This is a genomic window from Cupriavidus sp. C2SS-8b, from assembly GCF_057073745.1.
This window is the reverse complement of sequence record NZ_CP172716.1, coordinates 3511591-3626933: the sequence shown is the minus strand read 5'-3', so window position 1 is coordinate 3626933 and position 115343 is coordinate 3511591. Positions and strand designations below refer to the sequence as shown.

Here is a 115343-nt window from a genome sequence, read left to right as displayed (position 1 = left end):
AGATCGAACGCACCGAGCTGCGGAACTGGCGGTCCACCTTGATGCCGCCCTTGTCGCCGAGCTTCACGTCCAGCGCTTCGAGGCCGAGGCCATCGACATTCGACATGCGGCCGACGGCCACCAGCGCCGCCTGCGCACGCACGGATTCCGTCTGCCCCGGCTTGTTGCGAACGCGATAGCAGATCTCCAGCGCACCGTTGGCCTGGCTGATCAGGTTGACGCTGGCATTCAGGTGCAGCCGCACGCCCTTGGCTTCGAGCGCACCGGCGAGCGCCTCGGCGATCTCCGCATCGAAATGCGGCAGCAGCCGGTCGCCGGCAACGATCAGGTCCACCTTGACCCCGTAGCGCGACAGGATCGACGCCTGCTCCACGCCGATGTAGCCGCCGCCGATCACGGCGATCGATCCCGGCACGGTCTGCCATGTGAACACATCATCGGAATTGCTGGCGAGTTCGCCGCCGGGAATGTCGAGCGTTTTCGGACGCGCGCCCGTGGCGATCAGGATCCGCTTGGCGCGGATGACCTCATCGCCCACGCGCACTTCATCGGGCGCGGTGACGGTGGCGTCGCCGCGGATAATGTCGACGCCCGCTTCGAGCAGGCGCTGCGCGTAGGCTACGTTCAGCCGCGCGACTTCGGCATTGACGCGCACGATGGCGTCGCGCCAGTCCTCGTGCCCGCCCGTATGCGACAGGCAGCCGGACAGGATCGCGGCCCAGCCGGCGCCGTACGACAGCATCTTCTTGGGCACGCAGCCGCGATTGACACAGGTGCCCCCGATCTCGTCGCGCTCGACCAGCACGACGCTGGCCCCATGCGACGCCGCGCGCCGCGCGCAGGCGACGCCGGCCGAGCCGCCGCCGATGACCACGAAGTCTGCCTTGCGGGTGCGCGTGGTGCGGCCGTTCTTGCCACGCGCGCGCGGCACGCGTTCCACCGCGGGTTCTGCACTGACTTGACGGGCCCGCCTTGGTCCGTTGTCGGACGTGGCGGTTGTTGTCTGGCGCTTGCTCATCCATGCCTCCTGTCGCGGCTCGCGGCCGCATCGACAAACGATCGGACCGGCGCCATGCAGCAGGCTAGGCGCCGGACTTCAGTTCCGTATTCAGGATCGACGGCCAATCGCGCAGGAAAGTTTCTCCATCGCGGCGGCCCAGGTCATAGGCGTGCGTCATGGCATCGGGCCGGGTGTAGTCCCAGCTCGAAATCGGCACGCGTTGCGAAGGCTGCAGGTACAGGCGGCGCTGGCCGCCGCTTTCCACCACGAAACGGCGCGGGCGCGGGTACAGCCGCGTCACCAGCACCAGCACATTGCCCGGCGTGGCGTCGAGCGCGTCCACCGGCACGTTATCCACAAGACCGCCATCGAGCACCGCACGGCCTTCACGCCGCAGCACCGGCGTAAACGGCGGCGTGGAGGCGGATTGCAGCAAAAGATCGGCAAGCTGTTCCGGCGAGCCGCAGTCCTGCGCGCGCACGAACTCCGGGCGGAAGCCCAGCTTGCGCCCGAGCCGCGGATGCAGCGTCTTGAGCACGTGCTTGTCGATGTTGTACGCCAGCAGGCCCGCCGCCACGGCCAGGCGCGGCCCGCTCCAGCGCGGGATATGCGCCACGCCGATGCGGATCTCCGGCGCCTGCTGCAGGTGCGCCAGGCGCCCATCGGCAAAGATCGACAACAGCGCCGTGCGATAGATGCCGTAGTGCGGGAACACGCGCTCGCTGCGCAGCAGGTTGCCCCAGTAGGCATTGCGCTTGTTGCTCGACAGCACCTGGCGGTAGTACGCCATGGTCTGCTGCGAGTCGTGCGCATAGATCATGCATGCCGTGGCCGCGCCGGCGGAAATGCCGGCGATCACGCGGGGGCGCAAATGAAGTTCAGGCGCGACGGTATCCCACCAGCCCGCCTGCCACCAGCAGCGGTTGCCGCCGCCGGCGAAGACGATCTGGTCGAACGGCTGGGTCGTGCCTGCGGTCATGCGGCGTTCCGAGAGTCGTTGGCCTGCGGCGTCACAGCAGGGCGTAGGTCGTGGTGGCCTGCACGGCCAGCTTGCCATCGGTGCCGGTCAGTTCGATTTCGCCGAACACCACGGTCTTGCCGAGGCGCAGCACATTGGCACGCACAAGCACGTCGCCGTCGATCACGGGACGCATGAAATTGGTGTTCAAGGTAACGGTGGTCATCGGCCGGAACGCGCCGAGCGCGCTGGCTACCGCAACGATCATCGCCGTGTCGGCGGCGGACATCAGCACCTGGCCGCACACCACGCCGCCCGCATGGCGGAACATCTCCTGGAACGGCAGCCGCAGCGTGATGCCGGCGGCATCGACGGCCTCGGCGCGCAGCCCGAGCTGGCGCACCCACGGCGCGAGCACGCGTTCCAGCGTGGCATCGATGTCGGCAAGGGTCATGCGGCCTTCGGCGGATTCGGACATGGCGATCCTGGTCTTGTTATCCCGCTGGGATTGTCGCCCGGTGGCCGCCCGGCAAGGGGTGGCCGCTATTCCGTCTCCTCCGGCGCGACGCGAAGTTTGAGCCAATGATACAGGGGGCCCGTGGCCAGCACCACGAAGGCCATCCGGATCACATGGAAGGCGGTCACCAGCGGCACGCCGAGTTCCAGCACCTTGGCGGTGATGCACATCTCGGCAATGCCGCCCGGCGTGGTGCCCAGGATCATCGTTGCCGGGTGCGCGCCAGACAGGATGGAGATCATCCAGCCGAGCACTGCCGACACCAGCAATGCCACCACCGTGTACAGCGCTACGCCCGACAGGAAACGCGGCGCGGTATGCAGGAAGTCGCGCGAGAAGCGCGCGCCGAGCGACACGCCGATCAGCAACTGCCCGGCGCGGCTCATCCACGTCGGGATGGCCGACAGTTCGATGCCTGAAGCGGTCAGCACCGCCGCGGCCAGCAGCGTGCCGATCACGAACGGGTTCGGCATCTTGAGCCGCCGCACCAGCAGCGCCACGCCGAGCGTGATGGCGATCAGCGCGAGCAGGCCAGGCGCGCTCACCGTGCGCGGCCCGGGAATGTACGGATCGAGTCCATGGATGCCCCCGTACTGGAAGATGGCCGGCACCGCTACCACCACCATCAGGACGCGCAGCGAATGCGCCGCGGCGACCTGGTCGATCCGCGCACCGTTGCGTTCGGCCAGGTTGGCCATCTCCGAGGCGCCGCCGATGGCCGTGGAGAAATACGCGGTCTTGAACGCGACGCCCGTGGTCCGGCGCAGCAGCAGCGCGCCGCCCGCCCCCAGTACCAGCGCAAACAGTGATGCAGCAACGATGTAGGGCAGGAACTCCAGCAGGCGGGCCACCACGTCCGGCGTGAAATACAGGCCCAGCGACGCACCGATCACCCACTGGCCGGCATTGCGTGCCTGCGTCGGCGAACGCAGGTCCGCGCCGGCCATGCGCGCACCGGCCACGGACAGCAGCGGCCCGATCATCCACGGCAGCGGCGTGCGCAGCACGGTGCAGAGCAGCGCGGCGGCCAGGCCGAGCAGCAGCGTCAGCGCGACCGGTAACCAGCGATGGGAGGAAAGACTCATGATGCAGCGGCCTGGCGGGGGAACCGGCGCCTTTTGTTGTGGTGTTCCGGAATGCATGAAGCCCGGCGCGCGTGCGCCGGGCTTCGTTCAGCTTATGACAGCGGGGGTCTTATCATGCCGCATTGTCCGCCTGTTCATGCGCCGACGGCCGGTTGGCATGCCAGCGCAGCAGGCGCGGAATCACCACCACGGCCACGGTCATGGCCAGGATGGTCGCCGAGATCGGCTGCTTCACGAACAGGCTCCAGTCGCCCTGGCCGATCGACAACGCATTGCGCAGCTGCTTCTCGGCAATCGGCCCGAGGATTAGGCCGACGATGACCGGCGCGGTCGGGAAGTCGAAGCGGCGCATCACCATGCCGAGCAGGCCGACCACGAACAGCAGCAGCAGGTCGAACCACGACTGGCGGATGCCATAGGCGCCGAGTCCGGCGAAGATCAGAATGCCGCCGTACAGCAGCGGCGTCGGCACGCGCAGCATGCGCACCCACAGGCCGATCGCCGGCAGGTTCAGCACCAGCAGCATCACGTTGCCGATGTACAGCGACGCCAGCAGGCCCCACACCAGGTCGCCCGAGGTCTGGAACAGCATCGGGCCCGGCTGCAGGTTGTAGTTCTGGAACGCCGCCAGCAGGATGGCCGTGGTGTTGGAGGTCGGGATGCCGAGCGTCAGCAGCGGGGCCAGCGTGGCGGTCACCGCGGCGTTGTTGGCCGCCTCGGGGCCAGCCACGCCTTCGATGGCACCGACCTTGCCGAACTCTTCCTTGTGGTTCGACAGCTTCTTCTCGGTGGCGTAGGACAGGAACGTCGGGATCTCCGCGCCGCCGGCCGGGATCAGCCCGAACGGGAAGCCGATGAGGGTGCCGCGGATCCAGGCCGGCACCGAACGCTTCCAGTCCGACTTGTTCATGTGGACCGAGCTGAGCCTGTTGAACGTGCCTTCCGGCTGCGGGAAGAACGCATTGAACAGCGCCTCGCCCACCGCGAACAAGCCCACGGCGACCACGACGATATCGACGCCGTCGTACAGCTCCTGGATGTTCATCGAATAGCGCGTCTGGCCCGACAGCGAATCCATGCCGATCAGGCCGATGCCCAGGCCCAGGAACAGGCTGGTCATGCCGCGCAGCAGCGACGAGCCCAGCACGGCAGAGACCGTGGTGAACGCGAGCAGCATGATCATGAAGTACTCGCCCGGACCGAACTCCAGCGCGACGTCCGCGGCCACCGGCGCGAACATCGACAGCAGCACGGTGGCGATGGTGCCGGCCACGAACGAGCCGATCGCAGCGGTCGCGAGCGCCGGGCCCGCGCGGCCGTTCTTGGCCATCAGGTTGCCTTCCATGGCCGTGACCATGGTGGAAGACTCGCCCGGCGTATTCATCAGGATCGAGGTGGTCGAGCCGCCGTACATCGCGCCGTAGTAAATGCCGGCGAACATGATCAGTGCAGCAGTGGGTTCGACCTTGGCCGTCAGCGGCAGCAGCATCGCCACCGTCAGCGCGGGGCCGATGCCGGGCAGCACGCCGATGGCGGTGCCAAGGAAGCAGCCGACCAGGGCCCACAGCAAATTGATCGGCGTGATCGCCACGGCGAAACCGTGCATCAGCTGGTTCAAAGTATCCATTCTTGACTCCTGGGGTCAGGCGGGCTCAGAAGCCGGCGATGGGAAGCAGCGGCAGGTTGATGCCGAGCAGGAATTCAAACAGCGCCCACATCGGCACCGTAATGCACAGGCCGATGATGGCGTCGCGCACGATGCGGCGGCTGCCGTAGCCGCGCGCCACGCAGATCATCAGCAGCGTGGACGACAGCACGAAGCCGAGCGTGCCGATCAGCGCCATATTCAGCACCAGGCCCGCCGCCACCCACAGGAAGCCCTTGAAGTTGTGCGGGGCGTCGGGCAGTTCGGCATCTTCTTCCGGCATGTTGCGGAAGCCGCCGCGCACGCCTTGCCAGGTTAGCAGCGCGCCGCATACGGCCAGGCCGATCGCCACCAGCGTGGGCGCGAAGCGCGGCGACAGGCCGGCATAGCCTTCTTCACCCGAAATGCCCGACAGGCCCAGGAAGAAGAACAGCGAGAGCGCCAGCACGGCAATGCCGATGGCGAGATGGGAGGGTTTCATGGAGACTCCTTGGCCTTCGTCGCCAACCGGAGGTGGCTGGCGTCCGCGACGCTGGCTTTCTGGTTCCTGCGCGGCCGCAGGGCCCGGCGACATGTAGTTTTGGTTTGGGTATCGCAGGTGGTAGACACCGGGCCCCGCGCCGTTTTCCGGGCCACCGTCTACACCAGTGGCTTCGGCAGGCACGACAGGTAACTCATCAGCACTGCTTGGGTCCGCAGGGCTGCGGACCCGTACTGCAAGACGCGCAAAGGCGCCTTTTTGCTGCTTACTTCGCTACGCCCAGTTCGCGCAGCGTGCTGCCCAGGCGGGCCGATTCGCTGTCGACGAACTTGCCGAACTCGTCGCCGGTCAGCAGGAACGGCGTCCAGTCATTCTTCTGCAGCGTTTCCTTCCAGGCCTTGCTCTCGGTTGCCTTCACCACGGCGTCGATCATGGCCTTGCGCTGCTCGGGCGTGGTGCCCGGGGCGCCGTAGACACCGCGCCAGTTGTAGATCTCGACGTTCACGCCCTGCTCCTTGAGCGTCGGGATATCAGCGGTGCGGTCCTTGGAGGTCACCGCCAGCGCGCGCATCTTGCCGCTCTTGATGAACGGCAGGAATTCCGACACGCCGGCGATGCCCACGGTCACGTGGCCGCCTAGGATCGAGGCCGAGGCCTCGCCGCCGCCCTGGAACGGCACGTAGTTGATCTTCTTCGGGTCGATGCCGACGTCCTTGGCGATCAGCCCGGCCAGGATGTGGTCGATCGAACCCTTCGAGCCGCCGCCCCAGCTCACGCTGCCCGGGTTGGCCTTGAGCTGCGTGGTCAGGTCCTTGATCGACTTGATCGGCGAGGCAGCCGGCACGGTAATGACCATGGTGTCGGCGTACAGGCGCGCGATCGGCGTGGCGTTCTTCAGCGTGACCGGCGGATGGTTGGTTTCGATGGCGCCGACCATCACCGCGCCGACGACCATCAGCGCGTTCGGGTTGCCCTTGTCGGAATTGACGAACTGGGTCAGGCCGATGGTGCCGCCGGCGCCGCCCTTGTTGTCGTAGGTAGCCGTCTTGGCAACGCCCGAGGCGATCATCGCCGCGCCCAGTCCGCGGCCGGTCTGGTCATAGCCGCCGCCAGGGTTGGCGCCGATCATGAACTTGACGGTGTCCATCGCAAAGGCGGGCGCCGCGGCAACGGTGGCCACAACGGCAGCCGAAGCCATGACGACGTGAGCGAAACGGTGAATCGAGCGACGCATAACGGTCTCCTTCTCCTGGTAGGTATGTGCCGTATCTTCGGCTCGCCTTCATGGCATTGCGTCAGGGAATGGGAAGACGTGGGGCGCATACCCTCCCGGGGAACCGGTAGGTCGCTGTCTCCTGTCCGTTGCACGCGCTGCATGCCGGCATTGTTGTTTGACTTCTGCGTGACCCGTTGACGGATCATGTGCCGGATTCTAGGCGCTGGAAACTGTCAAAAGGCTGTCAGATTGACAGCCTTGGCATCGGGGTTTACGTGGATGGCGGGCGATTCAGCGTCCGGCGGGCGCCTGCATGGCCTTGCCCACCACGGCGTCGCGGCAGGGATCTTCGCGTTCCACCGGCGCCACGGTTACCACGCGGTCGAAGCCGGCCGGGTTGCCCTGGCCTCTTTCGAGGTAGCCGATGCTGACGGCCTTGCCGTCACCCGCCCCGAGCCAGCGCGGCACGCCGATGTCTTTGCGCACATGCCCGTTCCCCGCGATCAGCACCGCCCCGCGCGCCGCATAGGGCCGCAGCGTGGCGGCCATGACGGCATCGCGCGCGGCCTGCGCGTTGAGCATGCCGGGCAGCATGGCCTTGGGAAAATTGCCGCAATGGCCTTCGTCGAGCACCGCGGTCTGCGCGGCCACCAGGTCGGGCGGCAGCGTACCGGTCAGGCCCAGTTGCGCGCGCTGCTGCGGCACGAACAGGCCATCCAGGCGGCCGCGCACGATCTTCGCCGCATCGGTGCGCGACAGGTTCGCGGCCAGCAGCGGCAGGTCGTACTGCAGCGCCAGCGCCACCACCGGCCGGTACAGCGGCCACTGCCATCCGCCGCCTCCCGCCTGCTTGATCAGGTAGTCCGCATCGGCCGGGCGTTCGCGGCGCGCGCGGTCGATATCGGCCTGGCGTTCGCGGTCGAACTGCTCCATGGCGATGGCGGGGCGCCAGCCCTGTTCGACGGCCCGCGTGAGTGCGGCGAGCCGCTGCTGCTGCCCGGCGGCGTTGTCATGGACTTCGCCGAGCAGAACATAAGACTTGCCGACGAATGCCGCGCTGACGGCATCGGGACCCGACGACGGCGGCGTGGCAGCGCAGCCGGCGGCAAGCAAAACAACCGCGGCAATGCGAGGCAGCGTCATGCAGTGGCCTCCTAACGCTGGTGCGCCACCTCGCCATGCACCGTCTCGGGCAGGCGATTGCCTTCCGCGTCGATCTGCAGAGGGCCGGTACCCGAGAACCGATCCAGCGCCAGGTAGATCACCGGCGTGATGAACAGCGTGATGACCTGCGAGAACAGCAGGCCGCCGACCACGGCAAGGCCCAGCGGCTGGCGCAGTTCAGCACCTGCGCCAAGGCCCAGCGCAAGCGGCAGCGCGCCCATGACGGCGGCAAAGGTAGTCATCATGATCGGCCGGAAACGCAGCAGGCACGCCTGGCGGATGGCCCGCGCCGGCGCCATGCCTTGTTCGCGCTGCGCCGCCAGCGCGAAGTCGATCATCATGATGGCGTTCTTCTTGACGATGCCGATCAGCATCAGCACGCCGATGGTCGCGATCAGCGACAGCTCCACGTTGAAGATGAACAGCGTCAGCAGCGCGCCGATGGCGGCCGACGGCAGCCCGGCCAGGATCGTCAGCGGGTGAATGTAGCTTTCGTACAGCACGCCCAGCAGCGTGTAGATGACCGCGATGGCCGCCACCAGCAGCACGATCTGCGTCGCCTGCGACGACTGGAACACCGCCGCGTCGCCACCCCAACTCGTGAAGATGGAGGTCGGCATGGCGATTTCCTGGCGGTAGCGGTCGATCTTCGCCGAGGCCTCGCCCAGCGGTGCACCCGGGGCCAGGTTGAACGACACCGTCACCGAAGGCAGTTGCCCCTGGTGGTTCACGGCAATCGGCCCGACCCGGCGCTCGGTCGTGGCGAACGCGGAGATCGGCACCATCTGGCCGGTCTTGCTGCGCACGTAGAGCTTGGTGAACGCGCTTTCGTCCTGGCGATCGACGTCGGCGGCCTGCAGGATGACGTAGTAGTTGTCGATCGGCGTATAGATCGTCGAGACCTGGCGCTCGCCGAATGCCGAGTACAGCGCGGTGCGCACGTCCTGCATCTGCACGCCGAGCGCATTGGCCTTGTCGCGGTCGATTGACAGCTGCGCTTCCAGGCCCGACTGCTGCGAGTCGCTGGTGACGTCGCGGAACAGCGTGTCGGCGCGCATCTTCGCCATCAGCTTGTCGCTGAACTCCTGCAGCTGGCCGGCCTTCACGCTTTGCAGCGTGTACTGGTAGCGGCTCTTGCTCTGGCGCCCGCCCAGGCGCAGGTTCTGCACCGGCGAGAAATACACCGCCAGGCCCGGAATGCCGGACACGTCCTTGCGCAGCGACTCCACCACCTTCGGCATCTTGGGCCGCTGGCCGAGCGGCTTCAGTTCGACGAACATGCGGCCGGTGTTGATCGCGGGCGAAGGACCGCCGCCGATCGACACCACGATGCTCTTCACGGCCGGGTTGGCGCGCATGCGCTCGGCGGCATCGCGCAGCCGCTCGGCCATCGCATCGAACGAGATATCCTGCGGGCCTTCGGCGTTGACCTGGATCTGGCCGATGTCTTCCTCGGGGAAGAAGCCCTTGGGAATCTTGACGAACAGCACGGCGGTCAGCACGAACGTCAGGCCTGCGGCCGCCAGCACCACGCGCCGGTGCGCCAGGCACCAGTCCAGGCCGTGCGCGTATTTGTGCAGCGTCCACTCGAACAGGTTCTCGAACCACTGCGTCGAGCGCATGCCCAGCGTCTGCTTCTGCACCACCGCCGGCGCGTGGCCGGCATGGTCGCCATAGGCGTGCTGCGATTCATCGACCGGCACGTTCTCGGCCGACAGGAAGCGCGCGCACAGCATCGGGATCAGCGTCAGCGACACCAGCGCCGACACCAGGATCGACAGCGACACCACCGCGGCGAATTCATGGAACAACAGCCCGATCACGCCCGGCATGAAGAAGATCGGGATGAACACCGCCACCAGCGAGATCGAGATCGACAGGATGGTGAAGCCCATCTCGCGCGAGCCCACCAGCGCGGCCTTGAGCGGCGGCACGCCTTCCTCGATATGGCGCACGATGTTCTCGAGCATCACGATGGCGTCGTCCACCACCAGGCCCACGGCCAGCGTGATGGCCAGCAGCGAGACGTTGTCCAGGCTGTAGCCGAAGGCCTTCATCAGCGCCACCGTGCCGATCAGCGAGATCGGCAGCGACACGGTCGGGATCAGCGTGGCGGCGGCGCGGCGCAGGAACAGGAAGATCACCATCACCACCAGCGCCACCGTCAGCGCCAGCGTGAACTGCACGTCGTGGATCGATTCGCGGATCGAGTTGGAACGGTCGTTGACCACCGCCACGTTGACCGAGCCCGGCATCTGGCTGACCAGACGGGGCAGGGCGCCCTTGATGGCGTCGACCACGGCCACGGTGTTGGCGTCGGGCTGGCGCAGCACGGCCAGCACGATCGAGCGCTCGTTGTTGAGCCAGCTGCCGGTCTTGAGGGTCTCGACGCTGTCTTCGACCTCGGCCACGTCGGACAGGCGCACCAGGGCGCCGTTGGGCTGACTGGCGACGATGATGTTGCGGAACGCATCGGCGTTGGCGAGCTGCCGGTTGGCCTGGATCGTCAGCGTCTGGCGCGCGCTGTCGAGCGTGCCGACCGGCGTGTTGGCGTTGGCGCGGTTCAGCGCCGTGGCCAGCTCGTCCATCGTCAGGCCGCGCGCGGCCAGCGCGTCCGGGTGGGCGCGCACGCGCACGGCAAAGCGCTTCTGGCCGAACACCTGCACCTGCGCCACGCCGGGCAGCGTGGCCAGCGTCGGCGAGATCAGGTTGTCGCCAAAGGCGTTGAGTTCGGCGAGGCTCATCGCCGGCGAGTTGATCGCCAGCAGCAGCACCGGCGCATCGGCCGGGTTGACCTTGCGGTACGACGGCGGCACCGTCATCTCGATCGGCAGCGAACGCTGCGCGCGGAACAGCGCCGCCTGCACGTCCACGGCCGCGGCATCGATATCGCGGTCGCTGCCGAACTCGATCGTGATGCTTGAATTGCCGAGCGTGTTCGACGAGCTGATCACCTTCACGCCCGGAATCGTCGCGAACTGCTTCTCGAGCTGCGTGGCCACCGAGGCGGCCATGGTTTCGGGGCTGGCGCCCGGCAAGGTGGCCGTGACCTGGATCACGGGCGAGTTGAAGCTCGGCAACGCGGCGATGGGGATCGTCGGGTACAGCACGATGCCGGTGACGATGACCGCGATGCACAGCAGCACCGTCATCACCGGACGGCGGATACAAAGCTCGGACAGCGTCATGGCTTAGTGTCCCTGGGCCGCGGCCGGCGCGCTCGCCGGCGTGGCAGCAGCGGCAGGCGTCGGCGCGACTTCGCGCACCAGGGCGCCCGGACGCAGGTTCTGCGTGCCCTCCACGACCACGCGCGTACCCGGCGGCACGCCTTCGATCACGGCCGACGTGGCGGTGGTGGTCACCAGCTTCACGGGCACGCGGGCGACCTTGCTGTCGGGCTGCACGGTGTAGACGAAGCGGCCTTCGGGCCCCGTCACCACGGCTTGCGGCGGCACCGACAGGGCGTCCTTGAGCGTCTGCACCACGGCGCTGACGTTGGCGTACGTGCCGGGCCACAGGCGCTGCTCGTCATTGTCGAACTGCGCCTTGACGCGGATGGTGCCGTACTGGGGATCGACCGTGTTGTCGATGAAGGTGATCTTGCCCGTCACCGGCGTCTTGCTGCCGTCGTTGGGCTGGCCGGTGACCTTCACGGGCCCCGCACGCAGCGCGTCGCGCAGCGAGGCGAGCTGCCGCTCGGGCAGGCTGAAGGTCACCGCGATCGGCTGGACCTGCGCGATGGTGACCATCGGCCCGGTGCTGTTGGGCAGCACCATCGAGCCCGGGAAGACATTGATCACGCCGGTGCGCCCGCCGATGCTGGCGCGGATCGCGCCGTAGCTGACCGCGACGCGGCTGGCCTCGATCGCGGCCTGGTCGGCGCGGATGGTGGCCTCGAAGCCGTCCACCTTGGCCTGGGCCGTGTCCACCGCGCTCTTGGAGATGAAGTTGCGTTCCAGCAGTTCCTTGCTGCGCGACAGGTTGCGGCGCGCGTCGGACAGGTCGGCCTGGTCGCGCAGCAACTGCGCCTGGGCCTTGGCCAGGTTGGCCTCGTCCATGCGCGTGTCGAGCGAGAACAGCAGGTCGCCCGGCTTGACGGTCTGGCCTTCCTTGATATGGACGGCGCGTACGGTGCTGGAAACCTGCGGGCGGACTTCGACTGTGGATAACGCCGTCACATTGCCGTTGGCCGTGAATTGCAGCGGCACGTCGCCCTGCTTCACCAGTGCGGTAGCCACCGCCACCGGCGCGGGCGCCTTGGCGACGGGCTTCGGCGCCAGCCACGTGTGCCATGCAAACCATCCCGCTGCGGCGAGCACCGCAACGGTGATTACCACCACCCACGGCGATACCCGGCCACGGCCGGTTCCGGCGGATGCACTCCAGTTGCCGTCGACAAACCCCTTGGGCTGGTCGATCCTGTCTGTCTTCATCTTGTGTGGACCCTCTTGGCTGCAGCGCGCCCTCCCCGGTGACGTCCCGCCTCTGTTCCCTTCCATGGCCACCCAGTACGGGCAGCCCGGGGGGCCGGGCGGATACGTGTCGCGCAAACCTCTACTAGTACAGCGGTTCGTCCCGCGGAGCCAGCACGGACTATTACAGCGCGTTACAGCGATAACAGCGAGCGGTAACGGCGTGATCCGGGCCTGGCTTGGCCGGCTACGAGGGGTGGCGTGGCGGACGCGGGGCGGATTGCTTGTATCGAGACACAAACATTATCAGAAAAGCCGCCAGCCATCGCGACGCGAGCGGTTGATGCTGTCGATCGACAGCTTTCGCGGCCCATGCTGCACATGAATGGCATCGCCGGCGCGCACCTCGCCGGACCGCAGCACGCCCAGGTAGACGCCGGAGTAGCCGCTCTCGACCATGTCGCGCACGGCGTGGCGGTAGCCCAGCACGGCGTTGAACTTGCATGCAGGCTGCCGGGGCGACGCCACGCGCAGCACTGCGCTGCCGATGTACAGCACGTCGCCCATCCACAGGTCGGCCTCGACCAGGCCTTCGATGGTCAGGTTCTCGCCCATGGAGCCGAACGCAAGTCCGCGGTATGCCTCGGGCTGGCCCGCGGCGCGGCGGCGCTTGTTCCACCACGCGTAGTGCTCTGACGGATAGGCATACACAGCCTTGTCCAGGCCGCCGTGCACGGCCAGGTCCGCTTGCTCGTCGCCGGCCACGCCCAGCGGGCGCAGCTGCACGCGCAGCGGGCGGGCCAGCGTGCTGACCGGGTGCTTGCGGATGCCGGACATCACCACCGCCTCGGTGCCGGCACGGGACACCACCAGCGGAATGGCCTTGCCGATATTGATCGCCAGCACGCGTGCACCGCTCAGGATTCCATTCGGTTCGCTCACGATGCCCCCGCCGCGCGAGTTGTGGATAACTCCGTGGATAACGCAGGGAACAGGTGGTGGACAGTGCGCTGGACAACACTGTGGAAAAGCTGTGGAGCGAGACCTGACCCGGGGACGGGCAGGGCCGCTCAGGCCTGTTGCGGGACCTGCCGCGGCGGCCACTGGCAGCCGAGCGCGCGGGCCCGCTGCGAGATCACCAGCGCCGCCAGCATCAGTATCGCGGCGCCCCAATGCAGCGAACCGGTGCCGGCCACTGTATACAGGGCCGCGCCCGCCATGGCGCCGATGGCCTGGCCGAGGTAGATCGACGACGAGTTGAGCGAGATCGAGACCGAGGCGCGGTCCGGCGCGATCATCACCAGCCGCGCCTGCTGCGCACTATTGGTGGCAAACCCGCCCACGCCCCACAGCATGAACAGCAGCACCAGCGGCACGGTGCCCAGCCCGGCCAGCGGCCACAGCACCATCGCCGTGATCGACGTCAGCAGCGCGAACTGGACGATGCGGCTGGGCGTGATCCGGTCCATGCGCGAGGCCGCCATGGCGTTCCCGAACACGCCGCAGGCGCCATAAGCCAGGAACATCAGGCTCAGCGCGGCGCCGGAGATGCCGTGCACGTCGCGCATCAGCGGGGCAATGTAGGTGAACATCGTGAACATGCCGGCCGACTGGATCATGGTGGCGGCCACCACCAGCATGATCGGCCGGTGGCGCAGCACGGCGCTCCAGGCCTCGCGGCCCACGGCCGGCACGTAGAGCCCGCGCGGCAAGGCGCGCCAGACCGCCGCCGACACCAGCAGCGCCAGCACGCCCACCACCGCCATGCTGACGCGCCAGCCGAGCGTGCTCGCGATCCAGGTGCCCAGCGGCACGCCGACCACGCTGGCGATGCTCCAGCCCAGGAACACGAAGCTGATCGCCCGGCCGCGGGTCTGCGCGTTGACCAGCAGCGGCAGGGTAGCGGCAGTCTGCGGCGTGTAGATGGCCGCGCCGATCGCGGTCAGAAAACGGATCGCCATCAGCGTGGCGAAGCTCGGCGCCAGGGCGGCCGCAAGGTGCAGCACGGCGTAGATCAGCAATGAGCCGGACAGCAACAGGCGGCGGTCGATGCGTGAACCGAGCGTGGCGAACACCGGCGCTCCCACGCAGGTGGCCAGGGCGAACACCGAGATCAGCTGGCCGGCACTGGCCACGCCCAGGCCAAAATCGGCGGCAATGTCGTTCAACATGCCGGTCACGATCATCGCGCCGGTGCCAATGATGAAATTGCCGACGCAGAGCGTCACAAGCCTGGGGTCCATGCCGGGGTGGCGCGCTGGCGCCTTGTCGTTGTTGTTCGGGACGCGCCGCGGGCCATTGCGGCCGGCGGTCAGGGAAGTCCCGAGTGTAGCGGTTTCGCGAAATTCGCGTCCGCGGGTGGCGGAAGCCTTGAAGCGCCGGACTTGCCGACGCCGCTGGAACAAGGCTCCCCTCTCCCGCGCAGTGGGAGAGGGGTGGGGGAGGGGGCGGGAGCGTCCACGAAGTGAAGCGCCTCACTATTGCCAGCGCCTGCCCTCTTCCCCGGCCCCTCTCCCGCAAGCGGGAGAGGGTAGCAAACCGAAGGTGGGCAAATACTCAGCGCGACAGTACCGGCGTCAGCGCCTTCGGATTGACGATGCTCTCATGCTGCCCCGCCAGCACATCCAGGATGTTCTGGAACGCAATGCGGAAGTACATCTCATAGCTATCCCGCTCGACATACCCCAGGTGCGGCGTGCAGATGCAGTTCTCCATGCGCAGCAGCGCGTGGCCCTGCAGGATCGGCTCGGACTCGAACACATCCACCGCCGCCATGCCCGGACGCCCCCGGTTCAGCGCGGCGACCAGCGCGTTCTCTTCCAGCAGTTCGGCGCGGCTGGTGTTGACGAACAGCGCCGTCGGCTTCATGCGCGTGAGGTCGGCCAGCTTGACCACGCCGCGCGTGTCGTCATTCAGGCGCAGGTGCAGCGACAGCACATCGCTGTCGGCGAAGAACTGTTCCTTGGACTCGGCCACCGCCAGGCCATCGGCGCGGGCGGCTTCCTGCGACGCCTCGCGTCCCCACACCAGCACGTTCATGCCGAAGGCGCGGCCATAGCCAGCCAGCAGCCGGCCGATCTTGCCGTAGCCCCAGATGCCCAGGGTCTGTCCGCGCAGCACCTGGCCCAGCCCGAAATTGGGCGGCATGGTGGTCGACTTCAGGCCAGACTGCTGCCACGCACCATGCTTGAGGCTGGCCACGTATTGCGGAATGCGCCGCTGCGCCGCCATGATCAGCGCCCAGGTCAGCTCGGCCGGCGCCACCGGGGAGCCCGCGCCTTCGAGCACCGCCACGCCGCGGTCCGTGCAGGCATCGACATCGATATGCGTGTTCGGCGCCGTGCCGACGCGGCCGGTCTGGCTGATGATCTTCAGCTTGGGCAGCTTCTCCAGCAACTGGCGCGTGATGCGCGTGCGTTCGCGGATCAGCACGACCGCCTCTACGTCCGAGAGGCGCGCGGCCAGCTGGCCCACGCCCTTGACGGTGTTGTTGAACACCTTGACGTCGTGCCCTTCCAGCAGGCTGAAGCAAGGCAGCTTGCGCACGGCGTCCTGGTAATCGTCGAGTACAGCAATCTTCATCGGCAACTCTTTTTGTCGGCTGGCCTGGTGAGCCGGGATTGGTGCGCGCGGCAACGGAGCGCGCGCGCGACCAGCGCTATTGTCGGGTATCCGGGGCCGGCACATTCCATGCGTGAATCCGGTTCCGGCAATGCTGCGGAGCAAAAAACAGCGTTGTGCGGCAGTGGTATCCTTGCCCGTTCCGGTGCCCCCGGAGAATGTTCGGTCGAGCTTCGCTCCCGACATCCGGTGCCGCCGGACAAAGCCCGCTGGCCCCATGCAGCTAGCCCTGCGCGGGCGAAGCGCAACTTTAGCGCAGGCGCAGGGACTGCTGCGACCCTTTGCGTTACCCGGGCCGCAGAGGAGTTGTAACGGGATGTGACGACCGGTGCGAGTCGCTGAATTGAGCCACAAAAGTGCGCCGCGACAGGCATCGGCCTGGCTGGTCTCAGGTCGGGCTTTGAAAAGATTTCCCCTTCCTTCCCTTTACACACTTTGGAGTTGCAGGATGAACCACCCCTCGATGCAAGGCACGACGGCGTTGAACGTGCCGGCCTGGGTCAAGAACCAGAAGCTGGTGGCCTGGGTAGCCGAGATCGCCGCGCTGACCAAGCCGGAGCGCATTCACTGGTGCGACGGTTCGCAGGAAGAGTACGACCGCCTCTGCGAGCAGATGGTCGCGGCCGGCACGCTTAAGCGCCTGAACCCGGCCAAGCGCAAGAATTCCTACCTGGCCCTGTCCGATCCGTCCGATGTGGCGCGCGTCGAAGACCGCACCTTCATCTGCGCGGACAAGAAGGAAGACGCCGGCCCCACCAACAACTGGATCGCCCCGGCCGAGATGCGCCAGACGCTCAACGCCCTGTTCGACGGCTGCATGCGCGGCCGCACGCTGTACGTGGTCCCGTTCTCGATGGGGCCGCTGGGCTCGCCGATCGCGCACATTGGCGTGGAACTGTCCGACTCCCCATACGTGGCCGTCAATATGCGCATCATGACGCGCATGGGCAAGGCCGTGTATGACGTGCTGGGCACCGACGGCGACTTCGTGCCGTGCGTGCACACCGTCGGCAAGCCGCTCGCCGCTGGCGAGAAGGACGTGCCGTGGCCGTGCAACCCGACCAAGTACATCGTCCATTTCCCGCAGACGCGCGAGATCTGGTCGTTCGGTTCAGGCTATGGCGGCAACGCGCTGCTCGGCAAGAAGTGCTTCGCGCTGCGGATTGCTTCGACCATGGGCCGCGACGAAGGCTGGCTGGCCGAGCACATGCTGATCCTCGGCGTGACCTCGCCCGAGGGCAAGAAATACCACGTGGCCGCCGCCTTCCCGTCGGCCTGCGGCAAGACCAACTTCGCCATGCTGATCCCGCCAAAGGGTTTCGAGGGCTGGAAGGTCACTACGATCGGCGACGACATCGCCTGGATCAAGCCGGGCAAGGATGGCCGCCTGTACGCAATCAACCCGGAAGCCGGCTACTTCGGCGTGGCCCCGGGCACCAGCGAGAAGACCAACTTCAACGCCATGGCGACGCTGAAGGAAAACGTCATCTTCACCAACGTGGCGCTGACCGACGACGGCGACGTGTGGTGGGAAGGCATGACCAAGGAAGCGCCTGCGCACCTGGTCGACTGGCAGGGCAAGGACTGGACCCCGGAAATCGCCAAGGCCACCGGCGCCAAGGCCGCGCACCCGAACGCGCGCTTCACCGCCCCGGCGGTGCAATGCCCGTCGATCGACGAGAACTGGGACAACCCTGCCGGCGTACCCATTGATGCGTTCATCTTCGGCGGCCGCCGCTCGACCACCGTGCCGCTCGTGACCGAAGCGCGCAACTGGACCGAAGGCGTCTACATGGCCGCGACCATGGGCTCCGAAACCACCGCCGCGGCCGCTGGCCAGCAAGGCGTGGTGCGCCGCGACCCGTTCGCCATGCTGCCGTTCTGCGGCTACAACATGAGCGACTACTTCGGCCACTGGCTCGAACTGGGCAAGAAGCTGGAAGCGTCGGGCGCGAAGCTGCCGAAGATCTACTGCGTGAACTGGTTCCGCAAGGACGCCGACGGCAGCTTCGTATGGCCGGGCTTCGGCGAAAACATGCGCGTGCTGTCGTGGATGATCGACCGCGTCGAAGGCAAGGGCCAGGGCGCCGAGCATGTGTTCGGCACCAGCCCGCGCTATGAAGATTTGAACTGGAACGGCGTGGAGTTCTCGCCGGCGCAGTTCGCGCAGGTGACGTCGATCGACACCGAGGCCTGGAAACAGGAATTGGTGCTGCACGACGCGCTGTTTACGCAGCTGAAGCACAACCTGCCGCAGGCACTGGTCGAAGCGCGGGCGGCGCTGGGCAAGCGGCTGGAAGGGTAAGCATCCGACCCGCAGACATTCCCTCTCCCGCAACGGGAGAGGGTCGGGAGAGCGGTGAACCAAGCCGTGGATAACTTCTGGTTATCCCGCCTCGCCCTCTCCCAACTGCTCCACCGCATACTTCACCAATCCTGCTCGGCCCTCGATACCCAGCTTGCGCTTGAGATTGAGCCGGTGGGTCTCCACCGTGCGCACTGAAACACCAAGCTGCGCCGCAATTTCCTTGTTCGCCATGCCGCGCCCGATGTAGCCGAGGATGTCTCTTTCGCGCTTCGTCAGCGCGTCCAGCGGCCCGGCCGCCGGCATCTGTTCCGCCATGCCGCGCGCAATGCGCGCGCTGTAGAACACGCGCCCCGCCAGTACCGCCTCGATGGCGGCCATCAGTTCCTCCGCAGGGGCATCCTTCAACACATAGCCGTGCGCGCCGGCACGCACGGCCTGGCGCGCGTATTCCAGGTTGTCATGCATGCTGACCACCAGCACCGCAATTTCGGGATATTGCTCATGCAGCACGCACGTCAGCGCAATGCCGCCCATGCCACGCATGCCGATGTCGGTGATGACCAGGTCCGGGCGCTCGGCCGCGCCGGCACGATCGAGCCACGCCAGCGCGGCTTCCCCGCCGTCGGCCTCGCCCACTACGCGCAGGCCGGGCTGCAACGCCAGGTGCATGCGCATGCCGTCGCGCACCAGCGCATGGTCGTCGATCAGCAGCACGCGCGCAGGCGTATCAGCGGCGTAGCCAGATTGGCCTTCGGCCGGGTCGGGAATTTGGGTCATGACTGCGAAGGTTCTTCCGGAATGGGAACGACGGGCCGCGCCTGTACTTTCACGAGCGGCAGCGCGGCTACCAGTTCCGTGCCGCCCATGCCCGAAACAATGCCGAACTGCCCGCCCAACGCTGCAATCCGCTCGCGCAAGTTGCGCAGACCGATGCCGCGCCGGGGATCGACCTGCATGCGGGCCACGTCAAACCCGCTGCCATCGTCGCGCACTGTCAGGCGCGTCGCGTCCGGATCGAAAGCCAAAGCCACCGTGACTTTGCGGGCGCCGGCATGGCGCTCGACATTGGTCAGCGCTTCCTGGGCGATCCGGTACAACGCGGTAGCCTGTTCGTCAGGCAGCTCGCGCGGCGTGCCGGCCTGGGTCACGCTGATCTGCAGGTGGCTGCCGCCCTGCATCTCGCGCGCCAGGTGCTCCAGCGCGGCAACCAGGCCGAGGTCATCGAGCAACGCCGGACGCAGGTTGCGGGCCACGCGCCGGACCTCGTTGAATACCGTGTCGAGCCGGTTCAGCGCCATGCCGAGCACGGGCGCCACCGCCGCGCCCTCGGCCGGCGCCAGGCGCAGCCGGTTCGCGGCGGCTTCCAGCACCAGCTTGACCGACACCAGCAACTGGCTGATGCCGTCATGGAGTTCGCGCGACAAGCGGGCGCGCTCCTCTTCCTGCGACTGCACCACGCGCTGCGCCAGCTGGCGCAGCTTGGCATCGGCCTCGCGGTGCTCGCTGATATTGAGGGCCAGGCCGCTAGCGGCCACCAGCAGGATGCTGACCGCCGCAATCACGCCGATCCACGCCATGGTCTCGCGGATATCGGTCGCGGCGCGCGCATCGAGCTGGCGCAGCGTGTTTTCCACATCGTCCAGGTAGATGCCGGTGCCGAGCATCCAGCCCCATTCGGGCACGGCCACCACGTAGCCGAGCTTGGGCGCGAGCTGCTGGGACGATGGCTTCCGCCACTGGTAGCGCACCGAGCCGCCGCCGGACTTGGCCGCGGCAATCAGCTTCTGGATGGTCAGGGCGCCCTGCGGGTCGCGCAGCATCCACAAGTCCTGCCCGACCAGTTCTGGCTGGCGCGGATGCATCAGGTTGCGGCCCTGCAGGTCATACAGGAAGAAGTAGCCGTCGGGCCCGTAGTCGAGCCGCGCCAGCGCGTCCATGGCGGCCTGGCGCGTGGCGGCGTCGGTGCGGCCCGAACGCACCATCGGCGCGATCGCGCTTTGCGCCAGTTCTACGTAGTGGCGCAGTTCGGTTTCCTTGCTCTGGAGATAGGCCGACTCGACCAGCGCGCGCTCATGCCTGGCCAGTTGCGTCGCCTGGAAACGCACGGCAAGCGCAATGCCGAGCATGGCCACCGCCAGGGGCGCGACGGCTAGCAACAGGATCTTCTGGCGGAGTTTCATACGTGAACCGGACGACCGGGGGTAAACACCGATGCCGCGCGGGCGGCATGCCACCGTCGATCTGCGTAGTACTACGCAGAAGTGCTGCGTAGTTACGCGCTTGTGCGGGGTTTGGCGGGTGTCAATACTACACGCCGGACGCTTGAGCCGCCCCAACAAGGCGCGTGCGTCGACGCAGCTGGTGCGCCGCCCACCCGGATGGTGCATTGCCTGCCTGCAAGACGAGATCCGGAAACGACAAGAACCGGGCGAGCAGCAGCAAGATCCGAAGAGACACCCTCACCGCCGGATTGCCCCGCTGCCCGCCCTCAGGCGCGCGCCCGCCGCCGACCCTGCCAGTTACCAGTCCTTCGCCGCCGCAGGCTATCGAAATCCCCGGTCTGAGGAGACCTTCACTATGAATCGCATCGGAGAACACCTGGTGTGGCTGGCCGTCGCCATCCTTGGCGCGTTTGCCTTCGCCACGGTCGCGCTGTCGCGCGGCGAGGCGGTCAGTGCGCTGTGGATCGTGGTTGCCGCGCTCTGCATCTACCTGATCGCCTACCGCTACTACAGCCGCTTCATCGCCGACAAGGTGATGCAGCTCGACCCGAAACGCATGACGCCGGCCTGGCGCCACAACGACGGCCTGGACTACGTGCCGACCAACAAGGCGGTGCTGTTCGGCCACCACTTCGCCGCCATTGCCGGCGCCGGCCCGCTGGTCGGCCCGGTGCTGGCCGCGCAGATGGGCTATATGCCGGGCATGCTGTGGATCCTGGCCGGCGTGGTGTTCGCCGGCGCGGTGCAGGATTTCATGATCCTGTTCATCTCCACGCGCCGCGACGGCCGCTCGCTGGGCGACCTGGTCAAGTCCGAAATGGGCACGGTGCCGGGCATGATCGCGCTGTTCGGCTGCTTCATGATCATGATCATCATCCTGGCGGTACTGGCGCTGATCGTGGTGAAGGCGCTGGCCGGCTCGCCGTGGGGCACGTTCACCGTGGCGGTGACCATCCCCATCGCGCTGTTCATGGGCATCTACACGCGCTATATCCGCCCGGGCCGCATCGGCGAGGTGTCGGTGATCGGCTTCGTGCTGCTGATGCTCGCGATCCTGGGCGGCCAGTACGTGCATGAAAGCGCCGTGCTGGCGCCGCTGTTCACGTACGACGGCAAGGCGCTGACCTGGATGCTGATCATCTACGGCTTTATCGCCGCCGTGCTGCCGGTGTGGCTGCTGCTGGCCCCGCGCGATTACCTGTCGACCTTCCTGAAGATCGGCACCATCATCGCGCTGGCCATCGGCATCCTGATCGTCGCGCCGGAACTCAAGATGCCGGCCTTCACGCAGTTCGCCCAGGGCGGCGGGCCGGTGTGGTCGGGCAACCTGTTCCCGTTCCTCTTCATCACCATCGCCTGCGGCGCGGTGTCGGGCTTCCACGCGCTGATCTCGTCGGGCACCACGCCCAAGCTGCTGGAGAATGAAAGCCACGCGCGCTTTATCGGCTACGGCGCGATGCTGGCCGAGTCCTTCGTCGCCATCATGGCGCTGGTGGCGGCCTCGGTAATCGAGCCCGGCGTTTACTTCGCCATGAACAGCCCGGCCGCCGTGATTGGCACCACGCCGGACGCCGTGGCCCACGCCGTGTCGACCTGGGGCTTCGTCGTCACCCCTGACGTGCTGATCCAGACCGCCAAGGACGTTGGCGAGAACACCATCATCTCGCGTGCCGGCGGCGCGCCGACGCTGGCCGTGGGCATCGCCCATATCCTGCACCAGGTGGTGGGCGGCCAGGCCATGATGGCGTTCTGGTACCACTTCGCCATCCTGTTCGAGGCCCTGTTCATCCTGACCGCCGTCGACGCGGGCACCCGCGCCGGCCGCTTCATGCTGCAGGACCTGCTGGGCAGCTTCGTGCCGAGCATGCGCCGCACCGACTCGCTGCCGGCCAACCTGATCGCCACCGCGCTGACCGTGGCGGCCTGGGGCTACTTCCTGTACCAGGGCGTGGTCGATCCGCTGGGCGGCATCAACACGCTCTGGCCGCTGTTCGGCATCTCCAACCAGATGCTGGCCGCCGTGGCGCTGGTGCTCGGCACCTGCGTGCTGGTCAAGATGAAGCGCGGCCAGTACGCCTGGGTGACGCTGGTGCCGACCATCTGGCTGCTGATCTGCACGCTGACCGCCGGCTGGCAGAAACTGTTCGATGCCGATCCGAAGGTCAGCTTCCTGACCCACGCCGGCAAGTTCAGCGCCGCCATCGCCGAAGGCAAGGTGCTGGCCCCGGCCAAGACCATGGAGCAGATGCACCGCATCGTCTTCAATGACTACCTGGACGCTGGCCTGTGCGCGCTGTTCATGTTCGTGGTGCTGTCGATCGTGGTGTACGGCTTCAAGACCGCCATGCAGGCGCGTGCCGTGAACCGCCCGACCGACAAGGAAACGCCGTTCGAGCCGCTGCCGGCGGCCGCCTCGGCACAATCCTGATCGGCTGGATCAAAGGAAAAGGAGCCCCGCCATGCTGGAACAACTGGGAACGATGGGACGCTACCTCGGGCAGTCGTTGCGGCTGATGGTTGGCCTGCCCGACTACCAGACTTATGTGGCCCACATGGAAAGCACCCATCCGGACCGCGCGCCGATGACCTACGAGGAGTTCTTCCGCGAACGCCAGGAAGCGCGCTACGGCGGCGGGCAGGGCAAGTGCTGTTGAGCCGCACCGGCCAGGTCTGATGGAACGGGCAACCTTCGGGTTGCCCGTTTTTTTGGGTGTCGAGTTCCACGCCTCTGCCGTGTTGTCGCTCAAATCATACGTTTCAGCAGGGGGTTACATGGCTTTACACGTGGTTACAGCAAGGCCGGGGCTCGTTCTCTACACTTGCGGCACAACATGGCAAAGAAAGGAAACGATATGTCTCGCCATCCCGTTCGCAATTTGACCCTGGCTCTCGCCCTGGCGGCGTCCGCGCTGCCGGCCTTCGCGAGCGACATGAACAATGCCCTTGGCGGCGCCCTCGGCGGCGTGGCAGGGGCGGCCGTAGGCGGCGCGCTGGGCGGCAGCACCGGTGCCGTGATCGGCGGCGCCGTCGGCGGCGGCGCGGGCGGGGCGGTAACGTCCAACCGGCGCGAGCGCACGGGCGCCATCATCGGCGGCGCGCTGGGCGGCGGTGCAGGTACGGCGGCGGGTAACGCCATGGGCGGCCGCACTGGCGGCCTGGTCGGCGCGGCGGTTGGCGGGGGCGCGGGCGCAGCGCTGGGCGGCAACGTTTCGCGCAGCAATTCGTATGAGAACGACCGCCGCTACTACGGTGGTGGTGGCCACTACAAGCATAAGAAGCACAAGCACCACCATCATTACGACGACTGAGCCCGCCCTCAGCCGGGCAGGATTCAGGAACGGGCCACTGGCCCGTTTTTCTTTGCGTGCTCTGGCATAATGCCTGGCAGAAGCAGTCGCTCCTGACCGGCCACAGAAACAAAGAAGCCCGCAACCAGTGCGGGCTTCTTCTCCGGATAAATAAGGAGAGGTCTGTCAGACGCTCTCCAAACGACCTGTGGAGACCAGGTTGAAAGGGAGGGGGCCGCAAGGGGAGATACGGCCCCGGACCGCGGCTTGCGGGCCGTGTCGATTACAGGGGCGCGCGGTCGGAAGACAGATCGTACTTGGTGCCGTCGCTGTACACGTCGTACTTGCCGGCCTTGGCGCCATCGCTGTAGACGTCGTATTTGCCAGCCTTGGCGCCGTCGCTGTAGACGTCGTACTTGCCAGCCTTGGCGCCGTCTGCGTACGGGTCGAACTTGCCGGCCTTGGCAAACGCCGGTGCAGCGGAAAGGGCTGCAGCGAGGGTGGCAATAGCGATCAGGGAAAGACGGGTAGTTTTCATGGCTCTGTGTTTCTTCAACTTGGTGCCGGTTTGTGCAGTCTAAGTTGCTGCAATGCGGCATCCGATGGGTACATATTAGGCGTTTCCCTCATATCAATAAATACCGCCTGACACAATGATTAGTTCTGATTCCAACAATAAAGTCGCCTGAAGCAGGAAAAATTCAGGAAAACGACGGGAGACTATGTCATGGATCGCCTGCAATCGATGCGCGTGTTCGCCAAAGTCGTGGAGCTGGGGAGCTTTGCTCGTGCAGCGCAGCAGTTGGAGATGTCCAATGCGGTCGTGACGCGCTATGTCGCGGACCTGGAGAGTCACCTCGGTACGCGGCTGCTGAACCGGACGACCCGCAGCCTGTCGCTGACCGACGCCGGAGAAACCTACCTGCAGCGCTGCCAGCAGATCCTGGAAGACGTGGAAGAAGCCGAAGGCGTGGTGACGGCGCGCAGCCAGTCACTATCAGGAACGTTGCGACTGGTGACTCCAGTGATGTTCGGCCTGCATCTGCTACCGAATCTGATGGCGCGGTTCCAGAAGCTATACCCCGATGTGGTCTTCGATGTACTCCTGTCCGACCGTAACGTGGATATCGTGGAAGAGGGACGCGACGTCGCAGTCATGCTGTCGGACCTGGGCCTGGGCTCGCACTTGGTGGCCCGTCCCCTGATCTCAGCCGAAATTGTGCTGTGTGCTTCGCCTGAATATGTCCGCATGCACCCGCCGCTGCGGCACGCACACGAGCTGACCAATCACCGTTGCATCGCCATGCGGCTGCCGAACGTGGAACACGAGTGGACGCTGCTCGGGCCGGAAGGCGAGCTCACGGTGCCAATCCGCCCGGGACTGCTGTGCAGCAATGCCGAACTCGCGCACCAGGCGGCGCTGGCGAATATGGGCGTGGCGATGCTGTCGTCCTACCTGGCCAAGCAGAATATCGAGTCGGGCAGTCTCGTGCACGTCCTGCCGCAGTACCAGCTGCCGCGACGCGATGTCAGCGTGGTCTATCCGAGCCGGAAGTTCCTGCCCACCAAGGTCCGCGCATTCATTGATTTCCTGCTGGAAGAAGGGCAGGTCCGGGGCAAGGACCACTAGATCCCGCCGACAGGCCGGGAGGCTACGGGGCAAGCACCGCGACCTCCCGAGACTGGCCCGCTTACTCCTCGGCTTCGACCGTCGCCTTGCCTGCGGCGCGGGTCTTCTTGGCCGCGACCGTCTTGGCGGGCGCCTTCTTGGCCGCGGTCTTGGTCGCGGTGGTCTTGGTGGCCGCCTTCTTCGCCGGCGCCTTGGCCGGAGCGGCCTCGGCTTCGTCCGGCTTTGCGGCCGTGCGCGACGCAGTCTTGGCTGATGCCTTGGCACCGGCCTTGGGCTCGCGCGCCTCGAACTCGAAGCCGATCTTGCCGTCCGCCTGCCTTACCAGGAAGGCCTTGAAGTTGCGGCCCGTGCGCGACGACTTGAAACCCGTCAGCAGATCGGTACGGCCGTCGTTGAGCAGCTTGCCGACCTGTTCGCGGCTGATTTCCTGCTGCAGGATGATCTTGCCGGTGGTGAAGTCACAGGTCTTCGGGCTGGCCACGCTGTTCTCGCACACGTACTTCATGCCGTGCTCGAACACCGCGCCGCTGCACTTCGGGCAGGTGCCGACGGGCTCCTGGCCGCTGAAGTCGACCGGCTCGCCATCCCCCTCGTCATCGTTCTGGCCGAAATCGAATTCCATCTTGTAATGGCCTTCGTCGTCCTTGGCGATCTTGAGGATGGCGGCAAACGGCCGGCCCATCTTGCTGCGGAAGCCCTGCAACGGCCCGATTTCCCGCTTCTGCAGCAGTTCTTCAACCTCGTTGATCTCGAACTGGCGGCCACCGGGGATCTTGCTGATCGAGAATTCGCACGCAGTGCAGGCAAAGCGGCGGTAATTCTCCTTCACCTGGCCGCCGCACTGCGGGCAGGGCGTGGCCAGCGTGGCGTAGTCGCCGGGGATGGTGTCGCTGTCGTATTCCTTGGCGCGCTTGACGATCTGCTGCGTCATCTGCGCGATCTCGAGCATGAACTCGTCGCGCTTCAGGCGTCCGCGCTCGATCTGCGAGAGCTTGTGCTCCCATTCGCCGGTCAGCTCTGCCTGCGTCAGTTCCAGCACGCCCAGGCCGCGCAGCAGCGTCATCAGCTGGAACGCCTTGGCAGTCGGGATCAGCTCGCGGCCTTCGCGCACCAGGTACTTTTCCGTCAGCAGACCTTCGATGATGGCCGCGCGCGTGGCCGGCGTGCCCAGGCCCTTGCCGGCCATGGCCTCGCGCAGCGCGTCGTCGTCCACGAGCTTGCCGGCGCCTTCCATGGCGGACAGCAGCGTGGCTTCGTTGTAGCGCGTGGGCGGCTTGGTCGTCAGGCCCACGCTCTCGACCTTGTCGGTCTTGACCTTCTCGTCCTTGGTCACCGGCACGAGGTTGGCGGCGTCCTTGTCGCCCTGCGCCTCGCGCCCATAAATCACGAGCCAGCCCGGGTTGACCAGCACCTTGCCTTCGGTCTTGAAGTGATGGCCGGCCACTTCCGTGATACGGGTCGTGACCTGGAATTCGGCGGCCGGGAAGAACACCGCAAGGAAGCGGCGCACGACCAGGTCATACAGCTTCTGTTCCGGCTCCGACAGGTTCTTGGGCGCCTGCAGCGTCGGGATGATAGCGAAGTGATCGCTGATCTTGCTGTTGTCGAAGATTTTCTTGTTTGGCTTGACCCAGCCCTGCGACAGGATCTTCTTCGCGTGCGGCAGGTAGTTGGGCGAGCTGTCCGACAGCATGGTCATGGTCTGCTTGACCGTGTCCATGTAGTCCTCGGGCAGCGCGCGCGCATCGGTACGCGGGTAGGTCAGGACCTTGTGCTTTTCGTACAGCGCCTGGGCCAGGCCGAGCGTGTTCTTGGCCGAGAAACCGAAGCGCGAGTTGGCCTCGCGCTGCAGCGTGGTCAGGTCGAACAGCGCCGGCGACTGCTGTGTCGACGGCTTGGATTCCTCGGTAACGGTGCCCGGCTTGTCGCGGCACGCGGCGACGATGCTCTTGGCCTCGGCCTCGCTCCACAGGCGCGATTCGCGCGCCTCGGGATCGAACTCGCTCTTCTTGAATTTCGGGTCGAACCAGCGGCCTTCATACAGGCCGGCGGCGGCGATGAACTCGGCGCGCACTTCCCAGTAGTCGCGCGGCACGAAGTGCTTGATCTTCTCCTCGCGCTCGACCACGATCGACAGCGTCGGCGTCTGGACGCGGCCCACGGTGGTCAGGAAGAAGCCGCCGCCCTTGCTGTTGAAGGCGGTCATGGCACGCGTGCCATTGATGCCCACCAGCCAGTCGGCCTCGGAACGGCAGCGCGCGGCATCGGCCAGCGGCAGCATGTCCTGGTCTTCGCGCAGGCTGGCAAAGCCGTCGCGGATCGCCTGCGGCGTCATCGACTGCAGCCAGAGCCGGCGGATCGGCTGCTTGGCCTTGGCCTGCTGGGCGATCAGCCGGAAAATCAGTTCCCCTTCGCGCCCCGCGTCGCAGGCGTTGATCAGGCCGGTGACGTCCTTGCGCTTGATCAGGCGGTTGAGCACCTTCAGGCGCGACTCGGTCTTGGCGATCGGGCGCAGGTCGAAGTGGGGTGGGATCACCGGCAGGTTGGCAAAGCTCCACTTGCCGCGCTTGACCTCGTATTCGTCGGGCGCGGCGATCTCCACCAGGTGGCCCACGGCGGACGACAGCACGAAGTCGTCACTTTCAAAGTACTCGTCGTGCTTGGTAAAGCCCCCGAGGGCACGGGCGATATCGGCCGCGACCGATGGCTTTTCCGCGATGATGAGGGCTTTTGACATTGAACGGGTCCTTGCGGGTTGCTTCCGGCAACGCGCGATTTGCACAGCAATATAAGGTGACATCGCCCCCGGGGGGCATTGAGGCGCCAATCATAAGCGCGGTTTCAACGGCGGTGCAAGCCAGCCGCACCGGTGTGAAATCCGCCACTACGCGGCGCACCGTCCCCCGGCAAGCAACCACTCCAGCACTTCCGGGACATCTGCCTGCACACCCGGCATGGTCGTGCCCCGCGCGAGCATCCGTTCCAGTACCTCGATATGCGGCAGCAGCGTGCCGTAGAACTGCGCCGGGCCCCCGCCCACCGGCTGGACCAGCAGCGTGGGGAAATTCTCAATGTCGATGTCGTCGAGCCGGTCCGCATGCGTCTCGATATCGATCCACACATAACAATCCTCCGGGTGGCGCGCGGCCAGCGCGGAGAACGGCTGCAAGTAGTCCCGGCATGTCCCGCACCATTGCGCGCACAGGCAGGCGACCAGCCGGCCTTGCGGGCGGGCGGACAGCGCTGCGCCAATGGCGGCAACGTCACGTTCGGGAAAGTAAACGGTCATTACGGTTCAAACATGAGCCTCTTGGGACACCGAGGGACCGCCGATTGTATCGGCAACGCGTCCGGGGCCACTGGCGAAGTCTAGGACAGACTGCGAAAGAGGTTCCCCGGTAGACGCTCCGCGCGACCTTCCAGTTCCAGCTCGAGAAGGCGCGTCGCCAGCGTTTCCGGTGCCAGCCCGCTGCGCTCGCACAATGTGTCTAGCGTGACGGGCTCGTGTTTCAGCATGGCGAGCAAGGGATCATCCGGCGCCTTGGACCGTGGCGGTGCGGCATTCGCCGCCTTCGCCGGTCCGACCGCGAGGCCGAATTCTTCCATCACGTCCTGTGGCGACTCGACCAGCTTGGCCCCCTGGCGGATCAGGAAGTGGCATCCGCCCGAAAGCGGCGAGTGGATGGAGCCCGGAATGGCAAATACCTCCCGGCCCAGGTCCGCAGCGAGACGGGCGGTAATCAGCGAACCGGACCGGGCCGCAGCCTCCACCACCAGCACACCGCGGGCGAGCGCCGCGATCAGGCGGTTGCGCCGCGGGAAGTTGTCCTTGAACCCCTGCATGCCCAGCGGGAACTCGCTGACGATCGCGCCGTGTTCGGCGATGCGGTGGGCCAGGTCGAAATGGCGCGCAGGGTAGACCCGGTCGGCACCGGTGCCGATCACCGCCACCGTACCGCCTTCGCCCGCCAGGCCGCCCTCGTGGGCTGCCGCATCCACGCCCCGCGCAAGCCCCGAAACCACCGTCTGGCCCGCCTGGGAGAAGGACCGGCCGAACGCCTCGGCATCGGCCTTGCCCTGCGCCGTGGCATCGCGCGCACCAACAATGGCAAGCGCTGGCCGCGCCAGCGCGGCGGGGTCGCCCTTGATATATAGCAGCGGTGGGGGATCCGTCAGGTCCAGCAGGCGCACCGGGTAGCGCGGGTCGACCATCGTCAGCAGATGGTTGCCGGGTTGCTCCAGCCACGCCATGGTCTTGGCCAGCGCGTGGTTCAAGGTCGCGCCGGGCGCAGCCAGGATCGCCGCCGCGAGCTTGCGCGGCACCACCGACGACAGCGCTGCCACGCTTTGGGCGAATACCTGCTGCGGCAGGCCGAATGCCGCCAGCAACAGGCGCGCCGTCACCGGGCCGATGCCCGGCGCGCTGGCCAGCCGCAGCCACGCCAGCGTGTCTTCCTCGTCCCGCACCGCGTCCGGCCATGCGGCGACCGGCACCTGGCCGGCCGTCAACGCGGAGAGATGACGCGATCGCCGACCTCGATCACGTTCGAGGCATCCGTCACCAGCGCGTAGGACACGTTCGGGAACACGCGGAACACGAAGGCCAGCCCGTAGCGCTCGTCGGGCAGCAAGATATTGCGGTTGCGGTCGGTCCGGTCGGCCACGACTTCGCCCGTGCGCGAGAGCGCGAGCACGTGGCCCGGCTCCAGCCCGGCATTGGTGCCGACATTGAGCACCACGACCTGCTTGGCTCCGCCGTATTGCACACCGCCGTAGACCTTCGCGACGCGGCCGTCGACCTGGGTTTCCGGTGCGCGCGGCACGTAGCGAAAGGCCTCGCGCGCCGGCTGGGGCACCAACAGCGTGCCCACGCCCATTTCCTGCTGGGCCTGCGTCACGCGCAGCGTGGAAACCGCGTCGGGACCGTCGGCGGCGCGGGCCACGCGCACATTGCCTTCATATTCGGCCTCATACCCGAGTACCTGCCCCGTGACCGGATCATGCACCGGCGTGACCGGCCGGAAGGCCTGCCAGTCGCTGCCCACGGCAGCCGCGTCCGGCGCGATGCCGCGCGCGTAGGCGGTGTCGCCGCGGCCCAGATAAACGTGCGATTCGGGCACGGCAACGATGCGCGCCGAGGTGTCCAGGGTGCCCTGGTCCACCACCAGCGGACGGATCAGGAACGGTTCGATGTCCTTGGCCGGGATACTGAGAATGGCCGCGCTTTCGGCGTCGCCGCGCACTTGCGGCGTCAGCTTGACGGTGCCGTTGGCGCCCGGCGTGGTCGACAGCCAGGCCCGGCCATCGCGCTGGATCAGGTACAGGACCTGGCCGGGATAGATCAGGTGCGGATTGCGGATCTGCTGCCGGTTCATGCCCCACAGCTCTGGCCAGCGCCATGGCTGGCGCAGGTACTGCCCCGAAATGCCCCACAGCGTATCGCCCTTTCGAACCGTGTACTGCGACGGCGCATTGGGCGACAGCTCGCTGGCGGGAATCCCTTGCTGCGCCACGCGCTGCGCTTCCGCGTGCTGGGCGGGCGATACCGAGAGATCTGCCGCCATGGCCGGAGCACTTACGGCAGCAGTGACGCCGGCAGCACTCCATATGGCGAGGATGAACGCATGCAGCCTGCGGCCCGACGCCGCCTGGTGTTCTTTGGTAAGATCGCGCATTTTCGTGAACCGGCTGGTAGAGCAGCCGGATTGACCCTGGAGAGCGTGCCTGCTGCGGCGCGCCTTGAATTTTTGTACTAGCGCCCCGATTCTGCATGTAATCCCCCGCCGCCGCAACGCGGCCGGACAGCCCAGAGCCGCCGGCGTTGCGCCCTAGCATCATGGCAAAACTCGACATCCTGACCTATCCCGATCCCCGTCTGCATACCGTGGCGAAACCCGTCAAGGAAGTGGACGACCGCATCCGCCAACTGGTGAAGGACATGGCGGAAACCATGTACGAGGCACCCGGCATCGGGCTGGCCGCCACACAGGTCAACGTGCACGAGCAGGTGGTGGTGATTGACTTGTCGGAGACGCGCGACGCGCTCCAGGTCTTTATCAATCCCGAGATCGTCTGGGCCAGTGACAACCGCAAGGTCTGGGAAGAGGGCTGCCTGTCGGTGCCCGAGGTCTATGACCGCGTAGAGCGCCCCGACCGCGTGCGCGTGCGCGCGCTCAACGAAAAGGGCGAGCGCTTCGAACTTGAGGCCGATGACCTGCTGGCCGTCTGCATCCAGCACGAGATGGACCACCTGCTCGGCAAGGTGTTCGTTGAATACCTGTCGCCGCTCAAGCAGACCCGCATCAAGTCCAAGCTGCACAAGCGCGAACGCGCGCGCATGTAACAGACATCCACGACGGGACGCGCACGGCGCCGAGGCTGGGACAGCCGCGCCGTGTCTGCTATCGTTATGGCTTCCGAAGTCAGGAACGTACCGGCCGCTATGCGGCCGGTTCTGTTTTCAGGTCCGCTTCTGTTTTCAGGTCCGCATCAGGGAGCCAGTCATGTCCGCAGCCAAGTCCCTGCGTGTCGCCTTTGCCGGCACGCCCGAATTCGCGCGTGTCGCGCTTGAAGCCATCCATGCCGCCGGTTTCCCGGTGGTCGCCGTGCTCAGCCAGCCGGACCGTCCGGCCGGACGCGGCATGCAGCTGCAGGCGAGCCCCGTCAAGCAGTTCGCCGTCGCCCATGGCCTGGAGCCGGTGCTCCAGCCGCGCTCGCTGCGCCGCACGGGGAAATATCCTGAAGAGGCCGCGCAGGCCGTCGACACGCTGGCGAAGATCGCGCCCGATGTCATGGTGGTGGCCGCCTACGGCCTGATCCTGCCGGCCGAGGTGCTGGAACTGCCGCGGCTCGGCTGCCTGAACATCCACGCCTCGCTGCTGCCGCGCTGGCGCGGCGCCGCGCCGATCCACAGGGCGATCGAAGCCGGCGACGCCGAGACCGGCATCACGCTGATGCAGATGGACGAAGGCCTGGATACCGGCGCCATGCTGTCGCGCGAGTCGGTGCCGATCGCCATCGACGACAGCACCGGCACGCTGCATGACAAGCTGGCGTCGCTGGGCGGCCGCATGATCGTCGACGCGCTGCGCAAGCTCGCCGCGGGCGAGACGCTGCCCGCCACGCCGCAGCCCGATGCCGGCGTCACCTACGCCGAGAAGATCGGCAAGGACGAAGCCCCGCTGGACCTGCGCCGACCGGCGGCCGAGCTGGCCAGCCAGGTGCGCGCGTTCAACCCCTTTCCCGGTGCTACGCTGCAGCTCGACAGCACCGTGATCAAGTGCTGGCAAGCCGTGCCGCTGTCCGCCGGCAGCAGTCTTCCGCATCCGGCGGGCACGGTGCTGGTCGCCGACGCCAGTGGCGTGATCATCGCCTGCGGCGACGGCAGCGCGCTGCAGGTCACGGAACTGCAGAAGCCGGGCGGCCGCCGCCAGCCCGCGCAGCAGTTCCTGCAAGGGACGCCGCTGCCACCGGGAACTCGCTTCGCCGTGCCGGCCGCGGCAGCCTGACGCCCCCATGTGAAGTGCGGATTGCGTACCCTGGCGGGCACGGTCATCATCTGCCCGGGAGCGCGGCCAGCGTGGCTGCCACGCTGCATTCCGGCAGCCGCGCAAACCCGTTGAATTTTCAGCGTTTCATCCCTATCTAACGTTCAGCGCGCCCCACAGCGTCGGCGGCGTACGGGACGACTACACGGAGATCACGTCAATGTTCAACTGGGTCAAGACCTTCATGCTGATGGCGGCCATCACGGCGCTGTTCATCGTCATCGGCGGCATGATCGGCGGGCGCAACGGCATGATGTTCGCGCTCGTGATGGCGCTGGGCATGAACTTCTTCTCCTACTGGTTCTCGGACAAGATGGTCCTGCGCATGTACAACGCGCAGGAGGTCGATGCCGGCAGCGCGCCGCAGTTCTATGGCATGGTGCAGGAACTGTCGCAGCGCGCCGGCCTGCCGATGCCGCGCGTGTACCTGATCAACGAGGACGCCCCCAACGCGTTCGCCACCGGCCGCAACCCCGAGCACGCCGCCGTCGCCGCCACCACGGGCATCCTGCGCGTGCTGTCCGAGCGCGAACTGCGCGGCGTCATGGCGCACGAGCTGGCGCACGTGCGCCACCGCGACATCCTGACCTCGACCATCGCCGCGACCATGGCCGGCGCGATCTCGGCACTGGCCAACATGGCGATGTTCTTCGGCGGACGCGACGAGAACGGCAACCGCAGCAATCCGATCGCCAGCATTGCCGTGGCGATCCTGGCGCCGCTGGCCGCTTCGCTGATCCAGATGGCGATTTCCCGCGCGCGCGAATTCGAAGCCGATCGCGGCGGCGCGGAGATCAGCGGCGACCCGCAGGCGCTCGCCAGCGCGCTGGACAAAATCCACCGCTATGCGCAGGGCATCCCGTTCCAGGCCGCGGAAGAGCATCCGGCCACGGCGCAGATGATGATCATGAACCCGCTGTCGGGCGGCGGCATCGCCAACCTGTTCTCGACCCACCCGGCGACCGAGGAGCGCATTGCCCGCCTGATGCAGATGGCGCAGACCGGAACGTACCCGGCCTGATGCCAGCCGGGCCGCGGCGCCTAAAACCAGGTGCCCCGCTTCGCACAGGGTAAACTGCCCGCTGTCTTGCCTGCCAGGCCAGCGGGCTTTTTCTTGCCCGCGTGGCGCCGCCTGCGCCTGCCTGGCCTGTCAGCCGTTGCCACGCCCCTTGTCCTATTGTCTTAAGCCTTACCGATATGCGCCTGCCCCACGAATCGCTTGCCTTCCAGATGCTCGGTGCCGCCATGGCCGTGCGTGCCGTCAATGAAGGCACGGCCCTGCCGCAGGCCATCGAAGATACCGCCACGCACCTGCGCCTGGACCGCGTGCGCGATGCCGCCACGCGCGGCGCGCTGCAGGACCTGGCCTACCGCACCATGCGCCAGTTCGGCACGGCGCGCGCACTGGTGACGCAATTGGTCACGCGGCCGCCCGGCGCGCAGGTGGATTCCCTGCTGGCCGTCGCGCTGTCGCTGCTGCTCGAAGGCGAGGAGGGCGACTCGGCCAAGGTTGGCCGCGGCGGCTACAGCGCATTCACGGTGGTGGACCAGGCCGTCAGCGCCGCCGCCTCCGAACCCAAGACTGCGCACGCGCGTGGCCTGGTCAATGCCGTGCTGCGGCGTTTCCTGCGTGAACAGAAGCCGCTGATGGCCGAAGTGAACCGCGACGAGCAGGCCCGCTGGAACCTGCCGGCATGGTGGCTGCGCATGCTGCGCGAAGCGTATCCCGACCAATGGATGGCGCTGGCCGAAAGCGCCAACGTACGTCCGCCGATGACGCTGCGCGTCAACACGGCACGCATCCCGCTGCAGCAATACCTGACCGAGCTGGCCAATGCCGGCCTGGCGGGACAGGCCATCGGCGCCCAGGCCGTGCGCCTGGTGCGCGCATTTCCGGTGACGCAGATTCCGGGATTCGCGCAGGGCGATGTGTCGGTGCAGGATGCCGGCGCGCAACTCGCCGCGCCGCTGCTTGAAGTCGCCGACGGCATGCGCGTGCTCGATGCCTGCGCCGCGCCCGGCGGCAAGACCGGCCACCTGCTGGAACTGGCCGACATCGACGTGACCGCGGTCGAAAGCGACGCGCAGCGCGCCGGCCGCATCGACGAGAACCTGTCACGGCTGGGCAAGCGCGCGCATATCGTGGTGGGCGATGCCAGCCGGCCCGGCGACTGGTGGGACGGACAGCAGTTCGACCGCATCCTGGCCGACGTGCCGTGCTCCGCCTCAGGCATCGTGCGCCGCCACCCCGATATCCGCTGGTTGCGCCGCGAAGCCGATATCGCCCGGCTTGTCAATGAACAGCGACGCATCGTTTCGCAACTCTGGCCGCTGCTCAAGCCGGGCGGCATCCTGGTCTATGTCACCTGTTCTATTTTCCCAACGGAAGGGGAGGAGCAGGCGCGCTGGTTTGGTGCACAGTTGACAGATGCGATACGATTGCAGGCACCGGGGCAGCTATTGCCCGGTTCCCAAGCAACACAGCCCGCCAGCGACAACGATGCTGGCCGGGACGGCCTGCCGTCTGATCATGATGGCTTCTTCTACGCCCGCTTCCAGAAACGCGCTTGATCTGATCCGATGGTGAGCACGCTGCGCTTGTCAGACTTCCGCGTCCCTGCAGACCGCGCGCGCGCGATTGCCGGGGCGTGGCGCGGTGACACGGCCGGCGCGCTGCGGCGCACGTGCGCGGTGCTGGCATTGGTGCTGGCGTGCCTGCTCTGGGCCGGCGCCGTCGGCGCACAGGCCATCGAAGCCACCGAGGCGCGCATCGAATACCAGGACAACGGCTTCGACCTGACGGCGAGCTTCGACTTCGACCTGCCGCCGGCGCTCGAAGACGCGCTGAACAAGGGCATCTCGCTGTATTTCATGGTCGAGTTCCAGCTCACCCGCCCGCGCTGGTACTGGTTCGATGAAAAGCCCGTCAATACCAGCCGTACCATCCGCCTGTCCTACCAGCCGCTCACGCGCCAGTACCGCGTGTCCACGGGCGGCCTGCAGGTCCCGTTCGCGCGCCTGAAGAGCGCGCTGCAATTCATCCAGCGCGTGCATGGCTGGCGCGTGTTCGACCGCGGCGCGGTCAAGCCCGGCGAGTCTTATCATGCCGAGGTCCGCATGAAACTGGACCTGTCACAGCTGCCCAAGCCGTTCCAGATCAATGCGGTCAATACGCGCGAGTGGAACCTGGCTTCGGACTGGCGCCGCTTCACCTATACCGTGCCCACTGACCTGAACGCGCCACCGCCGGCGCCGGCGCCCGTACCCGCGCCTGCGCTGCCGGCCTCGCCAGCCATGCCGGCATCGCCTCCGCTACCCGCGTCGGCACCGGCCGCGGCAGCCGAAACGCGTGGCAGCCCGTTCGCGCAGACCGTGTCGACCGCGCTCTCGCCGTTCACGCTGGTGCAGTCTGTCCCCGGCCAGCCATGAACAGCAGCAGTCTCTGGGACAGCCGGTTCCGCCGCGTGCTCTACCGGGTGGTCGCCGGGATCATCGTGTTCCTGGCGCTGGTGCTGGTGGGCCTGCTGGCCGGCGCTTCGGCCAACACGGAATTCTTCGACCGCTACTTCACGCTGCTGTTCAAGATCAACCTGGTCGTCGGCGCGCTGCTGGTGATCACGGTCGGCGCGCTGGCGTTGACGCTATGGCTGCGCTATCGCCGCGGCAAGTTCGGCACGCGCCTGATGTCCAAGCTTGCCGTGTTCTTCGGCGTGGTGGGCGTGCTGCCCGGCGTGCTGATCTACCTGGTGTCGCTGCAGTTCGTTTCGCGCAGCATCGAATCGTGGTTCGACGTGCGCGTGGAAACCGCGCTCGAAGCGGGCCTGAACCTGGGACGCTCGACCATCGACAGCGCCCTGGCCGACCTGCAGGGCAAAGCACGCCTGATGGCCGACCAGCTGAGCGGGCCGTCCGGCATGGCCACCTCGCTGCAGCTCAATCGCCTGCGCGAGCAATACGGCATACAGGAAGCCGCAATCTTCACCGGCAGCGGCCGCGTGCTGGCCACGGCGTCCAGCAGCTATGCCACGCTGGTCCCCGACCTGCCGTCGGGCGTGCTGGCCGAGCAGGCGCGCCTGGCAGGCGGCTACGCCGCGGTGGAAGGCGGGACCGATCCATCCGTGGATGGCAACAGCACCGAGCGCATCGACAGCAGCCACCTGTACCGGCTGCGCGTGATCATTCCGCTCGGCGCCGCGCCCGCCGGCGATACCAGCACGGCCACGGCCGCCGCCAACGCCCCGCGCGCCGCCGCGCCGAAGACGCGCTGGGCCGGCTCCGGCCTTTCGGTGGAGCGCCGGCCCGAGGATTCGCCGTCGAGCGGGTTCGGCCTGGTGGGCGACACCGTGCGTGAAGAGCGTTACCTGCAGGTCGTGCACCCCGTGCCGGCCGTGCTCGCGCGCAATGCGGATGAAGTGCAGCGCGCCTACCAGGAGTACCAGGAAAAAGCGCTGGGCCGCACCGGCCTGCGCAAGATGTATATCGGCACGCTGACGCTCACGCTGTTCCTGGCGGTGTTCATCGCGGTGATGCTCGCGCTGCTGCTCGGCGGCCAGCTCGCGCGCCCGCTGCTGATGCTGGTGCAGGGGACCAAGGAGGTGGCCGAAGGCGACCTCTCGCCCAAGCGCGAACTTAAGAGCCGCGATGAACTCGGCATGCTCACGCAGCAGTTCAATCAGATGACGCGACAGCTTGCCGAAGCGCGCCTGGCGGTCGAGGAAAACCGCAGCGCGCTCGAGCAATCGAAGGCCTACCTGGAAAGCGTGCTGCAGAACCTCACGGCCGGCGTGCTGGTGTTTGACCGGCGCTTCGTGCTGATCACCGCCAACCCCGGCGCCGAGCGCATCTTCCGCCAGCCGTTCGGCGCCGTGCTGGGGCTGCCGATGGAACATATCCCCGGCATGGGTCCGTTCGGCGAGATCGTGCGCCAGGCCTTTTCCGATCAGAGCACGCGCGAAGTGCTCGGTGGCGCCGAGCACTGGCAGAAGCAGATCGAACTGCCGCAAGGCCATGAAGAGCAGGCGCTGACGTTGCTGGTGCGCGGTGCGCGCCTGCCCGGCGGCGAACGCGACGAGCCTGGCTACGTGGTCGTGTTCGACGACATCTCCGACGTGATTTCGGTCCAGCGGTCGGTGGCCTGGGGCGAAGTCGCGCGACGCCTTGCGCATGAGATCAAGAACCCGCTCACGCCGATCCAGCTGTCTGCGGAACGCCTGCAGATGAAGCTTTCGCCGAAGCTCGAAGACAAGGACGCCGAAGTCCTCAAGCGCGGTGCGGCCACGATCGTTAACCAGGTGGCGGCCATGAAGCGCATGGTCGATGACTTCCGTGACTATGCGCGCACGCCACCGGCGGTGCTGCAGTCACTGCAGATCAACGCGCTGGTATCCGAGGTATTGCACCTGTATGGCATCGACGACCACACTGTGCATGAGCATCCGGTGATCCATGCGACGCTGGACCCCGACCTTCCCGAGATCAAGGGAGACCCGACGCAACTGCGCCAGGTGATACACAACCTGTTGCAGAACTCGCAGGATGCCGCGGCCGAGAACGTCGCGGCGGGTAGGGCGGCGCCCCGTATCGCTCTACACACCGAGACTGTAGAATATAAAGATTCTGCCGGCGAAAACCGTCAGGCAGTCAAGCTAACCATTGCGGACAATGGTCCCGGCTTTGCACCGCGCATCCTGAGTCGTGCGTTCGAGCCTTATGTGACCACCAAAGCCAAGGGCACGGGCCTCGGCCTGGCAATGGTAAAGAAGATCATTGACGAACACGGCGCGCGCATTGAACTGCGCAATCGAATGGACGGTGCCGAGATCGTCGGTGCACAGATCTCGATCCTGTTCGTTAAACTGGCATAGTCAACTTGGCGGTCCGTCACGGAGCGCTACGGTGGGGTTAAGAGGGGAAGTATGGCAACGATCCTCGTAGTCGATGACGAAATGGGTATTCGGGAACTGCTCTCGGAAATCCTGAGTGACGAAGGCCATGTGGTCGAGGTCGCCGAGAACGCGCAGCAGGCACGCGAGTACCGGGCGGGCACGACCCCTGATCTCGTACTGCTCGATATCTGGATGCCGGATACCGATGGCGTGACGCTGCTCAAGGAGTGGTCCGCGCAAGGCCAGCTGACAATGCCCGTGATCATGATGTCGGGCCATGCCACCATCGACACCGCGGTCGAGGCCACCAAGATCGGCGCACTGAATTTCCTGGAAAAACCGATCGCGCTGCAGAAGCTGCTGTCGGCGGTCGAGCAGGGCCTGGCCCGTGGCATCGAACGCCCGCGCACGGCGACTGCTGCGACGCCCGCACCGACGGTGCCTGCCGTGGACGCTGCCCTGGCGCCGGCAGCCGCCGAGGCCGGCAATGAAGCCGCGCCCAATGGCAGCAACGCGGCCCGCCCGCCCGAAGCGGAGATGCATTTTTCATTCGACATGCCGCTGCGCGAGGCGCGCGACCTGTTCGAGCGTGCCTACTTCGAGTACCACCTGGTGCGCGAACACGGCAGCATGACCCGCGTGGCGGAGAAGACCGGCCTGGAGCGCACGCACCTGTACCGCAAGCTCAAGCAGCTCGGCGTGGAACTGGGCCGCAACAAGCAGGAACCCGCGGAGCAGTGATGCAATGAACGCTTGACGGGCACAAGATCCGTTGCTATAGTTTCGCTTCTTTGGCCCGGTAGCTCAGTCGGTAGAGCAGAGGATTGAAAATCCTTGTGTCGGCGGTTCGATTCCGTCCCAGGCCACCAGAACATCAAAAGCCCGACTCATCGAGTCGGGCTTTTTGTTTTTGCGCCGCCGTTCCCCACGCCGCTATCCGCCCGGCGATACAAACCAGATCTAAAAAGTTTTGACTTGGCTGTCGTTAGACATGTCTCTACGATTGCCTGATGCCGAAGACGTATCGGACTCGCGCACACAGAATGCGCGGCCGCTTCAGGCTGTTTCTACTTGGGGGTCAATATGGATACGCTGTCCGAGGCAGGCATCGGCTGGCCGCAGGAAACCGAAGCCGCCGAACGCGGCATCTGGAAGAGCACCATGGCCGCGGCGAGCCACGCGCTGGGCGCGGCAAGGAATGTGCAGCAGGCCATGGCGCAGACCTTGAAGCTGCAGCAGAAGATCCGCGCATTGCGCGATGAACTGCACCACGCCGAGGCCGAGCGCGATGTCTACCGCGAGCTTCACGCGCGCACGGTCGACGAACTTCACCAGGCGGTCGACCGGAGCCCCGCCGAAACCAAGCGGCTGCGCGCCGAAGCCGACTCGCTGCAGATCCGTCACCGTGCCTACAAGCTGCTCGTGCAGCATTACATGCGCATCGGCACGCCCATCGATCCGACGGTGTTCGCCGAACAGCGCAGCCGCGTGCAGCAGCACATCCTGTTTCAGCGCCGCCGCGGCATCCCTGTCGCAAAGATCGGCGTGGAGGATATCGCCTTCCTGTTGCGCTGAGCGCGTTGCGGCTGGGCTTCTGCCACGCCGCATCCTGATTCCATACCTGCGGTCTGTTCACAAGATCGCGCGCGCGCATTGACGTCTATGTCCGCCGGCGGAAAACTTCGCGTTCCGGCGGCCCCATGCCTGGGCGCCGGTTTTGTTCCCGATCGAGGCGTCGTCTCAGGCGACGTTGCGCATCCCGCTGCCACGCTGCTGTCGTCCTCTCTTTCGGCCTGATGTCCTGTTCCGTGCAGGACATGCCCGCACCCTGGCCACACATGCCCCAGCTCCTGAAGACCTTGCGCCGCGCCATGCGGCCGCTCCGCATGACCTGTCCCTTGATGACCGCCACCCGGGGAGCGCAGCAGTGAGTACGCTTTCGCGCCGGCTGGCGGCAGAGGGACTGGGTACGGCATTGCTGATCGCCGTGGTGGTGGGTTCAGGCATCCGCGCCGAGCGGCTGGCCGGTGGCAATGTCGGCCTGGCACTGCTGTGCAATGCGCTGGCCACCGGTGCGGGGCTCATGGCGCTGCTGGTCGCGCTGGGACCGGTGTCCGGCGGGCATTTCAATCCGGTGGTGAGCCTGTCGGCGCTGGTGCAGGGCACGCTCTCGCCGCGCACCGCGCTGGGCTACGTGCTGGCGCAGGTCGGCGGCGGCATTGCCGGGGTGATGGCCGCGCATGCGATGTTCGGCGAACCGGTGCTGGCGTGGTCGGCCCAGAGCCGCACGGGCCTGCCGATGTGGTGGAGCGAGTTCGTGGCGACGTTCGGGCTGGTCGGGGTCGGCATCGGCACGCTGCGCAGCCGTCCGGGCCTGGTGCCATTTGTCGTGGCCGGCTATATCACCGCCGGATACTGGTTTACGTCATCGACGTCGTTCGCCAACCCGGCGCTGACGATTGCGTGCGCGATGACCAATACTTTCACCGGCATCCGTCCCGTCGATGTGCCAGGCTTCGTGATCGCGCAGATTGCCGGCGGACTGAGCGCTACGCTGCTGTTCCACTGGCTGTACCGCAAGCCGGCCGCGGCGGTAGAGGCCGCGCCTGCGGCGCATTGGCGTCAGGCCGGGCCGGCCGCGACTACCAGCGCCGATTGAGCTGCACGCCGAAGATCGAGCCGCTGTTCTGCGTGGCCCAGGCCTCGGCCGGGGCCGTGAAGGCGAGGCCGTCGACATCGGTGGCGCGGCTGTAGGTGTAGAACGCGCGCAGGTTCGCATTGCCGGCGGCCTTGCCCAGCGTCAGCGTCGGCGCGACGGTCAGCGCGGTGCGCTGTCCGCTGGTGCCGAAGCCGGACGAGATCTGGTCCCGCGCCACCTCGAAGACAAGCTTGAACTGGTCGCTGGCGACATAGGCCGGGCGGATCCGCGTGGCCGCCCACTGCAGCGTGCCGACCGGCGAGCGGTCGAACTGCATGCTGGATTCGACCGAACCGCCCAGCCCGGATTTCCCCTTCCACTCGAGCGATTCCGCGACCCGCACGCGCGACAGCGAATCCCCCATGCCCGTGTAGCCCGCCATGGCGCTGCGCGCGCCGGAGCCGAACTGCAGCCCGACCCGGTTGGTACCGGCGAGCACGCCTTTCTGCTCATGCATCGCCGACGCCCACCAGGCACTGCCCGAGTCCGCCACCACGGATTGTGCTTCGACCCGCGTGAAGCCCAACTGCACCGAACCGTGCGGATTGGTCGCGATGGGCGCCGTACGCAGCGAGTGGTAGCTGGGCAGGTTCTGCCCGTTCTGGTCATTGCGGGCGGTGTACTGGTAGCTCAGGCCGATGTCGCCGAGCACGCGCGCATTGTCCACGCCGAAGCGCATGGCCGCGGAATTGGGCGGCAGCAGGCCCGACGACATCAGCAGCGGATCGCTGTCGCGGCGGCCGGCCCACATGGTGGCGCCGTCCAGCACCGACAGGCCGTTCACGGCCGTGTAGAACTGCGGCACCAGCGCGTAGGGATCGACCGCCGCGGGCCGGCCGTTGACGGAAGTGGCATCCGTGCCGCGGGCCTGAGCGATCAGCATGACCTGGGCGCCGCCGTCGAGGTCGAGCACCGACTCGCGGATCTTGACCTCGCCCGCGCTGCGGCATGCCAGGCCGTGGCCGATGCCCGTTGACAACGCGCCGCCGGCACAGGCGCGCATGGTGGCGTCGCGCTCTTCAGCGGCGGCACGGCCGCTGTAGCTGAGGCGCCAGACGGAATCGACCGCGGCGTCATCGGCCGGGAGCTGCGAGCGCAGCACCGGTGGCGCGTCGGACGGCGTGGCATCGCTGTTGTCAGCTTCCGCAGGCGGTTCGGGCAGGAAGTGGCCGAGCTTTGCGGGGAACAGCACCACGGGCGCAGGGGGCGGGGCAGCAGAATCAGGCGGGCCGACGAAGTCATCCTCTGACGGCGTGGTGGCCTGTGCCACCTGTGCATCTGCCGAAGCGGGCGCGGCGGGCTCGGCGGGCGCAGGGGGCGGCTCCACAGCCCTGGGCGGCGCTTGCTCGCCGGCAATCAGGGCAGCGAGCGGATCATCGGCCGGCGTGGCCATGGCCAGCACGGGCGGCGCCGGTCGCGCTGGCTGGATCCGTGGCGGAGCCAGCGACTGGAGGTCCTGCGGCGTCTGCGCGCACGCCGTCATCCCCCAGGCAGCCAGTACGGCAATACTCAGGCGGCGGCGGGGAAAGCGACGGCAGGAAGCGGCAAGGAATTCAGACAGCATGCAACGAACGGACCGGTACGGCAGACCCGGTTTCGGGGGTCTTTTTTTAACAGCCGCTCGATTTGACTGCAAGCCGGGTTACAAAATCCATCACAACGTTGGCCTTCTCACAATACGAAAAGCGCAGGGCGCGTGGCACGGCTTCGGACGCGTGTTCCGATTGCGAAGCCGTCTTCCAGATTAGCGAAAACCCGGACTTGCATAGGGCTCCGTGCCGAAAAAGGCACCGCTATAATCGGTGGGCTTGGTGCGACACGCATTCTCGTGTCCGGGTAGCTCCAACGTAAGGAGCATCGACCTTTGTCGAGACAAGGGAAGGGCCTCGGCCTGAACCGTCCAATCTCGACCAATTACTTGCTTAGACGAACCCGGCCGAACAGCTAGGGGGAGTCCGATGTGTTGTGAGGAAGCCAGACTATCGGCGCCTTACGGCTTGCTTTTGCTGGATGGATTTCCAGCCATTGCCCAAGGGCGGGGACGCTCGCCTTTGGGCGAGTTCTCTGTAAACACTCTCCCCGGAGGGTGTCTGCGGTTAGACAGCGGAGTTTCCGTTGTACCGCCGCAACATAGCATTCAAACCGTTCCGGATGGAACGGCGCTACGTTCTTTGGGATGACATCGAGGCTCGCAAGAGCGTTCGATGCCGTCAAGCGCTCGCTGGTAAGGGAGCACGACAGTAAGTAGGTGAGGTCCCGGAGCGGTAGCTCTGTGCATTATGGTTCGGTCGGAAATGTCCGAAAGGGCGTGACGATAGAGAACCTGCTATGCGACTAGCAGTAGCCTAGGGGGACATGCGTCACTGGTAACGGTGGGGTGTGAAGCTCTCCTGACAATGCGGCCCCCGAAAGGGTGCCATCAGGTCGTGAGACAGGATGGTGGAGGCTCCGAGCAGCAACGGGGTTGAGGCGCTAGGCTGACTGGTATGGGTAACGTAAGTGAACTGCTGATAAACGTCGTAACGATTGAGATGCCAAAGCTGCTGTTAGGCATTAACCAAACGGTGTGTGGTCGGTTGTCCCACTCAAGCCTTGGGACACGTCGCCACGATGACCACCGGCGGAAAGGCAGACCCTAACCCAGTCGTGTAATGCGCAGGGAACGTGGTAAGCCCGTATGGCTGCCGGAGCGCAGTCTGGCTCAGGCAGGCGGACCGCAAGGAACGCTGTTGGCTGTGCGGGTATGGGATGTTGGAAAAAGCGAACGCCGGGCTGTAATGGTCTGGATAGGGGTTGAGACATCACCCCACGCGAAAGCGGGCAGACTTCCAACTGGTCAATCGTCGCAGGACGGCTGACTGATCTCGCTTGTTTAAATTTTCTTCCCTTGAGGGGCAACACGTCCCTCAAGGGGCGTGCTGTCTCTTGATGTTGGGGGGATCCTCAAGATAGGAGAGCAGCATGGAAGCATTGAACCGCAAGGATGAATCTGCGCTCTCCGGCGTGCCGCAAACCTGGGGCGCCATAAACTGGCGCCGCGTGGAGCGGAACGTTCGAGAAATGCAGATTCGAATTGCGAAGGCGACACAGGAAGGGGACTGGCGTAGGGTGAAAGCCCTACAACGGTCTCTGACCCGCTCGTTCTCCGCCAAAGCACTGGCGGTACGACGAGTGACGATGAACCAAGGTAAGCGAACGGCAGGCGTCGATCGCGAAAAGTGGAAAACGCCTGAAGCCCGGTGGGAAGCCATTGGGAGGTTGAAGCGCCGGGGGTACAGACCTTTGCCATTACGGAGGGTTTTCATCCCCAAGGCCAATGGGAAGGAGCGCCCTCTGGGCATTCCAACCATGTTGGACCGAGCCATGCAAGCGTTGTATTTGCTGGCGCTGGAACCGGTGTCCGAAGGAACGAGCGATCCGAACTCTTATGGGTTCAGGACCAACCGATCCACCGCGGATGCCATGTCCCAGCTGTTTGTTGCCTTATCCCAAAAAGCCTCGGCTCAATGGGTGCTGGAAGCAGACATCAAAGGATGCTTCGACCATATCAGTCACGACTGGCTGGAGCGCAATGTCCCGATGGACAAAGCAATCCTTCGGAAGTGGTTGAAGGCTGGCGTGGTATTTCAGGGCCAGTTTCAGGCGACCGAAGCCGGAACGCCGCAGGGAGGCATCATTTCCCCGACTCTGGCAAATGTGGCGCTGAACGGCTTGGAAACGCAACTGACCGAGTTCCTCAAAACAAAGTTGGGAGCGACCAAGGCGAAAAGGCTCAAAGTGAATGTTGTGCGTTACGCGGACGACTTCGTGATCACCGGTGATACGCCGGGGGTCCTCGAATGCGAAGTGAAACCGTGGGTAGAACAGTTCCTCGCAGTACGGGGGCTATCGCTATCGACGGAGAAAACGCGGATCGTCGGCATCGCTGACGGCTTTGACTTCCTAGGGTGGAATTTCCGTAAGTACTCGGGAACGCTGCTCATCAAGCCAAGCAAGAAAAACGCGCAAGCGTTCTATCGCAAGGTGAAGGCGGTCATCAGCACCAACAAGACGGTGGAGCAGTCGGTTCTAATTCGGCTGTTAAACCCGATGCTGCGGGGCTGGGCACAGTATCACAGTCCCGTGGTTGCTAAATCGGCGTTCGCCCGCATGGAGCATGAAGTATTTATTGCTCTACGGCGGTGGGCAAAACGGCGACATCCACATAAGTCGGCCGAATGGGTGCGGAGGAAGTATTTCGCAACCGTCGGAGAACGAAACTGGGTGTTCGGAACCAAGTTCGTGAGCGGCAACGGCAGTGTAGGCTGGACAGAACTGTACTCGCTTGCGGGTACGACTATCCGGCGGCACAAGAAGATTCGGGGGGACTACAATCCCTTCGATCCTACGCAGGAGCGGTACGGCGAAAAGCTGCGACAAGAGCGAATGTTGGAAAACATGGCGCACCGTAAGCAGTGGATCAAACTGTATCTATCCCAGCAAGGCTTGTGCGCGGTGTGTCAGTGCAAGATAACCAAGGAAACAGGATGGGAAGATCATCACATCGAACCTCGCATACGCGGGGGCTCCGATGCGCTAGGGAATCGCGTGCTGCTGCATCCGAACTGTCACAAGCAAGTGCATCACCAAGGTAGAACTGTTGTGAAGCCGGTGTCAGAAGAGACATTTAGTTGAGACCCGAGCCGTATGCGGGGAAACTCGCACGTACGGTTCCTAGGGGGGGACAGGTCAGTAATGACTTCGTCCCTACCCTACTCTTTCGGGTAAGACAGCTCCGGCCTGTTACGAACGGGTGTCTCAAGGCGGTTGGATATCGTCCCGCCATCGCAAGGGTTCTCGTCCGCAACACGCACAGCGTTGGGCCCACGGCACCATCCCGGCCAAGGGCACGTCACGGTCGGTGCAAGGCGCGATGACACGATCGGCGCCCAGGCCCGCATCCGCACCAATATCTATAAAAGAGGAGAAGTCAATGCAGCGTCGTTCCTTCCTGTTGAAAGCGTCGGCCGTGGCCGCAACCGGGGCACTTGCCGCATGCGGCAAGGATGAAAAGGCCGCGGCACCGGCCGCAGGCACCCCCGCCGCCCCGGCCGTCGTCGGCAGCAATCCTGCCGTGGAATGGCGCCTGGCATCGAGCTTCCCCAAGTCGCTGGACACCATCTTCGGCGCCGCCGAACTGCTGTCCGCCCGCGTCAAGGAGCTGACCGACGGCAAGTTCAACATCAAGGTCTTCGCCGCCGGTGAAGTCGTACCGGGCCTGCAGGTCCTGGACGCGGTGCAGAACAACACCGTGCAGATCGGCCATACCGCCGGCTATTACTACTTCGGCAAGAACCCCACGCTGTGCTTTGACACCACCGTCCCGTTCGGCCTGACCGCGCGCCAGCAGAACGCCTGGATGCTGCAAGGCAACGGCATGAAGCTGATGCGCGAGTTTTTCAAGGAATACAACGTCGTCAACTTCCTGGGCGGCAACACCAATGCGCAGATGGGCGGCTGGTTCCGCAAGGAAATCAAGACCGTGGCCGACCTGCAGGGCCTGAAGTACCGCATTGCCGGGTTTGCCGGCGTGGTGCTGTCGCGCCTGGGCGTGGTGCCGCAGCAGATCGCCGGCGGCGACATCTACCCGGCCCTGGAAAAGGGCACTATCGATGCGGCCGAGTGGGTGGGCCCGTACGATGACGAGAAGCTCGGCTTCTACAAGGTGGCGCCGTACTACTACTACCCGGGCTGGTGGGAAGGCAGCGCGCAGCTGTCGTTCTATGCCTCGGCCAGCGAGTTCGAGAAGCTGCCCGCGCTGTACAAGCGCGCGCTGGAAACCGCCACGATCGAGGCCCACACCACGATGATGGCCAAGTACGACACGGTCAACCCGCAGGCGCTGGCCCGCCTGCTGGAAAACGGCGTGAAGCTGCGCCCGTTCTCCAAGGAAATCATGGAAGCCTGCTTCAAGGCGACGCAGGAAGCCTACGCCGACGAAACCGCGAAGAACCCGTCGTTCAAGAAGATCTACGACGACTGGCGCGTGTTCCGCAACAACGAGGCCGCGTGGTTCAACGTGGCCGAGCAGGCCTTCGCGCAGTTCAGCTACTCCCGCAAGCTGTAAGGCCGCGACGCGGGGGCAGCCCCCGCCAGCTCAAACCCCGTGTTCCTGTGAAGGCACGGGGTTTTTTGTTTCGCGCGAATGCTATGCCGAAGCCAGCCGCACTTCGGCAACAAAACACCCCCGCCGGTAGAATCGCGCGCAGCATCTATCGGAAATCCCCATGCAACTCGGCATCCTTTACGCACTCCTGGCCTACACCATCTGGGGGCTGCTCCCGCTCTACATCAAGTCGCTGCCGGGCATCGCACCGGCCGAAATCCTGCTGCACCGGATGGTCTGGTCGCTGGTGTTCCTGGCGGCCATCCTGGCCGTCAGGCGCCAATGGGCCTGGCTTGGCAAGGTAGTCACGGACCGCAGGCTGATCCTCTCCTTTGCCGCGAGTGCCGCGCTCTTGTGCGGCAACTGGTTCCTCTATATCTGGGCCGTGTCCGCTAACCGCGTGGTGGACGCGAGCCTGGGCTATTTCATCAACCCGCTGTTCAGCGTGCTGCTCGGCGTGATGTTCCTGCATGAACGCCTGCGGCCGGGGCAGTGGTTGTCGATCGCGGTGGCGGCAGGCGGGGTGGCCTGGCTGACGATCGCTTCTGGCCAGCTGCCGTGGATTGCCCTGGCACTGGCGGCGACCTTCGGCGGCTACGGGCTGCTGCGCAAGACGGGCGCCCTGGGGGCGCTGGAAGGGCTGTCGCTCGAGACGCTCCTGCTGTTCCCGCTGGCCGCCGCGGCGCTGGTCTACCTGTTCGCCACGGGCCAGGACAGCTTCCGGCACGCAGCACCAGGTACGCAATTCCTGCTGCTGATGGCGGGTCCGGTCACCGCAGTGCCGCTACTGTTCTTTGCCGCCGGAGCCCGGCGTATTCCGCTGTCCCTGCTGGGCCTGCTGCAGTACACCGGCCCGACGCTGCAACTGCTGCTCGGCGTCTGGCTATGGCATGAGCCGTTTCCGCCGCAGAAGCAGATGGGTTATGCGCTGATCTGGATATCTCTGGTGTTGTATGCGGCGGAAGGACTGTGGGCCGGTACCCGGCAAAAACCCAACTCCATGAACGTGAAAGATGAACCGGCAAATCAGTGAGCATCATTCATTCATTGCATCGATGAAATTAAAGACCCGGTCGCACGATTTCCGCCAGAATCAATCGATGCGACAAATGAAGCGCAGGCCTTCAAATACCTAATCATAAATAGCGTCGATGGATGGAGACGTTCCACCATCCCTTTAACCGCATGTCCGCCAACCCGCCTCCGTCCAGCGAACCTGCCGTCCAGCGCAAGATCATCCATTGCGACTGCGACTGCTTCTACGCGTCGGTCGAAATGCGCGACGACCCGTCGCTGCGCGGTCGGCCCATGGCGGTCGGCGGTGCGGCTGACCGGCGCGGCGTGATTGCCACCTGCAACTACGAGGCACGCGCATTCGGCGTGCGCTCGGCCATGTCGTCGGCGCAGGCACTGCGGCGTTGTCCCGACCTGCTGATCATGCGCCCGGCCATGGACAAGTACCGCGAGGTCTCGCGCCGGATCTTCGCGATCTACCGCGAGTACACGGCCCTGGTCGAACCGCTTTCGCTGGACGAGGCTTATCTCGATGTGAGCGCGTGTGCGCACCACGGCGGCAGCGCCACGCGCATCGCCGAGGAAATCCGGCGGCGCGTGCGCGAGGAGGTGGGGGTCACGGTATCGGCGGGGGTCGGGCCGAACAAGTTCGTGGCCAAGATCGCGAGCGACTGGAACAAGCCGGACGGGCTCTTCGTAGTACGGCCGCTGGCAGTGGATGCCTTTATCGCCGAACTGCCGGTGGGGCGCATCCATGGCGTGGGTGCGGTCACCGCGGCCAAGCTCAAGCGCCTGGGCGCCGAGACCTGCGGCGATCTGCGGGACTGGCCGGCGGACCGGCTGCATCGGGAGTTCGGACGCTTCGGCGCGCGGCTCCATGACCTGTGCCGCGGCGTCGACCACCGCACGGTATCGCCCGAGCGCGAACGCAAGTCGATCAGCGTCGAAGAGACCTATGCCGACGACCTGCCGGACCTGCAGGCTTGCCTGGCCGAACTGGAGCCGCTGATCGCCATGCTCGAAGCCCGCATTGCCCGGGCGCAGGCGCACGACACCATCGACAAGCTCACCGTGAAGCTGCGCTTCGCGGACTTCCGCCAGACCACCGTGGAATGCCGCGGCCATGCGCCCGATCGCGATACCTACGCGCGCCTGCTGGCCGAGGGCCATGCACGGCGCGGCTTGCCGGTACGGTTGCTGGGCGTGGGCGTAGGCACGAGCGATCGCGATACGTCGCAGCTCGAACTGTTTCCCTGATCTCATCTACGCGACAAATCAATACATCGAAGATTTAACCTGCTTGATTTGTCGCGCGAATAACCTACTGCAGGTTGCTCCGCATGATCAGCAGCCAGGGCATATGCGAGTTGGTCACGCCATCGAGCAGGCCTGAATCGCCCAGTTCGATCTCCTCCATCGACACGGACTGCTGGACGTTGCCGCCAATGGCCTTCACCAGCCGCGCGGCGCGGTCCACCGAGACCACGATGTCGCAATGCATGGGCGTCGTGCCAAAGCCGATCTCGGCGATGTCTTCGAGGTATCTGTCCCGCCCGCGCGGCGCGCAGATGATGTCGCCGGTGCGCGGCAGCGCAGGAACGGGTTCGATGTGGAAGGCGGGCCCGGGCAGGATGCCGTCGCGCGCGTCCACGACATACATCGAATGTGACTGGCCGGTCAGGAACTGGCGATCGTCGAGTCCGGCCTTGCGCAGGACCCAGGAAATGAACACTGCCGACCACGCCCAGGACGGCCGCGTGGCCTGCACGCAATCGGGCGCCTGGCCGACGATGCCCCAGTAGCGCCGCACCATCTGGCAGCCCAGCGGCGTGGCTTCCATGCCGGTGCCATCCGGAAAGGAAACACAGCCGGCCCCGGCACTGTCCGGGTCCGCATCCTGGTCGGCGGAAGCCTGGGCCGGTATGCCATCCGTATCGGCCTGCGCTTCAAGCGGTGGTGGCGCGGGCAGCGGACTGAACGTCACGCAAGCGGTATCGTCGCGGCCCAGCCGCACGGTCTGCGAGCCCCAGCGCCGCCATTCCTGCATGGCGATTTCGACGATGCGTTCGCGCGCGGTCGCGCCCGGCGTGGTGACGGGCCGCTCCAGGTCGGGCAGGGGAGTGGCTTGCGGGCGCGCGGGTTCGCTTACCGTGCTGCAGCCAGCGAGCATTGCCAGCGCCAGGGCGGCACCAAGAACCCAACCCCGGGCCTGTGGAGAAGCCTGTGGAATCCGCTGTGGAAAGCGCTGTGAATAACGCTGTGGAAAGGTGTCCTGGTCCGATCGGGGAAGCATATGGCCCCCAATGTTGCGCCGTACACGCTGTGGCCTTGATCAACCGTGCCTGAACGGCTGTTTGCGGGTCTGGCCGGCCAGCCGCTGGACGGGCCGGGCCCGGGTACACAGGCCTTTGCAGAAGTCTCCTGCCGGCACTGTGGATAACGTTTCCCCGCCCGGCGCGCACCTGTGCCCTTGGGCGACACGGTGGCGGCATGGCGGGAACATGCAAAGCCGGGGTGGGCAGTGGCCCGCCGGACTTTCCGGACTTACTGGTTGACGGCGTCCTTGAACTTCTGGCCAGCCTTGAACTTCACCGTCTTGGCCGCTTCCACCTTAATTTCTTCGCCGGTGCGCGGGTTACGGGCCATGCGCTCGCCGCGCTCGCCCTTGCTGAACGTGCCAAAGCCGACCAGGCTCAGCGTATCGCCCTTGGCAACGGCGTCCATGATGGCCGACAGGGTCACGTTCAGTGCCTGCTCGGCCTTTGCCTTGGTCAGACCGTCCACACCGGCTGCGATAGCGTCGATCAGTTCGGTTTTCGTCATGCTTCACTCCGTATCGAGTTGATAAAACACAGACGTCCAGGCACGGAAGGCCCCTAGCGGACCGGACCGGCAAAGACGTCGCGGGCCACATGATACCGTGCCGGACAAGGCGCACTGGACGAGATTGTTACGAGAAGCTATCCGGAAAGCCGCTTCGGGCCGTGACTTCGCTGACCGTCGGCCCCCTCTGCCCATGGTGAAGCCGCGCTCTATGTGCGGTTTACGCGGCTTTGGCCTGTTGAAGCGCTTCAGCGCCCTGTGAGCGCGTATACGCGCGTGGCAGCCGTACGACCTCCATTGGGTACCGGAGTGCCCTGCCGAGGCTCCAAAGGCCTGCAAGGCCCTTTCCAAGGCTTGCGCCGGCATCCCGGATCACCCGAGGCGGCCTCGCTCTCTGCCTCCACTACCCACATGCACTATGTTGCAGGTCCACATATGGGCTTTGCAGAGCTTTTTGCGTTTTTGCGTATACCTCGGCCGACGTATACGCCGGGCAGGCGCCGTCGACGTGGCAACCTGGCTCTGACGGCTGGTTTACGCCCTCGTCCCGACCCCGGCTTTCAGGTCGCGCGAGGGGTGGGCCGTTGGGTTTACATCTTTCTTTTCATGTATACAAATAGTGGTAGTAGGTAAACGGGGTCGTTTTCTGTGGATAAGCAGGTAAACGTCAGCCAGATCAACGGTTTACGTAAACGAAAACCACAGGGATGCAGTGTTGGCGGACGTGGATGACTTCCGGGTATACGGAAAGAGCGCCCGCCGATGGCCGAACTTGTTCCAGTCGCGTCCCCATGTCAGCCCCAGGCAGCCCACATGCAATCCGGCTTCTTATCCACAGAAACAGGCGGCCTTATCCACATTTGCGGTGGTTGCGTATACGACTTTGGCGGGCTCATGCGAGCCGCTTCTGGGTTGTGTTCGACGTATACGCGCCGTCGATGTCGAGGCCCGCGTATACGGTGCCGGGGCACGCCGGTATCATCCCGATCGCGTCGAGGGGATCGGCGCCTGCAATGCAACGGAAAGCGACCAGCACGGAAAGGCAAATGGCTGACAAGGCAAAGCGCAAGGACAGCGGCAAGGCAAGCAAGGCGGGCAAGTCGGCGAGCGACCGCATCGAGGTACGCCAGTCGGGCGTGCATGGCAAAGGCGTTTACGCGCTGGCGCCGATCGCCGAGGGTGAGCGGGTGATCGAATACAAGGGCGAGCATATTTCCTGGAAGAAGGCGCTGGAACGCCACCCGCACGACCCCAACGATCCCAACCACACGTTCTATTTCAGCCTGGACGACGGCAGCGTGATCGACGCCAAGTTCGGCGGCAACCGCGCGCGCTGGATCAACCACGCCTGCGCCCCGAACTGCGAGGCGCGCGAGAAGAAGGGCAAGGTGTTTATCCACGCGCTGCGCGATATCGCGGCTGGCGAAGAGCTTTTCTATGATTACGGGCTGGTGATCGAAGCCCGCTATACGAAGAAGCTGAAGAAGGAATTCGAGTGCCGCTGCGGCAGTCCGGAATGCCGCGGCACCATGCTTGCGCCCAAGGACAAGAAGTCGGGCAGCAAGTAAGCCCCGCTCAAACCCGGGCGACCTGAGCCGCCCGCGTCAGGCGGCCATCCCAGCAGCTTCGCACGGGATCCGGATCACGAAGCGCATGGTCGGGCGCCGTTCAGGGCTCGTGGCCGGGTCGGGGGCAGTGGCTGCCGCGGTGTCCGAGTTGCCGGCCGGCACATCCTCGATGCGGATGGTGCCGTGGTGCAGGCCGATGATTTCATGCACGATCGCAAGCCCCAGCCCGGCGCCCGCGGTCTGGGCCGCCGGCACCTGGTCGCCCTGGCGATCGCCACGGAAAAAGCGCTTGAAGACCTCTTCGCGCCGCTGGGGCGCGATGCCCGGACCATTGTCTTCCACCATCACCACGGCCATGCCGCGATTGCCGAGCGCCTCGCCGCCCGCGCGTACGGTGATGCGCCCGCCCGGGGGCACGTACTTCACGGCGTTGTCGATCAGGTTGGACAGGGCTTCGCGCATCAGCAGCCGGTTGCCGCGCACCATGGCCGGCGAGCTGCCGGTAAAGGTCGGGCCGGGCAGGACCTCGAAACCCAGGTCAAGGCGGCGCGCCAGCGCCTGAGGCACCCATTCCGCGCCGGTCTCGAAGGCCAGCGCAGCCAGGTCGAAATACTCCACCGGGCCCAGCCGCTCCAGCGACAGCCCGGGCTCGGCCCGCGCCAGCGACAGCAGCTGGTTGGACAGGCGTACCGCGCGGTCGGAGGCGGTCTGCAGCTCGCGCAGCGCGTGGCGGGCGACTTCGAGCGAATCGGCTTCCATGGCACGGTCGGCGTGCAGCTTCACGGCGGTCAGCGGCGTGCGCAACTGGTGCGCGGCATCGGCAATGAACTTGCGCTGGGCGTCCAGCGCGTCCCGCAGGCGCGACAGCAGCGCATTCAGGCCGCGGATCAGCGGCGCCACCTCGGCCGGCACCTGGGTTTCGTCGAGCGCCGCGAGCGAGCGCGCGGTCTGGCGGTTCAGCTTGTCGGTCAGGATCTGCAGCGGCACCAGCTCTTCCTTGAGCACGTGCGAGAGGATCAGGCTGCCCACCAGCAGCAGCAGGATCAGCGGCACCGACACCGACAGCAGAATCTCGTTGGCCGCCGTTTCCCGGCGGTCCAGCAGTTCCGCCACTTCCACCACGATGGGGCCGCGCGTCGCCTTGCCGTCCTCGCTGGTGCCGAGTTCGTCGGTTGCCGGGCTCGGCAGCATGATCGGCAGCCGCACCGCGCGGACCTGGCGGCCGCTGAACCAGGCATAGAACAGGCGTGCGTCGTGCAGCGTGGTCTGGCCGGTGCCGTAGCCGAGCCAGGTATCCATGCCGCCGATCAGGCCGTCCGGGCCATGGATGCGCCAGTAGATGCGATCGGTGCCTTCGGCCTCGACCAGCGTCTGCGCGATCATCGGGATGTCCTGCTCCAGCCGCGGCCCGGCAATGCGGATCTGCTGCGCGATGCTGTTCGCCACGCCATACAGCGCGCGGTCGAATACCTGCGTGGTGTAGTGCGCGGCCAGCCAGTACGAGAGCGAGCCGCTCACCAGCACCAGCGCGAACAGCGGCGTGGCCAGCGCGCGCAGCAGATGCACGCGCAGGCTGGCGTTGACCGCCACGCGCGGCGCCTGCGCCGTGCGGCGGGTCTGCGGCGGCGGCTGCGACGACGACGGGGTGCCGGGTTCGGCAGCGGAACGGGAGATGCGGGATCGCGGCCACATGGCGCGGAAGCTTCAGTCAGCCGGCCGGCGCAGTCGCGGCCCGTGCCACGCGCGCGTTCATTGGCCGGCGCGGACCTGCAGCAGGTAGCCGAAGCCGCGCACCGTGACGATCTCGACGTCGCTTTCCTCGAGCTTCTTGCGCACGCGGTGCACATAGACCTCGATGGCGGTATCGCCGACGGTATCGCCGCCTTCGCCGGCCGGATGCGCGAAGGTCGCCAGGTGGTCCTGCAGCTGGGCCTTGCTGACCACGCGGCCCTGGCGCTGCAGCAGCAGTTCCAGCACCGCGAACTCGCGCGGCGACAGTTCCAGCGGCTTGCCGTCGATGAACATGCGGCGATCGTTGCCCGACAGGCGCAGGCGGCCCAGGCGCACATCGCGGTCGGGCACGGCTTCGCCATGCTGGCTGCGGCGCAGCAGCACGCGCACGCGGGCTTCGAGTTCAGGCAGGGCAAACGGCTTGACGAGATAGTCGTCGGCGCCGGCGTTCAGGCCGGAGAGCTTGTCTTCGAGCTCGTCGCGGGCGGTCAGGATGATGACCGGCGTGGTGCGGTTGCGGGCGCGATAGCGCGCCAGCAGCGTCATGCCGTCGATGCCGGGCAGGCCCAGGTCGAGGATGACGAGGTCGTGCTGCTCGCGCAGCAGGTGTTCGGTGGCGTAGACGCCGTCATGGACCACGCGCACCTGGTGGCCGGCGCGTGTCAGGCCGGCTTCGACGCCGCTGGCGATCTGGCGGTCGTCTTCGATCAGCAGGATTCGCATGGCGGCAGTTCGGGCAGGACGTCGGGCATGGCTGGATCAGCCGGGAAGGAAGACAGGATGCGGCAGGCGCGGCGTAGCGCACACGCGAAACCGCGATCCGCCGATTGTACAGGCCACGGCCCTGGTCTTCCTTTCGGTTTGCCTTCAGTACCGCCGGTGCGGCACCTTACGCCGCCTGCAGCGAGGCGGCCGCACGCTCGATGAAACGGGCCAGGTCGATGTCGCGCTGGGTCAGGCCGTTGGCATCGTGCGTGGACAGGGTGATGTCGACGCGGTTGTAGACATTGAACCACTCGGGATGGTGATCGGCCTTTTCCGCCTGGATGGCCACGCGCGTCATGAACGCGAACGCGGCGTTGAAATCAGCGAAGGTGAAGCGCTTGTGGATGGCGTCGCGGTTGTCGACGTCGGTCCAGCCGGGCAGTTCGGCGAGCAGGGTGGCGCGCGCCTGGGGCGAAAGGGGTGTCATGTTGGGCTCGATCAATTGAAAGAAAAAGCCGGCCCGCCCTGGCGGGCTTGCCGGCATTGTTTCACAAAGCAGAAAACCGTGCGGTCGGCCGCTTGCGGTCAGATATCGTCGCTGTCGCCCCAGCCTTCGCGGGTGCCGGCATGGATCACCTGGTCGCCAGCGGCCACGTCGCCGGCGCCCAGCGTCGGCAGGCCGCGCAGTTCCTGGTACAGCGGCGCGAAGTCGGGCCGGGTCGCGTCGAACAGCTGCTCGAAGTTGTCGATCACGAAGTAGGTCTTCTGGAAGGTGTCGATGCGGTAGCGCGTGCGCATGATGCGCCGCACGTCGAAGCCGATGCGGTTCGGGCTGGCCGAATCCAGGCTGTAGACCGACTCGCCCTGGCTGGACAGGATGCCGGCGCCGTAGATGCGCAGGCCTTCGGGCGTGCGGATCAGGCCGAATTCCACCGTGTACCAGTACAGCCGCGCCAGCATGTCCAGCGCGCCCAGGCCCGCCGCCTTGAGGCCGCCCTTGCCGTAGGCCTCCATATAGTCGGCGAACACCGGGTTGATCAGCAGCGGCACATGGCCGAATACGTCGTGGAAGCAGTCCGGCTCCTGCAGGTAGTCGAGCTGCTCGGGCTTGCGCATCCACCAGCTGGCGGGGAAGCGGCGATTGGCCAGGTGATCGAAAAACACCTCGTCCGGCACCAGGCCCGGCACGGCCACCACCTGCCAGCCCGTGGCGCGCATCAGCGTCTCGTTGAGCTGGTCGAACTCGGGCACGCGGTCCTTTTCCATGCCCAGCGTGGCCAGGCCTTGCAGGAATTCGTTGCTGACGCGGCCGCGCAGCATCGACGCCTGGCGCTCGTAGAGCTTGCGCCAGATGGCGTGGTCGGTGCTGCTGTAGCGGTGCACCGGCTGCGCGATGGTGAAGTCCGGGCGCAGCTCCTGGCCGGACAGCAGGCCGGCGTCGAACTGCTCCCTGAGCTTGTCGGTCATGGTGCCCTGGAAGTTTCCGTCAAACTGGGCGGAAGCTTCTTGAACGGGGGCGCTGGCGATAGCGGACATCGAATTTGTCTCCTGGATTGGCGCAGTGCGTTGCAAGCGGTTTATCTGCGTAGTTTAGGCGTCAATTGGTGAAATTAAGCCGCAAAATCGGCTTATATCACACTCATGGTGCGTATAATTCGCGCAAACAAGACGATTAATGCGGGAATTGCGTATGGTGTCCCTTGACCACTTCGACCTGGCGCTGATTGCCGCCCTGCAGGCTGACGGGCGCTCCACGCACCAGCAACTGGCGGAGCGGGTACACCTGTCGTCGAGCCAGGTAGGCCGGCGGCTGGCCCGGCTGGAAGCCGACGGTGTCATCACCGGTTATCGCGTGAGCCTGTCGACGCAGGCGCTGGGACTGGGCGTACTGGTCTTTATCAGCGTCAAGCTGGCGCACCACGGCGACACCATCACGGAACGCTTCAGCGAGGAAATCCTGCTGCTCGAGGAAGTGCAGGAGTGCTATTCCGTGGCCGGCGAGGCCGATTACCTGATTCGCGTGGTCGTGCCGGATCTTCCTACCCTGGCCGAATTCACCATGAAGCGCCTGATGCGGGTGCCGGGCGTGGAAAGCATCCGTTCCAACATCGTCCTGACCGCGCTCAAGAGCGAAGGCGCCTTGCCGCTGTCGCACCTGCGCTGAAATTTTTGTCGGCCGCGCTGCAGGTTTGCGTGCCGGCCTTGCACTCCCAAACGTCACATGTCACCCTCGCCGGGTGCTTTGACGGGAGGATTGCAGGATGATGGGAATCGTTGCCCGACGGGGTCGGGAACTTGGCCAGCGCGCGTCGGCAAGCCGCGTCGCGATGGCGGGCGTGCTGGCAGGGCTGCTGATGTCGACCGCGTTCGCGGCGCAGGTCACGCGCTTCTCGCCAGAGGGAACGGTTCCACAGGTGCGCCAGGTGGCGATTCGTTTCGACGAAGCCATGGTGCCGATGGGCGACGTCAAGGCTGCTGCGCCGGCAGCCCTTTCCTGTACCGGCGCGGCCACGGCGGGGCAGGGGCGCTGGGTCGATGCCAGCAACTGGGTGTTCGACTTCGAGCACGACCTGCCGCCCGGTGTGCGGTGTTCCGTGCGGATGTCCGCCAGCCTGCGCAGCGTGGCCGGCAAGCCCTACGCGGGCAAGGCCGAGTACCGGTTCGAGACCGGCGGCCCCACGGTCGTGGCCAACCGTCCGTCGGGCGGCGAGATCGAGGAGGACCAGGTTTTCGCGCTGCGCTTCAACGGCGCGGCCACCGCGGCCTCGGTGCGCGATCATGCGTGGTGCCAGGCGGAGGGCCTGGGCGAACGCATTCCCGTGCGCCTGCTGGCCGGCAAGGAGCGCGATGCCGTGGTCGACGCCATCTACTGGAAGCGCCTGGCCAAGGACGCGCCCGACGCGATCCACCTGCTGGCCTGCCAGCAGCGGCTGCCGGCAGGCGCGCGCATGCAGCTGGTGCTTGGCGCGGGCATTGCCACGCCGTCGGGCATCGCCACGCGCGACGAGCGCCGCTTCGATTACACCGTGCGCGAGCCGTTCACCGCGAGCTTCAGTTGCGAGCGCGAGCACGCGCAGTCACCCTGCACGCCACTGCGGCCGATGACGATCTCATTCTCGGCGCCGATCGGGCGCAAGCTGGCCGAGCACGTGGTGCTGAAGACGCCGTCGGGCCCGCGCGCGCCGCAGTTCGATGCGGATCTCGCGCCGGATGCCAGCGTCACGTCGCTCGCCTTCGCCGCACCGTTTCCGGAGAAGGCCGATTTCACCATCGAGATCCCGCGTGACCTGAAGGACGACAGTGGCCGCACGCTGTCCAATGCCGACCTGTTTCCGCTCAAGGTATCGACCGCGGCCATGCCGCCGCTGGCAAAGTTTGCCGCGGCGCCGTTCGGCGTGGTGGAGCGCTTCGGCGAACTGCCCAAGGGCAAGGCGCCGGCCGACTATCCGCCGCTGCTGCCGGTGACGCTGCGCAACGTCGAAGCCGACCTGCAGGTGCGCGGCGTGCAGGCGCAGGCGGGCACGGTGATGAAGCTCAAGGTCGATGACGATGGCGCCGTGCTGCGTTGGCTGGGCTTGGTGCGCCGCATGCACGAGACCAGCTGGACACGCGCGGAACTCGACGCGGTGCTGGCGGGCCATTCTCCCTACGGCGTGAACAATCCGCGCAATGCCCCGTCGATCGAAGCGCGCTCGGTGTCACTGCTGGAACGCGCGGCGGGCGTGCAGAAGCTCTCTGTGCCCAAGCCTTCGGGCGATGCGCCGCGGCCCTTCGAGGTGGTCGGCATTCCGTTGCCGGAACCGGGCTTCCATGTGGTCGAGATTGCATCGCCGATGCTCGGCCAGGCGCTGCTCGGCAAGCGCGCGCCGATGTATGTGCGTACGGCCGCGCTGGTCACCAACCTTGGCGTGCATTTCAAGCTGGCGCGCGGTGAGGGCGACGGCGCGATGAGCGGCCTGGCGTGGGTGACCGCGCTCGATGACGGCAAGCCCGTACGCGACGCCGCCGTTGCCGTGCGTGACTGTTCCGGCAGGTTGCTCGGCGAAGGCCGTACCGATGCCAGCGGCATCGTGCGCTTCGCCAGGCTCGACGATGTGCGCGGCCGCAGCTGCGACGGCAATGGCCTGTCGGGCTATTTTGTTTCCGCGCGCATCGCGGCCACGCATCCGGAGGCACGCGGCAAGGCCGACATGGCCTTCGTGATGTCCGACTGGAACCGCGGCATCGAGACCTGGCGCTTCAACGTGCCGACCGATGCCAGCGCGGCACAGACCGTGCGCGCGCATACCGTGTTCGACCGCACGCTGCTGCGCGCCGGCGAAACGGTGTCGATGAAGCATTTCATCCGTGCCGAGACCGCACAGGGCTTTGCCTTGCCGCCCGCGAACCGCAAGCTGCCGCAGACGGTGGTGATCCGCCATGAAGGCAGCGGCCAGACCTACGAACTGCCGCTGCAGTGGCGCAATACCGCGACCGGCGGGCGCAGCGCCGAAAGCAGCTTCCAGGTGCCGCCCGCTGCCAAGCTCGGGGTCTACGGCGTCGAGTTGCAGACCGAAGCCAGCGGCGGCAATGGCGCCGACGACAACCACGCGCGCACCTATGCCAGCGGCAGTTTCCGCGTGGAGGCGTTCCGGCTGCCGGTACTGACCGGCACGCTGCAAGCCACGGGTGGACAAGGCGGCAAGGGCGGCGCCCTGATGGCGCCGGCTGAAGTGCCAGTCAGTGTCGAAGTGCATTACGTATCCGGCGGCGCGGCCATTGGCCTGCCGGTGCGCGTGTCGGCGCTGCTGCGCGACAAGTGGGTCAGCTTCCCCGGTTACGACGAATACTCGTTCACGCCGCCGCGCGCCACGCGCGAGAACACCTCCGGCGACGAGGAGATGGATCAGGTCGACGAAGGCCAGGCTCGCGACGGCGGCCAGAAACTGGTCGCCGACAAGCTGCCGGTGACGCTCGACAAGAACGGCAATGGCACGGTCACGCTGCGCAAGATGCCGAAGACCGATGCGCCGCGCGACCTGGTGCTCGAAGCCGGCTTTGCCGACCCGAACGGCGAGATCCAGACGCTGCGCCAGACCGTGCCGGTATGGCCTGCCGCCGTGGTGGCGGGTATCCGCACCGATGGCTGGGTATCGGTCAAGCAGAAGCTGGCCGTGCACGGCCTGGTGCTCGACACGCAGGGCAAGCCGGTGGCCGATACGCCGGTGAAGTTCAACGCACGGGCACGCCTCACCACTTCGACGCGCAAGCGTGTGGTAGGCGGCTTCTACCGCTACGACAACCGCAGCGAGAGCCGCGACCTCGGCACGGTGTGCGAGACGCGTACCGACGCACAGGGCCGCGCGCGCTGCGATATCACGCTGGACCAGGCGGGCCAGGTGGAGCTGGTGGCGATTGCACGGGACAAGGATGGCCGCAGCACGCAGGCGGCCTCGACGGTATGGGTCACGCGCCAGGGCGAGCTGTGGTTCGGCGGCGAGAACCATGACCGCATCGACGTGCTGCCCGAGAAGAAGCAGTACGCGCCCGGCGACACCGCCGTGTTCCAGGTGCGCATGCCGTTCCGCGAGGCCACGGCGCTGGTCGCGGTGGAGCGTGAAGGCGTGCTCGAGACGCAAGTGGTCGAACTCCATGGCAGCGATCCCACGGTACGCGTGAAGGTCAAGCCGGAGTGGGGCCCCAACGTCTACGTGTCGGTGATGACGATCCGCGGACGCCTGCGTGAAGTGCCCTGGTATTCGTTCTTCACGTGGGGCTGGCGCCAGCCGGGCGAATGGTGGCGGGCGTTCCGCAGCGAGGGCAAGGAATACGCGGCGCCGACCGCGCTGGTGGACCTGTCCAGGCCGGCTTTCCGGCTTGGCCTGGCGGAGATCCGCGTCGGCAACGAGGCGCACCGGCTCGATGTCACCGTGACGCCGGACAAGGCGTCCTATACCGTGCGCGGCAAGGCGCGCGTGGCACTGCAGGTGAAGCTGCCCGACGGCAAGCCCGCGGCCAATGGCGAGATCGCGCTGGCCGCGGTGGACCAGGCGCTGCTGGAGTTGATGCCGAACAACAGCTGGGACCTGCTCGACGCCATGCTGCAACGGCGCAGCTACGGCGTGGAGACCGCCACGGCGCAGATGGAAATCATCGGGCGCCGGCACTATGGGCGCAAGGCGGTGCCGGCCGGCGGTGGCGGCGGCAAGAGTCCGACGCGCGAACTGTTCGACACGCTGCTGCTGTGGAACCCGCGCGTGCAGCTCGATGCCGAGGGCAAGGCCACGGTGGAAGTGCCGCTCAATGATTCGCTGACCAGCTTCCGCATCGTCGCGGTGGCCGACCTTGGCGTCGGGCGCTTTGGCACCGGCAGCGCGACCATCGCGGCCACGCAGGACCTGCAGCTGATTTCCGGCCTGCCGCTGCTGGTGCGCGAAGACGACCGCTATCGCGCCATGTTCACGCTGCGCAATACAACCAAGCGGGCCATGACGGTGCAAGCCAGCGCACGCGCCACGCTGGTCGACAATGCCAACGCGCTGCCTGCGCAGACCGTGCAGATACCGGCTGGCGAGGCACGCGAGATCGGCTGGGATGTCACCGCGCCGGCGCTGCTCGCGTACTCGCGCAGCGGCACGATCCAGTGGGAAGTGCAGGCCGCCGAGCAGGGCGCGGGGGGCGCGGCGGACCGCATCAAGGTATCGCAGCAGATCGTGCCGGCGGAGCCGGTGACGGCGCAGCAGGCGACGCTGGCGCAACTGACGCCGGGGCTGTCGGTGCCCGTGAAGGCGCCGCCCGGTGCGCTCACCGATCCGACGGGCAAGCTGCGCGGCGGCCTGCAGGTGAACCTGCAGTCGTCGCTCGCGGGCGGCATGCCGGGCGTGCGCGAGTGGTTCCTCAACTACCCGTTCAGCTGCCTGGAGCAGCGTGCGTCGAAGGCCATCGGCCTCGCTGACAACACGGCGTGGGACGCGCTGATGAACCAGCTGCCGTCATACCTCGATGCGAATGGCCTGGCCTCGTACTTCCCGTTGCGCAGCGACAGCCAGAGCGGCAGCGTCGCCCTGACGGCCTACCTGCTGTCGATCAGCGACGAAGCCGCGAAAGCGGGCCTGACGCTGCGCGTGCCTGACGAGCAGCGCGCGCAGATGGAACGGGGCCTGACAGCGTTCGTCGAAGGTCGCATCCGCCCGGATGCGTGGAGTCCTTCCGCAGCCACGATGGATCTCGAAGTCCGCAAGCTGGCCGCGCTCGAAGCGCTGTCGCGCACGGGGCACGCGCAGGCACGCATGCTGGGGTCGATCCAGATCCTGCCGGCGCAGTGGCCGACCTCGGCGCTGATCGACTGGGCCCTGCTGCTGTCGCGCATGCAGGACATTCCTCAGCGCGAAGCGCGGCTTGCCGAAGCGCAGCAGCTGCTGCGCGCGCGCCTGACGGTGCAGGGCACGCGGCTGGCGTTCTCGACCGAGCGCAGCGACGACTGGTGGTGGCTGATGGCCGGTGGCGACGTAAATGCGGCACGCCTGCTCGCGCTGGCCGCGGAAGTGCCGGGCTGGAAGGACGATGCGCCGCAGCTTGCCACGGGATTGATCGGACGCCAGGTGCGCGGGGCATGGGGCACGACCAATGCCAATGCATGGGGCATGCTGGCGATCGCGCGCTTTGCGCAGGCGTTCGAGAAGACTCCGGTGGCTGGCAGCACGCGCCTGTCGGTGAGTGGTGGCGGGGAAAGCGCGCGCAGCTTCGACTGGAGCCGCGCACAGCGCCGCGACGGCGTGGCGCAGGGTAGCGTCGACCTGCCGTGGCCGACCGGGGAGGGCGGCGGCACGCTGCAGCTCGAACAGGCCGGCGCGGGGCATCCGTGGGCCACGGTGCGCGCCATGGCCGCGGTGCCGCTGTCGGGACCGCTGGCCGCCGGCTATCGCGTGCGCCGCACGGTGACGCCGGTGGAGCAGGCGGTGTCGGGCAAGTGGTCGCGCGGCGATACGTATCGCGTGAAGCTTGACATCGACGCGCAGGCCGACATGACGTGGGTGGTGGTCAGCGATCCGGTCCCGGCCGGCGCGACCATCCTCGGCAGCGGGCTGGGGCGCGATTCGGCCATCGCCACGCGCGGCGAGCGGCGCAAGGGCATGGCCTGGGCCGCCTATACCGAACGCACGCCGCAGGCTTACCGCGAGTACTACGAGTACCTGCCCAAGGGCAGCATCTCGGTCGAATACACGGTGCGCCTGAACAACGCCGGCGACTTCGCGCTGCCGCCGACGCGCGTCGAAGCCATGTATGCGCCGGATGTGTTCGGCGCGGCGCCGAATGCGCGCCTGACCGTCGGAGCCCGCCCATGAGCTGGCTCGCGCTCATGATGCCGGCGCGCGTGCGCGAGTGGTGGCTGGCCGGCACCCTGGCGGGCGTGGTCTATGGGGCGCTGCTGGTGCAGGTAGCGATGGAGCTGCCCGAGGGCGCGCCGCTGACCGGCCAGATCGCGCTGCAGCCCGCGTGGAAGATCGCGATGGCGCTGATGCTGGCGCGTGCCGCGTGGTTCCATCGCCCGTTGAAGGAGCGGCGCTGGCTGGTGATTGCGCTGGTGTGCTCCGCGATCGGGGATTTGCTGCTCGCGGTGCCGGCGCTGCGCAGTTCGTTCGTGGGCGGCCTCGGCGCGTTCCTGCTCGCGCATCTCGCCTATCTGCGGGTGCTGGTGCCGCTCGCGGGCGACTGGCGCGCGCACCGGCTGGTCGCGTGCGGCGCGATGATCGGTGTGGCCGGCACGATGCTGGGCCGCTTCTGGCCCAACCTGGGCACGCTGGCGGGGCCGGTGACGGTGTACGTCATCGTGCTGGCGGCGATGGTCTGCGCCGCGCTGGTGGCGAAGCTGCCGACGCCGTTCACCGCGCTGGGTGCGCTGTGTTTCGCTGCGTCTGACATGATGATCGGCATTGCGCGCTTCCTCGTGCCGTTCGATAGTTTCCAGCTGGGCATCTGGTGGACGTATGCGGCCGCGCAGGTGCTGATGGTCGCAGGCATCGTGGGGAATCGCGGAGAGAGTGGGGCATGAAGGGGGTTGCAGCTGTGTTCGCAGGGCTTCGTGTTTCGCCGGTTTGCTCCCGTCTCCCACTTGTGGGAGAGGGGAGCAAACCTGCAGTCCGGCATGCATTGGGATTCATGTTTGCCGTGGCACTGGTATGTGCTGCGCCTCCCGCCCAAGCCCTCCCATCCTTCGCCCAGGTCCGCGCCGACTGGCGCAGCACCGACGTCGTCATCACCGACCGCAACGGCGAAACCATTGCGCGCCTGCGCGATGACTTCCGCGTGCGCCGCGGCGATTGGGTCACGCTCGCGGAAACCTCGCCCGCGCTGCGTACCGCCATCGTGCTGTCGGAGGACAAGCGCTTCTACGCGCACAGCGGCGTCGACTGGCAAGGCGTGGCTGCGGCGGCGTGGGCCAATTTCTGGAACACGCGCACGCGCGGTGCGTCCACGCTGACCATGCAGCTCGCCGGGCTGCTCGATGAAGACCTGCGCCGGCCCGGCAGCGCGGGCGCGGGCCGCAGCGTCACGCAGAAGCTTGGGCAGGCCGCCGGCGCCACGTTGCTGGAGCGAAGCTGGAGCAAGGAACAGATCCTGGAGGCGTACCTGAACCTGGTGCCGTTCCGCGGCGAACTGGTCGGCCTGTCGGCGATGTCGCAGGCGTTGTTCGGCAAGTTTCCGGAAGGGCTCGATGCGCGCGAATCGGCGCTCGCCGTGGCGCTCGTTCGCGCGCCCAATGCCAAAGCCGCGCAAGTCGCACGACGCGCGTGCGGCATCTTGCGCGAGATGCGCGTGCCGCGCGAATGCGAGGGGCTGGAGGGCTTCGCGCAACTGGCGCTGTTGCGCACGGGCAGCGTCGTGCAGCGCGGGGCGGCGGCGTCGGCATTGCCGGGGCAAGCGGCACCGCACCTGGGTCGCATGCTGTTGAGCCAGGCGCGTGGGCAAGAGGGCCCGCATGCACCCGTTCCGCCGTATCTCCGCTCGACGCTCGATGCCGGGCTGCAGCGGGTGGCCGTGGCAAGCCTGCAGCGGCATCTGCGCGAACTGGCCGGCCGGCACGTGGAAGACGGCGCGGTGGTGGTGATCGACAACGCCAGCGGCGACGTGCTCGCCTACGTTGGGTCGTCGGGCGAACTGTCCGGCGCGGCGCAGGTGGACCACGCGCAGGCGCTGCGCCAGGCCGGCTCGACGCTGAAGCCGTTCCTGTACGAGCAGGCATTGGAAGAGCGGCGGCTGACGGCAGCCTCGCTGCTGGATGATCGTCCCGTCAATTTACCCGTGGGCGGCGGGCTGTACGTGCCGCAGAACTACGACCATCGCTATGCGGGCTGGGTGAGCACGCGTGCGGCACTGGCGGCATCGCTGAACGTGCCCGCCGTGCGCACGCTGGTGATGGTGACCCCGCACCGCTTCCACAAGCGGCTGGTGGCGCTGGGGCTGCCCCTGACCGAGGCCGGGGACTACTACGGCTACAGCCTCGCGCTGGGCAGCGCGGATGTGTCGCTACTGGCGCTGACCAATGCGTATCGGGCGCTCGCGAACGGCGGCCGCTACGGCCCGGTACGCACGCGCGCCGGCGTGGCATCCATTCCGTCGACGGCGGTGATGTCGCCGGCGGCGGCTTATGTGATCGGCGACATCCTGTCCGATCGGCATGCGCGCGCGCGCACCTTCGGTCTCGACAGCCCGCTGACCACGCGCTTCTGGACGGCGGTGAAGACCGGCACGAGCAAGGACATGCGCGACAACTGGTGCATCGGCTGGTCGCAGCGCTACACCGTGGGCGTGTGGGTCGGCAACGCCAGCGGGGCCAGCATGCACGATGTGTCGGGCGTCTCGGGCGCGGCGCCGGTATGGCATGACGTGATGGAGGCGCTGCACCGTTCGCAGCCGAGCATGGCCCCCGGCGTGGCGGCGGGTGTCGAACGTGTGGCGCTGACCTTCTCCGATGATCTGGAGCCTGCGCGCGAGGAAGTGTTCCTGGCAGGCACGGCGCTCACGCATGTCAATGTCGGCACATCGTCGACGCGCGCCGGCGTGCCGGCGATCGCAAACCCCGCCGACGGGACTATTTTCGCGCTCGATCCGGACATGCCGCCGTCCGCGCAGCGCGTGTGGTTCCACGCCGAAGGCGTGTCCGGCCAGACCGCGCGCATGGTGAGCTGGCGCATGGACGGCAAGCCGCTCGGGCGCGGTGGCGAAGTGGCGTGGCTGCCATGGCCGGGCCGCCATCAGGTGGAACTGCTGGATGCGGCCGGCAAGGTGGTGCACCGCATCGGCATTGAAGTGCGCGGCGCGAGCGTGCGTGCGCCGGCCGCTTCAGCGGGACGCGGCGCCCGCTGAAGCAGGTGCGTGCGCCTTGAGGAAATCGACGAAGGCACGCAGCTTCGGGGGCATCAGCGCGCGGCCGGGGTAGTAAAGGTAGAAGCCGTCGAACGGCGGCAGCCAGCGCTCCAGCACGGTGACGAGCCGGCCATCGTCGAGCGCTGCACGGACGTGGTGGGGAAACTCGTAGATCAGCCCCGCACCATCCAGCGCGGCCTGGTGCAGCAGCGTCTTGTCGTTGGCGATCAGCGTGGCGCGCGTGTCCACGGTGAAGGTGCGGCCGTCTTCGATGAATTCCCACCGGTAGACGCTGCCATGCGGACCGAAGCGGTATTGCAGGCAGGCATGCGCGTGCAGGTCGGAAGGGGTCTGCGGCGTGCCATGTTGCGCGAGATAGGCGGGCGCGGCTGCCACGACCATGCGCAGCGGGCCGGTGACAGGGATTGCCACCATGTCACGCTGCAGAGCCTCGCCCAGGCGCAGGCCGGCGTCGAAGCCTTCTGCGACCAGGTCGGCAAAGCGGTCGTCGGTGACCACGTCGACGCAAATGCCTGGGTACGCGCGCACGAAGGCCGCCAGCAGCGGCCGCAGCACGATGGCACCGGCGGTATTGGGCGTGGTCAGGCGCAGCGTGCCAACCGGGATGTCGCGCTGCTGGCGCACATCGTCGGTGGCCGCGCCGATTTCCTGCAGCGCGGGCTCGATGCGGGCAAGCAATGCCGCGCCCGCTTCCGTCAGCCCGACGCTGCGCGTGGTGCGCTGCAGGAGACGCACGCCCAGCCGCGCTTCGAGCTGGCGAATGGTCTGCGATACCGCAGACGGGCTGACCGCCAGCGCCGCGGCGGCGGCCGTGAAGCTGCCGTGGCGGGCCACGCGCACGAACGCCGCTAGTGCAGGCAGGGAATCGGCATCGATTGTGAAGTCAGGCTTCATGATGCATGCAGCGTAGCATGCTGGCTCCGTGGCCGTCGACTGGCCATACTTGCCTGCATTCGTCGCCGTGTGCGACGCCATCCATCAGGAGCCAGCATGACCGGAAATGCCACCTCGATTCCTTCACGCCAACTGGGCAACCACGGTCCCAAGGTCTCGGCCATCGGCCTCGGCTGCATGGGGATGAGCGATTTCTACGGCGCGCACGATGACGCGGAATCGATCCGTACCATCCAGCACGCGCTCGACCACGGCATCACGCTGCTCGACACCGCCGACATCTACGGCCCGCACACCAATGAAGCACTGGTTGGGCGCGCCATTGCCGGGCGGCGCGACCAGGTCGTGCTGGCGACCAAGTTCGGCATCGTGCGCGACCTGTCGCAGCCGGCGGCGCGCGGCGTCAACGGCCGGCCCGAGTATGTACGCGCAAGTTGCGAGGCGAGCCTGAAGCGGCTCGGCGTCGAGCACATCGACCTGTATTACCAGCACCGCATCGATCCGCAGGTGCCCATCGAGGAAACCGTGGGCGCCATGGCGGATCTCGTGAAGGCCGGCAAGATCCGGTGGATCGGCCTGTCCGAGGCCGGCGCACAGACCCTCGAACGCGCGCACAAAGTGCATCCGGTCTCCGCGCTGCAGAGCGAGTATTCGCTGTGGACGCGTGACGTCGAGATCGACGGCATTCTGGCCACGTGCGAGCGGCTCGGTATCGGGTTCGTGCCGTACAGCCCGCTTGGGCGCGGCTTCCTGACAGGGGCCATCCGCAGCCCGGAGGATTTCGACGCGGACGATTTCCGCCGGTCCAACCCGCGTTTCATGGGCGAGAACTTCGCACGCAATCTCGTGCTGGTCGACAAGGTGCGCGCACTGGCTGCCGCCAAGGACTGCACGCCGGCGCAACTCGCGCTGGCCTGGGTGCTGGCGCGCGGCCAGCAGGTGGTGCCGATTCCCGGCACGCGCCGCATCGCCAATCTCGACGACAACCTCGGCGCACTCGACGTGCGGCTCGATGCCAGCGAACTCGCGGAAATCGACGCCATTTTCCCCGCGGGCGCAGCGTCGGGTACACGCTACGCCGAGCATGTAATGCCGATGCTGGCACGCTGAGGGCGGACGCGGGGCCGCATAATGACGAGCCCTGAACCGTGCCCGACGGAGTGCCGCATGTCCCTGATTCCCCTCGATGCCGCCAGCACGGCGGCGCGCCTGCCTTATCCCGAGCTGGCCGATGCCATCGCCGACATGCTGGCCGAGCTGCGCGAGGGCACGGCCATGGCGCCGCCGCGTATCGCGCTGCCGGTCGGCGATGCGCAGGACGGCGAGGGCACGCTGCTGGTGATGCCCGCGCGCAACCGCCGGCTGGTGATGACCAAGAACATCACCGTGCATCCGGACAATCCGCGGCGCGGCTTGCCGAATATCCTTGGCGAAGTGGTGGTGGCCGATGCGCATACCGGCGCGCGCGTGGCGATGCTCGATGGCCCGACGGTCACCGGCCGGCGCACGGCGGCGGTGTCGCTGCTGGCCGCGCAGCGCTTTGCTGCACGACCGGATGGCGAACTGCTCATCATCGGCGCGGGCGTGCAGGCGTTGACGCACCTGGAGGCCTTCATCGCCGGATTGCCGGTACGCCGCGTCTGGCTGCATTCGCGCACGCGCGACAAGGCCGAAGCGCTCGCCGCGCATGCCGGCACGCTTGGTGTCGAGGCGGAGGTGGTCGATGACGTCGCAAGCGTGTTGCCGCGCGTGTCGATGGTGGTGACGGTGACATCGAGCCGCATCCCGGTGCTGCCCGATCTCGATAGTGGCTTGTGGCGCGACGACCAGTTCATTGCGGCCGTCGGCGCATTCCGTCCCGATATGTGCGAACTGCCGCCGGCACTGTGCCAGGCGGCCTCGGCCAGCGGGCGGCTGCTCGCGGATACGCTGTTCGGCATCGAGGACGAGGCCGGCGACCTGTTGCAGGCCGGTATCGACTGGGCCACGGTGCAGCCGTTCGAGACCGCGATCCTGCAGGCCGATGCCATCCGGGCGCGCGCCGGCAGCCCGCTGGTATTCAAGAGCGTGGGCTACGCGCTGTGGGACCTCGCGGCCTGCGTGCTGGCCAGCCGGCAGGACTGAGTGCTACTGCGCGGGCGGGGACGCCAGCCACATCTGGAACAGTTCCCGCGCCGGCTCAAGGTAGGCGGCAATCGGTTCGCTGCATCCGCCGGCGTACCAGTGGCAGTAGCAGCCATGGAAGGTGGACACCATCAGCCGCGCCATCGTGGCCGGCATCGCCCGCTGCGGTTGCGTGAACGCATCAACCAGTCCCTGCACGTGGCCTTCCCAGCCACGGTGGATTTCGGCGCGCACGCTGGCCGGCAAGTTGCCCGAGAACAGCATGCCGAGCACTACGCCCTTGGTTTCGGGATTGGCCGAGAAGGCCTTTGCGACCTGTTCGAATACACGATCGAGGCGGCGCGCCGGCGTTTCTCCTGCCCTGATCTCGGGCGCGATCTCCTGCCCGATTTCGCGGAACAGCGTGGTCGCGGCTTCCGCCAGCAGCATTTCCTTGCTGCCGAAGTGCCATAGCAGGCTGCTCTTGGCCACGCCCGCACTGGCGGAAATCTGATCCAGCTTTACCTCGGCATAGCCGTGCGCGCGGATCAGGTCGCGCGTCACGGCGAGCACGCGTTGGCGCGTTTCAAGCCCGCGACGGTTTTTCTGTGCAGCGGGCGGGGAGGGCGTTGGGGGGAATGCAGGCATGGGGACGATAAAAAGAGCCGGTGAAGACACATCCACGGCGGGTTCGGGCGGAGCATCCCTGATTATTCGAATTTGACAGTGTGACGGCATTCGAACCAAACTCGTGAATTATACTGAACGTTCAGTACAATGCGCCCCCGCTGGTGGACGGCAGTCCGGCTGCCGCCTGTTGCTTCCTCGGGCTCGCACGGAGCCAATCTCTCAAGGAGAACTGAATGCTTCACCGATATGCGGCGCTGGCCGCCGCTGCGCTGTGCCTGGCCGGCACGGCCCATGCCGCCGAAGGCTCCCAGCCGGCAACGCCGGCCACGGCGAAGGCCAACGTGGCCGTCCTGCAACAATTGCCGTTCGCCAACCGGCAGGATTTCGAGGATGCGCAGCGCGGTTTCCTCGGCACGCTGGATGGCAACGAGATCCGCGATGCGAAGGGCCGCGTGGTCTGGTCGCTCGGGACCTATGCCTTCCTGCGCGACGCAAAGGCGCCTGATACGGTCAACCCGAGCCTGTGGCGCCAGGCCCAGGTCAACCTGAACAACGGCCTGTTCCAGGTCACCGACCGCATCTACCAGGTGCGCGGGTTCGATATCTCGAACATGACCATCATCGAGGGCGATACCGGGCTGATCATCATCGATCCGCTGACCTCGATGGAAACCGCGCATGCGGCGCTCGACCTGTACTACAAGCATCGCCCGAAGAAGCCCGTGGTGGCGGTGATCTACACCCATAGCCACGGCGACCACTTCGGCGGCGTCAAGGGCGTGACCACCGAGGAGGCCGTGAACGCCGGCCGCGTCAAGGTGCTGGCGCCCGAGGGTTTCATGGAGGAGGCGGTCAGCGAGAACGTGTTCGCGGGTACGGCAATGGGCCGGCGGGCCCAGTACATGTACGGCACCAACCTGCCGCGTTCGGCCACCGGCCATGTCGATTCGGGCCTGGGCAAGGAGGTGTCGCACGGCACCATCACGCTGATCGCGCCGACCGACCTGATCGCCAAGACCGGCGAGACGCGCACGATCGACGGCGTGAAGATCGAGTTCCTGATGGCGCCCGGCACCGAGGCCCCGGCCGAGATGCTGATGTACTTCCCGCAGTGGAAGGCGCTGTGCGCGGCCGAGGACGCGACCCATAACCTGCACAACCTCTACACCATCCGCGGCGCACAGGTGCGCGACGCCAACCAGTGGTGGCGCGCGCTGGACGAAACCATCGACCGCTTCGGCGGCCGCACCGAAGTGATCTTCGCCCAGCACCACTGGCCCAAGTGGGGGCAGCAGAACATCGTCAGCTATCTCGGCAACCAGCGCGATGCCTACAAGTACATCCACGACCAGTCGCTGCGCCTGGCCAACCAGGGCTTCACGCCGGCCGAGATCGGCGAGCGCGTGAAGCTGCCGCCGTCGCTGGCCAGCCAGTGGGACTTGCGCGACTACTACGGCACGGTGAACCACAACGCCAAGGCCGTTTACCAGCGCTACCTGGGCTGGTATGACGGCAACCCGGCCAACCTGTATCCGCTGCCGCCGGAAGAGGCAGCAAAGCACTATGTCGCGTTCATGGGCGGTGCCGACAAGGTGATCGAGCAGGCCAGGGCCTCCTACGCGCGCGGCGAGTACCGCTGGGTGGCCGAGGTCATGAAGCACGTGGTGTTCGCCGATCCGTCCAACCAGGCGGCACGCAACCTGGAAGCCGACGCTCTGGAGCAGCTTGGCTACCAGACCGAATCCGCCACCTGGCGCAGCGCTTTCCTGAGCGGCGCGCAGGAACTGCGCAATGGCTTGCCCAAGGATCCGGGCGCGCGCACGGCCAATCCTGACGTGCTGCGCGCCATGACCGACACCATGTTCCTGGACTACCTTGCCATCCGCCTGAACGGCGAGCGCGCGGCCGGGCAGAAGCTGGCCATCAACTGGGTCCAGCCCGATACCGGCAAGCGCTACGCGCTGACCGTGGAGAACGGCGTGTTCCGCTACAAGGCCGATGCCCAGCATGCCGCCCCGCAGGCGACGCTGAGCATCCCGCGCACGAGGCTGCTCGGCGTGCTGGCCGGGCAAACCACGCTGCCGGCCGAAGTGCAGGCCGGACGCGCCCGTGTCGACGGTGATGCCGGTGCCCTGCGTACCTGGGTGGGGCTGATGGACAAGTTCGACAGCAACTTCGCCATCGTGACGCCCTGATGCACTGACGCAAGCGAACAGGCGCGTGCGGGCGTTGATACGGTGAAAACCGGGTCGGCGCCCGCGTAAAACCACTTGCATTCGAGGGTTTTTTCGCCTTGTGGGGCAAAAACGTTGCGTGAATGCTGCGGCGCAACGGGCGAAAGTCAGTCTTGATGCGATTTTTTAGTGGTTAACCCTTTATTTAGGGGAGGCATTCTACGAATCCGTATCGTCGATGAAACAGTCCCGCTGCCGCAGGCCGGATAATGCCCTTCGGTAGTAACCCGAATGAGGAGTAGAGGACTATGAAATCGACCTATAAGAAGATGCTGGCGGCAGGCGCTGTCATGGCGCTGGCAGGCACCGCACAGGCACAATCGGCGGGCAGCAACATCATCAGCCTGGGCTGGTTCCGCGTCATGCCGAACAGCTCGGCCGATCCGCTGACGGTGGACAGCATCAACGGCCGCCCGGTCGGCATGGTTCGCCCCAACACCGGCGCGGACATCGAGACCGCCGACACGGTGGGGCTCGCCTTCGCGCATTTCTTCACGGACAACATCTCGGCCGACTTCATTGCCGGCATTCCGCCCAAGCATGACGTCAAGGGCACCGGCGACTATGCCCAGTACGGCAAGCTTGGTTCGGTCAGGCAGTGGAGCCCGGCCGTGCTGGTGAAGTACCACTTCTTCGAGGCCAAGGCCAAGTTCCGTCCCTACGTCGGCCTCGGCGTGAACTACACGTGGTTCACCGACGAAACCATCAGCAACCAGGATTTCGTCAACCACGCCTTCGGCATCCCCGGCGCCAGGATGAGCGCCAGCGCCGACAGCTCGTGGAACCCGGTATTCAATATCGGCGCCAACTACGCCATTAACGACAACTGGTTCGTCGGCCTGTCGGTGTCCTACGTGCCGGTGTCGACGCGCGCGACGTTCACCACGCAGGCGGCCGGGGTGACGATCGTGTCCCACACCAAGATCAAGATCGATCCGGTGGTGACGTTCCTGAGCGTGGGCTACAAGTTCTGACCGGTCCGGACAGAGCACATGCGAAAACGGGGCGCCCTGGGCGCCCCGTTTTGTTTGGCTCGTCAGCGCACCCCGCAGGAACTCACGCCGCCGACTTCACCGGATAGCCAGCTTCCTCGATCGCCGCGCGCAAGGCCTGCACGTCGGCGCCGCTTTCCACCTTGACCGACTGCGCCGGTACATCGGCGGACACGCGTGCAGCGGGATCGACGCCCTGCACCGCACGCGTAATCGCGCCGACGCAGTGGTTGCACGACATGCCTTCGACCTGGAACTGGATCATGGCTGAGACCTCCTGATTGACATGGACTGGCGGCACGATCGCCGCGACAGACGTAGTGTGAACCTTCCCACCGTGGGAAGCGCAAGCAAAACCGGAAAGTCGGAAGACCGCCTTGACCTTCCTATCATGGTAAGGTCCATCATGCAGTCACCGAAACTGTGGATGAGCCAAGCGATGTCGAATGCCAGCCTTTCCCCTTCCCTGACGGGCAGCGAGGCGCCGGAGTGGCGGCTGCCGATCGACGGCATGACCTGTGCCTCATGCGTGCGCCGTGTCGAGAATGCGCTGGCCAAGGTGCCGGGCGTGCGGGACGTTGCCGTGAACCTGGCGACCGAACAGGCCACGCTTCATGCGGACAGCGGCGCCGTGCTGCCGGCCGCGGCCAAGGCCATTGCCGATGCCGGCTATGAAGTGCCGCGCGAGACGATGGAACTCAATATCTCGGACATGACTTGCGCCTCCTGCGTGGGCCGTGTCGAACGCGCGCTGCGCGCGGTGCCCGGCGTGCTCGATGCGCAGGTCAACCTGGCGACCGAGCGCGCCAGCGTGACGCTGCTGCGCGGCGCCACCGATGCCGGCATCCTTGCGGCCGCCGTGACGCGCGCCGGCTATGGCGCCACGCCCGTGACGGACTCACTGCCCGCCGCAGCACCGGATGCCGCCAAGCGCGACTTCTGGAGCGGCCCGTGGCCTGTGATCCTTTCTGCGGCGCTGTCCTTGCCGCTGGTGGCGCCGATGGTGCTGGAATGGTTCGGCGTGCACTGGATGCTGCCCGCCTGGGTGCAGTGGCTGCTCGCCACGCCGGTGCAGTTCGTATTCGGCTGGCGCTTCTACAAGGCCGGCTGGAAGGCCGTGCGTGCCGGCGCCGGCAATATGGACCTGCTGGTGGCGCTGGGCACGAGCGCGGCCTATGGCTTGTCGCTGTGGCTGATGTGGCGATCGCCTGGCGGCATGCCGCATCTGTATTTCGAAAGCGCCGCCGTGGTCATCACGCTGGTCCGGCTGGGCAAGTGGCTGGAGACGCGCGCCAAGCGCCAGACCGCCGACGCCATCCGCGCGCTCGCCGCGCTGCGGCCCGACACCGCGCGCGTGCGGCGCGGCGGGCAGGAAGTCACCGTGCCGCTGGGTTCGGTCCGCGTCGATGACGAGGTGGTGGTGCGCCCCGGCGAGCGCATCCCCGTCGATGCCGTGGTGATCGAAGGCACAAGCCACGCGGACGAATCGATGCTGACCGGCGAGAGCCTGCCCGTGCCCAAGGGCCCCGGTGACAAGCTCACCGGCGGCGCCATCAATTTTGAAGGCCTGATGGTGGCGCGCACCGTGGCAGTGGGCGCCGAGACCGTGCTGGCCCGCATCATCCGCATGGTCGAGCACGCGCAGGCCGCCAAGGCGCCGATCCAGCGCCTGGTGGACCAGGTCAGCGCGGTGTTCGTGCCCGTGGTACTTGGCATCGCGCTGCTCACGCTGCTCGGCTGGGGCGTGTTCGCGGGCGACTGGGAAGCGGCGCTGCTCAATGCGGTGGCGGTGCTGGTGATCGCCTGCCCGTGCGCACTGGGGCTGGCCACGCCGACCGCGATCATGGCCGGCACCGGCGCCGGGGCGCGCGCGGGCATCCTGATCAAGGACGCCGAGGCGCTGGAGATCGCGCACCGCGTCAGCGTGGTGGCCTTCGACAAGACCGGCACGCTGACCGTGGGACGCCCGGAAGTCGTGGCCCTGCACGCTGCCGATGCGGATGATGCCGACGGCGCGCGGCTGCTGGCACGGCTGGCCGCGCTGCAGGCGGGCAGCGAACACCCGCTGGCGCGTGCGGTGCTGAACGCGGCGCAGGCACGCGGCATTGCCGCGCCGGTGGCCGCCGACGTGCAGGCGCTGCCGGGACGCGGCATTGCCGGCGTGGTCGACGGACAGGCCCTGCAGCTCGGCAGCGAACGGCTGCGCGAGGCGCTAGGCGCTGATGCGGGTACGCTGCAAGCCGTGGCCGAACGCCTGCGCGACGAGGGCCGCACGGTATCGTGGCTGGTCGAAACGCAACCGCCGCGCGTGGCCGGGCTGGTCGCCTTCGGCGATGCCATCAAGCCGGGCGCGCCGGCGGCCATCGCGCGCTTGCGTGCCGCTGGCGTGCGCACGGTGATGCTGACCGGCGACAACCGCGGCGCCGCCGCGCGCGTGGCGCAGGCGCTGGGGCTGGATGAAGTGCAGGCCGAGGTGCTGCCGGAAGACAAGGCGGCGCGCGTGCAAGCGCTGGGCCAGGACGGCGCGGTGGTGGCCATGGTCGGCGACGGCATCAACGATGCACCGGCGCTGGCCGCGGCCGATGTCGGCATCGCCATGTCGACCGGCACCGACGTGGCCATGCACGCCGCCGGCATCACGCTGATGCGCGGCGATCCCGCACTCGTGGCCGATGCGCTGGCCGTGTCGCACCGCACCGTGCGCAAGATCCGCCAGAACCTGTTCTGGGCGTTCTTCTACAACGTGGTGGGCATTCCGCTTGCGGCGGCGGGCCTGCTCAATCCGGTGGTGGCCGGCGCGGCCATGGCGTTTTCCAGCGTGAGCGTGGTCAGCAACGCGCTGCTGCTGCGCCGCTGGCATCCCGGCGCTAGCGAACAGGAGGGGAAGGCATGAATATCGGTCAGGCCGCGGACGCTTCGGGCGTTTCCGCGAAGATGATCAGGCACTACGAGTCGATCGGCCTGGTCGATGCGCCGCCGCGCACCGAAGGCGGCTACCGCCGCTATGACGAGCGGGCCGTGCACACCTTGCGCTTCGTGCGGCGCGCCCGTAATCTCGGGTTCTCGCTCGACGAGATCCGTGGGCTGCTGTCGCTGTGGCATGACCGCCGGCGCGCCAGCGCCGATGTGAAGGCGATGACGCTGCGGCATGTGGCCGACCTGGAAAAGCGCATTGCCGAACTCGCCGCCATGCGCGATACGCTGCGCGCGCTGGCCGAGGCGTGCAGCGGCGATGACCGGCCCGATTGCCCGATCCTTGCCGACTTTGCGCAGCCAGATAGCCCCGCGCATTGCCATGGCGCTTCTGGCGACGCGGGAAAACTCGAACAATAATCGGAAGCGCAGTGCCCGTTGAAGGGGGTACCAGGAGAGCCGCGGATGGACAAGCCCATGACGGAAGATCCCGTTCATACCGCCGAAGCCATGCAGTCGGCGCGCGCTGATGCAAAGGATACGGCGCGCGGCCCTGTTGCGGTGGAAAGCCGGCAACGCATGCGCGACGGCACGGAACTGCTGCTGCGCACATGGGAGCCGGATTCCCACTTGGGCGCGGCGCCGCTGGGCTGCGTGCTGCTCGTCCATGGCCTGGCGGAACACAGCGGCCGCTACCAGCATGTGGCGGAGCGGCTGTGCGGCCTGGGCCTGCGTGTGCGCGCCTATGACCAGCGCGGCCACGGCGCCAGCGGCGGGGCGCGCATGGTGGCCGAGCATCCGGACGTTTATCTCGACGACCTGGCGGAAATCCACGATGCCGCCATGCGCGCGTGGAACGAACTGCCGATCCTGCTCGGCCACAGCATGGGCGGCCTGGTGGCGGCGCGCTTCGCGACCGCGCGGGTACGGCCGGTACGCGCGCTGGTGCTTTCGTCGCCGGCCCTGGCATTGCGGCTGTCGCCGGCCATGCTGACGCTGCACCGCGTGCTGCTGACACTGGCGCCCCGGCTGCGCGTGCCGAACCCGATCGATGCGCGCATGCTGTCGCACGACCCGCAGGTCGTGGCGCGCTACCGTGCCGATCCGCTCGTGCAGACCACGATCACGGCGGGCGTGCTGGAGAGCTTTATCCACGGCATGGCGCAGGCGCAGGCCGATGCCGCGCGGCTTGAAGCGCCCATGCTGATGCTGGTGGGCGGTGCGGACCGCATCGTCGATCCGGCAGGCAGCCGTATCTTCTTCGACCACGCGCCGGCCGACCTGCGTGATGAAGTGTGGTTCGACCACGGCTACCACGAGATCTTCAATGAAGCCGAGCCTTTGCGCGGCGAAGTGTTCGCGGCACTGACGGACTGGCTGCGGCGGCGTCTGCTGGCGACGCAGGACTAGGCGCGGAAGACCGATTCCGCCACGCCGAATACGGCGCTTACGACGGGATCGTCGCGGCGGCTCGCCAGCGCGACCAGCGACAGTTCGGTCTGCACCGACATGCCTTCCACAACCACGAGACCGTGCGCATGCGATTCGCGCAGCGCAATGGAATCGCGCACGAGCGACAGGCCAACGCCCGAGCGCACGAGATCGAGCATCGACGCCTCCTGGTCAACGTGCGCGACCTTGTGCACGCCGGCGGCGTCCACGCCAGCCTCGGCAAAGCGTGCCGAAAGCAACCTGTGGTGCGCGGACTCGGGCGGCGTCCAAATCCATGGCAGTGTCGCCAACTGTGCCCACGAGCGCAGCGCCGTCCGTTCCTTCCAGCCCTTGGGCGCAACCACGTAGTACGAGAACGGCGTCAGCGCCAGTGCATGGAAGCCGGCTTCGGGCGGCTGCCCGAGATAGAAGCCGGCATCGAGCGCGCCGCTGCGTACCTGCTGCAGCACCCACCCCGACATGCCGTGGCGCAGCTCCGTGCCGATCTGCGGATGGCGTTCGACCAGCGTGCGCAGCATGACGCCAAGCCGCGTGAATTCGGGATCAAGGATGGTGCCGATGGCGAGTTTGCCGCGCACGGTGTTGTGCATGGCATCGACGGTGTGCTGGAGGTCGCCGACGCTGTCGAGGATGCGTTCGGCCAGCGGCAGCAGTGCCGCGCCATCCGGGGTCAGTGTGAGGCCGGCGGCGGTGCGTTCGAACGCGCGGACGCGCCAGGCCGATTGCAGTGCCTTCAGCTGCAGGCTTACTGCGGGTTGCGTCAGGTGAAGCCGCTGGGCGGCGCGGGTGAGGTTGCCTTCGCGGGCGACGGCAACGAAGGCGCGCAGGTGATGGAGGTCCACGTTGGAGCGCAAAAGGGGCGCGCGAGTGTGCGGTGCAATATTTACAGCGGCTTATATTGCGATTGACGATAAATCATTGGACGGGCCCGCGCAACTGCGCCAACCTTGCGGACACTGGAGCCCATAGCCCGGTCATGGGGCGCAAAACGCTCCGGCCATCTTCACCCCACGCAAAGATCGGGCGATGCCGGTGGCAGGCAGTCACTGAACACCAGAACACCAGAACAAGCGGAGACAAGACGACTCGTATGGAGACCTTCGACTACATCATCGTGGGCGCCGGCTCGGCCGGCTGCGTGCTGGCCAACCGCCTGACGCAGGACCCGGAGGTGAATGTGCTGCTGCTGGAAGCGGGCGGCAAGGATGATTACCACTGGATCCACATCCCGGTCGGCTATCTCTACTGCATCGGCAACCCGCGCACGGACTGGCTGTATCGCACGGTCGCGGAGAAGGGACTCAACGGACGTTCGCTCGGCTATCCGCGCGGACGCGTGCTGGGCGGTTCGTCGTCGATCAACGGCATGATCTACATGCGCGGCCAGCGCGAGGACTACGACGACTGGGCGCGCCTGACCGGCGATGACGGTTGGCGCTGGGACAACGTCCTGCCGCTATTCAAGCGCAGCGAAGACCACCACCGCGGCCCGAGCGAATTCCATGGCGCCGGCGGCGAATGGCGCGTGGAAGGGCAACGCCTGCATTGGGACATCCTGGAGCGGTTTATCGAGGCGGCGGAACAGGCCGGCATTCCGCGCACTGACGACTTCAATCGCGGCGACAACTTCGGCGTGGGCTACTTCGAGGTCAACCAGCGCCGCGGCATCCGCTGGAATACGGCGAAGGCCTTCCTGCGGCGCGCGGCGGATCGCCCGAACCTGACCATCGTCACCGGCGCGCAGGTCAGCGCGCTGACCTTCGAGGGGCGCCGCTGTACCGGCGTGAACTATGTCGGCGGCGGCCAGCCGCACAGCGCGGGGGCAAGGCAGGAAGTCATCCTGGCAGCGGGCGCGGTCAATACGCCGCAACTGCTGGAGCTGTCGGGCATCGGCCAGGGCGAGCGGCTGCAGGCGCTGGGCATCGAAGTCCGGCACGCCTTGCCGGGCGTGGGCGAGAACCTGCAGGACCATTTGCAGCTGCGCAGCGTGGTCAAAGTCAACGGCGTGCGCACGTTGAACACGCGCGCGGCGAGCTGGTGGGGCAAGCTGGGCATCGGGCTGCAGTACGCGTTCAACCAGAGCGGGCCGATGAGCATGGCGCCGTCGCAGCTTGGCGCGTTCGCGCGGTCCGATGCGTCGCAGGCGCGGCCAAACCTGGAGTACCACGTGCAGCCGCTGTCGCTCGACAAGTTCGGCGAACCGCTGCACGCCTTCAACGCATTCACGGCCAGCGTCTGCAACCTGCGGCCGACTTCGCGCGGCAGCGTACATATCGACAGTGCCGACTTCCGGCAGGCTCCGGTGATCGCCCCCAACTACCTGTCCACGGAGGAAGACCGGCGCGTGGCGGCCGATTCGCTGCGGCTCACGCGGCGCATCGTGGCGTCGCCGGCGCTGGCGCCCTACCGGCCGGAAGAATGGCTGCCCGGGCCGGGCTTCGAGACCGACGAAGCGCTGGCGGAGGCGGCCGGCAATATCGGGACCACGATCTTCCATCCGGTCGGCACGTGCCGGATGGGCCGACCGGACGATCCGCTTGCCGTCGTGGACCAGCGTCTGCGCGTGCTTGGCGTCGAGGGGTTGCGCGTGGTGGATGCGTCGGTGATGCCGTTGATCACGTCCGGCAATACGAATTCGCCGACGATCATGATCGCGGAGCGGGCCAGCGACATGCTGCGCGAGGACCGCCGGCAGCAGCTTGCGGCCTGAGTGCGTCGCGGGCTTCGATAAGCCGTGCGGAGCAGGGGCTCGGGAGCCGGATCACCCGCAAGCCCTTGTCGCAGCGCGTCAAAAACATGACACGTGGTTCATGTCTTATAGTGCAAACCCCGATGTTTTGCGATGCAACAGGCGCACACAATAGAACAAAGCGGTTGGTGCACCACCCAGCACATGGCAATGGGCACCCCGGCAACAGCGGTAGTCGCACCGCATCATAAAAATCACTAAAGCGACCCAACGGCGAAACGCCGGGTTCGAACCGATTGTCAGTGGTGCCGGGCACAAGCCGGCAGTTCAGCAACAGGGCGGGCAGGAGACTATGAATTCACAGGAAACCATCCTGGAAACGCGAAACCTGACGAAGGAATTCAAGGGTTTCACGGCGGTGAGCGACGTCAACCTGCGCGTGCGCCGCGGCTCGATCCATGCGCTGATCGGGCCCAACGGCGCCGGCAAGACTACCTGCTTCAACCTGCTCACCAAGTTCCTGGAGCCGACCCAGGGCACCATCCTCTTCAACGGCGTCGATATCACGCGCGAGAAACCCGCGCAGATCGCGCGCCGCGGCGTGATCCGCTCGTTCCAGATCTCGGCCGTGTTCCCGCACCTGACGGTGATGGAGAACGTGCGCATCGGCCTGCAGCGCCAGCTTGGCACCGCGTACCAGTTCTGGCGCAGCGAGCGTTCGCTCGACGTGCTCAATGGGCGCGCAATGGAACTGCTCGAACAGGTCGGCCTGACCGAGTTCGCGCAGACCGTGACGGTGAACCTGCCGTACGGGCGCAAGCGCGCGCTGGAGATCGCCACCACGCTGGCGATGGAACCCGAGCTGATGCTGCTCGACGAGCCCACGCAGGGCATGGGCCACGAAGATGTGGACCGCGTCACGCAGCTGATCAAGAAGGTCTCGGAAGGGCGCACCATTTTGATGGTCGAGCACAACATGAACGTGGTGTCGTCGATCGCCGACAAGATCACCGTGCTGCAGCGCGGCGCCATCCTGGCCGAGGGGCCGTATGCGGAAGTCTCGAAGGATCCCCGCGTGATGGAAGCCTATATGGGCACCGCCGACGCCGAACTGCAAGGCGCGCACTGAGGAGGCCATCGACATGACGACATCCAACGTACCCGCGCTCGAGATCAAGGACCTGCACGCCTGGTACGGCGAATCGCACATTCTGCACGGCGTGGACCTGACCGTGAACCGCGGCGAGGTGGTGACGCTGCTCGGCCGCAATGGCGCGGGCCGCACCACGACGCTGCGCGCGATCATGGGCCTGACGGGCACGCGCAAGGGCTCGATCAAGGTCAATGGCCACGAGACCATCGGCTTGCCGACGCACAAGATCGCGCACTACGGCATTGGCTATTGCCCGGAAGAGCGGGCGATTTTCTCCAGCCTGTCGTGCGAGGAGAACCTGCTGCTGCCGCCGCAGTTGAAGGGCCAAGGCGAGGGCATGAGCGAGGCCGAGATCTACGACATGTTCCCCAACCTGAAGGAGCGCCGCCAGAGCCAGGGCACGCGCCTGTCGGGGGGCGAGCAGCAGATGCTGGCGGTGGGGCGCATCCTGCGTACCGGCGCGAACCTGCTGCTGCTCGACGAGATCTCGGAGGGCCTGGCGCCGGTGATCGTGCAGGCGCTCGCGCGCATGATCCTGATGCTCAAGAAGAAGGGCTACACGGTGGTGATGGTGGAGCAGAACTTCCGCTTCGCCGCGCCGCTGGCCGACCGCTTCTATGTGATGGAGCACGGCAGCATCGTCGAGCGCTTCGCGGCCGGCGAACTGCAGGCAAAGATGCCGGTGCTGAACGAATTGCTTGGGGTCTGATCGGCGCGTCCGTTGCACGGATCGCCGGATCGGCTGTTTGCAGGAACGGGTGGCGCGCGCCGCGCCAAAACACAGGAGACAACGCAATGAGGAAGACTCGGCTCGCTGCCGCGATGGCGGCAATCGTCATGGGTGCTGTTTCGTTCAACGCCGCCGCGCAAGTATCGGGCGACACCGTCAAGATCGGCTACATCACCGACATGTCTGGCCTGTATGCCGACATCGACGGGCCCGGCGGCCTGGAAGCGGTCAAGATGGCCATCGAGGACCATGGTGGCAAGGTGCTCGGCAAGCCGATCGAACTGGTCTCGGCCGATCACCAGAACAAGGCCGACATCGCGGCGTCGAAGGCGCGTGAATGGATGGACCAGCAGGGGCTGGACATGCTGCTCGGCGGCACCAACTCCGCGACCGGCCTGGCCATGAACAAGGTGGCGCAGGAAAAGAAGCGCGTGTATTTCAACGTGGGCGCGGGCACGGCCCGCCTGACCAACGAGGAATGCTCGCCGTACACGGTGCACTACGCCTATGACACGGTGGCGCTGGCCAAGGGCACCGGCAGCGCGGTGGTCAAGCAGGGCGGCAAGAAGTGGTTCTTCCTGACCGCCGACTATGCCTTCGGCCACTCGCTCGAAAACGACACCGCCGCGGTGGTCAAGGCCAACGGCGGCACGGTGGTGGGTTCGGTGCGCCATCCGCTGTCGGCGTCGGACTTCTCGTCGTTCCTGCTGCAGGCGCAGTCCTCGAAGGCCGACATCCTGGGCCTGGCCAATGCGGGTGGCGACACCATCAACGCGATCAAGGCGGCCAAGGAATTCGGCATCACCAAGACCATGAAGATCGCCGGCTTGCTGATGTTCATCAACGACGTCCATTCGCTGGGCCTGAAGAACACCGAAGGCCTGCTGATGACCGACAGCTGGTACTGGGACATGAACGACGATACGCGCAAGTTCGCGAACCGCTTCTTCGGCAAGATGAAGAAGATGCCGAGCAGCCTGCAGGCCGCCGACTACTCCGCGATCAGCACGTACCTGAAGGCCGTGGAAGCCGCCAAGACCGATGATCCGGACAAGGTCATGGCCGAGCTGAAGAAGATGAAGATCAGCGACTTCTACACCAAGAGCAGCCACATCCGCGCCGATGGCCGCAATATCCACGACATGTACCTGATGCAGGTGAAGACGCCGGCCGAATCGAAGAAGCCGTGGGACTACATGAAGATCGTGACGACCATCCCGGGCGATCAGGCTTTCACGACGGTGGCAGAGTCGAAGTGCCCGCTGCTTAAGAAGTAAGAAGGTTGGCGGGCTCCGCAGCCAGCGAGAGCCTGCCGGTTTGCTCCCCTCCGCCGCCCGCGGGGAGGGGAGATACAGCCAGCAACGGATGCCTATGGACATCTTCGGAATTCCCCTTCCCGCCATGCTGTCCCAGCTCCTGCTGGGCCTGGTCAATGGCGCCTTCTATGCGATGCTGAGCCTTGGCCTGGCGGTGATCTTCGGCCTGCTCAACGTCATCAATTTCGCGCACGGCGCGCTGTTCATGCTCGGCGCGGTGCTGGCCTGGATGGGCATGGAGTATGCCGGGCTCAACTATTGGGTCATGCTGGTCCTGTCCCCGCTGGTGGTCGCGGTGCTGGGCGTGGTCATCGAAAAGACCATGCTGCGCTGGATCTACAAGCTGGACCATATCTACGGCCTGCTGCTGACACTGGGCATCACGCTGGTGATCGAAGGGATCTTCCGCTCGATCTACGGCGTGTCGGGCCTGCCTTACCAGACGCCCGACGCCCTGCAGGGCGCCACGGACCTCGGCTTCATGATCCTGCCCAACTACCGGGCCTGGGTGGTGGTGGCTTCGCTAACGGTGTGCTTCGTCACCTGGTACGTGATCGAGAAGACCAAGCTTGGCGCCTACCTGCGCGCCGGCACCGAGAACCCCAAGATGGTGGAGGCCTTCGGCGTCAACGTGCCGCTGATGGTGACGCTGACCTACGGCTTCGGCGTGGCGCTGGCCGCGTTTGCGGGCGTGCTGGCGGCGCCGGTGATCCAGATCTCGCCGCTGATGGGGCAGAACCTGATCATCATCGTGTTTGCGGTGGTGGTGATCGGCGGCATGGGTTCGATCATGGGTTCGATCCTGACCGGCCTGGGGCTGGGCGTGATCGAAGGGCTGACCAAGGTGTTCTATCCTGAAGCATCGTCGACCGTGGTGTTCTTCATCATGGTGATCGTGCTGCTGCTGCGTCCGGCCGGACTGTTCGGGAGGGAGAAGTGATGCGTGCAGAATCGAGCGTGACGATCAAGGCCGGACAGGCCAGAGAGGGCCAGGGCGTGCAGAAGAAAGTGTTGTATGGAATGCTGCTGTTGGCACTGGTGGCGGCGCCGATGGCCGGCGCCTATCCGGTATTCGTGCTCAAGGTGCTGTGCTTTGCCCTGTTTGCGTGTGCATTCAACCTGCTGATTGGCTATACCGGGCTGCTGTCGTTCGGCCACGCGGCGTTCTTTGGCGGCGCCGGCTATATCTCGGGCGAGGCCATGAAGCTGTGGGGCGTGACGCCCGAGATCGGGCTACTCCTTGGCACCGCCGGCGGCGCGCTGATCGGCTACGTGGTCGGCTCGCTGGCCATCCGCCGCCAGGGCATCTACTTCGCGATGATCACGCTGGCGCTGGCGCAGATGCTGTTCTTCATCTGCCTGCAGGCGCCGTTCACGGGCGGCGAGGACGGCCTGCAGGGCATCCCGCGCGGCAAGCTGTTCGGTGTGCTGTCGCTGGCGGACGACCTGACGCTGTACTACGTGGCGCTGGTGATCATCGTGGCGGCCTTTGCGCTGATCGTCCGTACCGTGCACTCGCCGTTCGGTCAGATCCTGAAGGCTATCAAGGAGAACGAGCCGCGCGCGATCTCGCTTGGCTACGACGTCGACCGCTTCAAGCTGACCGCCTTTGTGCTGTCGGCGGCACTGTCCGGGCTGGCCGGTTCGATCAAGGCGCTGGTGCTGGGCTTCGAGACGCTGACCGACGTGCACTGGTCGATGTCGGGCTCGGTGATCCTGATGACACTGGTGGGCGGCCTGGGCACCTTGTCGGGCCCGATCGTCGGCGCCTTCGTGGTGGTGGCGCTGGAGAACAAGCTGGGGGACATCGGCGCCTTCCTGGCCTCCGTCACGGGGATCGACTGGTTCAACTCGCTGGGCGAGTCGGTGACCATGGTGATCGGCGCGATCTTCGTCATCTGCGTGCTGACGTTCCGCCGCGGCATCATGGGCGAGCTCAACGCGCTGTTCAGCCGCAAGCAGGAGTGATCAGCGGTCGACATGCCCGGAATTGGGGCTAGGGTTTGTTCTAGCTTGTTCCAGATGCACCGCTTCGTTACATTTCACACACGGTTTTCGCAGGTTAGATGGAGGCGGAAGCGAGGAGACGACAGGCGCGCACCCGGTGTCGGGTAGCAGCGTTATAAATAAAGGGCGTTGCCGGGTGATCCTCGGCAACGCTTTTTTCATTCCAGGGTGACTTTCGCTTCACCCGCACCGTTTCCGGGCGTTAATGCCGCCTTGGCATAACTCCGCTCTGGGCCACATGCGACAATGCGGGCTTGTTTCAGAGCCGCCATGCCGTCCCAGCCCGTCTCTCCCCCCAGTTCCGACTTTTTCCCGCAGCACCAGGTACGTCTTGGCGTCAGTGCCGACGCGCCGGCGCTCGACGCCTGGCTGCAGGCCGCCATGCCGTTGCCGGTGCCGGCCGCCCGTGCACGGCGGCTGGTGCTGGAAGGGCTGCTCGCACAGTCCGGGCAGGGTGCATGCCTGCTGGCAATGCATGAAGACGACATCGCGGCCTGTCTGCCCGTCGCCCTGGTGCCGAGCCTCGAGTTCGGCGGCCTGGTGGCGTGTGCGACGGAATGGTTGCCGTCGGACGCAGCGGTGCCCGGTTCTGGCTGCCTCGCGGCCTGCCTGGCCACGCTGGCCGACTGGTGCCGCGCTCATGGCATCCGCCATATCCTGCTGGCCCCTGGTCTGGCCGAAGACGCCCCAATGGCATTCACGCGCCACGACAGCGGGCTCTGGCACCGCCTGCTGGTGCCCGCGCCCAAGACGCTCGGCTGAGTGCCGGGCGCACCGTTCGCCTTCTTCCGATCCTTTCCTCTTCCTTTCTTCCTGCAATCATGGAGTTCGCATTACTGGCGGTTGCCGCCTTTCTCGCCGGCCTGATCGACGCGGTGGCCGGTGGCGGTGGACTGGTCCAGATTCCGGCGCTGTTCTCGGCCTTTCCCGGGATGGCGCCCGCTACGCTGCTCGGCACCAACAAGGTGGCCTCGGTTGCCGGCACGGCCAATGCGGCGATCCGCTACGGGCGCAGCGTGCGCATCTATTGGGCCGCAACGGCGCCGGCCGTGGTGGCGGCCTTCCTGTTTTCGATGGCCGGCGCCTGGGCGCTGACCATGATTCCGGCCGAGCCGCTGCGCAAGGCGCTGCCGTTCGTGCTGGTGTCGCTGCTCGTCTATACCGTGGCGAAGAAGGATCTGGGCACCGAGCACGCGCCTTCGCTCAGCGGCACGCGCGAACGCTTGGCGGCGCTGCTGGCGGGGGCGGTGATTGGCTTCTATGACGGCGTGTTCGGGCCGGGCACCGGCAGCTTCCTGATGATCGTGTTCGTGCGCGTGTTCGGCTACGACTTCCTGCACGCCTCGGCGTCGACCAAGGTCGTGAACATGGCCACCAACCTGGCGGCGCTGCTGCTGCTGGCCAGCAAGGGCCATATCTGGTGGCAGCTCGGCCTGGTCATGGCCGTTGCCAATGTCGCCGGCAGCCAGGTGGGCAGCCGGCTGGCGCTGCGCCACGGCAGCGGCTTCGTGCGCAAGGTGTTCATCGTGGTGGTGAGCGCGCTGATCCTGAAGACAGCCTGGGACGCGTTTTCCCGCTGACGCCGCCGTCATGTGATGCGGGTTAATCCGGCTGGCCGCAAAAAACCGCTGTGTTAGACTCGATGCGCATTCCCGACCGCACGGTCGGGGAATCACCGCGGCATTTCCGGGGAAGTGGTGCGGACGGGAAAGACGGAAGGACTCATCTCCTTCCTGGCAGTACGCAGGCGCCAGCGATGTGCCTGTGGCGACCCGAGCGGTCGAAAAAGAACCAGAGGCATCCGGCGGCCGGGAGCCGTTCGGATGCCTTTCCGTTTCAGGAACCGAAGGAGACAAGATGAACTTCAAGCGCGCCAGCCTGCTGGCCATCGCTGCCGCGGCCCTGGTTGCCGGCACGGCCAGCGCACAGGTCAAGGTCGGGGTCACGGTGTCGGCGACGGGTCCGGCGGCGTCGCTGGGCATCCCGGAAAAGAACACCTTCACGCTGATGCCCAAGGAAATCGCGGGCAAGAAGATCGAATACATCGTCCTGGACGACGCCTCCGACACCACCACGGCCGTCAAGAACACGCGCAAGCTGATCAGCGAGGACAAGGTCGACGTGGTGGTGGGTTCCACCGTCACGCCGAACTCGCTGGCGATGGTCGACATCGTGGCCGAGAACGAGACGCCGATGATCACCATGGCCGCCTCGGCCCGCATCATCGAGCCCATGGATGCCAAGCGCGCCTGGGTTTTCAAGACGCCGCAGAATGACTCGCACATGGCCACGGCCATTGCCGAGCACATGACCAACAACAACGTGAAGACGGTGGCTTTCATCGGCTTCGCGGATGCCTATGGGGACAGCTGGGCGCAGGAGTTCGCCAAGGTGGCCGACATGCGCAAGATCAAGGTGGTCGCCAACGAGCGCTTTGCGCGCACCGATACCTCGGTGACCGGCCAGGTCCTGAAGATGCTGGGCAGCAATCCCGATGCCGTGCTGATCGCTGGTTCGGGTACGCCCGCGGCGTTGCCCCAAAAGGCGCTCAAGGAGCGCGGCTACAAGGGCAAGATCTACCAGACCCACGGCGTGGCCAACCCTGACTTCCTGCGCGTATGCGGCAAGGACTGCGAAGGCACCTTGCTGCCCGCGGGCCCGCTGCTGGTGGCCGAGCAACTGCCTGACAGCAATCCCGTCAAGAAGCCGGCCATGACCTACAAGACCGCCTACGAGAAGGCCTTTGGCGGCCAGGTGTCGACCTTCGGCGGCCATGCGTGGGATGCGGGCCTGATCCTGCAGCATGCGATTCCCGAGGCGCTGAAGAAGGGCCAGCCGGGCACGAAGGAATTCCGCAAGGCGCTGCGCGACGCCATGGAGCAGACCAGGAACCTGCCGGTCTCGCACGGCATCATGAACATGAGTCCGACCGACCACCTCGGCTTCGACCAGCGCTCGCGCGTGATGGTGCAGATCGTCGATGGCAAGTGGAAGCTGCTGACCAAGTAAGCCGCTGGCAGTGGCTGGACGCGTAGAACAGGAAGGCGCATGGTGAATCCCATGCGCTTTCTTTTTTTGTGCTCGACATCTTTTTCTTAGGGTTGCCCTGTATTTCTGCAATAAGCAACCCGTTTACTATTCCGTAATCCCAGCGCAGCCAAGCATCCAATGCGGGTTCGCGCCCTGTCCGCCCCTTGGTTTGCAGGCAGGTCATTCCACAACACGGGGAGACAATGGACCTTTCGATTGCCGCCATCCTGGCGCAGGACGGCATCACCTCAGGCGCGATCTACGCGCTGCTGGCACTGGCACTGGTGCTGGTGTTTTCGGTGACCCGCGTCATCTTCATCCCGCAAGGGGAGTTCGTGGCCTATGGCGCGCTGACGCTGGCGGCCATGCAGAGCGGGCACGCGCCGCAGACGAGCTGGCTGCTGCTGGCCATGGGCGTGCTGACCTTCGTGTATGAGACCGTGACCGTGCTGCGCAGCGCGGAACTGCGTCGCACGCTTGGGCGCAGGCTGGGGGTGCTGGCCGGCAAGTATCTTGTGTTTCCGTTGGCTGTGCACCTTGTGGTGCAGCAATACGGTGCGCAGCCGTTGCCGATGCTGGCGCAGATTGCGCTGACGCTGCTGGTGATCATTCCGATGGGGCCGATGCTGTATCGCCTGGCCTACCAGCCGCTGGCCGAAGCCAGCACGCTGGTGCTGCTGATCGTCTCGGTCGGCGTGCATTTTGCGCTGGTGGGGCTGGGGCTGGTGATGTTCGGCGCAGAGGGTTCGCGCACCGAGGCCTTCTCCGATGCGCGCTTCGAAGTGGGCAGCCTCACGGTCTCGGGGCAAAGCCTGTGGGTCGTGGGCATGTCGGCGCTGCTGATCGGCGCGCTGTATTTCTATTTCGAGCGCACGCTGCAAGGCAAGGCGCTGCGCGCGACGGCGGTGAACCGGCTCGGCGCGCGGCTGGTCGGCATCGGCACGACACAGGCGGGGCGGCTGTCGTTCACGCTGGCCGCGGCCATGGGCGCGCTGTGCGGCATCCTGATCGCGCCGCTGACCACCGTGTACTACGAGTCGGGCTTCTTGGTGGGCCTGAAGGGCTTTGTCGGCGCGATCGTCGGCGGGCTGGTGAGCTACCCGATCGCAGCACTGGGTGCGCTGCTGGTGGGGCTGCTGGAATCGTATTCGTCCTTCTGGGCCAGCGCGTTCAAGGAGGTCATTGTCTTTACGCTGATCATTCCGGTGTTGCTGTGGCGCTCGCTGACGAGCAAGCACGTCGAGGAGGAGGAGTAAGCCATGACGATGCTGACTGACAAGCAGGCCGCCGTGAGCGGCGAACGCAGCGGCAACCGTGCCGGGCTGCAGCGCAACCGCGTGCTGACGCTGCTGTTCATCGTGGGGCTGGCCTTGCTGCCGGTGCTGCCGACGCCGGAGTTCTGGATCACGCTGGGCAATTACATCGGGCTGTACAGCATCGTGGCGATCGGCCTCGTGCTGCTGACGGGCGTGGGCGGCATGACGTCGTTCGGACAGGCGGCGTTTGTCGGGCTCGGCGCCTACAGCACCGCGTACCTGACCACGCAGTTCGGGTTGTCGCCGTGGTTCGGCCTGCTGGTGGGCCTGGTGATCACCATGGCCAGCGCCTACGTGATCGGCCTGATCACGATGCGCATGTCCGGCCACTACCTGCCGCTCGCCACCATTGCGTGGTGCCTGTCGCTGTTTTTCCTGTTCGGCAACCTGGAGTTCCTGGGCAAGTACGACGGGCTCAACGGTATCCCGGTGCTGTCGTTGTTCGGCGTCGAACTGCAGTCGGGCCGTGCGATGTTCTACCTGATCTGGATCGTGGTGCTGCTCGCCGTGCTGGCCGTGCAGAACCTGCTGAACTCGCGGCCGGGCCGCGCGATGCGCGCGCTCAAGGGCGGTGGCGTGATGGCCGAGGCGATGGGCGTCAACACCGCGTGGATGAAGGTCGTGGTGTTCGTCGTGGCGGCAGTGCTGGCGTGCATTTCGGGCTTCCTCTATGCGCACCTGCAGCGCGCGGTGAACCCGACGCCGTTCGGCCTGAACTACGGCATTGAGTACCTGTTCATGGCCGTGGTCGGTGGCGTTGGCCACGTGTGGGGCGCGGTGCTTGGCGCGGGCCTGCTTACGATCCTGAAGGACACGCTGCAGGGGCTGCTGCCGAAGCTGCTCGGCGCGAATGGCAACTTCGAGATCATCGTGTTCGGCGTGCTGCTGGTGCTGCTGCTGCAACATGCGCGCGATGGCCTGTGGCCGTTTTTGCGCCGGCTGTTTCCGTCGGGGCCGCCGGTGCATGCACCCGAAGCCGCCGATGCGCTGCCGGTCCGGCAGAAGCCCGAGGCCGGCGAGTTGATCCTGGACGTGCGCGCCGCGCGCAAGCAGTTCGGCGGACTGGTGGCGGTGAACGACGTGAGCTTCCAGGTGCGGGCCGGAGAGATTGTCGGACTGATCGGCCCGAATGGTGCCGGCAAGTCGACGACGTTCAATCTGGTGACAGGCGTGCTGCCCGTGACGCGCGGCGAGGTGCGCTATCGCGGCGAGGTGATATCCGGGCTGCCATCGCGCGAGATCGTGAAGCGCGGCATCGGCCGCACGTTCCAGCACGTGCATCTGCTGCCGACCATGACCGTGCTTGAGAACGTGGCGATCGGCGCGCACCTGCGCGGCGACTTCCACGCGCAGGGCGGCGTATCCGCGGCGATGCTGCGCATGAATCGCGCCGAGGAGGACAAGCTGCTGTTCGAGGCACGGCGCCAGCTCGAACGCGTAGGTCTTACAGACTGCATGTACATGGAAGCCGGCAGTCTCGCGCTGGGGCAGCAGCGCATCCTGGAGATCGCGCGTGCGCTGTGCTGCGACCCGGCGCTGCTGCTGCTCGATGAACCTGCCGCAGGCCTGCGCTACAAGGAGAAGCAGGCGCTGGCCGAATTGCTGCGCAAGCTCAGGGCGGAAGGCATGAGCGTGCTGCTGGTGGAGCACGACATGGACTTCGTGATGAACCTGACCGACCGCCTGGTCGTGATGGAATTCGGCACGCGCATAGCCGAGGGCGTGCCCGAGGATGTGCAGAAGAACCCGGCCGTGCTCGAGGCCTATCTCGGTGGCGTGGAGTGATGGTGTGGACAAGGAGCACAAGATGAGCCCGATCCTCGAAGTGAAGGACCTCCACGTCCGCTACGGCAAGGTGGAAGCGGTGCACGGCGTGAGCCTGAAGGTGGAGGCTGGCAAGATCGTGACCGTGATCGGCCCCAATGGCGCCGGCAAGTCGACGACGCTGAATGCCATCATGGGCGCGCTGCCAGTCAGTGGCTCGGCCAGCGGCACGGTCAGCTATCTCGGCCACGACATGGCCGGCATCCCGGTGGAAGGGCGCGTGGCGCGCGGCATGTGCCTGGTGCCGGAGAAGCGCGAGCTGTTCGCGTCGATGACGGTCGAGGACAACCTGCAGCTCGGCGCCTTCCGCCGCAAGCGCGCCGGCGAGAAAAACTACCTGGATCAGATCGACGTGGTCTACAACCTGTTTCCGCGTCTGCGCGAGCGCGCGCGGCAGGACGCCGGCACGCTGTCAGGCGGCGAGCGCCAGATGCTGGCCGTGGGCCGCGCGCTCATGGCCAAGCCGCAACTGCTGATGCTCGATGAACCGAGCCTCGGGCTGGCACCGCTGATCGTGAAGGAGATCTTCCATATCATCAGCAACCTGCGCCAGACTGGCGTGGCGACGCTACTGATCGAGCAGAATGCGCGCGCGGCCCTGCAGGTCGCGGACTACGGCTATGTCATCGAGACGGGCGATATGGCGATGGAGGGACCGGCGGCGGAGCTGGCCAGTAATCCAAAGGTGATCGAAACTTATCTTGGGTTGGCGAAAAAGGCGGCGTGAGATGCGCAAGTAGTCGATCGATGAATAGTCAGGCCCGCTTTTTCATTTGTCGCGTGGATAAATGGCCATCTAGCTGCCTGCTTTATTGGTAAGTATGCGGGTGACAGATGACGTATTTGTATTTATGCAGTCGGAAATTCTTCCAAATAATAAACGGCCGAGGCCAATTAGCAGTTTATCTGTGGGACGAATTGTTGATGGCTGCAATCTATACTAATCATTTCTCCTGCGAATGATCGTCGCCCACGTACTTCGCAGCATCCCCCGCGGCAGTTTCCAGCAACCATTCCCGGAAGCACCGGAGGGCCGGATGATCGCGTCGTTCCCTTGGCGCGCAAAGGAAATAGCCGCGCTGTAGCCGGATCGGAAGATCGAAGGGCGCTACTACCCGGCCGGCAGCCAATTCATCTTGCAGCAGACAGCGCTGCAGCACGGCGATGCCCATGTCGGCGCGCACCGCTTGAATCAGGATCGAGACCTGGTCGAAGCCCGACGCCAGCTTTGGCGCAGCACTGGGTACGCCCGCGGCCGCCAGCCAGTTCACCCAGTTGGCGGGGGCAGTGGTGTGGTAGAGCAGAGGCTCGTCCATGAGTTCGGCCGGCTCGCGCCACCGCCCGGCCGCGCGCCGCTGGTGCTCGCGGTCGGGGTGGCAGATCGGCACCATTTCGCGTCCCACTACGTAGTCCACCTGCAAGCCGGGCCATTTCCCGGGCTCGCCGGCGAGCAGCGCTGCATCGGGTGCGGAACCGGAGAAATCCTCGTCGCGGCGGTAGGGTACGAAATCGAGCCGTATGTCCGGATGCCGCTTGTGGAAATCGGGCAGCCGGGGTACCAGCCAGACACTGGCAAGCGTCGGAACCGCCGACAGGGTGAGATGGTGGCTGCGGTCGCCAGCACGCAGCGCCGCACTGGCGCTTTCGATGGCGGCGAGCGGATTGGCCACGGCCTCCAGCAACTGTTGCCCCGCGCCGGTCAGCGTCAGCCGATGTGCATTGCGCTGGATCAGCGGTTGGCCGAAGTGTTCTTCGAGCCGGGCGATAGCGCGGCTCACCGCCCCTTGTGTCACGCACAGCGTCTCGGCGGCGCGCGTGAAGCTGCCCAGGCGCGCGGCGGCGACGAAGGCGTGCAACTCGGACATCGAAGGCGAATGCAACCGCATGGGGCGGGCCAGTGGAGAATGAGCTTTGGTAATGCGAAGGTGCAATATAGTCGTTTGCCGCGGGTCGGTAAACGCCTGACACTCGGCGGCTATTCATCACAAAAGAACAGGAGAAAGCCCAATGACCCGAGCCAGAATGTCGCGCCGCCAGCTGTTGCTGTCAGGCACTGCGGCTGCCGCCACGCTGACCTTTACCGGCAGCGTATTTGCGCAGGCTGCTTATCCCAACCGGCCCATCCGCCTGATCGTGCCGTTCGCGGCCGGTGGCTCGACCGACCTGTCGGCGCGCCTGGTCGCCGAGTTTGCCGGGCGCGAGCTGGGCCAGCCGATCGTGGTCGAGAACAAGGGCGGGGCAGGGGGCTCGGTCGGCATGGAGCAGGTCGCCAAGTCGGACCCGGATGGCTACACCATCGGCATGGCGACGGTCAGCACGCACGGCTCCAACCCGGCGGTCTATCCGAAGCTGAAGTACGACCCGATCAAGGACTTTGCACCGGTCACGAACGTGGTGGCGATTCCCAGCGTCTTCGCGGTGCACCCGAGCGTGCCGGCCAAGACCATGCAGGAGTTCATCGCGCTGGCCAAGGCCAACCCGGGCAAGTACACCTTCGCCTCGCCGGGCGCAGGGTCGCTCGGTCATGTGAATATCGAGAACTTCATGATGCTGGCCCACATCGAGCTGCTCCATGTGCCGTACAAGGGCGCCGGCCTGGCACTCAACGATGCCGTGGCAGGACAGGTGAATGCCATTACCGACAATCTGTCGTCCACGCTGCCTCACGTGAAATCGGGCCGGCTGCGTGCACTGGCCGTGCTGGGGGCGACCCGCTCGCCGCAACTGCCGGGCGTACCCACTTATGCGGAGCTGGGCTACAAGGACATGGGGGAGGGTGGCTGGTTTGGCATCGTCGCCCCGGCGGGTACGCCGTCGGCGGTGGTCATGCGCCTGAACCAGGCCATCCACAAGGCCATGCAGAACCCCGAGTTCAAGCGCAAGGTGGAAGAGTCGGGCGGCACGCTGGTGCCGACCACGCCTGACCAGTTCAAGGTGCAGATCCAGCAGGCCATGGCCCGGTATGCGCGTGTGGCCAAGACGGCAAACATCAAGCTGGATTGACGTATGAGTGAAGCTGTCAAAGCCCTGGCCGGCGCGCCGTTCACGCTGGCGCTGCCCGAAGGGGGCGCCTTGCCGCTGGTGTGTGATTCGCCGCATAGCGGCACCGTGTATCCGACGGACTTCGGCGCCGCGGTACCGGCCGAGCGCTTGCGCGGCGGCGAGGATACACACATCGATGCGCTATGGGACAGCGTGCCAAGCGTCGGTGGCACGCTGCTCGCAGCAACCTTTCCCCGCGTCTACATCGATCCGAACCGGATGCTGGACGACATCGATCCGGAGCTGCTGGACGGCCCCTGGCCCACGCCGTTGGCGCCGGGGGAGAAGACCCGGCTGGGATTCGGGCTGATCTGGCGAAACATGGATGCGGCCACGCCGATCTATGACCGCAAGCTGTCCGTGGTCGAAGTGCAGGCGCGTATCGACGGCTATTACCGGCCGTACCATGCTGCCTTGTCTGCGGCAGTGGAGGGCGCCTACCAGCGCTTCGGCGCGGTCTGGCACCTGAACCTGCACTCCATGCCGAACAACGCCTATGAGCGGCTCCGGATCCAGAGCCCGCACCCGTTGGCGGATTTCGTGCTCGGGGATCGGGACGGCAGCACGTGCGAGCCGGGGCTGGTGGATCTGGTGGAGGCGGAATTGCGGGGGATGGGGTACTCCGTCGCGCGCAATGACCCGTACAAGGGCGTGCAGCTGATCGCCCAGATCGGGCGCCCCGCTGAACGGCGCAATAGCCTCCAGATCGAGATCCGGCGTCCGCTTTATATGGATGAGCGGACCCGGGAGCGGAACGAGGGATTTGGTACGCTGCAGCGGGATCTCGCTTTGCTGACGCAGCGGGTTGCTGCTTATGTCAGGCAGCAGGTTTGAGTGTTTCACGTGGAACACGTCGGCCGGACCTTTTTGGGTTCGGCCTTTTTGTTTGGAGGAGGGGAAATGGTCGGGCGCCAACCACAAGCCTTCGCCCACTGTGTTCCACGTGAAACACCCATGTAATCTCCACACCATGTTTCACGTGAAACACTGTAACCCTCAAAAAGCCGTCAGGCGATTGCCGCTATAATTCGACATCCCGATTGTTCCCGTCAGCCTCCCGGAGGAGGTGTCCCATGCTTTACCCAAAAGAATTCGATGTCATCGTCGTCGGCGGTGGTCACGCCGGCACGGAAGCTGCCCTGGCAGCTGCCCGAATGGGCTGCCAGACCCTCCTGTTGACCCATAACATCGAAACGCTTGGGCAGATGAGCTGCAATCCGTCGATCGGCGGTATTGGCAAGGGGCATCTGGTCAAGGAAGTGGACGCAATGGGCGGCGCCATGGCTGCCGCGACGGACGAGTCGGGGATCCAGTTCCGTATCCTCAATTCCAGCAAGGGTCCGGCCGTGCGCGCGACGCGTGCGCAGGCCGATCGCGTGCTGTACCGCAAGGCCATCCGCACCCGGCTGGAGAACCAGCCGAACCTGATGCTGTTCCAGCAGGCGGTGGACGACCTGCTGGTGGAAGGGGATCGGGTGGTCGGTGCGGTGACGCAAGTTGGCATCGCATTCCGCGCTCGCGCGGTGGTGCTGACGGCTGGCACCTTCCTGGACGGCAAGATCCACGTTGGCCTGGATAACTACACGGGTGGCCGTGCGGGTGATCCGGCTTCGGTATCGCTGTCGGCCCGGCTCAAGGAGCTGAAGCTGCCGCAGGGTCGCCTGAAGACCGGTACGCCCCCGCGTATCGATGGCCGTACCATCGACTTTTCGGTGATGGAAGAGCAGCCCGGCGACCTGGACCCCGTGCCGGTGTTCTCGTTCCTGGGCCGCCCCGAGCACCATCCGCAGCAGCTCCCATGCTGGATCAGCCATACCAACAGCCGTACCCACGACATCATCCGCGGCGGGCTCGACCGTTCGCCGATGTACACCGGCGTGATCGAAGGGGTAGGGCCCCGTTACTGCCCGAGCATCGAGGACAAGATCCATCGGTTTGCCAGCAAGGACAGCCACCAGATCTTCCTGGAACCGGAAGGTCTGACCACCAACGAGTTCTACCCGAACGGCATCTCCACGAGCCTGCCTTTCGACGTGCAACTCGAACTGGTGCATTCGATCCGTGGCCTGGAGAACGCACACATCATGCGCCCCGGCTACGCCATTGAATACGACTACTTTGATCCGCGCGCGCTCAAGGCTTCGCTGGAAAGCAAGGCGATTGGTGGGCTGTTCTTTGCCGGCCAGATCAATGGGACGACCGGCTATGAAGAGGCCGCAGCGCAGGGCCTGCTGGCCGGCATCAACGCTGGCTGCTACGTGCGCGAACGCGATGCCTGGACACCGCGCCGCGACCAGGCCTACCTTGGGGTGCTCGTCGATGACCTGATCACGCGCGGCGTGACCGAGCCGTATCGCATGTTCACCAGCCGCGCCGAATTCCGCCTGAGCCTGCGCGAAGACAACGCCGATATGCGCCTGACCGAGGTCGGCCGCGAACTCGGCGTGGTCGATGACGCCCGGTGGGACGCGTTCAACCGCAAGCGCGATGCTGTTTCACGTGAAACAGAGCGACTGAAGAGCACGTGGGTCAATCCGACCATCCTCCCGGCTGAAGACGCCGTGCCACTGCTGGGCAAGCCCATCGAGCGCGAGTACAGCCTGGCTGATCTGCTGCGCCGCCCGGAAGTCCGCTACGACGGCCTGATGGCGCTGCAGGGCGGTCGCCACGCACCCGAGGCGCCGCTCGACGCGGATCCGCTGCTGGTGGACCAGATCCGCGAACAGATCGAGATTGGCATCAAGTACCACGGCTATATCACTCGCCAGGCGGCGGAAGTGGACAAGCTCGAAGCCAATGAGTCGACACGTTTGCCCGAAGGGCTCGACTACACCGAAGTGCGCGGACTGGGCTTCGAGGTCAGCCAGAAGCTGAACCAGCATCGGCCCGAGACGCTGGGGCAGGCCTCGCGTATTTCGGGCGTGACCCCGGCGGCCATCTCGCTGCTGTTGGTACACCTGAAGAAGAAGGGGCTGGGGCGTACCCGTTCCAGCAACTCGCAAGAGGCAGCCTAGTGGCGGGCCAACGACATACCGTGATCGACGACGCGGCCCAGCGTCGTCGCCTGGAGGCCGGCCTGAACGAGATCGGCCTGGCCTTGCCGCCGGAGCGCATCGAGACGCTGTTCGCCTACCTCGCCCTGCTGCGGAAGTGGAACGGCGTCTACAACCTCACCGCAATCCGCCATCCCGATGAAATGCTGACGCATCATTTGCTGGATTCGCTCGCGGCCATCCCGGCGCTGGCGGAGGCCGCACGCTCGCCGGCGGTAGCAGGGGCTGCGCGGGGCAGGGTGCTCGACGTGGGTTCGGGCGGCGGCATGCCTGGCCTGCCGCTGGCGATTTCGTGCCCGGATGTCTCCGTGCTGATGGTCGACATCGTGCAGAAGAAAACCGCCTTCCTGACCCAGTGCCGCGCCCAGCTGAGCCTGCCGAATGCGGCGGCGCACTGGGGCCCGGTCGAGAAGCTGGAAGATGCGGATAAGTTTGCGGTGATTACATCACGCGCATTCGCCGAACTCACCGACTTTGTCACCCTGTCCGGCCATCTGCTGGCGCCGCAAGGCCGCATGATCGCGATGAAGGGCGTGTATCCACAGGCTGAACTGGACCGCATGGAAGCGGCTGGCCTGATGGCGACGTGGCAGGTGGAGGAAGTGCGAAGACTGACAGTGCCCGGACTAGATGCCGAGCGCCACCTGGTGCTGTTGTCGCGCAAATGATATTGACGGCGTTCGCGCCGCGAACCGGACGGGCCAGCGGGCACGGACGGATGAAGAATTCAATCGGGAACCTCAGAAGCATATGGCCAAGGTATTCGTGATCGCGAACCAGAAGGGCGGGGTGGGCAAGACCACCACGACGGTGAACCTTGCCGCGGGACTGGCTGCGCAGGGCCAGCGCGTGCTGCTGGTCGACCTGGATCCGCAGGGCAATGCCTCGATGGGCTCGGGCATCGACAAGCAGTCGCTGGAGCAAAGCGTGTACCAAGTGCTGGTCGGACTGGCTTCGGTAGCGCAGGCGCGCCAGCGTTCGGAAACCGGCAAGTACGACGTCCTGCCGGCCAACCGCGAACTGGCCGGCGCGGAAATCGAGCTTGTGGAGCTGGACCAGCGCGAGCGCCGGCTCAAGCAGGCCATTGCCGAGGTCGACGATGAATATGACTTCGTGCTGATCGACTGCCCGCCGTCGTTGTCGCTGCTGACGCTGAACGGCCTGTGCGCGGCGCATGGGGTCATCGTGCCGATGCAGTGCGAGTACTTCGCGCTCGAAGGCTTGTCCGACCTGGTCAACACCATCAAGCAGGTGCATGCGAACCTGAACCGCGAGCTGAAGGTGATCGGCCTGCTGCGCGTCATGTTCGATCCGCGCGTGACGCTGCAGCAGCAGGTGTCGGCACAGCTCGAATCGCATTTTGGCGACAAGGTCTTCAAGACCCTGATCCCGCGCAATGTACGCCTGGCCGAAGCGCCGTCTTATGGCATGCCGGGCGTTGCCTTCGATCCGTCGTCGAAGGGTGCCAAGGCTTATCTCGACTTCGGCGCCGAGATGATCGCCCGTGTCAGGCAGCTGTCGGCGCCGGAAGCTGCCACCGCCATGCAAGGACAGTGACCATGAGTACCGTGAAGAAGAAGGGACTGGGCCGCGGCCTCGAAGCGCTGCTGGGAGGTCCGGCCGAGATCGTCGAGACCGCGAAGCTGGAGGGCGCGCCCTCCCTGCTGCGCCTGGACCAGCTTCAACCGGGCAAGTACCAGCCGCGCACGCGCATGGATGAGGGCGCCTTGCAGGAGCTGGCCGCGAGCATCCGCGCGCAAGGCCTGATGCAGCCGATTCTGGTTCGGCGCGTGGCCGAGCCGGATCGCTACGAGATCATTGCCGGCGAGCGCCGCTTCCGGGCATCACGCATCGCAGGACTCGACAAGGTGCCGGTGCTGGTGAAGGACGTCGCCGACGAAGCCGCCGCGGCCATGGCGCTGATCGAGAACATCCAGCGCGAAGACCTGAATCCGCTGGAGGAAGCGCAAGGCATCATGCGCCTGATCCGCGAATTCCGCTTTACGCATGAACAGGCCGCGGAGTCGGTAGGGCGCTCGCGCAGCGCGGTATCCAATCTGCTGCGCCTGCTGAACCTGGCCGCGCCGGTACAGACCATGCTGATGGCGGGCGATCTCGACATGGGACACGCGCGCGCGCTGCTGGCCGTCGATGGCGCGAACCAGATCACGCTGGCCAACCAGATCATCAACAAGCGGCTGTCGGTGCGCGAGACCGAGAAGCTGGTCGCATCCACGCTCAAGCCGTTCGAACTGAAGTCGCTCAAGCACAAGACTGGCAACGGCATGCGCGATGTGGCGCGGCTGGAAGAGGAATTGTCGGATGCGCTGGGACTGGCGGTGCAGATCAAGCTCGGCGTGCGCGGCAAGGGCCAGCTCACCATTCACTTCACCAACAACGAAGCGCTGGATGGCGTGCTCGCGCGCCTGCGAGATGCAGACGAAAGCAAACGCGTAGCCTGAAAAGCTGCGCGATAAACGGCCACTTAAAGACTCACTGTTGCATTCACGCAGCAGTTAACTATCCGGTGTTCGGCTAATGCGCTGGACAGTCGTGAATCCTCCATCATGCGTCACGCGAGTTGCGCAATCCAATTACGTCAAGCGTCGTTGCTGCGCAATTTCAACGAAGCCATCATGCAATCGTGATAGCAACCGTTGTGCAGTTTGCCACTGCAAGCGAACTGTAAGCACATTGACGCGACTCAGTATTTCCCCTTAAAATTGCGCGGTTTGAATTCTGGTCGGGCCGAAAAGTTCCGGCCCGGATGAGGCAGGCAGGTAGTGGTAAGAGACCGACAGCAGCAAAACGATTCGCGTCAGGCAAGCCCCCGCAGTGATGATTGGGATTTTGACGCAGAACGGGAAGAAGAAGCTGTCGATCCGCTGTCACACGACGACGCGGTAACGCTGTTCGGCGAACGCGCGTTGCGCCCCTCGCGCATGACACCCGGCAAGATCGTGCTGGCGCAGGTGATTGTGACCCTGCTGTCGGCATTGTGCTGGGCGCTGTTCGGCAAGCAGGCAGCGCCGTATGGCTGGTCCGCGTTGTTTGGTGGCGCCGTGTGTTTTATCCCGAGCGGGTTCTTTGCGTTGCGGCTGTGGATGTCGCGCGAGCGGGCCTCGGTCGGCGGGCTGGTGATGGGCGAGGCGATCAAGGTGTTCGCCACCGTCGCGCTGCTGGTGCTGGTGGTGGTGCTGTACCGCGATCTGCGCTGGGTGCCGATGCTTGTCACGTTCCTGCTTGCGCTCAAGACGTATTGGGTGGTGGCGATGGCGCTTCGGTAAGCAGTAACACCAGGCCAGCCGCACGAAGTGTGTGCTTCACGCAGAGGTGGGGCACCAAAACGGAATATCAAGATCCTCGGTGCAGGGTTTCATAGTGGTGAAACCGTGGGCCGACAAAGTTTGACCCTTCTTGCATGGCGGTGACCGGCCACGATGGCCGAAGGCAATGCAAGACGCGTACCGGCTGCCCGCCAATGCGAGGGTGCCGGCTCAACGATTTCGCAATATACCGTTCGTTTCGACATGTCAGAAGCTATCCAAGGCGCCGAACACGCGCTGACACCCTCCGGCTATATCGCCGAACACTTGCAGAACTTGAACTCGGTCGGCGGCAAGCAAGCGTCGGTGGTCGATTTCTCCGTGCTCAACTATGACACGGTGTTCTGGTCCGTGCTGTGCGGCGCGATCGCCTTGATCTTCCTGCTGATCGCCGCGCGTCGCGTTCACGCTGGCGTGCCGGGCCGTTTCCAGGCCTTCGTCGAGATGATCGTCGAGATGGTCGACGACCAGGCCAAGGGCATCATTCACGGCGACCGCTCGTGGATTGCTCCGCTGGCGCTGATGGTGTTCTGCTGGATCACCATGATGAACGCGATCGACCTGATTCCGGTCGACTGGGTCACAGGCCTGAACAACCTGCTCGGCATTTTCCACATTCATCTTCCGCACCACCGCGCAGTGGCCACGGCTGACCTGAACGGTACGCTGGGCATGTCGTGCTCGGTGCTGGTGCTGATGATCTATTACAGCTTCAAGATCAAGGGCACGGGCGGCTTCATGCACGAACTGTTCTCGGCCCCGTTCGGCGCCAAGTGGTACCTGGCTCCGTTCAACCTGATCCTGAACATCATCGAATTCCTGGCCAAGGCCGTGTCGCTGGGCATGCGGTTGTTCGGCAACATGTACGCCGGCGAACTGGTGTTCCTGCTGATCGCGCTGCTGGGTTCCATCTGGACGTTCAGTGCCGACCTGTCGGCGCTGGGCTTCGTCGGCCACGTCGTTGCCGGCACGGTCTGGGCGATCTTCCACATCCTGATCGTTCTGCTCCAGGCATTCATTTTCATGATGCTGACGCTGGTGTACATCGGCCAGGCTCACGATCACCACTGATCGGCAAAGATTTTAGGTTTTTGGTTTTTTGGTTTTTTGGTTCTAAGTCTCTCTAAATTAAAGGAGTCATCATGCAAGCATTTCTCGCCAACATCCAGGGTCTGACCGCCATCGGTATCGGCATCATCATCGGTCTGGGCGCTATCGGCGCCTGCCTGGGTATCGCCCTGATGGGTGGCAAGTACATCGAAGCGTGCGCACGTCAGCCTGAACTGATGAACCCGCTGCAAACCAAGATGTTCCTGCTGGCTGGCCTGATCGACGCGGCATTCCTGATCGGCGTGGGTGTTGCAATGCTGTTCGCCTTCGCCAACCCGCTGCTGGCTGTCATTCAGTAATTTCTTTTCGGTCTGCATGATGCTGACGGGCGGCGCAGGCCATCAGCCTCGCCGCCTTTTGTGCATTTATCTGTAGTTTGATTACCGAAAGGAACACACCATGAATCTGAACGCAACGTTTTTTGCGCAGATGGTCGTGTTCTTCATCCTGTGGTGGGTTGTTGCCAAATTCATTTGGCCGCCGCTGGTGAAGGCGCTCGACGAACGCGCAAAGAAGATCGCCGATGGCCTCGCCGCTGCCGAGAAGGGCAAGGCCGAGCTTGAACTCGCCAACAAGCGTGTGGACCAGGCTATGGCCGAAGCCCGCACCGAGGGTGCTCAACGCGTCGCTGACGCCGAGAAGCGCGCCCAGCTGACGGCTGACGAGATCAAGCAAAACGCCCAGGCGGAAGCCGCACGCATCATCGCCCAGGCCAAGGCCGAGGCAGAGCAGCAAGTGACCCGCGCACGTGAAGACCTGCGCGACCAGGTCGCCGTGCTGGCAGTCAAGGGTGCCGAGCAGATCCTCAAGCGCGAAGTGAACGCGCAGGTCCATACCGACCTGCTCAATCAACTCAAAGCTGAGCTCTAATCATGGCCGAAACCGCAACCATTGCCCGTCCCTACGCTGAGGCGCTGTTCCGCGTTGCCAGCGAAGCCGGCAATCTGGGTGCATGGTCCGAGCTGGTGTCGGAGATGGGGCATATCGCCGCCAACCCCGACATGAAGGCGCTCGCCGACGATCCGAACGTTCCCGGCAACAAGCTGGCCGAACTGTTCCTGTCGGTGGTGAAGTCCCCGGTGAATGACGAAGCACGACGCTTCGTCACGCTGCTGGTGGACAACAACCGCCTGACGGTGATGCCGGAAATCGCCGAGCAGTTCCATGCGCTCAAGAACGCCCGCGAAGGCTCGTCGGACGTCGAGATCACCAGTGCATTCCCGCTGGATGGTCAACCACTGAACGACCTGATCGCTGCGCTCGAACGCAAGTTCGGCCGCAAGCTGCACGCAAAGGTGGCGGTAGACCCGTCCCTGATCGGCGGCGTGAGCGTCAAGGTCGGCGACGAAGTGCTCGACACCTCCGTGCGTGCGCGCCTGGCTGCCATGCAAACCGCGCTGACCGCCGTCTGATCGGCCGTCCGTCGGATTGAAGAATTAGGAGCATTGTGATGCAACTGAACCCCTCAGAAATCAGCGAGCTGATCAAGTCCCGCATCTCGGGTCTTGGCGCTGACGCTGAAGTGCGCAACACCGGCACGGTAATTTCCGTGACCGATGGTATCTGCCGCGTGCACGGCCTGTCTGGCGTGATGCAGGGCGAGATGCTGGAATTCCCGGGCAACACCTTCGGCCTCGCGCTGAACCTCGAGCGCGACTCCGTCGGCGCCGTGGTGCTGGGCGACTACGAACACATTTCGGAAGGCGATACGGTCAAGTGCACCGGCCGCATTCTGGAAGTGCCCGTTGGCAAGGAACTGCTGGGCCGCGTGGTCAACACGCTGGGCCAGCCGATCGACGGCAAGGGCCCGATCAACGCGAAGGAAACCGACGTGATCGAAAAGGTCGCGCCGGGCGTGATCGCGCGTCAGTCGGTGAGCCAGCCGGTGCAGACCGGCCTGAAGTCGATCGACGCGATGGTGCCGATCGGCCGTGGCCAGCGCGAGCTGATCATTGGCGACCGCCAGACCGGCAAGACCGCCGTGGCTGTCGACGCCATCATCAACCAGAAGGGCAAGGGCGTCTTCTGCGTGTACGTGGCAATCGGCCAGAAGGCTTCGACGATCGCCAACGTGGTGCGCAAGCTGGAAGAGCACGGCGCGATGGAATACACCGTCGTCGTGGCCGCCGCCGCTTCGGATTCGGCCGCCATGCAGTACCTGGCTGCCTACGCCGGCTGCACGATGGGCGAATACTTCCGCGATCGTGGCGAAGACGCGCTGATCGTTTATGACGACCTGACCAAGCAAGCTTGGGCCTACCGCCAGGTGTCGCTGCTGCTGCGCCGTCCGCCGGGCCGCGAAGCCTACCCGGGCGACGTGTTCTACCTGCACTCGCGCCTGCTGGAGCGTGCCGCACGCGTGAACGAAGACTACGTCGAGAAGTTCACCAACGGCGCCGTCAAGGGCAAGACCGGTTCGCTGACGGCACTGCCGATCATCGAAACGCAGGCCGGCGACGTGTCCGCGTTCGTGCCGACCAACGTGATCTCGATTACCGACGGTCAGATCTTCCTGGAAACCGACCTGTTCAACGCCGGTGTCCGTCCCGCCATTAACGCCGGTATCTCGGTGTCGCGCGTGGGTGGTGCTGCACAGACCAAGGTGGTGAAGAACCTGTCCGGCGGTATCCGTACCGACCTGGCCCAGTACCGTGAACTGGCTGCGTTCGCGCAGTTCGCTTCGGACCTGGACGACGCCACCCGCAAGCAGCTGGAGCGCGGCCGCCGCGTGACCGAACTGCTGAAGCAGGCGCAATACCAGCCGCAGCAAGTGTGGCAGCTGGCCGCTTCGCTGTTCGCCGCCAACAACGGCTTCCTCGACAACGTGGAAGTGAAGGACATTCTCGCATTCGAGAAGGGCCTGCACGACCATCTGAAGACCAAGTACGCCGACCTCATCAACCGTATCGAAGAGACCAAGGTCCTCTCGAAGGAAGATGAGCCCGCTCTGCGTGCCGCGATCGAGGATTTCAAGAAGTCCGCCGCGTTCTAACCGCGCAATTCTCCGATACCGCCGCCGCGCCTGGCTAACGCCGGCGCGGCGCTGGTTCGGACGGAGAGGAAGATATGGCCGGAACGAAAGAAATTCGAACCAAGATCAAGAGCGTGCAAAACACGCGCAAGATCACCAAGGCGATGGAGATGGTCGCCGCATCCAAGATGCGCAAGGCGCAGGAACGGATGCGCAATGCCCGTCCCTATGCCGAGAAAGTGCGTAACATCGCGGCGCACCTGGCTTCGGCCAACCCCGAGTTCAAGCACCCGTTCATGCAGGAGCGCGAGGTCAAGCGCGTCGGCATGATCGTGGTCACGACCGACAAGGGGCTGTGCGGCGGTCTGAACACGAACGTGCTGCGCGCAGTGACCAACGAGCTGAAGAGCCTGCAAGGCCGCGGCGTGGATGTGCAAGCGACTGCCATCGGCGGCAAGGGCATGCAGTTCCTGAGCCGCATCGGCGCCAAGGTGGTCTCGAATGTGGTGCAGCTCGGCGACACCCCGCACCTGGAAAGGCTGATCGGCGCGATCAAGGTCCAGCTCGACGCATTCACCAATGGTGAAGTCGACGCGGTGTACCTGTCGTACACCAAGTTCGTCAACACGATGAAGCAGGAACCGATGGTTGAGCAGCTTCTGCCGCTCGCCGCCGACAAGCTGTCGCAGACGGAAGAAGAGAAGCGCGCCTACTCGTGGGACTACATCTACGAACCTGACGCGCAGACCGTGGTGGAAGAGCTGTTGGTCCGCTACGTCGAGGCGCTGGTGTACCAGGCCGTGGCCGAGAACATGGCGTCCGAGCAATCGGCGCGCATGGTGGCCATGAAGGCGGCATCCGACAATGCCAAGAACGTGATCGGCGAACTGCAGCTGGACTACAACAAGACCCGGCAGGCAGCGATCACCAAGGAATTGTCAGAGATCGTCAGCGGTGCAGCAGCGGTCTGAGGCGTCAAGAATTCAAGCTATCGGAGATACGAAATGAGTATCGGAAATATTGTGCAGTGCATTGGCGCCGTGGTGGACATCGAGTTCCCGCGCGACGCAATGCCGAAGGTGTACGACGCGCTGGTGCTGGAAGACAGCGGCGAAACGTCGTTCGCCGAGAAGGGCCTGACGTTCGAAGTCCAGCAGCAGCTGGGTGACGGCGTGGTGCGTACCATTGCTCTCGGTTCGTCGGACGGCCTGCGCCGCGGCATGCCGGTGAAGAACACGGGCGCGCCGATCTCGGTGCCGGTGGGTCAGGGCACCCTGGGCCGCATCATGGACGTGCTGGGTCGCCCGATCGACGAAGCTGGCCCGATCGCTTCGGACGAGCGCCGCGCGATTCACCAGAAGGCACCGAAGTTCGACGAACTGTCGCCTTCGACCGACCTGCTGGAAACCGGCATCAAGGTGATCGACCTGATCTGCCCGTTCGCAAAGGGCGGCAAGGTTGGCCTGTTCGGTGGTGCTGGCGTGGGCAAGACCGTCAACATGATGGAGCTCATCAACAACATCGCCAAGCAGCACAGCGGTCTGTCGGTGTTTGCCGGCGTGGGCGAGCGTACCCGTGAAGGGAACGACTTCTACCACGAAATGAGCGACTCGAACGTGCTCGACAAGGTCGCCATGGTGTTCGGCCAGATGAACGAGCCGCCGGGCAACCGTCTGCGCGTGGCACTTTCCGGCCTGACCATGGCCGAGAAGTTCCGCGACGAAGGCCGTGACATCCTGTTCTTCGTCGACAACATCTACCGCTACACGCTGGCCGGTACCGAAGTGTCGGCATTGCTGGGCCGTATGCCTTCCGCCGTGGGCTATCAGCCGACGCTGGCTGAAGAAATGGGCAAGCTGCAGGAGCGTATTACGTCGACCAAGACTGGCTCGATCACGTCGATCCAGGCCGTGTACGTGCCTGCGGATGACTTGACCGACCCGTCGCCGGCTACCACCTTCCTGCACCTGGACTCGACCCTGGTGCTGTCGCGTGACATCGCCGCGCTCGGTATCTACCCCGCCGTGGATCCGCTGGACTCGACCTCGCGCCAGATGGACCCGCAAGTGGTTGGCCAGGAGCACTACAACGTCGCGCGTGCCGTGCAGCAGACCCTGCAGCGCTACAAGGAACTGCGCGACATCATCGCGATTCTGGGCATGGACGAACTGTCGCCGGAAGACAAGTTGGCCGTGAACCGCGCGCGTAAGATCCAGCGTTTCCTGTCGCAGCCGTTCCACGTGGCAGAAGTGTTCACGGGTTCGCCGGGCAAGTACGTGCCGCTGAAGGAAACCATCCGTGGTTTCAAGATGCTGGTGGATGGCGAGTGCGATCACCTGCCCGAGCAGGCGTTCTACATGGTCGGCTCGATCGACGAAGCCTTCGAGAAGGCCAAGAAGCTCCAGTAAGCCTCGCTTTGACGCTCCCGCGCTCCGGTGCGGGAGTGACGGCATACGGCCTCGCGCGGCATGCCGTCAGAAGTGAAGCGAACGGACAAAGGAATTCATATGGCAACCATTCTTGTAGACGTCGTCAGCGCGGAAGCGTCGATCTTCTCCGGCCAGGCGAAGTTCGTGGCGCTGCCGGGCGAGTCGGGTGAGCTGGGCATTCTGCCGGGCCACACGCCGCTGATTACGCGCATCCAGCCGGGCGCCGTGCGCATCGAGAAGGAAGACGGCAGCGAAGAGTTCGTGTTCGTTGCCGGCGGCATTCTCGAAGTGCAGCCGAAGCATGTCACCGTGCTGGCCGACACCGCCATCCGCGGTACCGACCTGGACGAAGCCAAGGCGCAGGAAGCCAAGCGTGCCGCCGAAGAGCTGATGCAGAACCAGAGCAGCGATCTGGACATTGCACGCGCTCAGAGCGAACTCGCCATGGCCGCAGCGCAGCTGGCCGCCATCGCCCGTCTGCGTCGTAAGAAGTAAGCAACAAGCAGGACCTGGCGCACTGTTGTTTTTTCGGTGCGACAGCCAAAAAAAGGCAGCCACGCGGCTGCCTTTTTTATTGGGCTGGGGATATCCTTGGTCCGTTCTGGACAAAAAAAAGCGCGCGGGCCGGGGAGGCTCCGCGCGGACGGGAAAATCCCTTCGAGGGGTCAATTCGAAGGAACGGGTTCGGTCCAGGACTACCAAGCTAAGGCGCAGCGAATCACGTTCGCAAAATCGGCCAACAAGGCCACGCGCCATCGGGTCTTCCTGGTATCCGGCCAGCAGGCATCGCCTGCTGGCTCGGAAAATCGGGGATCACTGCCAAGGCTTTCTTCAGCGTCCCATATTCTGACTTCTCGGTTCTTGGCGGGACGCCACCAAACGTCGGTGTGTCAATGCATTGTGGGGGAAAGTCCCCGCAATGGCAGTAACAAAATGTATCTCTTTGCAAGAAGTTGAAAGCTTGGGCGGCATAAATGGCGCGCAATGGGCACATTGACAAGCTTTTGTCTCACTTTTTCGTGAGCGAAGTGCCTGTTTGTCTTCTTTTTGCCCGGGTCTCCATGTGCGATAGCGAACCAAACGACGTTTCCGGCGTCCCCGGTCGTTCGCGGTTACGATTGCTCCTGTTTTGAGCCCGGTGTTCGCCGCGGCAATACCACGGAGCCCATGATGACAGGTATGCAGGACGCGATTCGGAAGATGCTTGGCATGAAAACCGTTGCCATTGTTGGCTTGTCGGACCGTGCCGACCGCCCGAGCCATGAAGTCGCCGAATTCCTGCAGCAGCATGGTTTTCGCATCGTCCCGGTGAACCCGCGGCACGCGGGCGAGCGCATTCTGGGCGAGCCTTGCCACGCGTCGCTCGAGGCCGCCGCCGCCGCGATCCAGGCGCAAGGCGGCCGCATCGACTGGGTCGATATCTTCCGTCGTGCCGAAGATACCCCGCCGGTCGTCGACGACGCCATTGCCATTGGCGCTCGCGGCGTCTGGCTGCAGCTCGGCATCGTAAACGGCGATGCTGTCGCGCGTGCGCTGGCAGCGGGGCTGCTTGCGGTGCAGGACTGCTGCAGCAAGGTCGAACTGGCGCGCCAGCTCGAGCTGTCCTGAGCCGCACTTTATTCCCCTGAATCCCTTCCGCCCCACCGATGGCCATCGATCCGCAACTCCTCGCCTATTACCGCCGCCAGACCGAGCAGTACGCCGGCCTGCCCGTACCCGTCGAAGCGCCCGCGCGGCGCGTGCGCTTCGACGAAGTGGCGGCTTCGTCGATGGTGCCGGATCCCGACGGTGTCACCTCGACGGACCTCGAGCTGCCGTTGGACGGCCGCACACTCACGGCGTGCCTGTTCAGGCCGGCGGGCACTGATGCCGCTCGGCTGATCGTCTATTTCCACGGCGGAGGCTGGGTGATCGGCTCACACCAGACGCACCGCACCATTGCCGCGATGCTTGCCGCCGATACCGGCTGTGCGGTCGCCAGCGTGGACTACCGGCTCGCGCCCGAGCACCCGTTCCCGGCGCCATGCGATGACGCGGTGCAGGCGGTGCAGTGGTTTGCCGCACAACGGGCATCATTGGGCTTCGACACTGGCTTCCTGGCCGTGGCCGGCGACAGCGCCGGCGGGCATCTGGCGGCGCTCGCGGCGCAGCATGTCAATGCCGAAGCCGGACGGCAGGTCGTGGCGGCGCAATTGCTGATCTACCCGGTCACCGCGCCCGTGCTCAGCACCGAAAGCTACCGCGCCTTTGCCAATGGCCCCGGCCTGACGCGCGACGAAATGGCCTGGTACTGGACTCAGTTCATCGGTGCCGACGCGCTTGCGCAGGGCGCGCAGCATCCCGATCCGCGCATCCATCTGATGGCGCAGGCGCCTGCGGTCCAGCCGCCGGCCACGGCCCTGATCGTGGCGGCCAACGACGTGTTGCGCGATGGCGGCCTGGCCTATGCCGATTTCCTCGTCCGTCACGACGCCGCGGTGGTCACCATCGAAGCCAGCGGTATGACGCACGGTTTTGGGCGCCTGCAGTCTGAAGCGCCGCGTGCCCGCGAATGGATGCAGCGCGCCGCGCAAGCCTTTGCCAGCCTGTTCGACGAGGCATAGCGCCGCCGTGCTCCGGCACCGGTCGCAAAGTGCCGTTGCGCCGTGGCCATCCCTTAGAATGGCGGTCTTACGAGGATGACCATGACCGCACTGCAGAACGACACTTTCCTGCGCGCATTGCGCCGGCAGCCGACTGAATACACGCCGCTGTGGCTGATGCGCCAGGCGGGCCGCTACCTGCCCGAGTACAACGCCACGCGCGCGCGGGCCGGCAGCTTCCTGGGGCTGGCCAAGAATCCCGCCTACGCCACCGAGGTGACGCTGCAGCCGCTGGACCGTTATCCGCTGGACGCGGCCATCCTGTTCTCCGACATCCTCACCGTCCCCGACGCGATGGGCCTTGGCCTGTCGTTCGCCCAGGGCGAGGGCCCGCGCTTTGCCCGGCCGCTGCGGACCGAAGCCGATGTCCAGAAGCTGGCGGTGCCCGATATGTCGTCGCTGCAGTACGTGTTCGACGCCGTGGCCGAGATTCGCCGCGCATTGGTCCAGGACGGCCGCCAGCGCGTGCCGCTGATCGGTTTCTCGGGAAGCCCCTGGACGCTCGCCTGCTACATGGTCGAAGGCGGTGGCTCGGACGACTTCCGCACGGTCAAGGCCATGATGTACGGACGCCCGGACCTGATGCACCGCATCCTGGAAATCAACGCCCAGGCGGTCAGCCAGTACCTGAACGCGCAGATCGAGGCCGGTGCCCAGGCCGTGATGATCTTCGACACCTGGGGCGGCGCACTGGCCGATGGCATGTACCAGGCGTTCTCGCTGGCCTATATGCGCAAGGTGCTGGCCAGCCTCAAGCGCGAGCATGAGGGGCAACAGATCCCGGCCATCGTGTTCACCAAGGGCGGTGGCTTGTGGCTGGAAAGCCTTGCCGAGACCGGCGCCGATGCCATCGGCCTGGATTGGACAGTCAACCTGGCCGACGCCCGTCGCCGCACCGGCGGCCGCGTGGCGCTGCAAGGCAACATCGATCCCACCGTGCTGTTCGCGCCGGAGGCCGCCATCCGCGAGCAGGTGCGTGGCGTGCTGGACAGCTACGCCGCCGCGGGCGGCAGCGATGGGCACGTCTTCAACCTGGGCCACGGCATTTCGCAGTTCACGCCGCCGGAAAGCGTGACCGTGCTGGTCGATGAAGTGCATCGCTACAGCAAGCAGCTGCGCGCGGCGCGCGGCTGACCACCGTTGCTCCAAAGGTCGGCGCCCGGCGTGCCGGCGTTCTTTCCTCGCGGTGCAGCGATTTCAGTGCGAAGGGTCGCCGGTGTCGCGAGAGGCGCGCCGTTGCTGCTGTCAAGTAAACAATTTCATCCAGATTCGCCAAAAAGATGCGACGGGTTGATTGGGGAGGCTTGACTTATGCACACCGATTGGTTTGCCGCAGTGCAAGAACGGGTTACTCCTTAACTCATCTGGGGGATGTTTGCAAGGTCTTGATTTTTAAGGCATTGGAAGTTTTTCAACGCGGACGCGCGGGCCAGTGATTCCCTTGTTTTTCGGGCTTTGGCGGCATCTTGGTGCGACTTTTCAACAAAGTTATCCACAGGGTCGGTGGAATTAGTGGAAAAGCAGTCATCTATCATCGACTTAGGGCCACATTTGAAGTTTTACTTTAAGTTGATGTTGCGCCGCACACAGCGTCTGGCTCCCCCCGTCCTGCGTCGTATCCCGCACAGTCTTTGTGCACGCGCCTTGCACCACAACCGCCTCCGATGACGCTGCCAGCCGACACCGAACCGCGCCAGGCCGGCATTGTCCGCGTCGCGCTCGATACGCCCGCGGACGACTGCTTCGACTATCTTGCCGGTCCCGACGTGTCGCCGGGTGACCTTGTCGTAGTGCCATTCGGGCGCCGCAACCTGGTTGGGGTTGCGGTCGCGCGCGCTGCCGAATCCGCCGTACCGGCGGAGCGCCTCAAGCCGGTATCCGCGCGGCTGGACTGGCTGACGCCTCTGGCCGAGGAGTGGCGCGACCTGGCGGTATTCGCCGCGCGCTATTACCAGCGTTGTCTCGGTGAAGTGATGCTGCCGGCGCTACCGCCGTCGTTACGCGAGCCGGAGGGCTGGCCGCGCCTTGCGCTGCGTGCCCGCACTGAAGCGTATCGCGTAGTGCCGGCGCATGTTCCCACGATGCTCGACGCCGTGCCGGCGCGCGCAAGGTCCGTCCGTGCCCTTGCGCAGGCACTTGCCGACCGCGCGGAGGGCCAGCCGATGAGCCTGTCCGAGGCCCGCGAGCTGTGCGCCGCGGCGCCGGCCAGGCTGGCGGAATGGGTCGCCGCAGGCTGGGTCGAGGTCCTGACCGCCGAGCGCACCTTGCTGGTCACTGCGCCGTCTCAGGCGCCATCGGTGGCGCCGCCGCTGCACGAGGAACAACTCGCGGCGGTCGAGGCCATTGGCGCGGCCACGTCGTTCACGCCGTTCCTGCTTCACGGCGTGACCGGCAGCGGCAAGACCGAGGTCTATCTGCACGCCATGGCGCAGGTGTTGGTACGCGATCCGCACGCGCAGGTGTTGATGCTGGTGCCCGAAATCAACCTGACGCCACAGCTCCAGTCGCGTATCGCCGCCCGGTTCCCGCAGTTGCCGCTGGCCGTGCTGCATAGCGGCGTGGCCGACCAGGAGCGCAGCCTGCAGTGGCTGGCCGCCCATCGCGGCGAGGCGCGCATCGTGCTCGGCACACGGATGGCGATCCTGGCGTCCATGCCGCACCTCGCGCTGATTGTCGTGGACGAAGAGCACGACACGTCCTACAAGCAGCAGGAGGGCTTGCGCTATTCCGCGCGCGACCTGGCGGTGTGGCGCGCCAAGCGGCTCGAGATCCCGGTGGTGCTCGGGTCGGCCACGCCGTCGATGGAGACCTGGTGGCGCGCGGAGCAGGGTGCCTACCGCAAGCTGGTGCTGCGCGAACGCGCGCAGGCCGAGGCTGCGCTGCCCGTCGTGCGGCTGGTCGACCTCAACCATGAGCGGCAGCGCCAGCGCGCGCTGTTCGAGGGCCTGTCGGTGCCGCTGCTGGAAGCCATCGAGGCGCGCCTGGCGCGTGGCGAGCAGAGCCTGCTGTTCCTGAATCGCCGCGGCTATGCGCCGGTCCTGGCCTGCGACAGCTGCGGCTGGCTCTCCGGTTGTCCGCGCTGTTCGGCGTACCTGGTGCTGCACCGGCCCGAGCGGCGGCTGCGCTGCCACCACTGCGGCCTGGAAGCCCCGATCCCGCACCATTGCCCCGATTGCGGCAACATGGATATCGCTCCGCTGGGCCGGGGCACCCAGCGCATCGAGGAAGCGCTGGCGGCGCGTTTTCCACAGGCGCGCATCGCCCGTATCGACGCCGACTCCACGCGCCGCAAGGGCAGCGCGCAGGCGATGTTCGACGACGTCCATGCCGGCGAGGTCGACATCCTGGTCGGCACCCAGATGGTGGCCAAGGGGCACGACTTCCAGCGCGTCACGCTGGTCGGCGTAGTCCATCCCGATGCCGCCATGTTCAGCCACGATTTCCGCGCCGCCGAGCATCTTTTCGCGTCGCTGATGCAAGTCGCCGGCCGGGCAGGCCGGGCCGGGTTGCCCGGCGAAGTCATCATTCAGACCCGCTATCCGGACGCCGCGGCATTGCAGGCCCTGCAGCGCCATGACTATGATGGATTCGCCGCCGGACAGTTGCGCGAGCGTCGCCAGGCCGGGTTGCCCCCGTTCTGCTACCAGGTGTTGCTGACCGCCGAGCATGGTGAGTTGGAGCGGGCCTTGCAGTTCCTGCAGGCAGTCCGCCGCCTGGCTGATGGCAATGCCCTGGCGCCAGAGGTGCAACTGCATGACCCGGTGCCGATGTCGATGGTCCGCATTGCCGGCCGGGAGCGTGCGCAGATGCTGGTCGAGGCCGCTGCCCGGCCCGTGTTGCAACGGTTTGTGAGCGAGTGGGTGCAGACTTTCTCCGATGTGGGGGCGGAGGCGCGCGGCGTGCGCTGGCAATTGGAGATCGACCCGCTGAGGATCTGAGGGCCGGGTTGCATGGACAGGCGGTGCAACCACCGCAACCGGTTTTCGAGGTAGTGGTTGCACTAGGTTGCACCATTGCGTTTTTCGGGAGTAAGATCGCGCCAGCCCAGAGGTTGCGCAGGTCGGGCCCCCATGCCGTCCGGAGCGCTTCGGGCGGCATCGGCCCCGCAGCCTTGTGTCTTACGGAGAACAGCTCGCATGGCCACCACCACCCTCGGCGTCAAGCTCGACGACGCCTCGCGCGACCGCCTCAAGCGCGTCGCCCAATCCATCGACCGCACGCCGCACTGGCTGATCAAGCAGGCGATCTTCACGTACCTGGAGCAGATCGAGCGCGGCCACCTGCCGCACGAGGCGACGGCCAGCGGTGCGACCGATGCCGACGGCGCCGATGCGGGTGACCTGGGCCATGCCGATGGCGCGCCCCAGCCTTTCCTGGAATTTGCCCAAAGCATCCAGCCCCAGTCCGTGCTGCGCGCAGCGATTACCTCGGCCTATCGCCGTCCGGAGACCGATTGCG

94 protein-coding genes and 1 tRNA gene (2 of these 95 only partly in view) are annotated in these 115343 nt (G+C 65.9%); 63 read left to right on the top strand and 32 right to left on the bottom strand.

What is annotated here, in order from left to right; all coding sequences use genetic code 11:
- From ACIGJB_RS16820 to ACIGJB_RS16760, 13 genes are all read right to left on the bottom strand, one after another.
- Window positions 1-1018: the 5' portion of a dihydrolipoyl dehydrogenase family protein gene (locus ACIGJB_RS16820; RefSeq protein WP_483730802.1), read on the bottom strand. Its footprint begins 452 nt before the window's first position; 1018 of the gene's 1470 nt are visible here — the first part of the coding sequence; its start codon is at window positions 1016-1018; its stop codon lies off the left edge, out of view.
- 64 nt (window positions 1019-1082) lie between these two features.
- A complete protein-coding gene (locus ACIGJB_RS16815; protein WP_483730801.1) occupies window positions 1083-1979 on the bottom strand; it encodes a patatin-like phospholipase family protein in 897 nt (298 codons plus the stop codon).
- Between the two features lie 31 nt (window positions 1980-2010).
- Window positions 2011-2436: a PaaI family thioesterase gene (locus ACIGJB_RS16810; RefSeq protein ID WP_483709935.1), complete on the bottom strand. Its 426-nt coding sequence runs from the start codon at window positions 2434-2436 to the stop codon at window positions 2011-2013.
- A gap of 65 nt (window positions 2437-2501) precedes the next feature.
- Window positions 2502-3560 carry an AbrB family transcriptional regulator gene (locus tag ACIGJB_RS16805; RefSeq protein ID WP_483730800.1) on the bottom strand — a complete coding sequence of 353 codons (1059 nt, stop codon included), beginning with the start codon at window positions 3558-3560 and terminating at the stop codon, window positions 2502-2504.
- Window positions 3561-3672: 112 nt separating this feature from the next.
- Complete coding sequence (locus ACIGJB_RS16800; protein ID WP_483730799.1) at window positions 3673-5187, bottom strand: tripartite tricarboxylate transporter permease; 1515 nt, start codon at window positions 5185-5187, stop codon at window positions 3673-3675.
- A gap of 25 nt (window positions 5188-5212) precedes the next feature.
- Complete coding sequence (locus tag ACIGJB_RS16795; protein WP_483730798.1) at window positions 5213-5686, bottom strand: tripartite tricarboxylate transporter TctB family protein; 474 nt, start codon at window positions 5684-5686, stop codon at window positions 5213-5215.
- Window positions 5687-5951: 265 nt separating this feature from the next.
- Window positions 5952-6920, bottom strand: a complete 969-nt coding sequence (locus ACIGJB_RS16790; protein WP_483730797.1) for a tripartite tricarboxylate transporter substrate binding protein — start codon at window positions 6918-6920, stop codon at window positions 5952-5954.
- A 273-nt stretch (window positions 6921-7193) separates the two neighbouring features.
- Complete coding sequence (locus tag ACIGJB_RS16785; RefSeq protein ID WP_483730796.1) at window positions 7194-8045, bottom strand: ChaN family lipoprotein; 852 nt, start codon at window positions 8043-8045, stop codon at window positions 7194-7196.
- 11 nt (window positions 8046-8056) lie between these two features.
- On the bottom strand, window positions 8057-11254 hold the full coding sequence (locus ACIGJB_RS16780) for an efflux RND transporter permease subunit (RefSeq protein WP_483730795.1): 3198 nt from the start codon (window positions 11252-11254) through the stop codon (window positions 8057-8059).
- A 3-nt stretch (window positions 11255-11257) separates the two neighbouring features.
- Window positions 11258-12499, bottom strand: a complete 1242-nt coding sequence (locus ACIGJB_RS16775) for an efflux RND transporter periplasmic adaptor subunit (protein WP_483730794.1) — start codon at window positions 12497-12499, stop codon at window positions 11258-11260.
- A 285-nt stretch (window positions 12500-12784) separates the two neighbouring features.
- Window positions 12785-13420 carry an MOSC domain-containing protein gene (locus tag ACIGJB_RS16770; RefSeq protein ID WP_483730793.1) on the bottom strand — a complete coding sequence of 212 codons (636 nt, stop codon included), beginning with the start codon at window positions 13418-13420 and terminating at the stop codon, window positions 12785-12787.
- 128 nt (window positions 13421-13548) lie between these two features.
- The gene (locus tag ACIGJB_RS16765) at window positions 13549-14721 is read right to left on the bottom strand and encodes an MFS transporter (RefSeq protein ID WP_483732357.1); all 1173 of its coding nucleotides are present in this window, start codon (window positions 14719-14721) and stop codon (window positions 13549-13551) included.
- Between the two features lie 313 nt (window positions 14722-15034).
- Window positions 15035-16060, bottom strand: a complete 1026-nt coding sequence (locus tag ACIGJB_RS16760) for a D-2-hydroxyacid dehydrogenase family protein (RefSeq protein ID WP_483730792.1) — start codon at window positions 16058-16060, stop codon at window positions 15035-15037.
- A gap of 487 nt (window positions 16061-16547) precedes the next feature.
- On the opposite strand from ACIGJB_RS16760, the gene ACIGJB_RS16755 reads away from it, so the two are divergent.
- Window positions 16548-18404 (top strand): phosphoenolpyruvate carboxykinase (GTP), encoded by a 1857-nt coding sequence (locus ACIGJB_RS16755; RefSeq protein WP_483730791.1) that lies wholly within the window; start codon window positions 16548-16550, stop codon window positions 18402-18404.
- An 81-nt stretch (window positions 18405-18485) separates the two neighbouring features.
- On the opposite strand, the gene ACIGJB_RS16750 is transcribed toward ACIGJB_RS16755, so the two are convergent.
- Window positions 18486-19184, bottom strand: coding sequence for a response regulator (locus ACIGJB_RS16750; RefSeq protein ID WP_483730790.1), 699 nt, complete (start codon window positions 19182-19184; stop codon window positions 18486-18488).
- The gene (locus ACIGJB_RS16745) at window positions 19181-20587 is read right to left on the bottom strand and encodes a cache domain-containing protein (RefSeq protein ID WP_483730789.1); all 1407 of its coding nucleotides are present in this window, start codon (window positions 20585-20587) and stop codon (window positions 19181-19183) included. Before ACIGJB_RS16745 ends, ACIGJB_RS16750 begins: the two co-directional genes overlap by 4 nt.
- Window positions 20588-20984: 397 nt before the next feature.
- Here ACIGJB_RS16745 and ACIGJB_RS16740 point away from each other — a divergent pair, with 397 nt between their 5' ends.
- The 3 genes from ACIGJB_RS16740 to ACIGJB_RS16730 all read left to right on the top strand — a co-directional run bounded on the left by ACIGJB_RS16740 (window position 20985) and on the right by ACIGJB_RS16730 (window position 23937).
- Window positions 20985-23057, top strand: a complete 2073-nt coding sequence (locus ACIGJB_RS16740) for a carbon starvation CstA family protein (RefSeq protein WP_483730788.1) — start codon at window positions 20985-20987, stop codon at window positions 23055-23057.
- A 31-nt stretch (window positions 23058-23088) separates the two neighbouring features.
- The gene (locus ACIGJB_RS16735; protein WP_211946023.1) at window positions 23089-23283 is read left to right on the top strand and encodes a YbdD/YjiX family protein; all 195 of its coding nucleotides are present in this window, start codon (window positions 23089-23091) and stop codon (window positions 23281-23283) included.
- Window positions 23284-23481: 198 nt separating this feature from the next.
- Window positions 23482-23937: a hypothetical protein gene (locus ACIGJB_RS16730; RefSeq protein WP_483730787.1), complete on the top strand. Its 456-nt coding sequence runs from the start codon at window positions 23482-23484 to the stop codon at window positions 23935-23937.
- 262 nt (window positions 23938-24199) lie between these two features.
- On the opposite strand, the gene ACIGJB_RS16725 is transcribed toward ACIGJB_RS16730, so the two are convergent.
- The gene (locus ACIGJB_RS16725; RefSeq protein ID WP_483730786.1) at window positions 24200-24454 is read right to left on the bottom strand and encodes a hypothetical protein; all 255 of its coding nucleotides are present in this window, start codon (window positions 24452-24454) and stop codon (window positions 24200-24202) included.
- 189 nt (window positions 24455-24643) lie between these two features.
- On the opposite strand from ACIGJB_RS16725, the gene ACIGJB_RS16720 reads away from it, so the two are divergent.
- A complete protein-coding gene (locus tag ACIGJB_RS16720) occupies window positions 24644-25546 on the top strand; it encodes a LysR family transcriptional regulator (RefSeq protein ID WP_483730785.1) in 903 nt (300 codons plus the stop codon).
- Window positions 25547-25607: 61 nt separating this feature from the next.
- Here ACIGJB_RS16720 and ACIGJB_RS16715 read toward each other — a convergent pair whose 3' ends face one another.
- The 4 genes from ACIGJB_RS16715 to ACIGJB_RS16700 form a co-directional block, all read right to left on the bottom strand.
- Window positions 25608-28283 (bottom strand): DNA topoisomerase III, encoded by a 2676-nt coding sequence (locus ACIGJB_RS16715; RefSeq protein ID WP_483730784.1) that lies wholly within the window; start codon window positions 28281-28283, stop codon window positions 25608-25610.
- Between the two features lie 147 nt (window positions 28284-28430).
- On the bottom strand, window positions 28431-28835 hold the full coding sequence (locus ACIGJB_RS16710; protein WP_483730783.1) for a thioredoxin family protein: 405 nt from the start codon (window positions 28833-28835) through the stop codon (window positions 28431-28433).
- 80 nt (window positions 28836-28915) lie between these two features.
- Window positions 28916-30040: a DNA-processing protein DprA gene (gene dprA / locus ACIGJB_RS16705; RefSeq protein ID WP_483730782.1), complete on the bottom strand. Its 1125-nt coding sequence runs from the start codon at window positions 30038-30040 to the stop codon at window positions 28916-28918.
- Between the two features lie 11 nt (window positions 30041-30051).
- Complete coding sequence (locus tag ACIGJB_RS16700) at window positions 30052-31221, bottom strand: LysM peptidoglycan-binding domain-containing protein (protein WP_483730781.1); 1170 nt, start codon at window positions 31219-31221, stop codon at window positions 30052-30054.
- Window positions 31222-31382: 161 nt separating this feature from the next.
- Between ACIGJB_RS16700 and def the strand changes: the two genes are divergently transcribed.
- The 10 genes from def (at window position 31383) to ACIGJB_RS16650 (ending at window position 41637) form a co-directional block, all read left to right on the top strand.
- Window positions 31383-31889, top strand: coding sequence for a peptide deformylase (def, locus tag ACIGJB_RS16695; protein WP_483730780.1), 507 nt, complete (start codon window positions 31383-31385; stop codon window positions 31887-31889).
- Between the two features lie 160 nt (window positions 31890-32049).
- Entirely contained in the window at window positions 32050-33054 is a 1005-nt protein-coding gene (gene fmt, locus ACIGJB_RS16690) for a methionyl-tRNA formyltransferase (RefSeq protein WP_483730779.1), read from the top strand.
- A gap of 199 nt (window positions 33055-33253) precedes the next feature.
- On the top strand, window positions 33254-34114 hold the full coding sequence (htpX, locus tag ACIGJB_RS16685; RefSeq protein ID WP_483730778.1) for a zinc metalloprotease HtpX: 861 nt from the start codon (window positions 33254-33256) through the stop codon (window positions 34112-34114).
- A 176-nt stretch (window positions 34115-34290) separates the two neighbouring features.
- A complete protein-coding gene (rsmB, locus tag ACIGJB_RS16680) occupies window positions 34291-35664 on the top strand; it encodes a 16S rRNA (cytosine(967)-C(5))-methyltransferase RsmB (RefSeq protein WP_483730777.1) in 1374 nt (457 codons plus the stop codon).
- A 9-nt stretch (window positions 35665-35673) separates the two neighbouring features.
- Window positions 35674-36522, top strand: a complete 849-nt coding sequence (locus tag ACIGJB_RS16675; protein WP_483730776.1) for a DUF4390 domain-containing protein — start codon at window positions 35674-35676, stop codon at window positions 36520-36522.
- The gene (locus tag ACIGJB_RS16670) at window positions 36519-38957 is read left to right on the top strand and encodes a sensor histidine kinase (protein WP_483730775.1); all 2439 of its coding nucleotides are present in this window, start codon (window positions 36519-36521) and stop codon (window positions 38955-38957) included. The genes ACIGJB_RS16675 and ACIGJB_RS16670 overlap by 4 nt, the downstream gene beginning before the upstream one ends.
- Before the next feature lie 51 nt (window positions 38958-39008).
- Window positions 39009-39719 (top strand): response regulator, encoded by a 711-nt coding sequence (locus ACIGJB_RS16665; protein ID WP_483730774.1) that lies wholly within the window; start codon window positions 39009-39011, stop codon window positions 39717-39719.
- Window positions 39720-39771: 52 nt separating this feature from the next.
- Window positions 39772-39847: transfer RNA gene (locus ACIGJB_RS16660), tRNA-Phe, on the top strand.
- A gap of 214 nt (window positions 39848-40061) precedes the next feature.
- Entirely contained in the window at window positions 40062-40553 is a 492-nt protein-coding gene (locus tag ACIGJB_RS16655) for a hypothetical protein (RefSeq protein ID WP_483730773.1), read from the top strand.
- 352 nt (window positions 40554-40905) lie between these two features.
- Entirely contained in the window at window positions 40906-41637 is a 732-nt protein-coding gene (locus ACIGJB_RS16650) for an aquaporin (RefSeq protein ID WP_483730772.1), read from the top strand.
- Here ACIGJB_RS16650 and ACIGJB_RS16645 read toward each other — a convergent pair.
- Window positions 41621-43240 (bottom strand): carbohydrate porin, encoded by a 1620-nt coding sequence (locus ACIGJB_RS16645; RefSeq protein WP_483730771.1) that lies wholly within the window; start codon window positions 43238-43240, stop codon window positions 41621-41623. The two genes, ACIGJB_RS16650 and ACIGJB_RS16645, sit on opposite strands and share 17 nt — an antisense overlap.
- 1397 nt (window positions 43241-44637) lie before the next feature.
- Here ACIGJB_RS16645 and ltrA point away from each other — a divergent pair.
- The 4 genes from ltrA to dinB all read left to right on the top strand — a co-directional run bounded on the left by ltrA (window position 44638) and on the right by dinB (window position 50092).
- A complete protein-coding gene (gene ltrA / locus ACIGJB_RS16640; protein WP_483730770.1) occupies window positions 44638-46350 on the top strand; it encodes a group II intron reverse transcriptase/maturase in 1713 nt (570 codons plus the stop codon).
- 298 nt (window positions 46351-46648) lie between these two features.
- The gene (locus ACIGJB_RS16635; RefSeq protein WP_483730769.1) at window positions 46649-47782 is read left to right on the top strand and encodes a TRAP transporter substrate-binding protein; all 1134 of its coding nucleotides are present in this window, start codon (window positions 46649-46651) and stop codon (window positions 47780-47782) included.
- 160 nt (window positions 47783-47942) lie between these two features.
- Window positions 47943-48854, top strand: coding sequence for an EamA family transporter RarD (rarD, locus tag ACIGJB_RS16630; protein ID WP_483730768.1), 912 nt, complete (start codon window positions 47943-47945; stop codon window positions 48852-48854).
- Between the two features lie 152 nt (window positions 48855-49006).
- On the top strand, window positions 49007-50092 hold the full coding sequence (gene dinB, locus ACIGJB_RS16625) for a DNA polymerase IV (RefSeq protein WP_483732356.1): 1086 nt from the start codon (window positions 49007-49009) through the stop codon (window positions 50090-50092).
- A 64-nt stretch (window positions 50093-50156) separates the two neighbouring features.
- Here dinB and ACIGJB_RS16620 read toward each other — a convergent pair whose 3' ends face one another.
- Both ACIGJB_RS16620 and ACIGJB_RS16615 read right to left on the bottom strand, forming a co-directional pair.
- On the bottom strand, window positions 50157-51128 hold the full coding sequence (locus ACIGJB_RS16620) for a DUF2272 domain-containing protein (protein ID WP_483730767.1): 972 nt from the start codon (window positions 51126-51128) through the stop codon (window positions 50157-50159).
- Between the two features lie 251 nt (window positions 51129-51379).
- Window positions 51380-51658 (bottom strand): HU family DNA-binding protein, encoded by a 279-nt coding sequence (locus ACIGJB_RS16615; RefSeq protein WP_211952706.1) that lies wholly within the window; start codon window positions 51656-51658, stop codon window positions 51380-51382.
- Window positions 51659-52704: 1046 nt separating this feature from the next.
- Here ACIGJB_RS16615 and ACIGJB_RS16610 point away from each other — a divergent pair.
- Window positions 52705-53226, top strand: a complete 522-nt coding sequence (locus tag ACIGJB_RS16610; protein ID WP_483730766.1) for an SET domain-containing protein — start codon at window positions 52705-52707, stop codon at window positions 53224-53226.
- 36 nt (window positions 53227-53262) lie between these two features.
- Here ACIGJB_RS16610 and ACIGJB_RS16605 read toward each other — a convergent pair whose 3' ends face one another.
- The 4 genes from ACIGJB_RS16605 to phhA form a co-directional block, all read right to left on the bottom strand.
- Window positions 53263-54918 carry a sensor histidine kinase gene (locus tag ACIGJB_RS16605; protein WP_483730765.1) on the bottom strand — a complete coding sequence of 552 codons (1656 nt, stop codon included), beginning with the start codon at window positions 54916-54918 and terminating at the stop codon, window positions 53263-53265.
- A gap of 57 nt (window positions 54919-54975) precedes the next feature.
- Window positions 54976-55680 carry a response regulator transcription factor gene (locus ACIGJB_RS16600; protein WP_211952709.1) on the bottom strand — a complete coding sequence of 235 codons (705 nt, stop codon included), beginning with the start codon at window positions 55678-55680 and terminating at the stop codon, window positions 54976-54978.
- A gap of 166 nt (window positions 55681-55846) precedes the next feature.
- Window positions 55847-56149, bottom strand: coding sequence for a 4a-hydroxytetrahydrobiopterin dehydratase (locus ACIGJB_RS16595; protein WP_483730764.1), 303 nt, complete (start codon window positions 56147-56149; stop codon window positions 55847-55849).
- A gap of 98 nt (window positions 56150-56247) precedes the next feature.
- Complete coding sequence (phhA, locus tag ACIGJB_RS16590) at window positions 56248-57198, bottom strand: phenylalanine 4-monooxygenase (RefSeq protein ID WP_483730763.1); 951 nt, start codon at window positions 57196-57198, stop codon at window positions 56248-56250.
- A gap of 154 nt (window positions 57199-57352) precedes the next feature.
- Between phhA and ACIGJB_RS16585 the strand changes: the two genes are divergently transcribed.
- The 4 genes from ACIGJB_RS16585 (at window position 57353) to pbpC (ending at window position 67008) form a co-directional block, all read left to right on the top strand.
- Window positions 57353-57826 (top strand): Lrp/AsnC family transcriptional regulator, encoded by a 474-nt coding sequence (locus tag ACIGJB_RS16585; RefSeq protein WP_483730762.1) that lies wholly within the window; start codon window positions 57353-57355, stop codon window positions 57824-57826.
- Window positions 57827-57923: 97 nt separating this feature from the next.
- A complete protein-coding gene (locus tag ACIGJB_RS16580) occupies window positions 57924-63986 on the top strand; it encodes an alpha-2-macroglobulin family protein (RefSeq protein WP_483730761.1) in 6063 nt (2020 codons plus the stop codon).
- Entirely contained in the window at window positions 63983-64693 is a 711-nt protein-coding gene (locus ACIGJB_RS16575; RefSeq protein ID WP_483730760.1) for a lysoplasmalogenase, read from the top strand. Before ACIGJB_RS16580 ends, ACIGJB_RS16575 begins: the two co-directional genes overlap by 4 nt.
- A 107-nt stretch (window positions 64694-64800) precedes the next feature.
- On the top strand, window positions 64801-67008 hold the full coding sequence (gene pbpC, locus ACIGJB_RS16570; RefSeq protein ID WP_483730759.1) for a penicillin-binding protein 1C: 2208 nt from the start codon (window positions 64801-64803) through the stop codon (window positions 67006-67008).
- Here the strand turns inward: pbpC and ACIGJB_RS16565 are convergent.
- Window positions 66985-67923 (bottom strand): LysR family transcriptional regulator, encoded by a 939-nt coding sequence (locus ACIGJB_RS16565; protein WP_483730758.1) that lies wholly within the window; start codon window positions 67921-67923, stop codon window positions 66985-66987. The genes pbpC and ACIGJB_RS16565 overlap by 24 nt on opposite strands.
- A gap of 96 nt (window positions 67924-68019) precedes the next feature.
- Between ACIGJB_RS16565 and ACIGJB_RS16560 the strand changes: the two genes are divergently transcribed.
- On the top strand, window positions 68020-69033 hold the full coding sequence (locus tag ACIGJB_RS16560) for an aldo/keto reductase (protein ID WP_483730757.1): 1014 nt from the start codon (window positions 68020-68022) through the stop codon (window positions 69031-69033).
- A gap of 57 nt (window positions 69034-69090) precedes the next feature.
- A complete protein-coding gene (locus ACIGJB_RS16555; RefSeq protein WP_483730756.1) occupies window positions 69091-70047 on the top strand; it encodes a delta(1)-pyrroline-2-carboxylate reductase family protein in 957 nt (318 codons plus the stop codon).
- Window positions 70048-70050: 3 nt separating this feature from the next.
- Here ACIGJB_RS16555 and ACIGJB_RS16550 read toward each other — a convergent pair whose 3' ends face one another.
- Window positions 70051-70674, bottom strand: a complete 624-nt coding sequence (locus tag ACIGJB_RS16550; protein WP_483730755.1) for a TetR/AcrR family transcriptional regulator — start codon at window positions 70672-70674, stop codon at window positions 70051-70053.
- Between the two features lie 215 nt (window positions 70675-70889).
- On the opposite strand from ACIGJB_RS16550, the gene ACIGJB_RS16545 reads away from it, so the two are divergent.
- Entirely contained in the window at window positions 70890-72851 is a 1962-nt protein-coding gene (locus tag ACIGJB_RS16545; RefSeq protein WP_483730754.1) for an alkyl/aryl-sulfatase, read from the top strand.
- 287 nt (window positions 72852-73138) lie between these two features.
- Entirely contained in the window at window positions 73139-73864 is a 726-nt protein-coding gene (locus ACIGJB_RS16540; RefSeq protein WP_483730753.1) for an OmpW/AlkL family protein, read from the top strand.
- A gap of 82 nt (window positions 73865-73946) precedes the next feature.
- Here ACIGJB_RS16540 and ACIGJB_RS16535 read toward each other — a convergent pair whose 3' ends face one another.
- A complete protein-coding gene (locus ACIGJB_RS16535) occupies window positions 73947-74147 on the bottom strand; it encodes a heavy-metal-associated domain-containing protein (RefSeq protein WP_224000863.1) in 201 nt (66 codons plus the stop codon).
- Between the two features lie 162 nt (window positions 74148-74309).
- Here ACIGJB_RS16535 and ACIGJB_RS16530 point away from each other — a divergent pair, with 162 nt between their 5' ends.
- The 3 genes from ACIGJB_RS16530 to ACIGJB_RS16520 are packed head-to-tail and all read left to right on the top strand — an operon-like array spanning window position 74310 to window position 78205.
- Complete coding sequence (locus tag ACIGJB_RS16530; protein WP_483730752.1) at window positions 74310-76775, top strand: heavy metal translocating P-type ATPase; 2466 nt, start codon at window positions 74310-74312, stop codon at window positions 76773-76775.
- Window positions 76772-77215 (top strand): Cu(I)-responsive transcriptional regulator, encoded by a 444-nt coding sequence (cueR, locus tag ACIGJB_RS16525; protein ID WP_483730751.1) that lies wholly within the window; start codon window positions 76772-76774, stop codon window positions 77213-77215. Before ACIGJB_RS16530 ends, cueR begins: the two co-directional genes overlap by 4 nt.
- A gap of 45 nt (window positions 77216-77260) precedes the next feature.
- Window positions 77261-78205 (top strand): lysophospholipase, encoded by a 945-nt coding sequence (locus tag ACIGJB_RS16520; protein ID WP_483730750.1) that lies wholly within the window; start codon window positions 77261-77263, stop codon window positions 78203-78205.
- Here ACIGJB_RS16520 and ACIGJB_RS16515 read toward each other — a convergent pair.
- Complete coding sequence (locus ACIGJB_RS16515; RefSeq protein WP_483730749.1) at window positions 78202-79089, bottom strand: LysR family transcriptional regulator; 888 nt, start codon at window positions 79087-79089, stop codon at window positions 78202-78204. The genes ACIGJB_RS16520 and ACIGJB_RS16515 overlap by 4 nt on opposite strands.
- Before the next feature lie 248 nt (window positions 79090-79337).
- Here ACIGJB_RS16515 and ACIGJB_RS16510 point away from each other — a divergent pair, with 248 nt between their 5' ends.
- From ACIGJB_RS16510 to ACIGJB_RS16455, 12 genes are all read left to right on the top strand, one after another.
- Window positions 79338-80957 (top strand): GMC family oxidoreductase, encoded by a 1620-nt coding sequence (locus ACIGJB_RS16510; RefSeq protein ID WP_483730748.1) that lies wholly within the window; start codon window positions 79338-79340, stop codon window positions 80955-80957.
- A 331-nt stretch (window positions 80958-81288) separates the two neighbouring features.
- Window positions 81289-82065: an ABC transporter ATP-binding protein gene (locus ACIGJB_RS16505; protein ID WP_483730747.1), complete on the top strand. Its 777-nt coding sequence runs from the start codon at window positions 81289-81291 to the stop codon at window positions 82063-82065.
- Window positions 82066-82078: 13 nt separating this feature from the next.
- Window positions 82079-82798, top strand: a complete 720-nt coding sequence (locus ACIGJB_RS16500; protein ID WP_483730746.1) for an ABC transporter ATP-binding protein — start codon at window positions 82079-82081, stop codon at window positions 82796-82798.
- Between the two features lie 86 nt (window positions 82799-82884).
- A complete protein-coding gene (locus ACIGJB_RS16495; protein WP_483730745.1) occupies window positions 82885-84096 on the top strand; it encodes an ABC transporter substrate-binding protein in 1212 nt (403 codons plus the stop codon).
- 94 nt (window positions 84097-84190) lie between these two features.
- A complete protein-coding gene (locus ACIGJB_RS16490; RefSeq protein WP_483730744.1) occupies window positions 84191-85075 on the top strand; it encodes a branched-chain amino acid ABC transporter permease in 885 nt (294 codons plus the stop codon).
- The gene (locus tag ACIGJB_RS16485; protein WP_483730743.1) at window positions 85075-86103 is read left to right on the top strand and encodes a branched-chain amino acid ABC transporter permease; all 1029 of its coding nucleotides are present in this window, start codon (window positions 85075-85077) and stop codon (window positions 86101-86103) included. Before ACIGJB_RS16490 ends, ACIGJB_RS16485 begins: the two co-directional genes overlap by 1 nt.
- A gap of 309 nt (window positions 86104-86412) precedes the next feature.
- Window positions 86413-86904 carry a hypothetical protein gene (locus ACIGJB_RS16480; protein ID WP_483730742.1) on the top strand — a complete coding sequence of 164 codons (492 nt, stop codon included), beginning with the start codon at window positions 86413-86415 and terminating at the stop codon, window positions 86902-86904.
- A gap of 59 nt (window positions 86905-86963) precedes the next feature.
- On the top strand, window positions 86964-87722 hold the full coding sequence (locus tag ACIGJB_RS16475; RefSeq protein WP_483730741.1) for a sulfite exporter TauE/SafE family protein: 759 nt from the start codon (window positions 86964-86966) through the stop codon (window positions 87720-87722).
- A 277-nt stretch (window positions 87723-87999) separates the two neighbouring features.
- Complete coding sequence (locus ACIGJB_RS16470) at window positions 88000-89151, top strand: ABC transporter substrate-binding protein (protein WP_483730740.1); 1152 nt, start codon at window positions 88000-88002, stop codon at window positions 89149-89151.
- Between the two features lie 224 nt (window positions 89152-89375).
- The gene (locus ACIGJB_RS16465) at window positions 89376-90428 is read left to right on the top strand and encodes a branched-chain amino acid ABC transporter permease (protein ID WP_483730739.1); all 1053 of its coding nucleotides are present in this window, start codon (window positions 89376-89378) and stop codon (window positions 90426-90428) included.
- Window positions 90429-90431: 3 nt separating this feature from the next.
- A complete protein-coding gene (locus ACIGJB_RS16460; RefSeq protein WP_483730738.1) occupies window positions 90432-92273 on the top strand; it encodes a branched-chain amino acid ABC transporter ATP-binding protein/permease in 1842 nt (613 codons plus the stop codon).
- 22 nt (window positions 92274-92295) lie between these two features.
- Window positions 92296-93039, top strand: a complete 744-nt coding sequence (locus tag ACIGJB_RS16455) for an ABC transporter ATP-binding protein (protein ID WP_483730737.1) — start codon at window positions 92296-92298, stop codon at window positions 93037-93039.
- 217 nt (window positions 93040-93256) lie between these two features.
- On the opposite strand, the gene ACIGJB_RS16450 is transcribed toward ACIGJB_RS16455, so the two are convergent.
- A complete protein-coding gene (locus tag ACIGJB_RS16450) occupies window positions 93257-94198 on the bottom strand; it encodes a LysR substrate-binding domain-containing protein (protein WP_483732355.1) in 942 nt (313 codons plus the stop codon).
- Window positions 94199-94319: 121 nt separating this feature from the next.
- Between ACIGJB_RS16450 and ACIGJB_RS16445 the strand changes: the two genes are divergently transcribed.
- The 20 genes from ACIGJB_RS16445 to putA form a co-directional block, all read left to right on the top strand.
- Complete coding sequence (locus ACIGJB_RS16445) at window positions 94320-95315, top strand: tripartite tricarboxylate transporter substrate binding protein BugE (protein ID WP_483730736.1); 996 nt, start codon at window positions 94320-94322, stop codon at window positions 95313-95315.
- Between the two features lie 3 nt (window positions 95316-95318).
- Window positions 95319-96188, top strand: a complete 870-nt coding sequence (locus ACIGJB_RS16440; protein ID WP_483730735.1) for an N-formylglutamate amidohydrolase — start codon at window positions 95319-95321, stop codon at window positions 96186-96188.
- A 239-nt stretch (window positions 96189-96427) separates the two neighbouring features.
- Complete coding sequence (gene mnmG, locus ACIGJB_RS16435) at window positions 96428-98368, top strand: tRNA uridine-5-carboxymethylaminomethyl(34) synthesis enzyme MnmG (protein WP_483730734.1); 1941 nt, start codon at window positions 96428-96430, stop codon at window positions 98366-98368.
- Between the two features lie 20 nt (window positions 98369-98388).
- The gene (rsmG, locus tag ACIGJB_RS16430) at window positions 98389-99075 is read left to right on the top strand and encodes a 16S rRNA (guanine(527)-N(7))-methyltransferase RsmG (RefSeq protein WP_483730733.1); all 687 of its coding nucleotides are present in this window, start codon (window positions 98389-98391) and stop codon (window positions 99073-99075) included.
- 82 nt (window positions 99076-99157) lie between these two features.
- Window positions 99158-99964, top strand: coding sequence for a ParA family protein (locus tag ACIGJB_RS16425; protein WP_483730732.1), 807 nt, complete (start codon window positions 99158-99160; stop codon window positions 99962-99964).
- A 2-nt stretch (window positions 99965-99966) separates the two neighbouring features.
- Window positions 99967-100869 carry a ParB/RepB/Spo0J family partition protein gene (locus tag ACIGJB_RS16420; RefSeq protein WP_483730731.1) on the top strand — a complete coding sequence of 301 codons (903 nt, stop codon included), beginning with the start codon at window positions 99967-99969 and terminating at the stop codon, window positions 100867-100869.
- Window positions 100870-101190: 321 nt separating this feature from the next.
- Window positions 101191-101694, top strand: coding sequence for an ATP synthase subunit I (locus tag ACIGJB_RS16415; RefSeq protein WP_483730730.1), 504 nt, complete (start codon window positions 101191-101193; stop codon window positions 101692-101694).
- Between the two features lie 243 nt (window positions 101695-101937).
- A complete protein-coding gene (atpB, locus tag ACIGJB_RS16410) occupies window positions 101938-102804 on the top strand; it encodes a F0F1 ATP synthase subunit A (RefSeq protein WP_483730729.1) in 867 nt (288 codons plus the stop codon).
- A 71-nt stretch (window positions 102805-102875) separates the two neighbouring features.
- Window positions 102876-103142, top strand: a complete 267-nt coding sequence (atpE, locus tag ACIGJB_RS16405) for a F0F1 ATP synthase subunit C (RefSeq protein WP_011299478.1) — start codon at window positions 102876-102878, stop codon at window positions 103140-103142.
- 100 nt (window positions 103143-103242) lie between these two features.
- Entirely contained in the window at window positions 103243-103713 is a 471-nt protein-coding gene (locus tag ACIGJB_RS16400; protein WP_483709837.1) for a F0F1 ATP synthase subunit B, read from the top strand.
- 2 nt (window positions 103714-103715) lie between these two features.
- On the top strand, window positions 103716-104255 hold the full coding sequence (locus ACIGJB_RS16395; RefSeq protein ID WP_483730728.1) for a F0F1 ATP synthase subunit delta: 540 nt from the start codon (window positions 103716-103718) through the stop codon (window positions 104253-104255).
- Between the two features lie 38 nt (window positions 104256-104293).
- The gene (gene atpA, locus ACIGJB_RS16390; RefSeq protein WP_483730727.1) at window positions 104294-105835 is read left to right on the top strand and encodes a F0F1 ATP synthase subunit alpha; all 1542 of its coding nucleotides are present in this window, start codon (window positions 104294-104296) and stop codon (window positions 105833-105835) included.
- A 74-nt stretch (window positions 105836-105909) separates the two neighbouring features.
- Entirely contained in the window at window positions 105910-106785 is an 876-nt protein-coding gene (gene atpG / locus ACIGJB_RS16385; protein ID WP_483730726.1) for a F0F1 ATP synthase subunit gamma, read from the top strand.
- Window positions 106786-106818: 33 nt separating this feature from the next.
- A complete protein-coding gene (gene atpD, locus ACIGJB_RS16380; RefSeq protein ID WP_483730725.1) occupies window positions 106819-108222 on the top strand; it encodes a F0F1 ATP synthase subunit beta in 1404 nt (467 codons plus the stop codon).
- Window positions 108223-108321: 99 nt separating this feature from the next.
- Window positions 108322-108738, top strand: a complete 417-nt coding sequence (locus ACIGJB_RS16375; RefSeq protein ID WP_483709831.1) for a F0F1 ATP synthase subunit epsilon — start codon at window positions 108322-108324, stop codon at window positions 108736-108738.
- A gap of 672 nt (window positions 108739-109410) precedes the next feature.
- Window positions 109411-109851 (top strand): CoA-binding protein, encoded by a 441-nt coding sequence (locus tag ACIGJB_RS16370; protein WP_483730724.1) that lies wholly within the window; start codon window positions 109411-109413, stop codon window positions 109849-109851.
- Between the two features lie 38 nt (window positions 109852-109889).
- Window positions 109890-110846 (top strand): alpha/beta hydrolase, encoded by a 957-nt coding sequence (locus ACIGJB_RS16365; RefSeq protein WP_483730723.1) that lies wholly within the window; start codon window positions 109890-109892, stop codon window positions 110844-110846.
- Between the two features lie 75 nt (window positions 110847-110921).
- Complete coding sequence (hemE, locus tag ACIGJB_RS16360; protein WP_483730722.1) at window positions 110922-112019, top strand: uroporphyrinogen decarboxylase; 1098 nt, start codon at window positions 110922-110924, stop codon at window positions 112017-112019.
- A gap of 530 nt (window positions 112020-112549) precedes the next feature.
- Window positions 112550-114823: a primosomal protein N' gene (locus ACIGJB_RS16355; protein ID WP_483730721.1), complete on the top strand. Its 2274-nt coding sequence runs from the start codon at window positions 112550-112552 to the stop codon at window positions 114821-114823.
- 198 nt (window positions 114824-115021) lie between these two features.
- Window positions 115022-115343, top strand: the start of a protein-coding gene (gene putA / locus ACIGJB_RS16350; RefSeq protein ID WP_483730720.1) for a trifunctional transcriptional regulator/proline dehydrogenase/L-glutamate gamma-semialdehyde dehydrogenase. The gene runs 3647 nt beyond the window's last position; the window shows 322 of its 3969 coding nt (coding positions 1-322); its start codon is at window positions 115022-115024; its stop codon lies off the right edge, out of view.

Coding starts and splice junctions, on each gene's coding strand:
- ACIGJB_RS16815 (WP_483730801.1), bottom strand. CDS start 1,979: ATGACCGCAGGCACGACCCAGCCGTTCGACCAGATCGTCTTCGCCGGC.
- ACIGJB_RS16810 (WP_483709935.1), bottom strand. CDS start 2,436: ATGTCCGAATCCGCCGAAGGCCGCATGACCCTTGCCGACATCGATGCC.
- ACIGJB_RS16805 (WP_483730800.1), bottom strand. CDS start 3,560: ATGAGTCTTTCCTCCCATCGCTGGTTACCGGTCGCGCTGACGCTGCTG.
- ACIGJB_RS16800 (WP_483730799.1), bottom strand. CDS start 5,187: ATGGATACTTTGAACCAGCTGATGCACGGTTTCGCCGTGGCGATCACG.
- ACIGJB_RS16795 (WP_483730798.1), bottom strand. CDS start 5,686: ATGAAACCCTCCCATCTCGCCATCGGCATTGCCGTGCTGGCGCTCTCG.
- ACIGJB_RS16790 (WP_483730797.1), bottom strand. CDS start 6,920: ATGCGTCGCTCGATTCACCGTTTCGCTCACGTCGTCATGGCTTCGGCT.
- ACIGJB_RS16785 (WP_483730796.1), bottom strand. CDS start 8,045: ATGACGCTGCCTCGCATTGCCGCGGTTGTTTTGCTTGCCGCCGGCTGC.
- ACIGJB_RS16780 (WP_483730795.1), bottom strand. CDS start 11,254: ATGACGCTGTCCGAGCTTTGTATCCGCCGTCCGGTGATGACGGTGCTG.
- ACIGJB_RS16775 (WP_483730794.1), bottom strand. CDS start 12,499: ATGAAGACAGACAGGATCGACCAGCCCAAGGGGTTTGTCGACGGCAAC.
- ACIGJB_RS16765 (WP_483732357.1), bottom strand. CDS start 14,721: ATGGACCCCAGGCTTGTGACGCTCTGCGTCGGCAATTTCATCATTGGC.
- ACIGJB_RS16760 (WP_483730792.1), bottom strand. CDS start 16,060: ATGAAGATTGCTGTACTCGACGATTACCAGGACGCCGTGCGCAAGCTG.
- ACIGJB_RS16755 (WP_483730791.1), top strand. CDS start 16,548: ATGAACCACCCCTCGATGCAAGGCACGACGGCGTTGAACGTGCCGGCC.
- ACIGJB_RS16750 (WP_483730790.1), bottom strand. CDS start 19,184: ATGACCCAAATTCCCGACCCGGCCGAAGGCCAATCTGGCTACGCCGCT.
- ACIGJB_RS16745 (WP_483730789.1), bottom strand. CDS start 20,587: ATGAAACTCCGCCAGAAGATCCTGTTGCTAGCCGTCGCGCCCCTGGCG.
- ACIGJB_RS16740 (WP_483730788.1), top strand. CDS start 20,985: ATGAATCGCATCGGAGAACACCTGGTGTGGCTGGCCGTCGCCATCCTT.
- ACIGJB_RS16735 (WP_211946023.1), top strand. CDS start 23,089: ATGCTGGAACAACTGGGAACGATGGGACGCTACCTCGGGCAGTCGTTG.
- ACIGJB_RS16730 (WP_483730787.1), top strand. CDS start 23,482: ATGTCTCGCCATCCCGTTCGCAATTTGACCCTGGCTCTCGCCCTGGCG.
- ACIGJB_RS16725 (WP_483730786.1), bottom strand. CDS start 24,454: ATGAAAACTACCCGTCTTTCCCTGATCGCTATTGCCACCCTCGCTGCA.
- ACIGJB_RS16720 (WP_483730785.1), top strand. CDS start 24,644: ATGGATCGCCTGCAATCGATGCGCGTGTTCGCCAAAGTCGTGGAGCTG.
- ACIGJB_RS16715 (WP_483730784.1), bottom strand. CDS start 28,283: ATGTCAAAAGCCCTCATCATCGCGGAAAAGCCATCGGTCGCGGCCGAT.
- ACIGJB_RS16710 (WP_483730783.1), bottom strand. CDS start 28,835: ATGACCGTTTACTTTCCCGAACGTGACGTTGCCGCCATTGGCGCAGCG.
- ACIGJB_RS16700 (WP_483730781.1), bottom strand. CDS start 31,221: ATGCGCGATCTTACCAAAGAACACCAGGCGGCGTCGGGCCGCAGGCTG.
- def (WP_483730780.1), top strand. CDS start 31,383: ATGGCAAAACTCGACATCCTGACCTATCCCGATCCCCGTCTGCATACC.
- fmt (WP_483730779.1), top strand. CDS start 32,050: ATGTCCGCAGCCAAGTCCCTGCGTGTCGCCTTTGCCGGCACGCCCGAA.
- htpX (WP_483730778.1), top strand. CDS start 33,254: ATGTTCAACTGGGTCAAGACCTTCATGCTGATGGCGGCCATCACGGCG.
- rsmB (WP_483730777.1), top strand. CDS start 34,291: ATGCGCCTGCCCCACGAATCGCTTGCCTTCCAGATGCTCGGTGCCGCC.
- ACIGJB_RS16675 (WP_483730776.1), top strand. CDS start 35,674: ATGGTGAGCACGCTGCGCTTGTCAGACTTCCGCGTCCCTGCAGACCGC.
- ACIGJB_RS16670 (WP_483730775.1), top strand. CDS start 36,519: ATGAACAGCAGCAGTCTCTGGGACAGCCGGTTCCGCCGCGTGCTCTAC.
- ACIGJB_RS16665 (WP_483730774.1), top strand. CDS start 39,009: ATGGCAACGATCCTCGTAGTCGATGACGAAATGGGTATTCGGGAACTG.
- ACIGJB_RS16655 (WP_483730773.1), top strand. CDS start 40,062: ATGGATACGCTGTCCGAGGCAGGCATCGGCTGGCCGCAGGAAACCGAA.
- ACIGJB_RS16645 (WP_483730771.1), bottom strand. CDS start 43,240: ATGCTGTCTGAATTCCTTGCCGCTTCCTGCCGTCGCTTTCCCCGCCGC.
- ltrA (WP_483730770.1), top strand. CDS start 44,638: ATGGAAGCATTGAACCGCAAGGATGAATCTGCGCTCTCCGGCGTGCCG.
- ACIGJB_RS16635 (WP_483730769.1), top strand. CDS start 46,649: ATGCAGCGTCGTTCCTTCCTGTTGAAAGCGTCGGCCGTGGCCGCAACC.
- rarD (WP_483730768.1), top strand. CDS start 47,943: ATGCAACTCGGCATCCTTTACGCACTCCTGGCCTACACCATCTGGGGG.
- dinB (WP_483732356.1), top strand. CDS start 49,007: ATGTCCGCCAACCCGCCTCCGTCCAGCGAACCTGCCGTCCAGCGCAAG.
- ACIGJB_RS16620 (WP_483730767.1), bottom strand. CDS start 51,128: ATGCTTCCCCGATCGGACCAGGACACCTTTCCACAGCGTTATTCACAG.
- ACIGJB_RS16615 (WP_211952706.1), bottom strand. CDS start 51,658: ATGACGAAAACCGAACTGATCGACGCTATCGCAGCCGGTGTGGACGGT.
- ACIGJB_RS16610 (WP_483730766.1), top strand. CDS start 52,705: ATGGCTGACAAGGCAAAGCGCAAGGACAGCGGCAAGGCAAGCAAGGCG.
- ACIGJB_RS16605 (WP_483730765.1), bottom strand. CDS start 54,918: ATGTGGCCGCGATCCCGCATCTCCCGTTCCGCTGCCGAACCCGGCACC.
- ACIGJB_RS16600 (WP_211952709.1), bottom strand. CDS start 55,680: ATGCGAATCCTGCTGATCGAAGACGACCGCCAGATCGCCAGCGGCGTC.
- ACIGJB_RS16595 (WP_483730764.1), bottom strand. CDS start 56,149: ATGACACCCCTTTCGCCCCAGGCGCGCGCCACCCTGCTCGCCGAACTG.
- phhA (WP_483730763.1), bottom strand. CDS start 57,198: ATGTCCGCTATCGCCAGCGCCCCCGTTCAAGAAGCTTCCGCCCAGTTT.
- ACIGJB_RS16585 (WP_483730762.1), top strand. CDS start 57,353: ATGGTGTCCCTTGACCACTTCGACCTGGCGCTGATTGCCGCCCTGCAG.
- ACIGJB_RS16580 (WP_483730761.1), top strand. CDS start 57,924: ATGATGGGAATCGTTGCCCGACGGGGTCGGGAACTTGGCCAGCGCGCG.
- ACIGJB_RS16575 (WP_483730760.1), top strand. CDS start 63,983: ATGAGCTGGCTCGCGCTCATGATGCCGGCGCGCGTGCGCGAGTGGTGG.
- pbpC (WP_483730759.1), top strand. CDS start 64,801: ATGTTTGCCGTGGCACTGGTATGTGCTGCGCCTCCCGCCCAAGCCCTC.
- ACIGJB_RS16565 (WP_483730758.1), bottom strand. CDS start 67,923: ATGAAGCCTGACTTCACAATCGATGCCGATTCCCTGCCTGCACTAGCG.
- ACIGJB_RS16560 (WP_483730757.1), top strand. CDS start 68,020: ATGACCGGAAATGCCACCTCGATTCCTTCACGCCAACTGGGCAACCAC.
- ACIGJB_RS16555 (WP_483730756.1), top strand. CDS start 69,091: ATGTCCCTGATTCCCCTCGATGCCGCCAGCACGGCGGCGCGCCTGCCT.
- ACIGJB_RS16550 (WP_483730755.1), bottom strand. CDS start 70,674: ATGCCTGCATTCCCCCCAACGCCCTCCCCGCCCGCTGCACAGAAAAAC.
- ACIGJB_RS16545 (WP_483730754.1), top strand. CDS start 70,890: ATGCTTCACCGATATGCGGCGCTGGCCGCCGCTGCGCTGTGCCTGGCC.
- ACIGJB_RS16540 (WP_483730753.1), top strand. CDS start 73,139: ATGAAATCGACCTATAAGAAGATGCTGGCGGCAGGCGCTGTCATGGCG.
- ACIGJB_RS16535 (WP_224000863.1), bottom strand. CDS start 74,147: ATGATCCAGTTCCAGGTCGAAGGCATGTCGTGCAACCACTGCGTCGGC.
- ACIGJB_RS16530 (WP_483730752.1), top strand. CDS start 74,310: ATGAGCCAAGCGATGTCGAATGCCAGCCTTTCCCCTTCCCTGACGGGC.
- cueR (WP_483730751.1), top strand. CDS start 76,772: ATGAATATCGGTCAGGCCGCGGACGCTTCGGGCGTTTCCGCGAAGATG.
- ACIGJB_RS16520 (WP_483730750.1), top strand. CDS start 77,261: ATGGACAAGCCCATGACGGAAGATCCCGTTCATACCGCCGAAGCCATG.
- ACIGJB_RS16510 (WP_483730748.1), top strand. CDS start 79,338: ATGGAGACCTTCGACTACATCATCGTGGGCGCCGGCTCGGCCGGCTGC.
- ACIGJB_RS16505 (WP_483730747.1), top strand. CDS start 81,289: ATGAATTCACAGGAAACCATCCTGGAAACGCGAAACCTGACGAAGGAA.
- ACIGJB_RS16500 (WP_483730746.1), top strand. CDS start 82,079: ATGACGACATCCAACGTACCCGCGCTCGAGATCAAGGACCTGCACGCC.
- ACIGJB_RS16495 (WP_483730745.1), top strand. CDS start 82,885: ATGAGGAAGACTCGGCTCGCTGCCGCGATGGCGGCAATCGTCATGGGT.
- ACIGJB_RS16490 (WP_483730744.1), top strand. CDS start 84,191: ATGGACATCTTCGGAATTCCCCTTCCCGCCATGCTGTCCCAGCTCCTG.
- ACIGJB_RS16485 (WP_483730743.1), top strand. CDS start 85,075: ATGCGTGCAGAATCGAGCGTGACGATCAAGGCCGGACAGGCCAGAGAG.
- ACIGJB_RS16480 (WP_483730742.1), top strand. CDS start 86,413: ATGCCGTCCCAGCCCGTCTCTCCCCCCAGTTCCGACTTTTTCCCGCAG.
- ACIGJB_RS16475 (WP_483730741.1), top strand. CDS start 86,964: ATGGAGTTCGCATTACTGGCGGTTGCCGCCTTTCTCGCCGGCCTGATC.
- ACIGJB_RS16470 (WP_483730740.1), top strand. CDS start 88,000: ATGAACTTCAAGCGCGCCAGCCTGCTGGCCATCGCTGCCGCGGCCCTG.
- ACIGJB_RS16465 (WP_483730739.1), top strand. CDS start 89,376: ATGGACCTTTCGATTGCCGCCATCCTGGCGCAGGACGGCATCACCTCA.
- ACIGJB_RS16460 (WP_483730738.1), top strand. CDS start 90,432: ATGACGATGCTGACTGACAAGCAGGCCGCCGTGAGCGGCGAACGCAGC.
- ACIGJB_RS16455 (WP_483730737.1), top strand. CDS start 92,296: ATGAGCCCGATCCTCGAAGTGAAGGACCTCCACGTCCGCTACGGCAAG.
- ACIGJB_RS16450 (WP_483732355.1), bottom strand. CDS start 94,198: ATGCGGTTGCATTCGCCTTCGATGTCCGAGTTGCACGCCTTCGTCGCC.
- ACIGJB_RS16445 (WP_483730736.1), top strand. CDS start 94,320: ATGACCCGAGCCAGAATGTCGCGCCGCCAGCTGTTGCTGTCAGGCACT.
- ACIGJB_RS16440 (WP_483730735.1), top strand. CDS start 95,319: ATGAGTGAAGCTGTCAAAGCCCTGGCCGGCGCGCCGTTCACGCTGGCG.
- mnmG (WP_483730734.1), top strand. CDS start 96,428: ATGCTTTACCCAAAAGAATTCGATGTCATCGTCGTCGGCGGTGGTCAC.
- ACIGJB_RS16425 (WP_483730732.1), top strand. CDS start 99,158: ATGGCCAAGGTATTCGTGATCGCGAACCAGAAGGGCGGGGTGGGCAAG.
- ACIGJB_RS16420 (WP_483730731.1), top strand. CDS start 99,967: ATGAGTACCGTGAAGAAGAAGGGACTGGGCCGCGGCCTCGAAGCGCTG.
- atpB (WP_483730729.1), top strand. CDS start 101,938: ATGTCAGAAGCTATCCAAGGCGCCGAACACGCGCTGACACCCTCCGGC.
- atpE (WP_011299478.1), top strand. CDS start 102,876: ATGCAAGCATTTCTCGCCAACATCCAGGGTCTGACCGCCATCGGTATC.
- ACIGJB_RS16400 (WP_483709837.1), top strand. CDS start 103,243: ATGAATCTGAACGCAACGTTTTTTGCGCAGATGGTCGTGTTCTTCATC.
- ACIGJB_RS16395 (WP_483730728.1), top strand. CDS start 103,716: ATGGCCGAAACCGCAACCATTGCCCGTCCCTACGCTGAGGCGCTGTTC.
- atpA (WP_483730727.1), top strand. CDS start 104,294: ATGCAACTGAACCCCTCAGAAATCAGCGAGCTGATCAAGTCCCGCATC.
- atpG (WP_483730726.1), top strand. CDS start 105,910: ATGGCCGGAACGAAAGAAATTCGAACCAAGATCAAGAGCGTGCAAAAC.
- atpD (WP_483730725.1), top strand. CDS start 106,819: ATGAGTATCGGAAATATTGTGCAGTGCATTGGCGCCGTGGTGGACATC.
- ACIGJB_RS16375 (WP_483709831.1), top strand. CDS start 108,322: ATGGCAACCATTCTTGTAGACGTCGTCAGCGCGGAAGCGTCGATCTTC.
- ACIGJB_RS16370 (WP_483730724.1), top strand. CDS start 109,411: ATGATGACAGGTATGCAGGACGCGATTCGGAAGATGCTTGGCATGAAA.
- ACIGJB_RS16365 (WP_483730723.1), top strand. CDS start 109,890: ATGGCCATCGATCCGCAACTCCTCGCCTATTACCGCCGCCAGACCGAG.
- hemE (WP_483730722.1), top strand. CDS start 110,922: ATGACCATGACCGCACTGCAGAACGACACTTTCCTGCGCGCATTGCGC.
- ACIGJB_RS16355 (WP_483730721.1), top strand. CDS start 112,550: ATGACGCTGCCAGCCGACACCGAACCGCGCCAGGCCGGCATTGTCCGC.